Source organism: Mucilaginibacter sp. OAE612 (assembly GCF_041806395.1).
GTDB lineage: Bacteria > Bacteroidota > Bacteroidia > Sphingobacteriales > Sphingobacteriaceae > Mucilaginibacter > Mucilaginibacter rubeus.
The window spans coordinates 807400-922742 of the sequence record NZ_JBGMUW010000001.1 but is presented as its reverse complement, the minus strand read 5'-3'; the positions used below and the strand labels follow the sequence as shown (position 1 = coordinate 922742).

General features: G+C 43.4%; 87 protein-coding genes and 2 tRNA genes (1 of these 89 running past the window's edge). 48 read left to right on the top strand and 41 right to left on the bottom strand.

Features of this window, described 5'->3' with window-relative positions; genetic code table 11:
• On the bottom strand, window positions 1-1189 hold the 5' portion of the coding sequence (locus ABID99_RS03950) for a glycoside hydrolase family 28 protein (RefSeq protein WP_373612927.1). Its footprint begins 341 nt before the window's first position; 1189 of the gene's 1530 nt are visible here — the first part of the coding sequence; it begins with the start codon at window positions 1187-1189; its stop codon lies off the left edge, out of view.
• A gap of 265 nt (window positions 1190-1454) precedes the next feature.
• Here ABID99_RS03950 and ABID99_RS03945 point away from each other — a divergent pair.
• Window positions 1455-1526, top strand: a tRNA-Arg gene (locus ABID99_RS03945).
• A 36-nt stretch (window positions 1527-1562) separates the two neighbouring features.
• Here the strand turns inward: ABID99_RS03945 and ABID99_RS03940 are convergent.
• The gene (locus tag ABID99_RS03940; protein WP_090527982.1) at window positions 1563-2405 is read right to left on the bottom strand and encodes an AraC family transcriptional regulator; all 843 of its coding nucleotides are present in this window, start codon (window positions 2403-2405) and stop codon (window positions 1563-1565) included.
• An 87-nt stretch (window positions 2406-2492) separates the two neighbouring features.
• Between ABID99_RS03940 and ABID99_RS03935 the strand changes: the two genes are divergently transcribed.
• Window positions 2493-2888: a DoxX family protein gene (locus ABID99_RS03935; RefSeq protein WP_090527985.1), complete on the top strand. Its 396-nt coding sequence runs from the start codon at window positions 2493-2495 to the stop codon at window positions 2886-2888.
• A gap of 4 nt (window positions 2889-2892) precedes the next feature.
• Window positions 2893-3840 carry a polysaccharide deacetylase family protein gene (locus tag ABID99_RS03930; protein ID WP_373612926.1) on the top strand — a complete coding sequence of 316 codons (948 nt, stop codon included), beginning with the start codon at window positions 2893-2895 and terminating at the stop codon, window positions 3838-3840.
• Between the two features lie 151 nt (window positions 3841-3991).
• On the opposite strand, the gene ABID99_RS03925 is transcribed toward ABID99_RS03930, so the two are convergent.
• Window positions 3992-5380, bottom strand: coding sequence for a sulfatase (locus tag ABID99_RS03925; protein WP_373612924.1), 1389 nt, complete (start codon window positions 5378-5380; stop codon window positions 3992-3994).
• Window positions 5381-5453: 73 nt separating this feature from the next.
• Window positions 5454-5816, bottom strand: a complete 363-nt coding sequence (locus ABID99_RS03920) for a helix-turn-helix domain-containing protein (protein WP_090527994.1) — start codon at window positions 5814-5816, stop codon at window positions 5454-5456.
• Between the two features lie 75 nt (window positions 5817-5891).
• Here ABID99_RS03920 and ABID99_RS03915 point away from each other — a divergent pair, with 75 nt between their 5' ends.
• On the top strand, window positions 5892-6707 hold the full coding sequence (locus tag ABID99_RS03915; protein WP_090527996.1) for an SDR family oxidoreductase: 816 nt from the start codon (window positions 5892-5894) through the stop codon (window positions 6705-6707).
• 103 nt (window positions 6708-6810) lie between these two features.
• Here the strand turns inward: ABID99_RS03915 and ABID99_RS03910 are convergent, their stop codons facing one another.
• Window positions 6811-7098, bottom strand: a complete 288-nt coding sequence (locus ABID99_RS03910) for a hypothetical protein (RefSeq protein ID WP_090527999.1) — start codon at window positions 7096-7098, stop codon at window positions 6811-6813.
• Window positions 7099-7263: 165 nt separating this feature from the next.
• Between ABID99_RS03910 and ABID99_RS03905 the strand changes: the two genes are divergently transcribed.
• A complete protein-coding gene (locus ABID99_RS03905) occupies window positions 7264-8148 on the top strand; it encodes an oxidoreductase (protein WP_090528002.1) in 885 nt (294 codons plus the stop codon).
• A 98-nt stretch (window positions 8149-8246) separates the two neighbouring features.
• Window positions 8247-9053: an AraC family transcriptional regulator gene (locus ABID99_RS03900; RefSeq protein WP_090528005.1), complete on the top strand. Its 807-nt coding sequence runs from the start codon at window positions 8247-8249 to the stop codon at window positions 9051-9053.
• A 266-nt stretch (window positions 9054-9319) separates the two neighbouring features.
• Here ABID99_RS03900 and ychF read toward each other — a convergent pair whose 3' ends face one another.
• The gene (gene ychF, locus ABID99_RS03895; protein WP_373612923.1) at window positions 9320-10423 is read right to left on the bottom strand and encodes a redox-regulated ATPase YchF; all 1104 of its coding nucleotides are present in this window, start codon (window positions 10421-10423) and stop codon (window positions 9320-9322) included.
• 218 nt (window positions 10424-10641) lie between these two features.
• On the opposite strand from ychF, the gene mgtE reads away from it, so the two are divergent.
• Window positions 10642-12012, top strand: coding sequence for a magnesium transporter (gene mgtE / locus ABID99_RS03890; protein WP_176628513.1), 1371 nt, complete (start codon window positions 10642-10644; stop codon window positions 12010-12012).
• Window positions 12013-12105: 93 nt separating this feature from the next.
• Here the strand turns inward: mgtE and ABID99_RS03885 are convergent, their stop codons facing one another.
• Both ABID99_RS03885 and ABID99_RS03880 read right to left on the bottom strand, forming a co-directional pair.
• A complete protein-coding gene (locus ABID99_RS03885; RefSeq protein ID WP_090528014.1) occupies window positions 12106-12438 on the bottom strand; it encodes a DUF3276 family protein in 333 nt (110 codons plus the stop codon).
• A gap of 383 nt (window positions 12439-12821) precedes the next feature.
• Window positions 12822-14609, bottom strand: a complete 1788-nt coding sequence (locus tag ABID99_RS03880; protein WP_373612921.1) for an ABC transporter ATP-binding protein — start codon at window positions 14607-14609, stop codon at window positions 12822-12824.
• A 680-nt stretch (window positions 14610-15289) separates the two neighbouring features.
• Between ABID99_RS03880 and ABID99_RS03875 the strand changes: the two genes are divergently transcribed.
• The 6 genes from ABID99_RS03875 (at window position 15290) to ABID99_RS03850 (ending at window position 23241) form a co-directional block, all read left to right on the top strand.
• Window positions 15290-15892, top strand: coding sequence for an RNA polymerase sigma-70 factor (locus tag ABID99_RS03875; RefSeq protein WP_090528019.1), 603 nt, complete (start codon window positions 15290-15292; stop codon window positions 15890-15892).
• An 89-nt stretch (window positions 15893-15981) separates the two neighbouring features.
• On the top strand, window positions 15982-16734 hold the full coding sequence (locus ABID99_RS03870; protein ID WP_373612920.1) for a FecR family protein: 753 nt from the start codon (window positions 15982-15984) through the stop codon (window positions 16732-16734).
• Complete coding sequence (locus ABID99_RS03865) at window positions 16706-17167, top strand: FecR family protein (RefSeq protein ID WP_373612919.1); 462 nt, start codon at window positions 16706-16708, stop codon at window positions 17165-17167. The genes ABID99_RS03870 and ABID99_RS03865 overlap by 29 nt, the downstream gene beginning before the upstream one ends.
• Before the next feature lie 278 nt (window positions 17168-17445).
• Window positions 17446-20877 carry a SusC/RagA family TonB-linked outer membrane protein gene (locus ABID99_RS03860; RefSeq protein ID WP_373612918.1) on the top strand — a complete coding sequence of 1144 codons (3432 nt, stop codon included), beginning with the start codon at window positions 17446-17448 and terminating at the stop codon, window positions 20875-20877.
• Between the two features lie 21 nt (window positions 20878-20898).
• Window positions 20899-22371 (top strand): SusD/RagB family nutrient-binding outer membrane lipoprotein, encoded by a 1473-nt coding sequence (locus ABID99_RS03855; RefSeq protein ID WP_188833966.1) that lies wholly within the window; start codon window positions 20899-20901, stop codon window positions 22369-22371.
• Window positions 22372-22605: 234 nt separating this feature from the next.
• Window positions 22606-23241, top strand: a complete 636-nt coding sequence (locus ABID99_RS03850) for a hypothetical protein (protein WP_188833967.1) — start codon at window positions 22606-22608, stop codon at window positions 23239-23241.
• A 201-nt stretch (window positions 23242-23442) separates the two neighbouring features.
• On the opposite strand, the gene ABID99_RS03845 is transcribed toward ABID99_RS03850, so the two are convergent.
• Together ABID99_RS03845 and ABID99_RS03840 are read right to left on the bottom strand one after the other, a co-directional pair.
• The gene (locus ABID99_RS03845) at window positions 23443-23904 is read right to left on the bottom strand and encodes an RES family NAD+ phosphorylase (protein ID WP_373612917.1); all 462 of its coding nucleotides are present in this window, start codon (window positions 23902-23904) and stop codon (window positions 23443-23445) included.
• Window positions 23901-24398 (bottom strand): antitoxin Xre/MbcA/ParS toxin-binding domain-containing protein, encoded by a 498-nt coding sequence (locus ABID99_RS03840; protein WP_373612916.1) that lies wholly within the window; start codon window positions 24396-24398, stop codon window positions 23901-23903. The genes ABID99_RS03845 and ABID99_RS03840 overlap by 4 nt, the downstream gene beginning before the upstream one ends.
• A gap of 205 nt (window positions 24399-24603) precedes the next feature.
• Between ABID99_RS03840 and ABID99_RS03835 the strand changes: the two genes are divergently transcribed.
• The 9 genes from ABID99_RS03835 to ABID99_RS03795 all read left to right on the top strand — a co-directional run bounded on the left by ABID99_RS03835 (window position 24604) and on the right by ABID99_RS03795 (window position 30824).
• Entirely contained in the window at window positions 24604-25689 is a 1086-nt protein-coding gene (locus ABID99_RS03835; protein ID WP_373612915.1) for a Glu/Leu/Phe/Val dehydrogenase, read from the top strand.
• Window positions 25690-25746: 57 nt separating this feature from the next.
• Entirely contained in the window at window positions 25747-26694 is a 948-nt protein-coding gene (nusB, locus tag ABID99_RS03830; RefSeq protein WP_373612914.1) for a transcription antitermination factor NusB, read from the top strand.
• A 9-nt stretch (window positions 26695-26703) separates the two neighbouring features.
• Entirely contained in the window at window positions 26704-27144 is a 441-nt protein-coding gene (locus ABID99_RS03825; protein ID WP_090528047.1) for a DUF1573 domain-containing protein, read from the top strand.
• A gap of 16 nt (window positions 27145-27160) precedes the next feature.
• Window positions 27161-27490 (top strand): preprotein translocase subunit YajC, encoded by a 330-nt coding sequence (gene yajC / locus ABID99_RS03820; RefSeq protein ID WP_090528049.1) that lies wholly within the window; start codon window positions 27161-27163, stop codon window positions 27488-27490.
• Window positions 27491-27656: 166 nt separating this feature from the next.
• Complete coding sequence (locus ABID99_RS03815; protein ID WP_090528052.1) at window positions 27657-28607, top strand: YbbR-like domain-containing protein; 951 nt, start codon at window positions 27657-27659, stop codon at window positions 28605-28607.
• Window positions 28607-29203 (top strand): dephospho-CoA kinase, encoded by a 597-nt coding sequence (coaE, locus tag ABID99_RS03810; protein ID WP_373612913.1) that lies wholly within the window; start codon window positions 28607-28609, stop codon window positions 29201-29203. Before ABID99_RS03815 ends, coaE begins: the two co-directional genes overlap by 1 nt.
• Window positions 29203-30141 carry an MBL fold metallo-hydrolase gene (locus ABID99_RS03805; RefSeq protein WP_373612912.1) on the top strand — a complete coding sequence of 313 codons (939 nt, stop codon included), beginning with the start codon at window positions 29203-29205 and terminating at the stop codon, window positions 30139-30141. The genes coaE and ABID99_RS03805 overlap by 1 nt, the downstream gene beginning before the upstream one ends.
• Complete coding sequence (locus ABID99_RS03800; RefSeq protein WP_175489998.1) at window positions 30141-30317, top strand: DUF5522 domain-containing protein; 177 nt, start codon at window positions 30141-30143, stop codon at window positions 30315-30317. Before ABID99_RS03805 ends, ABID99_RS03800 begins: the two co-directional genes overlap by 1 nt.
• A 57-nt stretch (window positions 30318-30374) precedes the next feature.
• A complete protein-coding gene (locus tag ABID99_RS03795) occupies window positions 30375-30824 on the top strand; it encodes a MarR family winged helix-turn-helix transcriptional regulator (RefSeq protein ID WP_091175216.1) in 450 nt (149 codons plus the stop codon).
• 218 nt (window positions 30825-31042) lie between these two features.
• Here the strand turns inward: ABID99_RS03795 and ABID99_RS03790 are convergent, their stop codons facing one another.
• A complete protein-coding gene (locus ABID99_RS03790; protein WP_091176012.1) occupies window positions 31043-31279 on the bottom strand; it encodes a hypothetical protein in 237 nt (78 codons plus the stop codon).
• Between the two features lie 147 nt (window positions 31280-31426).
• Between ABID99_RS03790 and ABID99_RS03785 the strand changes: the two genes are divergently transcribed.
• Window positions 31427-33304: a M1 family metallopeptidase gene (locus ABID99_RS03785; RefSeq protein WP_373612911.1), complete on the top strand. Its 1878-nt coding sequence runs from the start codon at window positions 31427-31429 to the stop codon at window positions 33302-33304.
• Window positions 33305-33480: 176 nt separating this feature from the next.
• Here the strand turns inward: ABID99_RS03785 and ABID99_RS03780 are convergent, their stop codons facing one another.
• Window positions 33481-33909, bottom strand: a complete 429-nt coding sequence (locus tag ABID99_RS03780) for a pentapeptide repeat-containing protein (protein WP_373612910.1) — start codon at window positions 33907-33909, stop codon at window positions 33481-33483.
• Between the two features lie 212 nt (window positions 33910-34121).
• Here ABID99_RS03780 and ABID99_RS03775 point away from each other — a divergent pair, with 212 nt between their 5' ends.
• On the top strand, window positions 34122-34616 hold the full coding sequence (locus ABID99_RS03775) for a DUF6265 family protein (RefSeq protein ID WP_090533983.1): 495 nt from the start codon (window positions 34122-34124) through the stop codon (window positions 34614-34616).
• Between the two features lie 19 nt (window positions 34617-34635).
• On the opposite strand, the gene ABID99_RS03770 is transcribed toward ABID99_RS03775, so the two are convergent.
• Complete coding sequence (locus ABID99_RS03770; RefSeq protein ID WP_176622425.1) at window positions 34636-35424, bottom strand: helix-turn-helix domain-containing protein; 789 nt, start codon at window positions 35422-35424, stop codon at window positions 34636-34638.
• A 298-nt stretch (window positions 35425-35722) separates the two neighbouring features.
• Between ABID99_RS03770 and ABID99_RS03765 the strand changes: the two genes are divergently transcribed.
• Complete coding sequence (locus ABID99_RS03765; RefSeq protein ID WP_373612909.1) at window positions 35723-36721, top strand: hypothetical protein; 999 nt, start codon at window positions 35723-35725, stop codon at window positions 36719-36721.
• A 242-nt stretch (window positions 36722-36963) separates the two neighbouring features.
• Here ABID99_RS03765 and ABID99_RS03760 read toward each other — a convergent pair whose 3' ends face one another.
• The 4 genes from ABID99_RS03760 to ABID99_RS03745 form a co-directional block, all read right to left on the bottom strand.
• Window positions 36964-39177: an alpha-galactosidase gene (locus ABID99_RS03760; protein ID WP_373612908.1), complete on the bottom strand. Its 2214-nt coding sequence runs from the start codon at window positions 39175-39177 to the stop codon at window positions 36964-36966.
• Between the two features lie 15 nt (window positions 39178-39192).
• Window positions 39193-42531: a DUF5107 domain-containing protein gene (locus tag ABID99_RS03755; protein ID WP_373612907.1), complete on the bottom strand. Its 3339-nt coding sequence runs from the start codon at window positions 42529-42531 to the stop codon at window positions 39193-39195.
• Window positions 42532-42545: 14 nt separating this feature from the next.
• A complete protein-coding gene (locus tag ABID99_RS03750; RefSeq protein ID WP_373615892.1) occupies window positions 42546-43931 on the bottom strand; it encodes a sugar porter family MFS transporter in 1386 nt (461 codons plus the stop codon).
• Window positions 43932-44024: 93 nt separating this feature from the next.
• Window positions 44025-45059, bottom strand: coding sequence for an aldose epimerase family protein (locus ABID99_RS03745; protein ID WP_188833977.1), 1035 nt, complete (start codon window positions 45057-45059; stop codon window positions 44025-44027).
• A gap of 236 nt (window positions 45060-45295) precedes the next feature.
• Here ABID99_RS03745 and ABID99_RS03740 point away from each other — a divergent pair, with 236 nt between their 5' ends.
• Entirely contained in the window at window positions 45296-46192 is an 897-nt protein-coding gene (locus tag ABID99_RS03740) for an AraC family transcriptional regulator (protein ID WP_176622416.1), read from the top strand.
• A gap of 59 nt (window positions 46193-46251) precedes the next feature.
• Here the strand turns inward: ABID99_RS03740 and ABID99_RS03735 are convergent, their stop codons facing one another.
• Entirely contained in the window at window positions 46252-48717 is a 2466-nt protein-coding gene (locus ABID99_RS03735) for a TonB-dependent receptor domain-containing protein (protein WP_373612906.1), read from the bottom strand.
• Between the two features lie 705 nt (window positions 48718-49422).
• Between ABID99_RS03735 and ABID99_RS03730 the strand changes: the two genes are divergently transcribed.
• The 3 genes from ABID99_RS03730 to ABID99_RS03720 are packed head-to-tail and all read left to right on the top strand — an operon-like array spanning window position 49423 to window position 51757.
• Entirely contained in the window at window positions 49423-50556 is a 1134-nt protein-coding gene (locus ABID99_RS03730; protein ID WP_373612905.1) for a sensor histidine kinase, read from the top strand.
• On the top strand, window positions 50553-51293 hold the full coding sequence (locus tag ABID99_RS03725; RefSeq protein ID WP_373612904.1) for a LytR/AlgR family response regulator transcription factor: 741 nt from the start codon (window positions 50553-50555) through the stop codon (window positions 51291-51293). The genes ABID99_RS03730 and ABID99_RS03725 overlap by 4 nt, the downstream gene beginning before the upstream one ends.
• Window positions 51294-51334: 41 nt before the next feature.
• Window positions 51335-51757: a DUF1801 domain-containing protein gene (locus tag ABID99_RS03720; RefSeq protein WP_373612903.1), complete on the top strand. Its 423-nt coding sequence runs from the start codon at window positions 51335-51337 to the stop codon at window positions 51755-51757.
• A 30-nt stretch (window positions 51758-51787) separates the two neighbouring features.
• On the opposite strand, the gene ABID99_RS03715 is transcribed toward ABID99_RS03720, so the two are convergent.
• Window positions 51788-53488: an FISUMP domain-containing protein gene (locus tag ABID99_RS03715; RefSeq protein ID WP_373612902.1), complete on the bottom strand. Its 1701-nt coding sequence runs from the start codon at window positions 53486-53488 to the stop codon at window positions 51788-51790.
• Window positions 53489-53563: 75 nt separating this feature from the next.
• Window positions 53564-55009 (bottom strand): PLP-dependent aminotransferase family protein, encoded by a 1446-nt coding sequence (locus ABID99_RS03710; protein ID WP_373612901.1) that lies wholly within the window; start codon window positions 55007-55009, stop codon window positions 53564-53566.
• Window positions 55010-55100: 91 nt separating this feature from the next.
• Between ABID99_RS03710 and ABID99_RS03705 the strand changes: the two genes are divergently transcribed.
• From ABID99_RS03705 to ABID99_RS03675, 7 genes are all read left to right on the top strand, one after another.
• On the top strand, window positions 55101-55568 hold the full coding sequence (locus ABID99_RS03705) for a GNAT family N-acetyltransferase (protein WP_090534014.1): 468 nt from the start codon (window positions 55101-55103) through the stop codon (window positions 55566-55568).
• A 5-nt stretch (window positions 55569-55573) separates the two neighbouring features.
• Window positions 55574-56776: an aminotransferase class V-fold PLP-dependent enzyme gene (locus tag ABID99_RS03700; RefSeq protein ID WP_373612900.1), complete on the top strand. Its 1203-nt coding sequence runs from the start codon at window positions 55574-55576 to the stop codon at window positions 56774-56776.
• A 419-nt stretch (window positions 56777-57195) separates the two neighbouring features.
• Entirely contained in the window at window positions 57196-58053 is an 858-nt protein-coding gene (locus tag ABID99_RS03695) for an AraC family transcriptional regulator (protein WP_354486267.1), read from the top strand.
• Window positions 58054-58120: 67 nt separating this feature from the next.
• Complete coding sequence (locus ABID99_RS03690) at window positions 58121-58693, top strand: DUF417 family protein (RefSeq protein ID WP_188833983.1); 573 nt, start codon at window positions 58121-58123, stop codon at window positions 58691-58693.
• Between the two features lie 20 nt (window positions 58694-58713).
• Window positions 58714-59253, top strand: coding sequence for a carboxymuconolactone decarboxylase family protein (locus tag ABID99_RS03685; RefSeq protein WP_373612899.1), 540 nt, complete (start codon window positions 58714-58716; stop codon window positions 59251-59253).
• A gap of 17 nt (window positions 59254-59270) precedes the next feature.
• On the top strand, window positions 59271-59672 hold the full coding sequence (locus ABID99_RS03680; protein WP_217633221.1) for a nuclear transport factor 2 family protein: 402 nt from the start codon (window positions 59271-59273) through the stop codon (window positions 59670-59672).
• A gap of 535 nt (window positions 59673-60207) precedes the next feature.
• Window positions 60208-60810: a DUF1684 domain-containing protein gene (locus ABID99_RS03675; RefSeq protein ID WP_373612898.1), complete on the top strand. Its 603-nt coding sequence runs from the start codon at window positions 60208-60210 to the stop codon at window positions 60808-60810.
• 36 nt (window positions 60811-60846) lie between these two features.
• Here ABID99_RS03675 and ABID99_RS03670 read toward each other — a convergent pair whose 3' ends face one another.
• Both ABID99_RS03670 and ABID99_RS03665 read right to left on the bottom strand, forming a co-directional pair.
• Window positions 60847-61149: a hypothetical protein gene (locus ABID99_RS03670; protein ID WP_373612897.1), complete on the bottom strand. Its 303-nt coding sequence runs from the start codon at window positions 61147-61149 to the stop codon at window positions 60847-60849.
• Window positions 61150-61186: 37 nt separating this feature from the next.
• Entirely contained in the window at window positions 61187-61885 is a 699-nt protein-coding gene (locus ABID99_RS03665; protein WP_373612896.1) for a hypothetical protein, read from the bottom strand.
• Between the two features lie 332 nt (window positions 61886-62217).
• On the opposite strand from ABID99_RS03665, the gene ABID99_RS03660 reads away from it, so the two are divergent.
• Complete coding sequence (locus ABID99_RS03660; RefSeq protein ID WP_373612895.1) at window positions 62218-63105, top strand: dienelactone hydrolase family protein; 888 nt, start codon at window positions 62218-62220, stop codon at window positions 63103-63105.
• A gap of 52 nt (window positions 63106-63157) precedes the next feature.
• Here the strand turns inward: ABID99_RS03660 and ABID99_RS03655 are convergent, their stop codons facing one another.
• The 3 genes from ABID99_RS03655 to ABID99_RS03645 all read right to left on the bottom strand — a co-directional run bounded on the left by ABID99_RS03655 (window position 63158) and on the right by ABID99_RS03645 (window position 67563).
• Window positions 63158-63424, bottom strand: a complete 267-nt coding sequence (locus ABID99_RS03655; protein ID WP_090534028.1) for a DUF4342 domain-containing protein — start codon at window positions 63422-63424, stop codon at window positions 63158-63160.
• A 284-nt stretch (window positions 63425-63708) separates the two neighbouring features.
• Window positions 63709-64827, bottom strand: a complete 1119-nt coding sequence (locus ABID99_RS03650; RefSeq protein WP_090534030.1) for a Gfo/Idh/MocA family protein — start codon at window positions 64825-64827, stop codon at window positions 63709-63711.
• 444 nt (window positions 64828-65271) lie between these two features.
• Window positions 65272-67563, bottom strand: coding sequence for a GH92 family glycosyl hydrolase (locus ABID99_RS03645; protein WP_373612893.1), 2292 nt, complete (start codon window positions 67561-67563; stop codon window positions 65272-65274).
• A gap of 328 nt (window positions 67564-67891) precedes the next feature.
• Between ABID99_RS03645 and ABID99_RS03640 the strand changes: the two genes are divergently transcribed.
• Complete coding sequence (locus ABID99_RS03640; protein ID WP_373612892.1) at window positions 67892-68950, top strand: alpha/beta fold hydrolase; 1059 nt, start codon at window positions 67892-67894, stop codon at window positions 68948-68950.
• Window positions 68951-69517: 567 nt separating this feature from the next.
• On the opposite strand, the gene ABID99_RS03635 is transcribed toward ABID99_RS03640, so the two are convergent.
• A complete protein-coding gene (locus tag ABID99_RS03635) occupies window positions 69518-70309 on the bottom strand; it encodes an alpha/beta hydrolase (RefSeq protein WP_373612891.1) in 792 nt (263 codons plus the stop codon).
• 415 nt (window positions 70310-70724) lie between these two features.
• On the opposite strand from ABID99_RS03635, the gene ABID99_RS03630 reads away from it, so the two are divergent.
• Window positions 70725-71120 (top strand): DoxX family protein, encoded by a 396-nt coding sequence (locus ABID99_RS03630; RefSeq protein ID WP_176622381.1) that lies wholly within the window; start codon window positions 70725-70727, stop codon window positions 71118-71120.
• A gap of 151 nt (window positions 71121-71271) precedes the next feature.
• Here ABID99_RS03630 and ABID99_RS03625 read toward each other — a convergent pair whose 3' ends face one another.
• Window positions 71272-71688 carry a thioesterase family protein gene (locus ABID99_RS03625; RefSeq protein WP_112657540.1) on the bottom strand — a complete coding sequence of 139 codons (417 nt, stop codon included), beginning with the start codon at window positions 71686-71688 and terminating at the stop codon, window positions 71272-71274.
• Window positions 71689-72323: 635 nt separating this feature from the next.
• Between ABID99_RS03625 and ABID99_RS03620 the strand changes: the two genes are divergently transcribed.
• From ABID99_RS03620 to ABID99_RS03610, 3 genes are all read left to right on the top strand, one after another.
• The gene (locus tag ABID99_RS03620; protein WP_090534044.1) at window positions 72324-73307 is read left to right on the top strand and encodes an AraC family transcriptional regulator; all 984 of its coding nucleotides are present in this window, start codon (window positions 72324-72326) and stop codon (window positions 73305-73307) included.
• A 78-nt stretch (window positions 73308-73385) separates the two neighbouring features.
• Complete coding sequence (locus ABID99_RS03615) at window positions 73386-74456, top strand: alkene reductase (RefSeq protein ID WP_373612890.1); 1071 nt, start codon at window positions 73386-73388, stop codon at window positions 74454-74456.
• 18 nt (window positions 74457-74474) lie between these two features.
• Window positions 74475-75416 carry an NAD(P)-dependent alcohol dehydrogenase gene (locus ABID99_RS03610; RefSeq protein WP_373612889.1) on the top strand — a complete coding sequence of 314 codons (942 nt, stop codon included), beginning with the start codon at window positions 74475-74477 and terminating at the stop codon, window positions 75414-75416.
• 131 nt (window positions 75417-75547) lie between these two features.
• Here the strand turns inward: ABID99_RS03610 and ABID99_RS03605 are convergent, their stop codons facing one another.
• From ABID99_RS03605 to ABID99_RS03560, 10 genes are all read right to left on the bottom strand, one after another.
• Window positions 75548-75832, bottom strand: a complete 285-nt coding sequence (locus ABID99_RS03605; RefSeq protein ID WP_373612888.1) for a hypothetical protein — start codon at window positions 75830-75832, stop codon at window positions 75548-75550.
• 624 nt (window positions 75833-76456) lie between these two features.
• Window positions 76457-80986 (bottom strand): fibronectin type III domain-containing protein, encoded by a 4530-nt coding sequence (locus ABID99_RS03600; RefSeq protein ID WP_373612887.1) that lies wholly within the window; start codon window positions 80984-80986, stop codon window positions 76457-76459.
• 23 nt (window positions 80987-81009) lie between these two features.
• A complete protein-coding gene (locus ABID99_RS03595) occupies window positions 81010-86151 on the bottom strand; it encodes a hypothetical protein (protein WP_373612886.1) in 5142 nt (1713 codons plus the stop codon).
• A gap of 39 nt (window positions 86152-86190) precedes the next feature.
• Window positions 86191-92496, bottom strand: a complete 6306-nt coding sequence (locus ABID99_RS03590) for a hypothetical protein (RefSeq protein ID WP_373612885.1) — start codon at window positions 92494-92496, stop codon at window positions 86191-86193.
• A 121-nt stretch (window positions 92497-92617) separates the two neighbouring features.
• Window positions 92618-93001, bottom strand: coding sequence for a hypothetical protein (locus ABID99_RS03585; protein ID WP_373612884.1), 384 nt, complete (start codon window positions 92999-93001; stop codon window positions 92618-92620).
• Window positions 93002-93195: 194 nt separating this feature from the next.
• The gene (locus tag ABID99_RS03580; RefSeq protein ID WP_373612883.1) at window positions 93196-93825 is read right to left on the bottom strand and encodes a hypothetical protein; all 630 of its coding nucleotides are present in this window, start codon (window positions 93823-93825) and stop codon (window positions 93196-93198) included.
• A complete protein-coding gene (locus ABID99_RS03575; RefSeq protein WP_373612882.1) occupies window positions 93822-96794 on the bottom strand; it encodes a hypothetical protein in 2973 nt (990 codons plus the stop codon). Before ABID99_RS03575 ends, ABID99_RS03580 begins: the two co-directional genes overlap by 4 nt.
• A gap of 1 nt (window position 96795) precedes the next feature.
• Window positions 96796-98979 (bottom strand): hypothetical protein, encoded by a 2184-nt coding sequence (locus ABID99_RS03570; RefSeq protein WP_373612881.1) that lies wholly within the window; start codon window positions 98977-98979, stop codon window positions 96796-96798.
• Between the two features lie 23 nt (window positions 98980-99002).
• The gene (locus ABID99_RS03565; RefSeq protein ID WP_354486239.1) at window positions 99003-99230 is read right to left on the bottom strand and encodes a hypothetical protein; all 228 of its coding nucleotides are present in this window, start codon (window positions 99228-99230) and stop codon (window positions 99003-99005) included.
• Between the two features lies 1 nt (window position 99231).
• The gene (locus tag ABID99_RS03560; protein WP_373612880.1) at window positions 99232-101229 is read right to left on the bottom strand and encodes a YncE family protein; all 1998 of its coding nucleotides are present in this window, start codon (window positions 101227-101229) and stop codon (window positions 99232-99234) included.
• Between the two features lie 1195 nt (window positions 101230-102424).
• On the opposite strand from ABID99_RS03560, the gene ABID99_RS03555 reads away from it, so the two are divergent.
• From ABID99_RS03555 to ABID99_RS03530, 6 genes are all read left to right on the top strand, one after another.
• Window positions 102425-103576, top strand: a complete 1152-nt coding sequence (locus ABID99_RS03555) for a hypothetical protein (RefSeq protein WP_373612879.1) — start codon at window positions 102425-102427, stop codon at window positions 103574-103576.
• A gap of 156 nt (window positions 103577-103732) precedes the next feature.
• Window positions 103733-103990, top strand: a complete 258-nt coding sequence (locus ABID99_RS03550; protein ID WP_354486236.1) for a hypothetical protein — start codon at window positions 103733-103735, stop codon at window positions 103988-103990.
• Between the two features lie 125 nt (window positions 103991-104115).
• On the top strand, window positions 104116-104784 hold the full coding sequence (locus ABID99_RS03545) for a hypothetical protein (RefSeq protein ID WP_373612877.1): 669 nt from the start codon (window positions 104116-104118) through the stop codon (window positions 104782-104784).
• 62 nt (window positions 104785-104846) lie between these two features.
• On the top strand, window positions 104847-105746 hold the full coding sequence (locus ABID99_RS03540; RefSeq protein WP_373612876.1) for a HEPN domain-containing protein: 900 nt from the start codon (window positions 104847-104849) through the stop codon (window positions 105744-105746).
• 755 nt (window positions 105747-106501) lie between these two features.
• Entirely contained in the window at window positions 106502-106663 is a 162-nt protein-coding gene (locus ABID99_RS03535) for a hypothetical protein (protein ID WP_373612875.1), read from the top strand.
• Window positions 106660-108213: a recombinase family protein gene (locus ABID99_RS03530; protein ID WP_373612874.1), complete on the top strand. Its 1554-nt coding sequence runs from the start codon at window positions 106660-106662 to the stop codon at window positions 108211-108213. The genes ABID99_RS03535 and ABID99_RS03530 overlap by 4 nt, the downstream gene beginning before the upstream one ends.
• Here the strand turns inward: ABID99_RS03530 and ABID99_RS03525 are convergent.
• From ABID99_RS03525 to ABID99_RS03510, 4 genes are all read right to left on the bottom strand, one after another.
• Window positions 108176-108252 (bottom strand) — tRNA-Asn (locus ABID99_RS03525). The two genes, ABID99_RS03530 and ABID99_RS03525, sit on opposite strands and share 38 nt — an antisense overlap.
• 87 nt (window positions 108253-108339) lie before the next feature.
• Window positions 108340-112488, bottom strand: coding sequence for a hybrid sensor histidine kinase/response regulator (locus tag ABID99_RS03520; protein ID WP_188833996.1), 4149 nt, complete (start codon window positions 112486-112488; stop codon window positions 108340-108342).
• A gap of 345 nt (window positions 112489-112833) precedes the next feature.
• Entirely contained in the window at window positions 112834-113643 is an 810-nt protein-coding gene (locus ABID99_RS03515) for a DUF1080 domain-containing protein (RefSeq protein WP_090534052.1), read from the bottom strand.
• Window positions 113644-113871: 228 nt separating this feature from the next.
• Window positions 113872-114978, bottom strand: a complete 1107-nt coding sequence (locus ABID99_RS03510) for an acyltransferase (protein ID WP_129568599.1) — start codon at window positions 114976-114978, stop codon at window positions 113872-113874.
• Window positions 114979-115343 lie beyond the last annotated feature (365 nt).

Here is a 115343-nt window from a genome sequence, read left to right as displayed (position 1 = left end):
CATCTCCATGGTACACTATCTTAATATTTTCGAGGATTACATTTTTAACCGGGTGCCCCGGCAAGCCCGCAATTGACGAAGGAAAGATATTATGGTCCCCTTTAACTAAAGGCCCTTCCATCGGGTAACCTTTATCGGGTTTACCTTTAGGCACATCAACAGTTACATTACTGATACGGATGCCATTGATGCGGCTTACCACGGTATCTTTATTACGATGACCAAGGCGAATAAAGATGGCATTGCCTGTATTAGTGGCACGGATGTCGCTGATATCAATATCTTCCATCACGCCACCATCAACACACTCCAAAGCAATGGCCGACCGGTAGGTATCGTAAATTTTCACATTCTTTATCGTTATCTTTTTAAAACCGCCACGCGAAGCCGTGCCAAATTTGATGCCACTGGCACTTGACCTGGTGGTACAGTTTGCAACATAAATATTTTCACAGCTGCTGTTCCTGTCGCTTGATTTTAGGCAGATGCCATCATCATCGGCATTAAAAAAGCTATTGGTAAGCTTTACATTTTGGCAGTCGACCAAATCAATACCGTCGTTATTCCAATAAGTATTGCTTTCTACTTTTATACTGTCAATAACCAAATCGCGGCATTTGGTGTAATCCTGTACCCATACCAAACCGTTTTTCATGGTTACACCTTTTATCTGCACATCGGTGCAATTGGAAAAATGGATCAGCTTAGGCCGGTTAGGTTCCTCGGGCTGAGTTTGGCCCCATGGGTTTTGCTTTTGCCATAACGAATCTCTTAATTTCCCTGCCTTCAGCATCGCGAAAAGGTCTTTCAGTAATTCTTCACCGTTTCCGTCAATTATCCCTTTACCTGTTATGGCAATATGCTGCAAGCCATTGGCAGCTATCAATGGAGCTGCATGGCCTTCGCCGTAATCAATTCTTTTTGCGCTGCCCAGCAATACAGCATTTTTGGCAAGGTTAAGGGTGACATTTGATTTTAGGCTGATAGCAGCCGTTAGAAACTTTCCGGCAGGAACATATACCGTACCGCCTCCCTGCTCGCTTGCATTATCAATAGCTTTTTGAATGCTGACAGTGTTATTGGTAATACCATCGGCTTTAGCGCCATAATCGGTAATGTTAAATACTTTTTGCTGAGCATAACCCGCAAATGGCGCTATAAGCAACGTTAAAAAATGAAAGATTTTCATTATCAGTTATTATTAAAAGAAAAATTTAAGCAGGTTTATCGCTTATTGAGTTTACGAACAATGAAGCGTTTAATTGTACATTAAACACCTAAACTATTAAACTTTCAATTTAATTGGCGATGGCGGTGTACTTTTTATTTACGTAAACGTTTACGTAGCGCCGGTATCGATAACAATCGTTATTAAACCGGGGATTATTTCATACGCGTTAATATATCAAACAATGCTTTTGGTTTAAATCAATTTTATATCTTTGCCCCTGTCTGCTCCCGTAGTTCAATGGATAGAATTATGGTTTCCGGTACCATCGATATGAGTTCGAATCTCGTCGGGAGCACAAAAGAGACTTGCAAGTTTCAAGTCTCTTTTTGTTTCATCTATTCATTTCCGCATACCTTTTCCTAAACGCCGTAGGGTTCTCCCTTTTATACTTTTTAAAAATCCTATTCAGGTGGCTTTCATCGGTAAAACCAAACTCATAGGCTATTTCGCTCATGCGTTTATCGGTGTATTGCAGGCGGGTTTCTATCAATTTCAGCTTATAGCTGGTAATGTACTGCTGTAAGCTTTCGCCGGTGGTTTTCTTAAAATATTCGCTGATGTAGTTTGGCGAAAAGTTAAATGAGGAGGCTATACACTCGGCCTTGAGGCGGTCGGGCTGGTAAATATATTCGTGGATATAGTTAAGTAGCGGCAACGTAGTTGTTGAAGGCTGTTTTAAAATATTGGCATGCTGCTGTAGCGTGATATTGCGGGCGGCAATGGTTATAATGGTATTCATCAATTGCTCAACTACCTCATTATGCTGAGGAAACTCGTTTGATGTTTCTCGTTGTAAAGCCTCTATCAGCGCCCTTACCAGCGGCTTATCGGTAACAGTTTTCAAAATACAACCAGGCAAATGGTTATGGTTATGAAAAATGTATTCCATTTTTTTAACCCACTTTTCGCTTTGTGTTTTCAGGTAGCTATCAGTAAAGCGGATGAAGTAAAAGCGGGTTAGCTCGTGCACCTCAAAGCCGTGGTGATCTTCCGGAAAAATCAAAAAGAACTTATCCGAGGCATAAGGCAGTTCATGCCCGTTAATGATCTGGATCCCCTTACCTTCCAGCGTAAATACCATTTCAAAAAAAGTATTGCGGTGCGGTTTGGCTGTGTACTGGTTTGTTTCGAGCAACTCCAGTTCATAAGGCCTGTACAGGTTCTTGGTTTCCATACCCGTAAAGTTACAGATCATCCCCCTGAATGTACAAGGCGCAGGCACCGATTATACAGAACTTTGACTTATCAAAACAAACACATCATGAACGATTTAACATTTGTAATACTAAGACTGGCCGTCGGAGCCAGTATGTTTGGTCACGGCCTGGTCCGCTTACCTAAACTAAATGGTTTCAGCCAATGGATGGTTGGCACTTTTGAAAAGTCAATGCTGCCCAAAGCTATGGTAACACCCTTTAGTTACCTGTTACCAATTGCCGAATTTATTATAGGTATATTGCTTTTATCGGGCTTATTTACTAAACCTGCTTTAATTGGCGGCAGTCTGGTAATGATCCTGTTAATATTTGGCAGCTGTTTGATCGAGAACTGGGAGATCCTTCCTTCACAGCTGATCCATGCTGCTTTCTTCGCCGTACTGCTTCAGTTTTCGGCTAACAATACCTATTCATTAGATAACCTTTTCTTTAATAAATAAGATCATGAGCTCAAGAAGAGATTTTGTAAAACAAGGCGGACTTTTAGGGTTGGCCGGCCTTGTGGGCAGTAATTTGGCATCGGCTAAACAAAACACACCGGTAAATAACTTTAATACCTCAAAATGGGCCGATGGTTCAAGGCTGGTGGTTTCTATATCCATGCAGTTTGAGGCCGGTGGTCAGCCGGATAATGCCGAGAGCCCGTTTCCGCAGAATATGCAAAAAGGCTATATCGATCTGCCCGGTGCAACCTGGTTTCAATACGGTTATAAAGAAGGGATTCCCCGTATGCTGGATAACTGGGATAAACTGGGCATTAAAGTAACGTCGCACATGGTTGGTTCGGCTGTACTTAAAAACCCCTCCTTAGCTAAAGAAATTGTGGACCGTGGACACGAAGCTGCAGCACATGGCATGAATTGGGCCACGCAATACACCATGCCCTATGAACAGGAAAAGCAGTTTATAAAAGATAGCGCCGATGCCATTAAAAAAGTAACCGGTTTTACTCCGGTAGGCTACAACGCCAATTGGCTGCGCCGCGGCGAAAACACGCTGAAAATATTACAGGAACTTGGTTTTGTATACCATATTGACGATTTGAGCCGCGATGAGCCTTTTATCATCCCCATAAATCAAAAAGATTTTGTGGTGGTACCTTATACCATCCGCAACAACGATATTGTGCTGATTGAAGGCAAAAATTTCTCGACAGATCAATTCCTCACACAGGTAAAAATGGAGTTCGACCAGCTTTATGCCGAGGCTGAATTTAAACGCCGCCAAATGTCAATCAGTTTCCACGACCGTATTGGCGGTACCCCGCAAATGGTTAAGGCCTCCAATGAGTTGATCAAATACATACAACAGCACAAAGGCGTAAGCTTTAAACGAAAAGATGAAATCGCTAAAATGGCTTTGGAGGATAAGACGACGATAAGGGAGAGTTAAGGACAATATATAACCATGTCATTGCGAGCGCAGCATGGCTATCGCACGGAAGCATATCGGCCCTGTATAGCATGCGATTGCCACGTCGCACCCGAGCTCTTTCCCATTCCGCTCCTCAATGACATGGTTTTATTAAGCGTTTAATTATATTCTAATTCTCCTTCATACCCGGATATTGGTCAAAAAGAGCTTTTAGCTTTTGAGCCATTTCAGGGTATTCATTTATAACATTGGTACGTTCGCTGGGGTCATAAGCCAGGTTAAACAGTTCGGTTTTTGCAGGTAGCGGCGAACCTGCTACGCCACCAACATTGTTATTTGCCTTTACTTCACGATACTTCCAGTCGCCAAGGCGCACAGCCTCGCAAACGCTGTTGTTATAATAGTAAATAGGTCTGTGTTCGGGATGTTTAGGCACTTTGCCAGTTAATACATCAGCTATCGACTGCCCATCCAAGGTACGGCCTTTCGGCAGCGGGGCACCAGTCCAATTGGCAAGTGTAGGCAACACATCCAGGTTACTCATCATGCTGGTGATGCTTGCGCCAACCGGAGTATGATTTTTCCAGTAAACAATGAATGGCTCACGTACCCCGCCTTCATATGTTAATCCCTTGCTGCCGCGAAATACACCGGCGGTACCTGCATCCCAATGTTTAGTGGCACTATCGCCAAGCATCCGGTCAGGAAAATCTACCCATGGACCATTATCGCTCGAAAACATGAATATTGTATTATCAGCCAGTCCCTGCTTTTCAAGCTCTGCCCAAACCTGGCCAAGGCTTTCATCAAGCTGTTCAACTACATCACCTAAATGACCGCCATCGCTTCTGTTTTTATTTTTCGCCGATGATGCAAAGGCTACCGGTAAATGCGGCATATTATGAGCCAGGTACAAAAAGAAGGGTTTATCATTCTTTTTTTGTTCCTTAATAAAATGGATGGTTTCCCGTTGATACAACTCTATCAGCGATGAATCGGCAGGTTTTAAGATCTCGGGCTTATGGTTTCGGAATACTTTAATTGTGGTATCCGTTTTCACATAAGGCGACCGATAATCGTGACTATACAGCAAGCCATAATACGAATCAAAACCCTGCGCCATAGGGTGGTTATAAGCCGCATGATCGCCAAGGTGCCATTTACCAATCATGGCAGTTTTATAGCCAATTTGTTTCAGCATTTCGGCAATGGTAATTTCCTGATCGGGGATACCAAGCTTTGAACCGGGGCCTATCGGTGCCGGCAGGTTCATCCTTGAAGCATAACGCCCCGTAAGTAATGAAGCCCTTGATGGCGTACAGGTTGGGCTGCTCACTACATAATTGGTTGCCCTCACCCCTTTTTGCGCCATCTTATCTAAAAATGGCGTGCGGATCACCGGGTTACCATAACAACTCAAATCAGAGTACCCCATATCATCGGCCAGTACAAAAATAATATTGGGCAATTGCTTTTTCTGTGCCAAAGCCGGTGCAATTAAAAATATAAAAACCAAAAGGAAAAGGCCTTTGCAGGTTAATTGGGTATAATGTTTCATTACCGGGTGAAAATAGTTTTTTATAGCGGATGACCGTTAAAGATATCTTAACTTTTACAATGGGGATTAACAACTACTGCTTACCAGCCTTCCTCAACATTTCCCTATGCTCCTTGCCCCATTTTATCATCTCCAAAATGATGCCGCCAAAACTCCGGCAGTACTCTGTCGATTCGTACTCAATTAAAACCGGCGAAGTTGGGGTCACCGTACGTTTAACAAGTTTGTTCATCTCCATGGTTTTCAGCTCGCGCGATAACATGCGCGTGGTGATGCCGGGGATGCTCCGCTCAATTTCTCTGAAACGTTTGTTTCCGTTGCAAATAGAATTAATGATTGGCAGCGTCCATTTACCGCCAATAACATACATGGTGTCTTGTAAAGCCTGCCGCTCATCGGCATGATTACGTTGGTATGACGTTATTCCCTCTTCCATACTGGTATACTCTGTGTAACTGGTTACAAAATTATACCAATTATAACATACTTTTGCATCAAAAAATAAAATACCATGTCAAAAACAGTTTTTATAACCGGAACAAGCAGCGGACTGGGCAAATTAACCGCTAAACATTTTGCACAACAAGGCTGGAATGTAGCCGCCACCATGCGTACACCCGAAAAGGAAACCGAACTAACACAATATCCTAATATCAAAATATTTAAACTGGATGTAACCAACCTTGAACAGGTAAAAACAGCAACAGAACAAGCGATAGCCGCTTTCGGTAAAATTGATGTTGTGGTGAACAATGCAGGTATGGGTACTTACGGTGCACTGGAACTTGCCAAAGAAGAAGATATCGACTGGCAGTTTGCGGTAAATGCCCGCGGTCCTATTAATATCATCCGTGCCTTCCTGCCTCATTTCAGGGAAAACGAAGGAGGTATGTTCATCAACATCAGCTCTTTTATGGGTATCACTTCGGCCGTACCACTTGGCTCACTGTACAACATGTCGAAATTTGCATTAGAAGGCCTTACAGAAGGACTATATTACGAACTAAAACCGCTTAATATTCATTTAAGACTGATAGAGCAAGGCGGATCAAAAGGAAACAACTTTGTTGAAAGCGTAGTTTGGAACCAAAACCCGGATATAACTGCGTACGATGAACTTACCAACAAACTGCAAAACCTGATGGGCTCACGTGATGAATCGCAGCTGGATGATCCGATGTTGATTGTTAATGCTATTGATGATCTTGCCACCGGCAAAAACAACAAGTTCCGTACGGTGATAGGTGATATGGGCAACATGCTAATGAACATGCGCAGCTCGATGCCTATTGAGGAATATATGGATAAGATGAGCAGCTTCTTTTAACCGTGATTTGTAGGATTTTGGGATTGCCCTGATAAAACGAGCTAATGAACCCGCTCGCATATTGGGGCAATTATTATTATCAACATTAAGAGCTTATAGTTTACTAATCGGTTTCTTGTAACAGACTTATACAATCATCATATAATTCATAAGTCGCATCGGGTGCTCGATCTTTTATTACCTGGCGGGCTATAAATTCAATTACCTGATGCCGGTTATTAGTAGGTATCCCTGTTTTTTCAAACCAACTTTCCGTTGTCGGAATATATACTAATGCAACGTGCCTGCCGGCAGCTAACTCGTACAGAAACTGCAACTTAATATCTCCATCCCTATAAATAACGTACCCTTCACGACCGTTATCAATATATTCTAACTGTTTAGATACCATATCATTTATTATTCTTTCTCTATCTACTAATATAACTTCTTTATCCGATACCTGACGACCAAAACCTGTAGCTCGACCTTTTCAACAAAGCAACTTGAGCTTTTTAACAAAACGCCGCGCCGCCTTTCAACCTAACTTTGTGTTATCAAAAAGAAAGATAACACTATGAAAAAAGTATGGTTTATAACAGGCAGCGCCCGCGGATTAGGCCGCAGCCTTACAGAAGCAGTTTTAGCAGCAGGCGATAATGTTGCAGCAACAGCACGTAACCCCGAACAATTGAAAAATCTGGCTGATCAATATCCCGGTCAGGTATATCCGATAAAATTAGATGTTACCGATTACCCGGCAGTATATAAAGCCGTTGCCGACGCGGTAGCCCACTTTGGCAAAATTGATGTATTGGTAAACAATGCCGGTTTCGGGATCATTGGTGCAGCCGAAGCGTTTACTGATGAGCAGGTACGCAGTCAACTGGAAACGAATTTATATGCCCCCATCGAGATCACCCGTGCGGTTTTGCCCTATATGCGCAAGCAACGCTCGGGCCGTATTTTGCAGATTAGCTCGGTTGGTGGTCGCGTTGGCAATGCAGGTTTAAGCATGTACCAGGCAGCTAAGTTTGGTCTTAGCGGCTTCACTGAAGCTTTAGCTAAAGAAGTAAAGCCACTTGGCATACTGGTTACCAGCGTTGAGCCGGGAGGTTTCCGTACCGATTGGGCTGGTGATTCCATGAGCTATGCACCAAAGGTTGAAGGCTATGAACAAACGGTTGACGCGCGTGCCGATTATTTATCGAGCGGTAAATTTATTCCTGTGGGCGACCCCAAAAAAGCAGCGAAAGCAATGGTTGATATAGTTGAACATCCGGAGCCTCCTATACACCTTATATTAGGCAGTGAAGCCGCCGGCTTATTAAAAGCAGCCGACGAAGCACGCAAGGCCGAATTTGAAAAATGGCTCCCTGTTACAACTTCAACTGATCATGCCGAAGCGGAAGATTTTCTGAATACAGAATTTGGGAAATCAATAACCGCTCAAAAAGCATAATATAATTTCGGTTGTGGGGACATGTTCCCCGGGATATATCAGACTTACGAAGCTCTTGAAACTTCGTAAGTCTTTCTTTATTATTAAATTTGAACAACATGCCTGTGCCAAATACAAAAACGTCGCCGCGGATACTTTATTCCTGTTACTCGCAAGTAAGCCGAGCTGGCGAGCAATTTATTGCCGACCATGTATTCGGCTATATCCTCTCCGGCGATTCGGAGCTTTATGTCAACGGTAAAAACTATTACTTTAAACAAGGCGATTACCGTTTTCTGAAGCGGAACGAATTGGCTAAATTTGTAAAGCATCCACCCGCAGGCGGCGAATTTAAAACCATCACTATTGGTATGGATCAGACTACCCTGCAAAGTATGAGTGCCGAACTTGATTTGCATGCAGATGGCCAGTATTCAGGCGAAAGCGCTTTGTTTCTGAGACCAAACGAGCTTTTCAACAATTACATTACATCGTTAAGTCCTTATATGGATAAAACCGGCGACGAAATTAGCCCGGCACTTACCCTGCACAAGGTTAAGGAAGCTGTAATGATTTTGCTGGAAACAAACCCCGAACTCAAAAATATCCTCTTTGATTTCAGTGAACCCGGCAAAATAGACCTGGAGGCTTTCATGACTCAAAACTATCGTTTTAATGTAGACTTGAACCGCTTTGCTTACTTAACCGGCCGCAGCCTGGCTACTTTTAAGCGTGATTTTGAACGGATCTTTAATATATCACCCAACCGGTGGATCCAGCAGCAACGATTAAAGGATGCCTACTTCCTGATCAAAGAAAAGAAGCACAAAGTATCGGACGTGTACATGGATGTGGGCTTTAAAGATCTCTCCCACTTTTCCTTCGCCTTTAAAAAAGCTTATGGGGTAGCGCCGTCGGCGGTGTAGCCGCTGGGGGAGAGTCAAGAAATCAAGAAAATAGAGTCAAGACAGCAAGAGTCAAGAGACAAGAAAAAACAGAAGCGAGAAGTCAAGACTTAAGAATCAGGACGAGAAATAGAGTCAAGAAATCATGAGTCAAGAGTTAAGACATAAAAAGAGCCAGAAATGGATTAGATCTCATTCCTGGCTCTTGTATCTTATTGTCTTAACTCTAAATTTTGTCTTGACTCTAAATTCTTAATTCCTGACTCTTGCCGTCTTGGGTCTATTCCCTAAACGTTAAACCTGAAGTGCATAATGTCTCCGTCCTGCACAATATAGGTTTTACCTTCAACGCCCAGCTTGCCGTTCTCTTTGATGACAGCTTCAGAGCCGTTGAATTTCACAAAATCTTCGTATTTAATTACTTCGGCACGGATAAAGCCTTTTTCAAAATCGGTATGGATCACACCCGCCGCCTGTGGCGCGGTGAAACCCTGAGTAATAGTCCAGGCACGAACTTCCTGCACACCGGCAGTAAAGTAGGTAGCCAGGTTTAATAGCCTGTATGCCGCTTTAATCAGTTTGTTAACACCTGATTCGGCAAGACCCAGATCATCCAAAAACATCTGGCGCTCTTCATAGGTTTCCAGTTGTGAAATTTCAGATTCAATCTGAGCTGAAATGATCAGCACTTCGGCATTTTCATCTTTAACGGCTGCTTTTACTTTTTCAACATGAGCATTACCGGTACTTACCGAACCTTCATCAACATTACAAACATATAATACCGGTTTGGCGGTAAGCAGCCAAAGGTCGGCTACATATTCTTTATCTTCTTCCTCAACAGGTGCAGTACGGGCCGACTTACCTTCCAGCAGGTGATTTTTATAAACGGTTAAAACATCAAAGGTTTTTTTAGCCTCTTTGTCGCCGCCGGTTTTGGCCATCTTTTCAACTTTCTGGATCTTTTTCTCAATAGATTCAAGGTCCTTTAGCTGCAGTTCAGTATCAATGATTTCTTTGTCGCGGATTGGGTCAACCGAGCCATCAACATGGATCACATTATCGTTATCAAAGCAACGTAATACGTGGATGATAGCATTGGTAGCGCGAATATTGGCCAAAAACTGGTTACCTAAACCTTCGCCTTTGCTGGCCCCTTTAACCAGGCCGGCAATATCAACTATCTCTATAACGTTTGGTACAATTGATTTTGGCTGTACTATTTCGGTAAGCTTTGTTAAGCGCTCGTCCGGCACTGTAATTACACCCACGTTTGGCTCAATAGTACAAAACGGAAAGTTAGCCGCTTGTGCCTTAGCGTTTGATAAGCAATTAAAAAGTGTCGATTTGCCCACATTCGGCAAACCTACTATACCACATTGTAAACCCATTTTTGTGTTTTTAGTTGATTGGGTGAATGGTTGATTGGGTTGATTAAGTTTTGATTTCGGTAAACTACTCAACCATTTAACCTAATAAACCACTCACTTTAAAAAGCGCAAAGATAACAGAAAATTTTGCCTTATAATTTGAAAAAATAAACGACTTTTGCGCTCGGAAAAAAGAAGCTAAATATTAATACACCGATGTAAAAGAGGAGGGCCTATATATGGAAGAAATGGTTGAGCAAATAGAATTGTTGCTGGAAAAACAAGACGATACCCAATTACAGGAATATTTGAACAACCTTAACATATCGGATGTTGAAGAACTGATTGGTGAACTTCCTGAACATGGCCCAAAATTCATCGAAACCCTTTCGCTTAACCGCGCGGTTAACGTGTTCCGCATCCTTGAATTCCCTGTGCAAGAGCGGATCATCAAAAAACTTTCGGGTCAAAAGCTTGAAGATCTGATCAACGAACTCCCTCCTGACGACCGCACGTCACTTTTCAGCGAATTGCATGGTGACGCCGTTCAAAAACTTATCCAAAAACTTTCACGCGAAAACCGCGAGGAGGCTTTAAAACTTTTAGGTTACGAAGAAGAAAGCGTTGGCCGCTTAATGACACCCGACTATATTGCCGTTAAACGCACCTGGGACGTAAGCCGTGTGCTTTCGCACATTCGCCGGTATGGTAAAAACTCAGAGACCATCGATGTTATTTATGTAATTGATGAGCACGGTGTTTTACTTGATGACATCCGGATCCGCGAGATCTTATTGGTAAAGCCCGAAACCAAGGTGAGTGAGCTAATGGATGGTCGTTTGATTTCGCTTAGTGCCAGTGATCCGCAGGAAGAAGCAATCAACGTTTTCAGGATGAATAACCGCACCGCCCTACCTGTTGTTGATAATAATGACGTATTGCTTGGCATTGTAACAGTTGACGACATCCTTTGGATAGCTAACGAAGAATATACCGAAGATATCCAAAAAATAGGTGGTACGGAAGCGCTGGATGAACCATATCTTGATATCAACCTTTTTAAACTTGTAAAAAAACGCGTAGGCTGGCTCATCATTTTATTTTTAGGAGAGATGCTTACCGCTACCGCTATGGGTTATTTTGGCGATGAGATCTCCAAAGTAGTTGTACTGGCTTATTTTATTCCATTAATTATTTCGAGCGGTGGTAACAGTGGTTCGCAGGCTTCAACCCTCATTATCCAGGCCATGGCCCTTGGTGAAGTTACCGTTGCCGACTGGTGGCGGGTTATGCGCAGGGAAATTCTTTCGGGTTTAATGCTTGGTGTTTGTTTAGGTTTAATAGGCTTTTTACGCATAGCGGCCTGGAGCATGTTCAGCAATATTTACGGCCCGCACTGGATGCTGGTAGGCTTTACCGTAGGCGCGTCCCTTATCGGTATTGTTTTATGGGGATCATTATCAGGTTCGATGCTGCCACTTTTGCTTAAAAAACTTGGCGCCGACCCTGCTACCTCGTCAGCTCCGTTTGTAGCCACCCTGGTAGATGTTACCGGGTTGATCATTTACTTTACTATAGCCGTAATATTTATGCGGGGTATATTATTGTAATCCTCGTTTTCAAATATAACACACGAAAAAAGCCCTGTTTCTGAATAAGAAGCAGGGCTTTAATTATTTTAGTTTAGTATTGTTCTGTAATAATTAGATCTCAAACGAAAAATCTTCATCGGCAGATGCCCTGGCAATTTCAGGGTTTTCGCTGTACTCATAGCGTTTTTCAACTACCTCCTGGTTTGATTTGATGTAGTCGATGGTATCTTTCAAACCTTCGGCAAATTTTTCAAAGTCTTCTTTATATAAAAAGATCTTGTGTTTTACAAACACCCCATCTTCCAAACGCTTTTTGCTTTCAGTAATAGTAACATAATAATCGTTTGAACGGGTTGCTTTTACATCAAAAAAATAGGTCCGCTTCCCGGCTCTCACCTTCTTTGAATAAACCTCTTCACGCTCTCTATTGTCAAAATCTCCCATATATATTTACCTGTAATTAGTTTTGGTTGGCATAAATATAAATAAATTTTCAAAGTGCAAGTATTTTATTCGTTATTATTGAGTTTTTTGAAACAAAAGCGTCATTTTTTTGTGTGGATGACCGATTACAGGTGAGTTGTGAAAAGAGAACGCACATAAGTCTTCACTGGCGCAAGTTTTGCGGGTTTGGCTGTGCGGAGGCTAACTTGGGCCACCTGTTACAATGCGGGGTAAATGTATAACAAAAATTATTTTATAAACTGTAAACCTTTTTTGGGACGTGACAGGTAAACCTATTTCAGGACAAGACACACACAAATTCATCTCCCACCGGCGCAAGTGTTGTGCGGAGGTTGCGGGCATGCTCACTTGAGCCCCATTCGTTATGCGTTTTCCTCTTCTTCCAGTAATTGTTTTTCGTAAAGCTCAAAGTAGGTGCCTTTAAGCTGCATGAGGTACGCATGGTTACCCTGCTCAACAATTTGGCCGTTATCCATTACCAGGATCTTGTCCGCATTTTTTATGGTGGAAATGCGATGGGCTATAATGATGCTTGTTTTATCCTGCATTACCCGGCCAAGGTTATTCAGAATCTCCTCTTCCGTGCGGGTATCAACTGCCGAAAGACAATCGTCAAAGATCAAAACCTGCGGGCGCTTAAATATGGCCCGTGCAATGGATACACGCTGTTTTTGCCCGCCCGATAAGGTAACGCCGCGTTCGCCTATAAGGGTTGTAAAACCTTCTTCCAGTTCAATAATATTATTGTACACCGCGGCATCTTTGGCGGCCTGCTCAACAACCGGCATATCTAGTACATCGGCACTAAAAGCAATGTTATTGGCTATGGTATCCGAAAACAGGAAAACCTCCTGCGGTACAAAACCTATCTGCGAGCGATAGTTTTCAAGACTCAACGATTTTATCGGCCGACCGTCAATGGAGATCTCCCCACCCGTAGTATCGTACATACGCATCACCAGGTTGGCAATTGTTGATTTACCCGAACCTGTCCGACCTATAATTGCCAGCATCTGTCCCGGCTCTACGGTAAACGAAACATTCTTTAAAGCCTGGATGCCGGTATCGGGATAAATGAACGATACATCATCAAACTTAATCAATCCCTTAACATGATGCTTTTCCGCAATTGGCGAAATAATCTCTGGTTTTTGGTGTAAAAACTCGTTGATGCGTTTTTGGGAAGCCGCGGCACGCTGCACCAAAGAGGTTACCCAACCCAGCGAAATAACCGGGAACGACAGCATATTGAGGTACACAATAAACTCGGCGATATTACCGGGAGTAATGTTACCTTTTATTACTTCTACCCCGCCAACGTACATGGTTATTACGTTACTCAGGCCTACCAGTAATAACATAATGGGGAAAAACAGGGCCTGTACTTTAGCCAGTTCCATGGAGTGCACTTTATAGTCTTCGCTCTCCTTGGCAAAGTTTTCGCGCACAAAGCCTTCGCGCACGTACGATTTGATCACCCTGATGCCCGAAAAGTTTTCCTGCACAAAGCTGGATAAACCAGACAGGCGCTCCTGGATCATCTCGCTGCGGTGATTGATAATATTGTTTACATAGTAAATAACACCGGCCAAAATAGGCAATGGCAATACCGAAAAAATGGCCAGTTGTACGTTTACTGTTAGCATGGCATATATCACCATAACAAACAATACTACGGTATTGATGGAGTACATAATACCCGGCCCAAGGTACATGCGCACACGGCTAACATCCTCGGTTACCCGGTTCATTAAATCTCCGGTGTTGTGGCGGCGATAAAAGGCCAGTGAAAGTTCCTGGTAGTGGTTGTAGATCTCGTTTTTTAAATCGTACTCGATATGGCGCGACATGAGGATGATGGTTTGCCTCATAAAAAACAGGAACAGGCCCCGCAGCAAGGCTAGCACTAATACCAGTGTACCAAACAGGAATAAGCTGGTACCGAAAATATCATAAATAAAACTCTGCCTGTCGAAACCCGAAAAAAGCTGGTAGGCCCCTATGTTTTCGGTAACCAGGTCAAAAGCTACGCGGATAACCTGTGCCGGCAGCACACCAAAAACGTTGGATATGATTACAAACAACACGCCCGGGATAAGCCGCCAGCGGTATTTGTAAAAAAACTTATTAAGGTATGCGAGGTCTTTCATTTATTATTATAGTCCGGAAGTCGGGAATGTCCGAAAGTCGGAAAGCCCTGACATAATAATCAAAAGTATTAAAATTTGAGGAGAGTGATTGGATGGAAAAGTCGGGAGGATGTAAGAATGTTACATTGATACACTCGTAACAATCCTGGTAGTGTTCAATTTTTAAAAGTGTGAACACTTGCATATTTCTCTAAAATAAACCCCATTGATAATCAATACATTACAAATAAGCCAAAGTGCGTTAAAACTTAAAATGAACACACATGCACTAATAATCAGATAGTTATGAAATTACAAAATAAAACGTTGAACACCTGTTTTTTAAAAATTGAACACTGACAGGATCCTGTCAGTATTATCAATATTATGTATCCATATACAAAAGGCAATTTTCCTGCAACTATCAGCAGGGAAATCGCTTTTAACCACATGCACATCGAGAAATCATAAATGAAAAATTCTCACACTAATTTTCACTTATTAATCGAATTTCACGAATTTCCAATTGATTTAAGATTCGTGTAATTCGATTAATTGTGAATCGTTTGAAAAGCATTCGTGTAGAAATTTTTCAGATGAGATTTAGTAAAACAGGTCTCATCATTTTTACAGTGATTTTCCTGTAACTATGGGCAGCATGATGATGTTAATGTTAAATAATACTTATATTCGTTATTTATATGAACAACCGGGTCGATTTGACAGAACATGAGCTACTTACCTTACTTAAGGGCAAAGATATAGCCGCGTTCGATCAGATTTTTGAAAAATTTTACCGGCCATTGTGCTTTTTCGCCTCCCGCATTATTCATGACACCGTTGACGCGCAAGACCTGGTACAGGATGTTTTTGTTAAATTTTGGCAAAAAGAGAACATGCCCTGCACTGCGGATGCTATCAGATCTTACTTATATGTGAGCGTAAAGAACACCTGTTTCAATTATCTTGAAAAAAACAGCGTTAAAATAGCCCACCGGCAAACCCTTGTAAATACCGATATAGAGGAGGCCACCATTTTAAATAACATCATACACGCCGAGGTATTAAGGCAGGTTTTTGCAGCAGTGGATACTTTGCCCGAACAGTGCCGCAAAATTATCCGGATGACTTTTGAAGATGGTAAAAAAGCCAAAGAAATTGCCTGCGAACTCGGCATTACCATAAGTACGGTAAACAACCAAAAAATGCGTGGCCTCAGTTTGTTAAAAAACCGCCTGTCTGACGAAGGACTTGCACTCGGAATGCTCCTGATATTACCCGGTATTATGGGCCATGTAAAGTAGGCGTTAATAAAACATAAAATTTATTTCAATTTCCTTTAGATAAAACCCCACCCTTTCCTGTTCTATCATCAAATACCGGTTATAGACGCATGGATAATTCAAAAACAGACAGCCGATTAAGGATTTCTGATCTTATCAGTAAGTATTTAAATGGCAATTTAAGCGGGGCAGAACATGCCGAGTTATTTTCATGGGTTGAGGCCAGCGAAGAAAACAGCGCTTTATTTGATACCATCCTTAACGAAAACGAGCTCGAAAGCCGCTATGCCGAATACCGCTCATTTAATACCGAACATGCTTTGGCCCACGTTAAAGCCAGGCTGCAGCCAACTGTTGTTAAACACTTTAGACTCCCTAACTGGTTACTGGCAGCAGCGGCCGCCATTATTTTATGCATGGCCATCGGTATACCTGTTTATTTAAACCGTTTGCCGCAACAAACTGTGGCAATTATAAAAAAGAACCATGAAATTGCTCCGGGCGGCAACAAAGCCATCCTCACATTAGCCAATGGCAGCAAGGTTGTTTTAAACAGTGCCGGCAATGGCAATATAGCCAGCCAGGGCAACACCACAATTAAAAAACTAAGCAACGGAGTGGTTGCCTACAATAAAAATAATTCGATAGCTGCACAGCCTGCCGCTGTTGCTTATAATACAATGAGCACCCCGCGCGGCGGGCAATACCACCTGATACTGGCCGACGGCACTAATGTGTGGCTTAACGCCGCGTCATCCATCAAATTTCCTGTTGTATTTAACGGAAACGAGCGCAAAGTACAAATTACCGGCGAGGCATATTTTGAAGTAGCGCATGATAAAACCAAACCGTTCCCGGGTTGAGAGCGATGGGCAAACTGTTGAGGTATTAGGTACGCATTTTAACATTAATGCCTATGCCGACGAAAATGAAATTAAAACAACCCTGCTTCAAGGCAGCGTAAGGATAAAAGCGGGCAATAAAAACTACCTGCTTAAACCCGGCGAACAATCGCACTTAAAAAATGGAGATGTAAATATTACCCAGGCAGATATGGACGAGGCGTTAGCCTGGAAAAATGGCGTTTTCCATTTTAATGATGCCGGCATTGAATCAGTAATGAAACAAATTAGCCGCTGGTATGATGTGGACGTAAAATATGAAGGAAAAATAAAAGAACGCACGTTCTCCGGCGAAATATCGATGAACGTTAATGCTTCACAAATATTGGATGCTATGCGTTTCAAAAAGATCCATTACACAATTGAAGGAAAAACAATTACCGTAAGGCCTTAAACAAATATTAAACTACTAACTAAACCCAACCGGATGAAAAAAAACATACAAAAAACCCCTTAGGCGGTACTCCCCCAAAACCAAGGTTATTTTAAATAACCGCACCCCGACTGGCATCAGGGTACGGTAAATATTTGAGTTAACCCTTCCGGTAAACCGGAAAAACAAGCTTAGTGTCCCTAACCATGTATTAACCCAAACTTTCCAAAAGTATGAAATTAAATGCTTTTTCAACAGCCATTTATAAGCCGTGGCTGCCCAAAAAAATTCTATTGGTTATGAAATTGACTACCCTATTTATGGTCATAGCCTTTATGCAATGCAGCGCGAGCGCGTTTAGTCAAAAGATTAACCTCGATGCTACTAACGTACCTTTAAAACAGGTGCTAAAGGAAATCAATAAACAGAATGGGTACCTGTTTTTTTACGATACAAAAGATGTACGTAATAAAAACATTACCGTTAAAGTAAAAGATGCTTCGGTTGATGAAGCTTTAAACGCTTGCTTAAAAAACCTGCCCTTAACCTACAAAATTGTAAACAACACGGTTTTTTTGCAGGAAAAGGACAATACTATTACAAGCGCTGTACCGCTTAACATTAAAGGCAAGGTGGTTGATGAAAAAGGCCAGCCTTTACCCGGCGCGAGCATCCAACTCAAGGGCACTACACTGGGCGTAACTGCCGATGCAAATGGCGCTTTCAGCATTAACGTACCCGATGATAAAAGCATTTTGATTGTAAGCTTTGTTGGCTTCACACCTAAGGAAGTAGCGGTTGGCAATAGTACGTTTTTAACAGTTAGCCTTAGTGAAGCAGGCAAATTAAGTGAGGTTGTGGTAACCGCTTTAGGTATTAAAAAAGCCGAAAAACAATTAGGTTACTCCATAAGTCAGGTTGGCGGCGAAGAGGTATCGCTAACCCGCGAACCTACCTTTATAAACGCGTTGGAAGGTAAAGTGGCAGGTTTGGTAGTGCAAAGCCCGCCAAACGGCCCGGGTGGCTCATCAAGGGTTATACTGCGGGGAAACTCGTCATTTTCGGGATCAAACCAGCCATTATATGTTGTTGACGGCGTGCCTATCAACAGCAGCACCCGCGAAAACAGCGACGATGGCGGCAAAGTTTATGGCGGGTCTGACCCGGGTGATGGTTTATCGTCTATCAACCCCGATGATATTGAAAGTATCAGCGTTTTAAAAGGAGCGTCGGCTGCAGCTCTTTATGGAGGTGGCGCGCAAGCCGGCGTTATTTTAATCACCACCAAAAAAGGCAAAAAAGGCCAGGGCCTCGGTATCAGCTTTAACAGCAACACGGTGCTGGAAAAAATGGTGCCTTATGACGATTTGCAAACCGAGTATGGCCGTGGTTACCTTGGCCGCCCATACACCGCCGCCGATTATAGCGATCCGATATTTTACGGGCAGCTTGCGGATAACTCCGGCGATGCGCCGGGATGGTCATGGGGTGGTAAGCTGGATGGCAGGCCATTTATAGATATCGACGGAAAAACAAAACCCTATGTATCTCAATCGGCAGCAAAAAACTTCGATCGCTTTTTTAAAACCGGTGTAACTACTACCAACAGCCTGGCTTTTACAAAAGGCACCGAAAACGGCTCATACAGGGTTTCGCTATCGCAAACGCAAGATAACCTGCCTACCCCCGGCGAAAAATACGAGCGCTATAACGCCGTAATACGTGCCACCCAGGATTATGGCAGCAGGTTACATACCGATTTTAAGATAGACCTTTCAAGAACCCTACGCAAGAACGCGCCGCTTTTACGCGGGGATGGCCGCGGTTCATTTGGCCTTGCTTATCCGCGTATTGCAAGCTCGACAGATATCACTTTGCTGGATGATAAAACCCCTGACGGCAAATACCTGTCAACTTATAACGCCAACCCTTATGTGCAGATAGAACAGGTAACAAACAACCAAACGCAAAACCGCATCCTGTCATCGGGCAATATCACTTATGATATTACAAGCCACCTGCATGCCAATTTAGTTGCCGGTTACGACTATATAAACACACCCGCCTTATTTGTGGTACGCCCAAATAACGTAATTAATACCAACGGCGTTTACCGTACTACTACCATTGAGCAGCAAAAATCTGATGTTAGGGCGATGTTATCATACGATCATAAATTTTCAGATCTTACGGTGAATGCCTTTGCCGGTGCCGAACTACAAAATTCACAACAATATTCATTAGACCTGTATGCTGAAGGACTGGCCGACCCTAACCTGTTAAACTTTAGCAATGCAAGCAATGTGCACCCGCCTACAGAATCGCATACGCCGAGGTATAAAACCAATTCGGTTTTTGCCGATGTGCAATTTGGCTATAAAGAATACCTGTTTCTGGAACTAACCGGCCGTAATGACTGGTATTCGGCGCTTGCATCTACCCGCCCTAATTTTAAACCAAACTTATTTTACCCATCGGCTAATTTAAGCTTTGTATTTACCGATGCGTTGAAATTAGATCAGTCAGTGTTATCATTTGGTAAAATAAGGGCATCTATAGGGCAAACGGGCAGTAACCCCACCCCGCAGCTTACCGACCTCACCTTTACGCTTAAGCCGCCTGTAAATGGCATTACCAATGCTGAAATTACCGGCGCAACCGTACCGCCGCCAAGTTTAAAACCTGAAACTACAACAGAAACAGAACTCGGTACCGAACTTAAATTTTTCCAAAACAGGATATCGGTTGATTTTGCTTACTACTACAAAAAGTCTGATAACTTTTTACTGCAATCAACAATCAGCAATGCAACCACTTATAATTCATTATACTTTAACGCCGGTTCCATGTATAACCGCGGCGTGGAGTTAGCTATTACCGGCAGCCCCATTAAAACGCAAAGCTTCACCTGGAACGTTGGTTTTAATGCTGCCAGAAACAAAAACATGGTAACCGCGCTCGACCCTACAATCGGCGCTAACGGGATCTCGCATTATTACAACATAAAATCAAAGGTAGGTTATCCGCTGGGTTCTATTTTCGGTACCACATTTTTAAAGAATGCCCAGGGCCAGGATGTTTATGTACCCGTAAATTCGAGATATGGCACATCTGATGCCTCACAGCCAAATGACGCCGTTATCAAAGATGTTAACAATAATGAAAGTTATCTTGGCTCACCAAACCCAAATTGGGCTGGCGGTATCACCAACACCTTCAACTATAAAAACTTCTCGTTCAGCTTCCTTATCGACGGCCAGTTTGGCGGCCAGATTTATGAAGCAGGTGCCCGGTGGACCAACTATTTTGGTAATTCACAAGCCTCACTTGTTGGCCGCGACGGTAACTATATACCAAACGGCGTTATCAACACCGGTACTGCATCGGCACCTGTATACCAAAAAAACACCCTGCCGTTTAGTCCTTATATCCAATATAATGATGGCGGTAATGCCGATAAAAGCGCTGATGAAGCACATGTGTTTAGCCGCACTTTTGTCAAATTCAGGCAAATCTCCCTGGGCTATTCGCTGCCCCAAAGCCTGTTGAACGGCAGCCATATCCGCTCGGTTACCCTTTCACTTATTGCCCGTAACCTTTTCTATATTAAGAAAAACCTGCCAACTTTTGATCCTGAAGCATCAGACAGTATTGCCCAGGGATATGGTTATGACAGTGGCGCGCTGCCAACCAGCCGCACTTTTGGCTTTAATTTAAATGTTACCTTTTAATTATACAGAAAGGAGAAAATCATGAAAAACTCATTAAAAAGCATATTATTCTTTGTTGTAACAGCTGCGCTTTCAGGTTGTACAAAAAACTTTCCGAAATACAACTTAAACCCCGATGCCATAACTACTATTGATCCGGGAGCCTTGCTTTCTGACGCGATGGTTAATACATCAACTGTGGATATGTTTCCGCGTACGGCTTATTGCCACGCTTTTATGCAGTACGGTTATGCTAATGACTGGCCAGGCAACGCGTATGTTGCAACTGATGATGTATCGCAACGTTACTGGAACAACTTTTACCGGCCGGCGCTAAATGATCTTGAGTACGTAGTACCAGTATTAAAAGCCCGTACCGATTTGCAGTCAACTTATGCTGCCGCCAGGATATGGAGGGTATTTGTTTATCAAAAATTAACTGATTATTATGGCGACATCCCTTACAGCCAGGCTGGTAAAGCTTTAAGCGATAAAGTATTCACCCCTGCGTATGATCCTCAGCAACAGATCTATACCGATTTTGTGAAGGAGCTTAGGGAGTCTATTTCAATTTTGTCAAATAACGCAAATCAGAAAGTAAGCGGCGACCAGTTTTATGGCGGTAATGCAGCGCAGTGGAAAAAGCTGGCTTCATCCATGCTGCTAAGGATAGGCATGCGTTTAATTAAGGTTGATCCAACCCAGGCATCAACTTTAGCCAAAGAAGCTATTGCCGATGGTGTAATGAGCAGTAATGCTGATATGCCCGTTTTATTACACAATGCCGCCGCCCCCAATGGGTTTAACTTTACCCTTAACGACGGTCAGAATGATTTCTTCCTGCATAAAACCCTCGTAACCGAAATGAAGGTTGCAGGTGATCCGCGTTTATTTGTATATGGCGGTGTTTACAACACATTTATTGCTAATGGCGGCACAAAAGCCACCCCGGTTGATACTACTCAATTTAATGGCTACAGCGTTAAAGCCAGCGACCCGGCACCAAACACTCGGGTTAATTACGATGCATTTGGCCAAAAAGATACCCCATTTTTTGATTTTGCCTATGCGGAGGTTGAGTTTTTAACAGCAGAAGCTATTGTACGCGGCTATATTACCGGCAGCGCCAATGATCATTACCAGGCAGGTATCAGGGCGCACATGCAGTCGTTATCAAAATTATCGGGCAATCCGGTTATTACCGATGCCCAGATAAGCGCATACCTGGCAAAAAACCCGTTACCGGCAACTTCAGAAGCACAAATAGCCAAAATAAACACTGAGTTTTGGGTGGCTGGTTTTGTTTTTGATGCCGATGAGGTGTGGGCCAACTGGAGGCGCACCGGATACCCTGTGTTAACTCCAACCCCAGGTACAAGCGGTGTTATCCCGCGCAAAATACCTTATCCTCAATCAGAGTTTAATTTAAATAATGCCAACGTAACCGCGGCTTTAGCCAATTACGGCGGCACTAATAATTTTAATGCTAAAGCCCGCGTTTGGTGGGATAAATAATTCAGCATTAATTGGGTTAGCAGAGGCCGCCTCCGGTGTTTACCGGGGCGGCTTTTTTTGTTTTATTAGCTGAGGCTAATTGACTGGCTGGACAATGCAGCCAATGCAGCCAATGCAACTTACACATAACTTAATGTCTTCGACACTAAGATTAAGTATATGACGTTGAAACAAGCGGGGAAATTATTTCCATAAGTTATTTTTAATTTAGGTCCACAAATAATAATTATAAAATTGAAAAATTTCCCATTTGATACTACCGCACTTGATGCCGACGAGGTACAATCACTTGAAGATACTTACGAAGAGCTTAAAAGAAAATTTAGCATCGGCTTACCGAATGAATCTGAACAGCACATCAACAAGTTTGAAATATTTAATAACATTCCAGGCGCAAAATTAGGAGGTACTTTACTCATCAACCACCCTTCGGCAAATTGTTATCTGAACTTTGTTAAATTTAGCTATCAAAATAGCATGGGCGGTCGTGGTGGTAAAGGGGGGCAGGTTACCCGGTATGATAAATACCAGGTATGGGCATTTGCAGATTTAAAATCAGATTTTGGAAGGGTATTAATCAGAAGAGAAACATTTACAGATAGGGTATTAGAAATATTTCACCCTATTGAGCTTAAATTTAATGATGACAGAATCTTCAACGATCATTTTTATGTTGTTGCTAACGATAATGAAAAAGCGAAAGCGGCCATGACTTCAGCTTTCAGGAATATTCTTGTTGAAATGATGTACAACGATTTTGTAGCAGAGATCATCAACACAGCCATAGTTATACGCACAATCCAACCGGTCACTCCTGATCATACTGTTCATTTAGCTGAGTTTATAAATAAAATCTCACAGCTTACTTAGTTGAAATAAATTAAAATACAGTCTTGTGTAGGAGGCTTTTGAGCATGGAAGTTATTTTTTCTCCCTAATAGCACATGCATACGAGGCGAGCAAGTGGAAAAAAGCTACTTGCCCTTAGGGAAACAAAATGTAATTCCAAGTAAAAGCAGGGAACACATGTAGTCGCCTCCAACTTCATGTCAAAGCCAGGCAAAGGAATTATCAATCCTTTTTAATCAATCGTTTATCAAAAGTAAAAGGTTGTACATCACCAATTTTCAGCCGTGAGGCATCAGTGTGCATGGGGTTTATCAGCACATTTTTTGCAAGGGGATCTATCACACTTGGAATGTAAAGCAGCAGCGCGCTTTTTGATGTAAGCCAGGCATTACCAATCCTTTTTAATATTATCGGTGCCGGATAATTATTCCAGCCGGCAGGTAATTGATCTATATCTAATTCTTCGCTTACAGCTGTATCCGGCACAATAATACTCATAATCACAAGGTCATTATGAATTTCTTCGGGTTGCAGGTGCACCAATACTTCCAGGATAGCTGTTGATGAATTAACAGAGGCGTATATAACCGGGATATGATCATGCCATCGGGATGATGACAACAATCCTCCCCTGCCCGACAGATCGTGTGCATATTTTTCCCTCGTAATACGATAAAGGATCATGAGTAAAACCCGTATTCAATTTGCGAAAGCAGATCGTTTACCATCCTTAAACCTTCACTGGTATCAAGCAGTTCCAACGGTTGTTTATCTCCGAGGGCCATATTGGGCCGCATCAACCATTTATCTACTGTTGCCGCATCCCCTAAAATGTCTATCCCGCGGGTATAGATACGTGTAAACTCATAAAGAAAATTTGACTGTTCGGCCGATAAGCGATCATCCTGCCCATAGCGGTTAAGCTGCCTGGTACTGATATGAAGTATATTAGAAAGCTGTGCCCTGGAGACATTTGTTTTTTCTAAAATGCTATCAATAGCCAATCTCGGTATCCCACCCCTGATACAATCAATTATATTACTATCCATATCACACTTCAGGTGGACTTTAAGATACTCATGCGGGAAAAGAAAAGAAAAAACATACCATGCGTCCGGCGATCCAATCTCCAGATCGGCTATATTTATTTTCTTTGGGTGATTAGCTACCTCTGCCATGATGTCTACCAATATACAGACAAATGTCTCAAATTCAAAATTTGTTTTTATAATCTTACTGTAATCATAAAACTTAAATACCCTGCTAACAGCCGTTCATACTTATTTAATAATCATTTCATACCTGCTCCCCACTTAATATCTTTGCCAGTATTAAAAAAAACCTCTACTTTTGTGCGCTTAAAGACATTTACTTATAGTACTAATGCCTGAACAACATCCACCGGAATCCATATTTAACCAGCTTGACGCTTTCGGGCATAAGAAAGTTGTTTTTTGCACCGATCCTGATACCCATCTGAAAGCTATTATTGCAATCCATAATACAACGCTTGGCCCTGCTTTTGGCGGCGTACGTATGTGGGCCTATAAAACCGAAGGTGATGCCCTTAATGATGTATTGCGATTAGCAAAAAGCATGACCTACAAGGCAGCGATAGCCGGCCTTAACCTTGGCGGCGGCTATTCGGTGATCATCGGCGATTCGCGCCAGGACAAGAACGAAGCTTTACTGCGTAAATTTGGCCGGTTCATTAAAAACCTTAACGGCGAATTTATTGCTGCCGAAGATGTGGGTACCAACCCGCGCGATATGGAGTACATTAAAATGGAAACCAGCCATGTTACAGGTGCGCCTGAAAACATTGGCGGCAGCGGCGACCCATCGCCTATAACTGCCCTGGGTGTTTTGATGGGTATTAAGGCTTGTGTTAGGGAAATGTACGGCAGCGACAGCTTAACAGGCAAATCGGTTATTGTACAGGGCATTGGCCATGTGGGCGAAAACCTGGTGCGCCTGCTTAGGGACGAAAATGTAAAAGTTTACGCCAGCGATATTAATGAGGAACGCGTAAGTCAGATCTCTAAAAAATATGGCGCGCAGCCGGTATCAAACAATAATATTTTTGATATCGATGCGGATATTTACGCCCCCTGCGCTATGGGCGGTACCGTAAATGATCAAACCATTGCCAAATTAAAATGCGGCATTATTGCAGGTTCGGCCAATAACCAATTACTTGACGAGAGCGTACACGGGCAAATGCTGCTTGATAAAGGTGTGCTGTTTGCGCCCGATTATGTGATCAACGCGGGTGGTATTATTACCGGTTATTCGGAGTTGATGAATTTCAATAAAAAGCGTACCTTACAGCTTACAGAAAATATTTACGAAGCTACGCGCAATGTGTTAAAGCTGTCAAAGGCCGAAAACATTCCAACCATTAGCGCGGCCAATAAAATAGCCGAAAAACGCATTGAAGACATCAGAAAAGTAAAATCATCCTATTAAAACAATTAATTTTTATATAAACCGTTTGCATAAGCAAACCAAATCGTTCTTACAAAAATGTTAAACAGAAGGCACCTCCGGGTAAAGGTATTACAGGCACTGTACGCATATCATCAATCAGACACGAAAGATGTTAAGCTATTCGAGAAAAACATGCTAAGCAGCATTGACCAGGTTTACGAAATGTATATCTGGATGCTATCATTAATTAATGAAGTAGTAAGTTTTGCCGCGAATGACGCACAGGAACGCGCCAACAAGCACCTCCCTACCGCCGATGACTTAAATGCAAACCTAAAGATCCTCACCAACAGGTTTATCCTGAGCCTGAACGATAATAAGGAGTACATTACAGCCTGGAAAAAGTACAAAGTTGACTGGAGCTTTGAGCCCGAACTTGCAAAATCACTTTTCATTATCCTTAAAAACTCGCCCGAGTATGCCGAATATCTTGCCAAAACAGGCGATACACTGCAAACAGACAAGGATATCATCAAATTCATTTTCAAAAAGGTTATCCTTAAATCATCATTAGCCGAGCAGGTTTTTGAAGACAGGTTTATTTTTTGGCCTGTTGATAAAGACGTGCTCCAGGCGCTTATTGCCAAAACGTTCAAAAACTTTTCGCATGATGATTACAAGCTTAACCAGCTTGCCGAAATTACCGGCAACTGGGTTGAGGACCGTGAGTTTGTGGTAAACCTGTTTCAGCAAAGCATCAGGTACAATGAGGCCTACCATGAGCTGATAGCCGCCAAAACCCAAAACTGGGAGCCCGAGCGTATCGCCATGATGGATACCCTGTTAATGAAAATGGCTATAACCGAGTTTATTAACTTTAATTCTATCCCGGTTAAGGTTACTATAAACGAGTATCTTGAAATATCAAAAGAGTTTAGTACGCCTAAGAGTAATTCATTTATAAACGGTATCTTGGACAAGATTTTAATAGAGCTTAAAGCCGAAAACAAAATCAAAAAGATAGGCCGTGGCTTAATAGAATAATATTAAAAAATGAAAAAACTATTTTTAAGCTTAGTAGCAGCAGGCATGTTATTATCGGCCTGCAACAGCAGCAACGGCAACACAGCCGATAGCGCTTCAAAAGCTAATGCCGATAGCGCCGCAACCGCGGCTAACGCGCCGGTAGCTAAATTTGAAAAGGAAAGTCACGATTTCGGCAAGATCAAAGAAGGCGACAAGGTATCATACGATTTTAAGTTCACCAATACCGGTAAATCGCCATTAATTATTACCAACGCGCGTGCTACCTGTGGCTGTACTACCCCTACCTGGCCAAAAGCCCCGGTTAAACCCGGCGAAAGCGGCGTGATCAGCGTTACTTTTAACAGCGCCGGTAAAAGCGGTTTACAGGATAAACAAATAACCGTTACAGCAAACACCCAGCCCGCCGAAACCATGGTACATTTAATTGGCGAGGTTTTAAAAAAATAACAATTAATTTAAACAAATGATAGCTACTATTTTATTACAGGCTTCAAGCGGCGGCTTAGGCAGCTACGGTTCATTAGTACCAATGGTACTGATCATCGTGGTGTTTTACTTCTTTATGATCCGCCCGCAGGTTAAAAAGCAAAAAGACCAAAAAAAATACGTTGAAGAACTTAAAAAAGGCGACAGGGTTATAACTACAGCCGGTATCCACGGCCGTATCGTTGATTTAAACGAAACCACATTTTTGGTTGAGGTTGAAAACGGCAAGATCCGCTTTGATAAATCGGCCATATCGCTTGATGCATCAAAAGCATTGAACACACCGGTGGTTGAAAAGAAAGCTTAATTTTTTGAGGCGAAAGAAAAAGGTTAAAGGCGAAAGGCAGAAGCCAATCGCTTTAAAACCAGAAAACTTCACTCCAATAAAATAAACAAGATGAAAGGTTAAAGGAAAAGGAATGCATGAAAGTGCATGACCTTTCACCTTTAACCTTTCGCCTTTAACCTTAAAGATGGCAATAGTAAAATTATCGGCAACAGAACGCAGACGGCTCTCGGTATTTTTTACCTGTTTGTCGCTGGCTATCATTGCCTGGATTTTTACTGCCCTTTCTGATCCGCTTCCGTATAAGGTAAAAAAAGTCTTAACTTTTAAAAACGCGCCGCAAAGGCGGGCTTTTCATTCGCTGCAGCCCGATACTGTCGATGCTACCATACAGGGTACCGGCTGGCAAATGCTGTTCTCCAGGCTCAACAGTGATAATAAGCCACTAACTGTTGACCTCCGCTCGCTCGAGACCCGCAATTATGTGGTTATCGACAGCACGCAGCTTAAGCAGATGAATATGGGGAAAGATCCGGCCAACCGCGTTTCATCCATTGATCCGGATACGCTTTATTTTGATTTCAGTAACCGCCTTATCAAAAAGGTGCCTGTTCAGCTTACCATGGGCGTTAGCTATCAAAAGCAATTTGCCGTATCAGGTAACATAACGGTGAGGCCTGCTTATGTTACCGTGAGCGGCCCTATTGAACGCCTGAAGCAGATCACCTCGTGGAAAACAGACTCGCTTAAATTCAGTAATGTTAATGAAACCATTAATACCAGGGTTAACTTAAAGCCCAGCAATGAAGGCAACCTGAATGTTTATCCGCGCTCGGTACAGGCCATCATTCCTGTTGATGAATTTACTGAGAAAACGCTGGAGATCCCCGTGAAGTTGATCAATAACAACAACTATTACACCGTAAAAGTATTTCCGCAAAAAATTAAAGTAACTTTTACTACGTCGTTAAGCCGGTATGCTGATATTGATGAAGACCTGTTTGAGGCTGTTGCCGATCTTAATCTTTGGCGCGATAAGGGTTATACGGCCCTGCCGGTAAAACTTATCCATATGCCCCCCTTTTGTAAAATAGTAAAGATTGCCCCTGCCAATATTGACTTCTACATAAAAAAATAATGCTTAAAATAGGTTTAACCGGTAACATAGGCAGCGGCAAAACTACCGTAGCCCAGGTATTTGAATTGCTTGGCATCCCTGTTTTTTATGCCGATGACGAAGCCAAAAAAGTAATGGTTGCCGACGGGCTGCTTATTGAAGGTATTAAACAAACTTTTGGTCCGCAGGCTTATTTTGATGATGGCAGCCTGAACCGCAAATATATATCGGGGATAGTTTTTAACAATAAAGCCGAACTTGAAAAGCTTAACGCCCTGGTACATCCTGCCGTGTTCAGGGCTTTTGATAGTTTTGACCAACTGCACAAGGATGCTCCCTACGTAATTCGCGAAGCGGCCATTTTATTTGAAAGCGGCTCATACAAAATGTGCGACAGGGCCATCATGATCACCGCTCCGCTTGAAACCCGCATTGCCCGTGTTATGGAACGCGACGGCATTAGCCGGGCCGATGTTGAAAGTCGCGAGGCCCGCCAGCTATCGCAGGAGGAAAAACTGAAACTGGCCAATGATGTAATTATTAACGATGGTAAACAATTGGTTATACCGCAGGTAATAGCCCTGCATGAACTGTATTTATCGCTCGCTCAGCATTAATGATACTTGACGATTTTGTTTCTTTTGACGAAAAAGGGCTGTACTGCAAATACGGCGACTTTTATATAGACCCCCAACTGCCGGTAAAAACGGCTGTAATATCCCATGCCCATGCCGATCATGCCATAAGTGGTAACAACAACGTTTACTGCACCCGCGCCACAGCAAGCATTATGCAGCTGCGGTATGACCGTACCGCCGCCAAAGTTTTTAACATAGCTGCCTTTAACCAGCCATTTGAAGTAGGCAGGGTTACGGTAACACTGATTCCAGCAGGGCATATGCTTGGTTCGGCACAAATACTGATGGAGTATGAAGGCGCAAGGTATTTATACACTGGCGACTACAAGCTACAGCCCGATGCCACCTGCGAACCTATTGAATGGGTGACAACCGATGTGCTGATCACCGAAAGCACCTTCGCCAATCCGGCTGTTATTCACCCGGATCCGGTGAGCGAGATCCGGAAGATCAACGATATTAAAAGCAATATTTTACTTGGTGCATATGCGCTGGGTAAAAGTCAGCGGTTGATCAACCTCATTACCGAACATGCGCCGCAAAAAAAGATCCTGGTACATCATAAAATAATACCCATCAATGCCATTTATGAAAAGATGGGCTTCCATCCCGGTAAGTACCAGATTTACGGCCGCAAGCTAATGAAGGTGCAGGATGAGTTTGTTTACATTGTGCCCCCCTTTACTTTTGATAGTTACATCAGGGCCACAGGAGTGAAACGTCTTTTTGCATCGGGATGGAAAAACCTCCAGGTTAATAACCAGGATACCCTCTTTATATCCGACCATGTGGACTGGAACGATATCCTGCAAACCATCGCCAACACCAAACCCAAACAGGTGTGGACACTTCACGGTAAGGGCGAACATCTGAAAGCTTACTTTAAAGATGATATCTTTGTAAAAATTCTGAACTGATGTTGCAGGAAGGCATTGATTATTATATCAACGAAGACGGCAATTTTGTTTTTACCGAAGCCTATCATTTAAAGCGGGGCTATTGCTGTAAAAACAAGTGCCTGCACTGCCCCTGGGGTTATGGCAAGGTAAAATTATTTGGAAATGACACTGAATCAGACGGTAGCGATAAATAAATCAATGTTAAATTAAAAATAATTAAACATATTTGTATCCCATTCATTACTATTACTATGCGAATAGAAGACGAAATACAAAGTACCAATTTTGAAGACAACTACCACAAAGTGGCCATTAACGTGGCGTACACGCAAGGTTGGCTGGCTAACTATTTTCGTTGTCATTTTGAAAAACATAATATTACCCAGCAGCAATTCAATATACTGCGGATCCTGCGCGGTCAGTACCCCAAACCGGCTACCATAAATTTACTGAAGGAAAGGATGATCGACAAGATGTCGGATGCATCGCGCATTGTTGACCGCCTTGTTCAAAAAGGACTGGTATCACGCTGCACCAATAATAAAGACAGGCGCGCCGTAGATATCCGCATCAGCGAAGAAGGCCTTGCAACCCTTTCAAAAATGGACGCCGAGTTTAAAACAAAAGAGATCCTGAGCAACAACCTCACCGAAGATGAAGCCGCAACCCTAAGCGATCTATTGGACAAAATGCGGGGATGATTTTTTAGGTGAAAGGGAAAAGGCTAAAGGTTTATTGCGGTAATTGTAGTAATCAAAAAAATGTCATTTCGATAGAGCAGGGAAGGGAATGAACGCCGGGGCGAAAGAGAAATCTTGTACGCCCTGCCAGTGGCTATTCATGTTGGGAAGCATGGCGTAGAAGATTTCTCCTCACCTCCTGACACACAAAACCAATCCCTGGTTCGTTTGTTTTTTATCTACTCCGTTACATACTCCAGTTTCACTTGCACGTTCAGGTCTTCGTGCATCCGGGCAAACTGGCGCGGGTTGCGGGTAAAGTCGGGATCAGTGTCCATATAAATGTTGGTGATCTTAACCATTTCGGGATGCTTATCAGTACCTATATTATAGGTAAGCCCCTCGCCGCTTTCTAAACTTTGTTTTAGCTCAAGGTATTGCTTACCGGTTACAATGATCATTTTTTCGGCAGTCATGGATACTATTTATATAAATGGATAAACTACTCAAAACCGTGAGTTGATTTGCCCTGTAACATACCGGCGATACAAAATTATCGCTTACCGGGTTCTGTAACGGTTTATTATATTTACATCAAATATAACTTATATATATCCGCATAAATGATCAGTATTAAAAAATTATTGCCTTTTGCTTTATTATTGAGCGGTACTGCAGCATTGGCCCAGCAAAGCCTACCCATAGCTGTAAACCTGCAAAAAACCTATACCAAAGGCACACGTACCACAACCGGAGCACCCGGCAAAAATTACTGGCAAAACACGGCCGACTATAAGATCAAAGTAAATTTCGACCCTAAAACCCGCTTGTTAATCGGGACAGTTGGTATCGATTATGTTAACAACAGCCCCGATACGTTAAAGCGGGTACAATTTAAACTGTACCCCAACTTATATAAAAAGGGTTCGGCACGTCAAATGCAGGTTTCGGCAGGTGACTTGACCGATGGGGTACAGATCAAAAGCCTTAGCATAGATAATAAAACACCCGACAGCGCTAAAACCCGCCGTATCAACGGCACAAACATGACGCAGCGTGTTTCCCCTATCGCTCCAAAGCAAAAAGCACATTTTGATATCAGCTATGCTTATACATTAAACAAGGGCTCACATATCCGCACCGGTCAAGTTGATACCGGTGCATTCTTCATTGCCTATTTCTTCCCGCGTATAGCAGTTTATGACGATATTGATGGATGGAACGATTATCCATACGTTGGCTCACAGGAGTTTTATAACGATTTTTGCCATTTCAGCGCGGAGATCACCATACCCGGCGACTATAAAGTTTGGGCTACAGGCGATCTGAAAAACGCCGGCGACGTTTATGACAGCCGGATCGTTAAACGCATTGCTGATGCCGGCGTAAGTGATAAGATAACTGATATTATTACCGAAGATGATATTAAAGCGGGCAACATCACCAAAAACAATCCAACTAACACCTGGAAGTTTGAGGCTGATAGCGTTACCGATTTTGTTTTTGCTGCCAGCAACCATTATTTATGGAAAGCATCGAGCCTGGTGGTTGATCCGAAAACCGGCAGGCGTACCCGCGTTGATGCGGTGTTTAACGAAAAACATAAAGATTACTATGCAGTAGTTGATTACGCCCGTAAAACGGTGGAAGTGATGAGCTACAAATTTCCGAAATGGTCGTATCCATACCAGCATGAAACCGTTTTTGATGGTTTAGACCAAATGGAGTACCCGATGATGGTGAATGATAATCCGCTGGAAGATAAGGCCGATGCCATTGAGCTTACCGATCATGAAATCTTTCATACCATGTTTCCGTTTTACATGGGTATTAACGAAACCAAATACGGCTGGATGGATGAAGGCTGGGCTACCATAGGCGAATGGCTGGTAAGTCCGGAGATTGATCCGTCTATAGTTGACCCATATGGTGTTGCCGCAGTTGAACAAAGCGCCGGCCACGAGGTTGACGTGCCGGTAATGACACTTACACCTATGCTCACTGGCCCAGCCAGTTTTACCGACAGTTATCCCAAACCAGGCCTGGGCTATTTATATGTAAAAGACATGCTTGGCGACGAGCTGTTTACCAAGGCACTGCATTACTACATTGCACAATGGCACGGCAAACACCCTATGCCGTACGACTTTTTTAATTGTATGAACACCGGCTCGGGCATAAACCTTAACTGGTTTTGGAAAGCCTGGTTTTTTGATAATGGGATAACCGATCTCGCGATAAGCAAAGTAACTAATGCCGGGCAAAATTACAGTGCCACGATCACCAGGGTTGGCAGCAAACCCATTCCCGTAAATTTAACCGTTTATTATACCAATGGCACTACCCAGCTGGTACATAAAAGTATTGCTGTTTGGGCGGCCGGCAATAAAACAACTACAGTTAATTTCGCCGCCAAAAAAGCAGTAAAAAAATTAGTATTGGGCACCACTTATGATCCCGATAGCAATAAAAAGGACAATGTGTGGGTGAGTGCAAATTAAACTTGCCTTCCGAGACTTACGAAGTTTTAAAAACTTCGTAAGTCTCTTTTCTTAACCTCCCATCTCTGCAAAAGGCCCTAACGGAACATAAAATGGGTGTCATGCTGAGGTCCTCGAAGCATGGTGCGTAGGGCCTCTGCGCACGAGTCTTCGACAGGCTCAGACTGACGGCCCCCTTATCTCTGCTGATATGCCCTCATCAGTTCATCCACATCAATCCCATTAATTTTCATACCGTTCAAATCGCAATCGGTAATATCAACACCACTTAAGTTGCAATCAGTTATTGAGCTGCCCTGCAGGTCACAGTTCTCAAATTTAAGGGGGCGTTGTTTTGCAGCAGGATCATAAGCCGGATGACCTTCGGGTGGCATACCTATATCATGGATATAAGCACCGCCAAGCTGGGCGTATTTTATTTCCAGGTCACTCAAATTGGCATCTTCAATTTTAAGCCCCGTTATACATACATCCTTAAAGCTTGCATTGTTCATCATCATTTGCTCAAAGGCTGAACCGTTAAGCAGAGCGCATTTAACATCAAGTACCTTTTGAGTTTCTTTTATAACAATGACTTCGGGGTTGTTATTTGCTGAGTTTTCCATGATTCATTATTGATTTATTCAAAGATGCTGAAAATGAACGCCAAAGCAAGGTCATACACGCGACAAATAACGGGTGTATTTGCGACAAGGTTGTGCTGTCGCTAAGTCGCAAATGCGCTAAGTTAAAATCTTTGCGGCTTAGTGCCTTTGCCTGAAATTTGAATACATACTGATATATAATTTCGTAAATTCAAATACTTTATCAAAATACCATGATCCTGCTTCGTTATATCCAATCACTACTGCTTGTTGTGGCCTTTATTACACTTGCTCATACCTCATCTTATGCGCAACAAAAATACAATCCTATTTCACACGCTAAATGGTTGATCGGCAGCTGGAAAAATCAATCGGCAAAAACAGTGGATATTGAAACATGGAAAAAGCTTAACGACAGCACCTTTATCGGCAGAAGCTATTCGTTGACTGGTGCAGATACGGTATCATCCGAACATATCCGACTGGAGCAACATAAAGGCAAGCTTTACTATATCCCAACGGTAAAAAATCAAAATGGCGGCAAAGCGGTAACTTTTACGCTTACCTCATCTAACAACAAACACCTCGTTTTTGAAAATCCGGAACATGATTTTCCGCAAAAAATAACCTATACCCAAATCACTAACGACTCGTTGGTGGCCGAAATATCGGAGACAAGGAAAGGCAGGCAAAAGGCAATACAATTCCCAATGAAAAGGGTCAAATAAGAGAGGAGTGGCTTTATATCTATTGCAAAAATTCGGCTATATCACGACCATAAAATTCTTTAAACAGTTTCCGGAAATAAGCCGGGGTTTCAAACCCTGCTATATAAGATATTTCGGCCACGGTACGGTATTTACCACTATTGATTGCCTCCATCGACATCAGTAAACGGATTCGCCGGATATAATTATTTGGCGTAATACCCGTGGTGTTTTTTATGCGCCGGTGCAGTTGTCTTTCACTTAAACCCATTTCATTACTTAACAATACAATGATCAAATCAACTTTTCCAATATATTTTCTTACCAGCGTTTCAAGCTCATAAAGCCAAAGCTGATCGGCAATAGAAAGTTCACTGATTGGCTTTAGATTATGTGTATTTAACTCCGCCCCTCTTTCAATTTCGTTATTTTTTACCGATACGAGTGATACTTTGCTAAATTCTTCCAGTTTCTTTTTGTCGGTAATATTCCTGGCAATAGCAAAAACCAGCTGCTGTTTTTGTACTGGCATCGAGATCCATGAAAGCCATACTATTTCTCCGCTTTTGGTTACATACCTGTTTTCAAAATTATACAACGGATTGTTTTTCTTTATACTCTCACGTTTACTTGCGGTGATGCTTCTGTCTTCGGGATAAACAAATGAATCGATAGGCCTTGCAAACAGTTCGCTTTCGGTATAACCTAAAGTTTTGGAAACAGCCGGGTTAATTTTTTTAAAGTAACCATCAAACCCGGCAACACATAACCAATCGGGCGACAAGCGAAAGAAGTATTCCAAATCAAAAATCTCATTGAAGTTTTCCATATAAATTTCAGTTCCTCTTGTAAGGGAACGCAACACATTTGGTAATTAAAAGCAATATAGCCACAGGTTGTGAAAAGGCAAATTCAAAAGAAACCATTTTTTATGATACCCATAAATATTTAACATAAACTGGCAGGATTCTTTAGTAAAATGTCAGTAATGTTAACTTTTCCAAACCGGATTTTATCTGCTTAAACTGAAACAGCCAACCGCTATATCCCGTTATGCAAAAGCTTGATTATTCATAAACCAGTGGCGATAGTACAATTGAGTGTTTTTTCATATTATTACGGATAATATGAAAACCCTATACCAAAACACAATTAAACTCATTCCCTTCGCTTTACTGGCTATATCATTACAAAGCTGTATTAAACAGCCGGGAGCATGGCGAAACGACCAGATTCCCGGCGGTAAACGCGACGATTTCCACAAACTTAACGAACAACTGCTCCATGACCTCCGTACCAGCAACAGTGATGATATCAGCAATATGGAATCGCGGGAGATGCTGGACGACAAGTCAAATCTAAGGCAAATAGACTTGGTAGGCAACGCTGTTAAAACTGCCGACTATGATATTTACGATGAATATTACATTGTAAATAAACATCGCAGTACAGATACCATAGGCAATCCGTCGGCAGGCATTAACAGTTATAGAATGATCTATAATGGTATTACCCATGAAATGTACATGGCGCTTTTTTTGCCAAAGGATAAAAACCTGCCTAACCAGGAAATGATTACCGCCCTGTATGCCAAATACGATTATGGCTGGAAACTAACCTCGGTAAATGTAAATACTTATAAAATTAATGGCAAAACAGCCCCGGAGCTTTATGAGCTGGGAAAAAAGAAATACAATAAACAGCATTTTGCCGATGCCCGTTTAACCCTTGAGCTTGCTTTACAATGTACCGCCCCTAACGACTACTGGCAATACGAACACGATACCGATGCAGGCAAATTATTCCAGGATGCTGCCGAGGCAACAGTAAAACAATACCGTTTCCCGGTAGTAATTGATGGTGTTGCAGGCGAACCGCGGGTATTCCGGATTGGCAATCAGAAAAACAGCCACGGCTGGTTCCCGGTAATTTTTTATACAACCAAAGTAAACATTGCCGATACCAACGCGGTAAAAAGCGAGAACACGCAGATCGGGAAGGTTATTAACAAACTACTACCGGGTATTACTGAGGATAAGGATTATATTTTCTACTCTGCCTGCAGCAAACTGCCGCTGGGCGCCGCAAGGGTTGAGCATTTTGATATTACAGATAAGTTGAGATAACAGGCTATAAATCCCCGTCGTGATGCCGACCTTGTTTCGGCCCCCCACAGGACAAGTAGCCGATTTGCTCAGCGCGATTGCTTAGCGAGTGGGGTGTTGAAACAACATGACAAACAAAAAAGGGGGCACCGGGCAAAGCCTTGCTGCAGCGATGGATGACATATCTTTGAGCCCCCCTAAATAAAAGAAGCCCCGGAACAATTAATGCTCCGGGGCTTCTTTATAATATCAAATCGATTTTATCAAATCGCCTCCAACTGCAGCACCACACTGGTGTGATAAGCACTGTTACCGGGATTAATACCCACATTCATCAGGAAATCGCCGGTAAAAGTTAAATCCTCTTTGCCTAAAACCGAACCCGCGCCCGGATAAAGGTTAATCTCTTTTACACGGTATTTTTTATTAGGGTCGAGGCCTTTCAGGCGTACAGGTACTTTGCTGCCTGATCCGTAACGGTTATTCACCAGGTAGTTGAACATTACCGCCTTTGATTTATCGTCGCTTACATACATGATAGATGCCGCGTCATTATCCCATGGCGAAGCTAAGCGGTACTGGTCGCCATGCCAGATCACATCTTTTAAAGCATCATAATTTTTCAACGCCGACTGACAGAAACTCAGTTCGCTCTCACTTAATTTGCCTATCACAATATCAAAACCCATTTTACCCATCATGGCCACATCCACACGGAATTTGATGGGTTGTTTGCCCCAATCGGTAACGTGGTTTGAGCTGGTGATAGCCGGGTAGAAGAATGAATACTCCCACTGGATAAATACACGCTCCAGCGGATCAGTGTTATCGCTTGGCCAAAACTCTGTAAAGTATTGCAGTGCACCATAGTCAACCCTGCCGCCGCCGCCCGAGCAAAGCATCAAAGGCACTTTAGGATATTTGGCACGAACGCGTTTCAATACATTGTATAAACCATTCACATAATCAACGTAAATGTGCGACTGGTCTTTTTTCAGATAAGCTGAATAAGCATTGTAAATAACCGCGTTACAGTCCCATTTGATATAAGCCAGATCAGGATTTTTGGTGAACAAGCCGTCAACCACGCCAAATACAAAATCCTGTACTTTAGGGTTGGCCAGATCAAGCACCAACTGATTCCTGAAGTATTTCTCTGGGCGGTTTGGTTGCTTGATCACCCAATCAGGATGGGCTTTATACAGGTCGCTGGCAGGGTTAACCATTTCCGGCTCAATCCAGATGCCGAATTTTACGCCATTGGCCTGCGCTTCTTTCACGAGCGAGCTGATGCCATTTGGAAGCTTTTGCTTGTTTTCCTGCCAATCGCCCAAACCAGCGTTATCGCCGTTACGCGGATGGCTGTTACCAAACCAGCCGTCATCCAATAAAAACAGGTCGACACCCAGCTTTTTGGTATCTTTTAGCAGGCCGGCCAGCTTGCTTTCATTAAAATCGAAATAGGTTGATTCCCAGTTATTGAGCAACGTAAGCCTTGAACCCTCGCCATCAACAATTTTATATTTGCGGGCCCAGCTTTGCAGCTTGCGGCTGGCGTCGCCCTTACCATGATCAGAGTAAGTATACAGGAACGCTGGCGTAGTAAATTCAACACCTGGTTTTAAATGATATTCGGAAGCGGCATTGTTGATCCCTGCAATAATTTTCAGGTTATTGGCCACATCCAGCTCAAAATCAATCCTGAAATTGCCCGACCATTCCATAGCCCCGTAAAGCACTTTGCCTTCATCTTCGGTAGCAGGTTTATCCATTGATATGGCGAACATCGAATGCTCATACAGGTTGGCACGGGTACCCAGTTTGCTGTCGATTGTTTTAATACCGTGGGTTAAACGGGCTTCTTCGGGCTGCATTTCCATAGCCCAGTTGCCGTGGTATTGCTTCAGCCAGAAACCGCCGGTAGTATTACCCTTCAGGTTTAAATTGGCTGAAGCATATTTATTAAGCGTAACAATACCTTTTTCGTTATGCTTTATTACCGACCATTGTTCGGTAACATCCTCTTTAAAATAGGTTTTGTAGTATAGCTTTACTTCAAAATCATAAGCAGGATCTTTCATGGTAACTACCAGTAATGAAATATCATCGTCAACCTTGCTAACCGTATGGCTTACGTAGGTTAGGTTTAATGATTTATTACCATCGGCATGGGTAACTGTAATAGCCGGCTCACCAAGACTGGCAGATCCGGATGGTGTATAAGCATCATTTTGTACACCAGAGTCATCGGCTTGTTTGTACATTTTTTGGATGCGGGCATACTCGGCCTTGTTGGCAAGCTTTACACCCAGGTACACCATGTTCAGGTGTTTTTCGGCATCGGTTTGCAGTACAATAGCGTTGTGTTGCGTTTCAACAGGGATGGTTAGATCCTGTGCTGCCGCCCTGCCGGCCAACAGCATTGAGCCTGCGAAAAGCAGGCCCAGTGGTAAAGTTTTTCTTTGAGTAGTTCTCACGTGTGATTTTTTGGTTTAACCGGCTGCTTCGGTAATTTGGTTTATCATGTTTTGATGTATCCTCGCCCCAAAGTGCCCGGCATCAAGTTTCAGAACCTCGGTAAAGGCCTTTTGTGCCTGCTCGAAATCACGTAAACCGAGGTATCCCAGTCCCCGTAAAAAGTAGCAATGCACGCGGTTCCTTACCTGCAGATCATCTTCAAAAATGAGCAAATTTGGCAGCGAGACGGCAAAGTAATCAATTTTTACGTTATCATCCATGTGCCCGATACCATAATTAAGCAGTTTTTTGAAGATTCGTTCGGCCGATGTACTGTCACCCAGACATTTTTTAGCTAAACCCTGATAAAAGATCTTATCAGGCTGCTGATCGTTATAAAAAACAGCCGCTGTCGGGTCTTCCAAACCTATGGCTGCCTGCTCAAAATAAGCCTTTGCCTGTTCCGTTTGCTGCAGGCCTTCATGGGCCTGGCCCAGCCAATAAAAGATGTCATTTTCCTGTGTGCCGAATAGTTTACCCTCGCCTAAATTATGTGGGTAGGTTTGTGCCTGTGTTAACTGTTCAATGGCTTCATTGTATTTGCCATCGCGGATGTTTTGCTTGGCCAATTCAACCAAAGCTGCAACATATTGCCCCGAAGCTTTGCCTTCGCCGCCCTCCCATGGGTGGAATGTTCTTTGCATCACCTGTTCAAACGCGGTTTGGTACTCGCCTAAAAAGTTATACAGCGTTGCACGCTCTAAATAAACATCATCACGAAGTTTGGCAGTCTCCAGATTAGCTTCAACAAAATTCAGTCGTGCTTCTGCAGAATAGTTCAGCTTTTTGTAAAGCTGGTCAAGTTCCATCAGTACACGGGCATCGGCGGGATCCAACGCAAAGGCTTTTTCAAAGCATGTTAAAGCTTTTGTCGGATCGTTGCGCTTGTTATAATAAGCAATACCCAAATTCCTGAACACGGTTGGGAAAGTATCATCCAGTTGTGCCGATGTTTCCCAGGTCGCGATGGCATCATCATACTGCAGTTTGTCATAAAACAGGTTGCCTAAATAATAAGGTGCTTTGGCATCGTTGGGCACGAGCTCAGCGGCCAGTTTCAGTACGCTGATCTCTTCCAGCCTATCGGGGAAGCACAGGTACGAATCGGCAGCTGAGGCCTGTTTAAAATATGCAGAAGCCTGTTCATTATTGCCTAACCTGTACGCAAAGTAGCCCAGGTAATAATACACCATCGGACTGGTAGCATCACCGTTCACCGCATAATTCAACAAATCTGCAGCTTCCTGGTACAGGCCGGCATTGGCGTAATCAAGTGCGTATTCAATGTAATTTTGGTAATAACCGCGCGACAGTTTAATGAGTTCATTAAGGGTGACAGTGCCTTTTTCTTCATCACCCAAAGCTTTGTAAGCATAAACCAGCTCAAACAGAGCGCCCAGGTTAAACGCATCCCTTTTTATTGCCGCTGTAACTACCTCGACAGCATCTTCAAAACGCCCGAGCTTACGGAAAGCCGCCGAGCGCAAAACATAGGCTTTACTGTTATTGGCATTTCTATCTAATGACGACAGCGAGTGATCAAGCGCCAGTTCGTAATCGCCGTTTTCCAGGTCGATCTGTGCTACCGAAAAATAGCCGCTATCTTTCCAGGCATTGCCCCAGGTAGCTTTATAAAACGCTTTGTACGCATCCTCTTTTTTGCCGAGGAATTTTAACGCCAAACCTAAATTGTAATAACACTCGCTATCATAAGGATTAGGGTTACGCTGGGTGATGGTTTCAACCGCCTTGCGGAAATAAGGCTCGCTTTTAGCAAACTGTCCGCGGCGCAAATACCATAAACCTAAAGCATTATTATTGCGGATATCTTTTGGATCACGGCGTAAAGCTTCCTCATAATAAGGCACCGGGCTATAAGTAGCATGGCGGTACTGCTCCAGGTGCTGGCCCGTTAAAAACAACTGCTCGTTATTTTCTACATCGGCAGGCAGCAGGGCCGGACTGGCAGCTTCAGGGATATTATTAAGCTTATTGCTTGCCGCATCATATTTAATGAGTTCTTTGCCCGCTGCCGAATGTACGGTAAGCAGCAAAAGGTTCTCGTTAATATCCTTAACGGCTATCTCGCGGGTATAAACTTGTTCTGGTACAATGCAAACTTTTTCGCTCAATAATACTTTGCCATCATGCTGCAATTTGATGTTCAGGTTGTTTTGCTCGCCGGTTACGTAAACTTTCAATAGTAGTTTGCCCTCTTTAGAATCAAGTGCCAGCAGGATATCTTTGGTAGCATTTTTTACTACGCCAAGCTCGCGGTATGGCATAAAGTATTGGGTAAAATGTTTTTCCTCGTGCGGCATCAACCAGGTAAAATCGGGTTGGTTATCGGTAAACATACCTGTCATGAGCTCAATGTAAGGGCCATCCTCGTCGGTTAGGTTCCTGTCCCAAGCCAGGCCGAAATCGCTGTGGCCCCAGGTCCACTGTTTTTTGCCGGGCGATACATGATGATTGGCTACGTGCAGCAAACCAGCCTGACTGTCATGTTCATATCCGCCTACAAAATCGTAATTGGAGTTGATAGCCATGTACGACGTTGGCACCGGGATATTTTTATACCTTGAGATATCTGTACCCGGCGAATAATCAACTTTATAGTAAGTACCCGTAGCTATCGGGAATGTTGATACGTCACGCTTACCATGGTCAAACACCGCATTCACATCAGGCGGAAAAACCGACTGGTAATCGTCATTAACTTTCACCGCCGGGTTAGCCCACCATAAAAAGGTTTGCGGCAGGGCCGAGCGGTTATAGAGCTTCGCTTTTATTTCGATGTAAGCCTTATCCGGGTGCAGCGTAAAACCGGCCATACCTTTGGTATGGAACATGCGCTCAACCTCGTTAACCCAAACAGTTTTGCTGCCATCGGCATTTTCTTCAATCTTATAGTCAACCGGCTCAAAAGTACTTGGGCGATGGTGCTGTGGCCAGTTAAATTCAATACCGCCCGAAATCCAGGGGCCGGTTAACCCTACCAATGCCGGTTTAATTACCTGGTTATAATAAATGAAATGGCGGTCCCTGATTTTGTCATAAGCCATCTGGATACGGCCGCCAAGCTCGGGCAGGATGAGTACTTTGAGGTATTTATTCTCGAGGTAAAGGCCTGCGTATTCTTTATCTTCTTTTTCGTCGTAAATTTTTTCGATAATCGGGTTAGGGTACACCTTGCCGCTGCTGCCCTGGTAAACGCGCTTTTCAAAAAACATGGGGTTTTTATCGGGCTTCCCTATACCGTAGGTTGGGATAACTACCTTCTCTTCCCAAACATTTACATACAAATTATTCATGTGGCTTATGATTATTAATGTCTTATTAAATTTTCTTCTAACTCTTCAAGGGTTTGGCCTTTGGTTTCTCTCACTTTTTTAAGCACAAACAAAAAGCCTAAAAAGCAGATCACCGCGTACATATAAAATGGACCGTAAGTGCCCAGCACCTTAGCCAGTATAGGGAAGGTGAACACCAATATAAAATAGGAAGCCCATAACGATACAATGGCCACTGTTGATGCAGCACCACGGATCTTATTGGGGAAGATCTCTGAAATAAGCACCCAGGTTATAGGCGCAAGTGAAAGCGCGTAAGTGCTGATGGCCAGCAATACAAATATGGATACCAGCCCGGCCGCCAGGTGATTTTGCAGCAGGTAAGCCAATACAATATAAAATATGGATAAGCCCAATGAACCAATGAGCATTAATGGCTTACGGCCGAGCTTATCAACCTGCCACATAGCCAGCAGGGTAAAAACCAGGTTAACAATACCAATAGAAACAGTTTCAAACAGCTGCTGGTTTAAGCTTGAACCCACCGAGGCAAAAATGGTTGAAGTATAGTTAAACACCACATTGATGCCACAAAACTGTTGAAACACAGCCAGCGTAATACCTATCAATACGGCGGGGCGTACGCTTTTTTCAAATATGGCGCGGTACGATTGCTTTTTTGCGCCAGTAAGCGATTTTTCAATAGCCTGCTGTGTTGAAGTCACAAACTCTTCGGAGCCTATTTTGTAAAGTACCTTTTCGGCATCAGCGTGGCGGCCGGCCTTGATCAGCCACCTGGGGCTTTCGGGCAGGGCTATAACCCCTAATAAAAATACCGCGGCAGGTACCGTGCCCAAACCAAACATCCAGCGCCAGGCATTATCGCCGCTGTCGGCCAAAAAATAGTTGCACAGGTTGGTGATCAGGATGCCCAATACCACGGTAAGCTGGTTGATAGCTACATTACGCCCCCGAACCTGTGCCGGGGAAATTTCGGCAATGTACATGGGGCAAAGCATTGATGCCATCCCTACCCCTATGCCCGCTGCAAAACGCAGAATGATAAAATAAGTGAGCCCGGTTGAAAAGGCAATACCCAGTGACGATACCGCGAAAATAAACGCCGCAACCATGAGACCGGGTTTACGGCCGTATTTTTCGGCAATGCGGCCGGCTATGATACAGCCCACGATACAGCCCAGCGCCAGGGAACCGGTAAGGAAGCCCTCCCAAACAGGGTCAAGCGCAAACTCCTTGCGGAGGAACGGCAGCGCACCCGATATTACGGCAAAATCAAAGCCGAACAGGTAACCGCCCAGTGCCGATATAAAGGAGATCCCTATAATATAGCCGCTGTTAAATTTTACTTCTTTTTTAAAATCGATGGTCATTTGATACTGGTTAGTTTCTTCTCTCTGTATAAATTTACTTTAATTAACTTCTGTTATTAATTTCACAGGTGTATTACTCACCTTAAAATCTCCGCTTCAGCTTGCAGCCTTTTGCTGTTAGCTTTATATGGTGCCAAACTTGTATAAAATGCTTTGGTTATATACATCGCCTGCCCGCAATATAGCCTGCGGAAAATCAGGATGATTGATGCTATCCGGATAATGCTGACACTCCAGGCACAACGCATCAAAAGGTTTCGCCCCCTGGCCAGTATGTATAGGCGTAGTGCTGCTCAAATAATCACCGGTGTACAGGAACACGCCGGGATAATCCGTATAAACTTTAAGGGCACGGCCCGATGCTTCGTCGGTTAAAAGAGCGGCATAAGTTAAGCCGTTCTCCCTGGCTCCAGTGTTGATAATGTAAAACAGGTTAAGGCCCTCAACACGGTTTTCATCTATATTAAATTTATCGCCCAGCTTGTTATTATTGAAAGCCTTTTGCCCGGCTGGTATAATTGCCCCGCTCGGCGTATAATCTTCGTGCAAATCCACAATACTATCCGATAGCAGGGTAAGCTTGTGGTTATAGATCTTACTTTTAAATGCCGATAAATTAAAGTAAGCGTGATTGGTAAAATTTGCTATCGTAGCTTTGTCGGTAGTAGCTTTATAATTGATCAGCAACTCATTATCATTGCTCCAGGTATAGATAACCATAAGCTCCAACTTACCGGGATAACCCCCATCGCCATCAGGGCTGGTCAGGGTCATCATTACGCCATTATCAAAAGCTTCGGCAGTAAACACCCTATAGTTAAAACCGCTTTTACCGGCATGGTTGGAATTTTTACCTTCATTGGCATCCAGGTGAAAAGTTTCGCCTTCGAGCTGAAATTTTACCCTGCTGATACGGTTGGCGTACCGGCCTATGGTTGAGCCGATGTAGCAGCTATCGGTTAAATACCCGTTCAGGTCAGGAAAACCAACCACCACGTTTTCAAAGTGCTGCAGCCTGTCGGGCACCACAACTGATACAATGGCCGCGCCGTAATTGGTAAGTTCAACATAGGCCCCCTTCTGGTTTTCAATTTTGAAAAGATAAACGTTATGACCGTTATGCTGCCCCCATAAACGGGTTGTGGTGTTAACAGCCATCGTTCAGATATTTAAATTGTTTGTTCATAAGTTATCAGCTTCATTAAACAGCCAGATAATTTGCCTGACTTGTTTTAGCCCTAATTGGTTTTGGTAAACCTACTATGAAACAGGTGTTAAAAAAATGGATATTCTTTAAAAAGTGATGGATAATACTATCATTTGCCGGCAGGTATTAAAATCTTGCCGGGATAAAAAAAATAAATACCTTTAATCGCCAGTTATACAGCAACGTTATGAATGTGATAGCCGAACCTAAAAAACGGATCAAAGAAGGCTTTATCGGTCAAAAAATGATCGTATTGCCACCAAACATAAAAAAAGCCATCACCAGCAATGCTTTGATCAAAGGCTTTTACCTTACCGCTATCGGCTATTATCCCAAGGCGGCCTTTCATGACCGTGAACGCCGTACAGGCAGCAACGAATATATTTTTCTTTATTGCGTTGATGGAGAAGGCTATGTTTATTTAGGGGGCCAGGACCACACCCTTAAACCCAATACTTTTTTCATTATCCCCCGTAACGTGGCACATCGTTATAAAAGCTCGGAAACCAATCCCTGGAGCATTTACTGGGTACACTTCAGCGGGCTAAATTCGCACCTGATCTATGAGCGCTCGCTCGAAAACGGGCAGCCTGCGGTACAATCCGTTCCGTACGACAGCAGCCGGATCAAGCTGTACGAGCAGATCTATGCCGTGCTTGAACACAGCTATCATGAAAAAGAAATGGAGATCGTTAACATCAACCTGCTCAATTTTATCTCCTCGCTGGTGTATTATAAGCAAACCAACCCGGTTGATTATGATAACGATTTTGTGAGCAACTCCATCGCTTATATGAAAAAACACATTAGTCAAAAGTTTGAAGTGATGCATTTGGCGAAACAGCAGGGAATTTCGTCATCACATTATTTGCGGCTGTTTAAACAAAAAACAGGCTCATCACCTATTAACTATTTTAACCTGCTCAAGATTCAAACCTCCTGCCAGTACCTGTACTTTACCGACAGGAGCATTAAGGAAATTTGCTCAGAACTGGGCTTTGACGACCCTTATTATTTTTCAAGGCTGTTTACCAAACTGATTGGCATGTCGCCGTCAAAGTACAGGAAAACACATAAGCGATAGGCCGACGCAGGTTCGGGTTAAAGCCGTCGGCGAGGAATGCAGCGAATAAAACAGATGACTTAGTTACTCCTCATCCTTTCACTCTCTTCTTTTGAACCGCTTTCCGGTTTCCCCCGGTTTGCCGGTCTTGTACCACCAAACGACTTTGAATAAGTAAGCTTAATTACCGGGAAACGTCTTGTTTCGGTATTGACAAGCACGTTGCTCTTTATGTCAAAAGCCTCACGTGTAAGTGTGCCGTACCGCACATGGATCTGAGCAGCACTAAACACATCGGCCACTGATAACTGCAGGCTGCCCCCGTTATTTTTCAGCTCTTTTTTGATCCCTGCATTGATCACCCCAAAACCATCAACCCTCGTTGTGCCATTGTACGCCAGGGAATTGTACTGGCCCGATGCCTCTGCCGAAAAGCTGCCGGACAACTTAAACAACTGGTTAAAATTAAAGGAATATCCGAAGTATGATTTGGTTAATGGATGTAAAGTATAATCCTCCTTAAACTGCCTTAGGCCGCCAACCAGGCTATAGGTCATTTCCCACCAGTTGCTCACTTTAACCGGCACATTGGCCTGCAAAGTAAGGTAATTTTGATACGGCAGGTTTTGCGGTGAGATGAACAAAATATCGTGCGCGGGGCTTTCGCTGAGCTGATAGCGGGCTATGGCATTAGCATCCCGGCTGTAAAGCAGTGAAAAACTATAGTCGCCATAGTTATAGCCCAGTTTTATATTATTGGTGATGGTTGGTTTAAGAAAAGGATTGCCGGTGTAAACCGCCGTAGGGTCGCTGTATGCAAAGTATGAGGCCAGGTCGTCATATGATGGACGACTGATCCTTTTGGTGTAAGACAGCTGCAATTCGGACCGGTCGCCCAGCTTTTTGGTAAACAGCACTGTCGGAAACAGCTTTCCCAGTTTACGGTCTACAATATTGCCGCCGGTTTGCGGGTTATCCATATTGGTATAGGGATATTCATAACGCGCGCCGGTATTAAGGCTTATGCTTTTGCCCAGTTGCCAGGTAAGGGACAGATAAACCGCGCCAATATCTTCCTTCATGTATATGTTCGCGGCGGTCTGCATATTGCGTTCCCAAACCCCATTGTTAAAACTTTCGATACCTGATGAGCTTGAACTGCCGGTATGCGTGCCTTTAATGCCTGTTTCCAGTTTTAGCAAGGGTGATAGCTGGTTGGTATAATCGGCTTTAAACACGCCTACGTTGATGGCCGTATTGGCAAATCCGCGTTGCCTTTGCGCGCTTACGCTGTTATTGGCGTACACCTGCTCACCGTATTTGTTTACAAAGGAAGTATTAACTTCGCTTGGACTGTTATTTCCATAATGGATGTAATCAGCTTCCATGCTTATCTTCTCCCCTTCCTTCAACACGCGTTCAATATTGAGCGAGCTGGTGAGGTTATCCCAGCGCCCGTTCCCGTTAATATGCCCAATGTACCTGAGCAATGAATCGGGCAGGATCTTATAGCCCGCATTACTGTAGGTATAAGTAGGCGAATGGCTATTGTTGTAGCTCAGTGTACCGCTAAGGGTAGTTTTATGATCCAGCTTAATATCAGTCCCCAGGGTGGCATTGTGGTTATTGCTGATCCTTTTAGTTTTTGTGTAAAACTCTACCTCGGCATTGCCGCCGATAAAAGGCATGTATTGGCTTCCGGTGATAAAAAGATCGGTATAGGTCCTGTCGTGCTGGAAAGTATAGGAGCCGTACAGGTTAACATTTTTGGTGTTATGATTGAGGTTGATGCCGGCAGTACCTTTCTCGCCCATGCCGTAACCGCCGGTTAAGGAATAGGAGCCGTTTGTTCCCTGCTTTTTGCTTTTCTTCATTACAATATTGATGATGCCGGCACTGCCTTCGGCATCGTATCCGGCGGGCGGGGTGCTCAGCAGTTCTATTTTTTCAATATTATCGGCACTGGTACCGTTAAGCAAATTCGTGACCTGGGCAAGCGGCATACGCACCAGTTTGCCGTTGATCATTACTGTAGCCCCGCTTTTACCGTTCAGGGCAATACCATTATCCCGATGATCGATAGTTACACCCGGCAATCGTTCCAACACCTGCAGGGCCGTACTGCCTTTGGTAAGCACGCTGCTTTCAACATTTACCACTAAGCCATCGCTGCGCTGCTGGTACAATGGCTTATTTGCCCGCACTACCACCTCGCCCAATTGCCGGGTGTCCTCCTTCATTACAATAACAGCAAGATATTTTGCATCACTGCTCCCGCTGATTTTAAAAGGGGATGAAACCCAGGTTTGATAACCGATACTGCTTAACCGCAACCGATAATTTCCGGAAGGGGCATCCGCAATACTATAGCCTCCCTGCTCATTGGTAAGCATACTTTTAACTGAAGATGAATCTGCAGTTCTGACAAGCGATACAGTGACATATGGCAAGGGCTGGCTGCCGGCTGTGGTAACCCTGCCCGACACCTGGGCATTTACTATTTGTGCCAGGCAAATAAGTAACAGACTGATGCATAAAGTTTTCATATGGCGTGTGTAACCTTTTTGGAGGTTATGCCGGCAAATAAAAACAGTGCTTTAAACTTTAAAAAACATGAATGATGAGTGACATGAGATAATTGATGAGATACGCAGAAGCGGGTTAATCGGTTTAAAACCAAAACTATACTGCCTTTTTTACGGCTTATAAGTTAAAGCCTGCATTTGGTCAATTATTTGTGCAGGTTGATACAATAACGAAATATAAATCAGTGCAATTGCTGTATCTTTAGGTAGGATATTGGAACGCGCTGGGCCTCAGGGTCCTCTGCGAGAGACCCTGAGGGGACGGGAACCTGCTCTCCCTCTGGGGGATTTTAGAATTTAATAAACATGTATTAATTGAAGGACAGATGCACCAGAGGTGCAAAAGGTTTGTAGCTCGTAAAGTTATAGAATACCCTTTGCCCCAGAGGGGCAAAACACGACGATTTGCTGGTTAAACGACAAGCAATTTGTGGGTAAACTTAAACTCGTAAAGGACCCTGAGGCCTACGCCACTCAGATTCGCTTTTCCAATTCGGGTAGAGCGGCGCCCCTCAGAGTCCTCTGCGAGAGACCCTGAGGGGACAGGGAAAATATATTTGGTGTTGGGGTGTCGTCCTGAACCTGTCGATGGACGCGCGCAGAGGCTTGCCCACCATGCTTCGAGAGCCTCAGCATGACACTTGTTTTTTATTATTATGATTTAATATGAACAGTTTATCCGTTGATACATTAAACCAAAACTGGCTGTTTAAATACAAGCTGTACCATATCCCGTTTTGGTGTGTGTACCATTATTTTTGGTTTACCATAGCGGTGGCTAACCCTGTGGCAGCGGCCAAATCCATGTTTTTTTCGGCTTATAGTGTCAAGATCCTGGCTTATGTAGTTTTCCAGGCGCTGGCAGTATATTTTAACCTTTACTTCTTAATGCCGCGGTTTATGAAAAAAGAGCGGCTTACCCAATATGTAATTTATCTTTCGCTAACCATCATCGGCACATCATCGCTTATTAACGGCGGCTATTATTTAAGCGCTTTTTTTGCAGGCTGCTCAGTAAAAAAAATGTTTGGCGTTGATCCGGGCAATTTCATGAGTTTCTATAATACCTCCTTCCCCTCTACCGTAGCCAGTATGACCTTGGGTATGAGCATCAAGCTTACCAAAAACTGGCTGCAAACCCAGCACCGCCAGCAGTTGCTCGAAAAAGAGAAACTGGAAACCGAACTTAAATTCCTGAAATACCAGTTTAACCCGCATTTTTTGTTCAATAGCATCAACTCCATATTTTTCCTGATCCATAAAAACCCCGGTATGGCATCGGCATCACTGGCCAAATTTTCCGAATTGCTGCGGTACCAGTTGTACGAGTGCAACGACCAGCAAATCTCTTTAGGAAAAGAGCTTAGTTATCTCGAAAACTTTATCGAGCTGGAAAAGCTTCGGCAAAACAATAATGTGCATGTTACCTTTGAAGCAGATGATCCGCTGCCCGGTCATTTAGGCATAGCCCCCTTTATATTGATGACCTTTGTAGAAAACGCGTTTAAGCATGTATCCAAAGAGGCAGAACACCCTAACTGGATTGCGATTAGATTGGGATTGAAAAACGATCAGCTCGCTTTTTACATTGCCAACAGCGCATCAAACGACCCGGGAACCGGGCTTGTGAACTATGGGGGTATCGGCCTGAAAAATGTAAAGCGCCGGCTTGACCTGATTTACCCCGATCTTCATAAGCTGGAGATCCAAAATACCGGAGACCGCTTTGAGGTACACCTGCAATTAACTTTAACCGAACTGGAACAACCATCCGCAACCTTTCAAATGGCCTCACTATGATGAACTGTGTAATAATAGATGATGAGCCCTTAGCCCGCGAAGGATTAGCCAGCTATGTACGCGAGGTTGATTTTTTGAATTTAACCGGCACCTGCGAAAACCCGCTCGAACTGATCAAGCTACTTGACCACCAGGCTATCGACCTGATATTTTTGGATATCCAGATGCCGAAAATGAACGGTATTGATTTTTTAAAGATCATGCAGAAACCACCGATGGTAATTATCACCACAGCCTACCCCAGCTATGCGCTTGAAGGCTTCCAGCTCAATGTGCTCGATTACCTGCTGAAGCCTATCACGTTCGACCGCTTTTTTAAATCGGCCAATAAGGCTAAAGATTATCACCGCCTGCTTAACAATTGGGCCCAGCCCGGCGCACCAAAAACGGAAACGGATGAAGGCTACTTCTTTATCAAATGCGGTAATAAATACGAAAAGATTTACTTTGATGAGATCCTGTACGTGGAGGGGATGCAAAATTACGTTACCATATTTACTGCCAAAGGCAAATATATCACGCTGCTTAACCTCAAAAGCCTTGAACAGAATTTAGATAGCAAGCTCTTTATCCGCGTACACAAATCATACATCGTATCAACCGGTAAAATTGATGGTATTGAGGGGAATGATATTTTTATCGGTCAGCACCGCATCCCTATAAGCCGCAATTACCGCGAACAGGTGATCCGGCAGGTTGTCTCCAATAAACTGTGGGATAAAATAAAATTTTCGTGATATATTTATATATCGTTTTTAACCTTTATCCTGCTTAAGCCATGGCCAAAAACACCAATAAAACCACGGAAACCGTAGCAAGCGTAAGCGATTTCATCAACACCATTGCCGATGAAGCCAAACGGGCCGACAGCTTTAAGCTGACCGCGCTAATGGAAGAAGCCAGCGGCCACAAAGCAAAAATGTGGGGCCCGGCCATTGTGGGCTTTGGCAGTTATCATTACAAATATGAAAGCGGCCGTGAAGGTGACGCGCCGCTTATAGCCTTTTCGCCGCGTAAAAGTTCTTTAACGCTCTATCTTCCAGGCTTTGAGAGCAAGGAACAGTTGCTGCAGAAATTAGGTAAGCACAAGCAAAGCGGCGGCTGTACGCATATTGTTAAACTGACCAACGTAGATAATACTGTGCTCAAGCAATTGCTCGACGAATCATTTAAAAACGCTGAAACAACGCACTGCAAATAATGGCAGCATTAGCTTACCATTACTATACTTTTAATCCTTAATACATCTTACCGAATAACCGTAGTATTTAGGATCCTTTCGCAGTTCAATATGTGCGCTTGAATAAAGCTCAACAAACCATGCTGTAGTAGCGTCATTGGGTGTTACGCTCCACCAATAAGCCCCTTGGAGTAAACTGGTAAAAGATTGATTAGTATAAATAAAATCGCGCCCACCGGCCGCTAAGGCTGTAAATAAGGTGCTGTTTGTAGCAGCTTTAGCGTTTGTCCAGTGTTGCCCCCCGGTTTCCTGTAATGCCCCACCGTCAGTTTCAGTGCCGCCGATATAGTCGTATAGTGTTTGCCATTCAGCTTGCGTTGGTATATGGTAGCCTTTAGGTGCAAGTTTTCTCGGATCTGTTATCGCATACCAATTATATAATTTACCGTATACCCTGCCCAAGCCCGGATCATTATTATAATCACATACAGCGCCTACGGTGGCCGATTTCCAGGCATTATCAGTTTCGATGCCGCGTATCGGCGTACCATCATTATAACTCTTTACCTTCAGGTTTTCTGCCATCCAAACCTGCGTACCAATCCTTACAGTTCTGTACATATTTCCCTCAACATCGGTAACATACCCCGGATCGGGATTTTCTGTTACAAACAAAGTATCCTGTACAGAGGCCGAAGAATAATTACCCGATGCCTGCTGCGTTGCTGTTATAAGTGTTTTTCCTTTTCCTTTTATAGTAACAATATTACCCTGAATTGTAGCTATGGCCGTGTTTCCGCTCGTGTAAATAAAGCTGCCGTTACTGTTACTTGTTGGCGGGGTAAGAGAAAAGGGTGCGTCTGTAGTTTTCTTTGCCGGTATTTTAAAGTTAACTAATGATGGTCTGATTAAGCCGGCTACCGTAAGTGTCGCCTTTATCGAATCTGTGCGATAGGTACTTGTTGCCGTCTGTATGGCAGTTATAACGCTGGTACCAGCGGCTTTGATAGTAACCGTGCTACCGTTAACAGTGGCAACCGATGTATTACTGCTTTTATAAGTAAACGCCCCGTTACTATTACTTGTTGGGTGCGATAAGCTAAATGGCGCATCTCCTACCTTTTTTGCAGGAACTGTAAAACCAGATATAGTTGGCGCGGGCAAACCTGTTACTCTAAATGTTGCTGTTGTGGAGCCTCCTATATACCCCGGGCTGTCACTTTGAGTTGCAACAATAGTACATACGCCGGCGCCTTTGATAACTATCATATCATACCTTTCAATATCTGCTACAGTCGGGTTAAGACTTTTATAAACAATCTGCGTACCGGCCTTTGAGTTGGGTGGAGTTATTTTGAACGGGGGATCACCTAATTGATGGTCAGCGATCTTAAAATCAGTTAAATGATTTTCGCCCAGCCATACAGTAAACTTAGCTTTAACGGAATCGGCTTTAAACTTGCTGGTCGCCGCCTGATACGCCGTAATTGTACATGATCCGGGTTCAACCACCGTAAGTATATCACCACTTATATCAGCTACCTTTAAATTGCTACTAACGTAGGTTATCGCACCATCGCTGTTACTTTTTGGTGGAGTTATTTTAAATGGAACATCACCATATCCTTTTGACGGAATATCGAAATCGCTAAGTGTTGGCGCAACAGCATCAGGCGGAGTAACTTTATCATTTTTACTGCAACCAATAGCAAATGCAATTAATATGACAAGGCAGGTTTTTAAGGTTTTCATTAACAATATTTTGCGGCGAAGATAAATATTACCAACGGGTTATTTTTATTAATTTAATATTAAATAACTATCCCACTACTGTGCCAAATTTCTCACTAATCTCCCCAGCACCTTAAAACTCTCTTCAACCACCCCGTCAAAAGCTAAACCAAAACTAATGCGGATAAAATTGGTAAACCGCCCGTCAACACTAAAGATCTGGCCGGGAGCTATGCTGATGTTTTGCTCTATTGCTAATTGGTACAGTTCAAAGGCATTTACCTTTTTATCCAGTTCGACCCAAAGCGCATAGCCGCCCTGTGGCCTGCTGATCTTTGTACCTGCCGGGAAGTATGTTGCGATAGCCTGCGTATACCGCAGGCATTGGGTATATAATGCCTTCCGCAAATGCCTCATGTGCAGGTCATATCGCCCGGTTTCAAAAAAATGACCAATGGCTGCCTGTGTAGGTGTGGCCGAGGCTATGGAATGCATCATTTTAATATTCAGCACCTGTTCTTTAAACCTGCCCGGGATACACCAGCCCACCCGGTAACCGGGCGCTATAGATTTGGATACCGATGAACAAAGGATTACCCAGCCATCCTTATCATAACTTTTGCAGGTGCGCGGACGGCTTTTTCCAAAATAGATCTCACCATAAATATCATCCTCAATTAAGGGAACTTGCTTTTCAGCAAGCAGGCGCACCAGTTGCTGCTTACGCTCATCGGGCATGCAAACCCCTATTGGGTTACTAAAGTTGGTAACAAACAGGCATACTTTTACTGGCACTTCATTCATAGCCCGTTCCAGGTATTCCAGGTCGAGGCCCGTATCGGGATTAACCGGAATTTCCAATACTTTCAGGTCCAGGCTAAGCATCACATTGAAAATCCCGAAATAAGTAGGGCTTTCAATGGCAATGGTATCGCCGGGCTTGGTGAGCGCCCTTAAGCAAAATATTAAAGCTTCCAGGCAGCCCTGCGTGGTTATCACATGATCTTCGGTAATATTACCACTCCAGTTAAAGGCGTTTTTAGCCACCTGTTTGCGCAAAGCGATATTACCCTGCGGGTTTTCATAAGTGATATTACCCGATGGACTATTACGGATAGATTCCATCATGGATTTACTGAGCTTTGCCAGCGGAATCAGGCTGAGCGGCGGCGATGAGCGCGAGAGCTGCAAAACGCTGTCTTCCGACATGTTGCGGTAAACCATCGCAATCATTTCGGCAACGCTGGCCTGTTTAACCTTTTTAAGCGGTGGTTTGGTTTCGGGCACGCTGGTAAAACGGGCGGGCAGGTATTTTACATAGTAGCCCGATTTGGTACGTGCCTCTATCAAGCCCAGGTTCTCTAACTCAACATAAGCTTTATAAGCCGTACTCATGCTGATGCCCTGTTCCTGGCTCAGCGCCCTTACCGACGGCAGCTTGTCGCCGGGTTTCAGCAGGTTCTGTTTAATCTGCTTTTCGATCCGGGCGGCTATCTGCGAGTATAAAAAATCGTTGTCTGTATTGAGTACCGGACTTTCCATGCAAAATCTGTTATGCTCAAAATTAATAAAACTACATCTGTTTTTCTATTGCCGGATGTTTTTATTTTGTAATGATCAAATAATTAAGCACATGGAACTACACGTTATCGATTATCAGCCACAACATGCCCCCTATTTTGAAAAGTTTAACAAAGCATGGCTTGAAGAGTATTTTACCGTTGAGCCTTTTGACAAATGGGTACTGGAAAACCCCGACGAGGCCATCATTAAAACAGGCGGCAGCATTTACTTTGTCACTTCGAACCAAAAAATTATTGGCACCGTAGCACTGCGATATATAGAAGACGGTGTTTACGAGCTTACCAAAATGGCGGTGGATAAAGACAGTCGCGGAGCTGGCGCCGGTCAGTTCCTATGTCAAACCGGTATTGATAAAGCGCGTGAACTGGGTGTAAAAAAGCTGGTACTGTTTTCAAACAGAGTGCTTGAAAATGCCATTCACATATATCGCAAACTGGGTTTTACCGAAATACCAGTTGAGCCCGGCACCTACAAACGGGCGGATATCATGATGGAAATAAACTTTACAAATAACTAAACCTGATGGAAAATATACTAAGCGAACAGGAAGTACAGCAACTAAGGGCCGAAACCCGGGGCACAACAAAAACCATCCACTTCAATAATGCAGGCTCGTCCCTGCACCCCGATGTGGTGGTTGATACCGTGATAGATTACCTGTACGAAGAAGCGCAAAACGGCGGCTACGAAACCGAGTACACATACCGCGAAGAGCTTGAAAACACCTACAACCTCATAGCCCGGCTCATCAACGCCCGCAAAGATGAAATTGCAGTAGTGGAAAACGCCAGCATCGGCTGGTGGCTTGCCTTTAACGGCATTGATTTTAAACCCGGCGATGAGATCATTACCTGCGAAATGGAATATGTAACCAACCTGATAGGTTTGCTGCACGCTAAAAAAAACCTGGGTGTTGAGTTTAAAGTGATCCCCAATGATGAGCGAGGTAATTTCCGGCTGCAGGCTTTGGAAGATGCTATTTCTGACCGGACAAAGCTGATAGCCGTAACCCATATCCCCTCAACCGCAGGGGGCATGATCCCGGTAGCAGAGATAGGCAGGATAGCGCGCAAACACAATATTTTGTACCTGCTTGATGCCTGCCAAAGCGTAGGCCATGTGCCGCTGGATGTACAGGCCATTGGCTGCGATATGCTGGCCGTAACCGGCAGGAAGTATTTGCGGGCGCCGAGGGGTACCGGCTTTCTGTATGTCCGCAAAGAAATTCAGGATAAGCTGAAGCTGTTTTTCCTGGATGGCTTCACTACCCAATGGGTAACCGAAACTGATTTTAAACCGCGCAATGATGCCCGCCGTTTTGAAGTGTATGAGAAAAGTAGAGCCTTAACGCTTGGCCTTGGCAAGGCGGTTGAATATGCACTCAACATAGGCATTGAGCGTACCTGGCAGCGGGTGCAATATTTAGCCGGCTTACTACGCGAAAAGCTAAAAAATATTAACGGCGTAACCGTTCATGATTTTGGCGATGAGTTATGCGGCATCGTAACTTTTTCGGTAGATGGCATGGAGACCGCAACGGTAAAAAACAAGCTGGCCGAAAAGCACATCAACGTATCAGTTGGCAAGGCGGTTTCAACCCTCATTTACATGAATAAAAACCACTTAAATAATATTGTAAGGGCTTCCGTGCATTATTATAATACTGAGGAGGAGATTGATACCTTATGCGGAGTTTTAGAAGAGTTGGTTAGAGTGAGTGTTTAACATTCGCACGATTAAGCGCCCCGGCTATTGTTGGTGTTGTCACCAGAAGTGTTCGGAAGATTTTTAATTCCCTCCCTTGGGAGGGGTGCGGTTGGATTTCGTGGTGGCAGGGAGGGGTTTATACGTCGTTTCAGGCGAATAAGTCTGTGAATGCCTCCCTCCCTACACCCGCCCCAGGGGAGGGAATCGCACAATCCCTCGCTTTTTTTATTTCTTCCGAACACCTATGGTGTTGTCACCAACAACAGCGGGTTATAGTTCAAGCGAAAAACGCTTAAACTTGCTTGATAAAAGTTGCCAACAAAACAGCTGCATCTATTGATGTTTTGTAATTTTTGCGCGCAAACTCGGCCTCATAAAAGTCTTTGTCGCTATAAAAAGCAGAGTATATTTATATTAGTGCCATAAATCATTGGCCATTGAAAGCAATCCGCGATAAAGCAGGTGAATTTTTACTTGGGTTACAGGATGTACGGGAAGATATTTTATGTACGCCTGCCCAGTTTTCTGAATATACCGTTTACCTCGTTCCTGAAGGGTCGGGTATCTTTCATGCAGATTTTGGGGCATTCCCTTTTACAGGCCCGGTGTTGTTGTTTTCAACCCCGCTGCAGATTATTTATGTAGATGAGTGCCGCGCCATAAAAAGCAATATCTTACAATTTCACAGTGATTTTTATTGTATCGAGTACCACCGTGAAGAAGTAGCCTGCAATGGGTTATTATTTAACAACATCTATATTGATCCAATAGTTGCGCTTACCCCACCGGATGTAAAAGTGTTTGAGCTGTTACTGATGCAGATGGACGACGAATTTATGCAGCCGCAACCATCCGAAATTGTATTGCGGGCCTACCTGCAGCTTTTTTTGGCCAAGGCCAGCAGCATAAAAATAAATAGCATCAGTACCGGTGAGGATAAACCCCAAAAAGATGAACTGATGGAAAAGTTCCGGACGTTGCTTAACCAGCATTATCTTGATCTGCATAAACCATCAGATTATGCCTCGTTACTCGCCATATCTTCTGATAATTTAACCCGGCGTTGTACCAAATACTTCCGTAAATCGCCATCACAACTTATCCAGGAACGGCTTATCCTCGAAGCAAAGAAACAGCTCCATTTAACCCGGCAAAGCATCAAAGAAATTGCCTACAACCTGAAGTTTCAGGATGAGTTTTATTTTAGCCGGGTATTTAAAAAGTTCACCAAAGTATCGCCCCAAACTTTTCGTGATAAAACAGGCATCTCCATCGTCGCGGATTTGTACAAATAAAACCCCGTTTCGTCCATGTTTGCGGGGCTCATGGCGTTGTAGTTTTGCTTTATCAAACAACAACAACATGAAAACTTCAATCATAAACACCATAGCAGGCCTTGATCAGCTTGGTAAAAAAGCAGTCCGTTTCGGCATCGTAGTCGTATTCCTTTGGATAGGCGGCCTTAAATTTTTCACTTACGAAGCCGATGGCGTTGTGCCCTTTGTGGCCAACAGTCCGGTGATGTCATTCTTTTACAACCATCCAACAGAATACAAAAAACACATCAATAAAGAAGGCGAACTGATTGCTTCCAACCACCAATGGCATATCGAAAATAATACTTATGGCTTTTCCGTTGGCCTGGGTATTTTCCTGGTAACACTGGGCATACTGGTTGCACTTTATAAAGTTGTACCAATGCCAAGTATGATTGCCAGTATCCTGGTATTTATCATGACTTTGGGCACGCTTTCCTTCCTGGTCACTACGCCCGAAAGCTGGGTACCACATTTAACCGACAACCAATGGGGCTTCCCATACCTGTCAGGCCGCGGTCGTTTGGTTATTAAAGATGTCGTGATCCTTGGCGGTGCCATCATCACTATGAGCGAAACCGCGCAACTTTATCTAAAACGTAAAACAGCAAGTAAATAATCTTAAACCATAATATAATCATGAAAACTATAAATGTTCCCACCCGCGAACAGGTAAGTGCCGAAGCGCAGGTAATGTTTGATATCTTCACAAAACGCGTTGGTAAGGTACCTAACCTTTATGCTACTATGGGTTATTCGGCACCTGCACTTAAAATGTTTATGGATATGGAGGATGACATGAGCAAAAGCGTGTTTACCCCCAAAGAAAGGGAAGCCATTGCCCTAATTGTTTCTGAGCTAAACGGTTGTGCCTATTGCTTAGCCGGTCATAGTATGCTGGCCATGAAACGCGGTTTTACTAAAGAACAAACCCTGGATATCAGGAGAGGCCATACAGCTGATGATAAACTGAACGCCATTATTGGTTTAGCCAAATCAATTGTTGAAAATAAAGGTAAAGGCGATGAAACCTTACTAAATAACTTTTTCGAAGCCGGTTTTGATGAAGTCGCTTTGATGGACCTTATTGCCTTTATTACCATACGTGTGTACACTAACTACGTATTTGCCAACACCGAAGTACCAATAGATTTTCCTGCCGCTGAGCCTCTTAACTAATAGCTAAACATATCATCATGAAAACCACCGAAGAAGTAAAAGGCCAGTTAGCCAATAAGTTTTTAACAGGACTAAAAAATCGTGATTGGGAGCTCATGCGCCCGGCCCTTGCCAATGATGTTACCTGGACCCTGCCGGGAACAAGTTTGCTTTCGGGTCCTGCTGTTGGTGCCGATGCCGTGATTAAACGTGCCGGTCAGCTGCGTGATTTTGGGGTAATGGTTCAATTAAACCACATTCTATACGGATTGGATAGTGTAGCCCTGTCGCTTCACAATACTGCCAGCCGTGGCGATTTGATACTGGATGAGCAGGTAGCCATAGTTTGCGATATTACTGATAATAAGATTAGCCGGATAACTACCCATTTGAGTGATATTGAAGGGATCAATAAGTTTTTTATTGAAGGGGTGATTTAACGTCATACAGCATATCATAAACTCATTTTACGTTCCATCAGGGTCTCTCGTAGATTTAAGTTTACCCATAAAATCATTAGTCAAATTGGGTATTCCTGATAAGTTGAACCCCTCTGGGGTTCGGGTAAGGGGTGTGACGTTGTTTCTACAAACCTGTTCCCCCTCTGGGGGATTTTACAATTTAATAAACATGTATTAATTGCCCAAGGACAGATGCACCAGAGGTGCAAAAGGTTTGTAGCTCGTAAAGTTATAGAATACCCTTTGCCCAGAGGGGCAAAACACAACGACTTGCTGTTTAAACGACAAGCAATTTTGTGGGTAAACTTAAACTCGCAGAGGACCCTGATGGCTTCCCCAAGCAGGTACGCCTGCTTTTCGTGCGTTATATACAGTCTCCTGTCAGTTAGGAACATCCGGGTCCTCTACGAGAGACCCTGATGAGACAGAAGCCTGGAATTGCTTCGGCCTCGCAAATGACGCTTTTTTTTGAGTTGCATCTAAGTTATCTTTGAGCCTAATCCCTGCACCACACATGAAATATTTCATTGTCCTTTTATTTATCTTTTTCATTGGCCAACACAGCTTTGCACAAACTCACAAAGAGCAAATTGCGGCCTTCAGGCAAAATTATAAGGATGATTTTTTAAAAGATCCGCGATCGCCGCTTAAACAGGATGACCTGCAATTTCTAAGGTTTTATGATGCCGACAGTACCTACCGCGTAACTGCTAAAGCTGAATTATTGACTAATCAACCAACTTTTATTATACCTACCTTCAGCGGTGCAGGTAGCCAATATACACGTTATGCCCAACTTTCGTTTACGCTAAAGGGTAAACCAATGCAGTTAACCATTTACAAAAGCATAGCCCTGTCACAAAACCCTGCTTTCAGCAATTATCTGTTCCTGCCTTTTACCGATGCTACAAACGGCTCTGAAACCTATGGCGGAGGCCGCTATATCGACCTTACCACCAAAGACATTAAAAACGGCTCGATTGTTATAGATTTCAATAAAGCCTATAACCCATACTGCGCTTTCAGCAGCGGCTATTCATGCCCTAAACCTCCCGACGAAAACCGGGTTGATATGGCAGTTGAAGCTGGCGAAAAAAACTTTGGGAAAGGGCATTGATCTAAATCTGCATTAAACAAGCACATTAAATATTTTTTACCTTACAAAAATACCGGCATCGATGTGCGCCCCCGGTGATGAAGATGAAAGGTTCAGGTAATCTTTTGGTATGCCTTTGGTTTGCACTTCGCTCAGGGTTACTTTTCCAACTTTTTGGATATCTTGTTCTATAGGTTTATTTAGGCGGTCCGGTTGTACTTCTTCTTCGTTAAAGCCCAAATAAAAAGCGTTTTGGGAAATAAGTGAGTTGACAAACTTATAGTTAGCATGTGCACCACGGTAACCTATCCAAAAATAATTGCAATTGGTAACGATATTATCACTGAACGTAAACGGCATATTGGAACTCGGGCCGTAGCCGTACCAAACAGCACCTTCATAAGCCCCGTAAATAATAGAATGAGTGAGTGAAAAAATCCCTGATCCCCAGGAATACCATAACGGCGTTTTTTACCCCATAAAATATACAGTGATCTACGCGGATACCGGCACCCTGGGCAAAAACCCCTCCTTGTATAGGTGCAGAATTCTTTTCCCCGATAAAATAACACTGGGAAATTTCCAGCCCGGTCAATGTGCTGTCCCTCCTTTCTATAACGTAATAATACTCTGATGCGGGGTTTGGGTTACCGGTGAACTTCAGTCCTTTAATTACCACATGACTCCGGGCGACCTGGAAAGCGGAACCAGCATGCTTTAATTTACCAGCCCTGTTGGAATCGGCCACGCATTGGATAACCGGCATTTTGGCCGGTGCCCAGTCGGGATCACCGGGCATGACCATCGCTTCGAAAGTGTATTTTTCAGCAACCTGCCGGTTACTTTCATCACGAATTGCCAATGCACTTTTAATGATATAAAGGCCGGGCGCAATCTTAATGGTAATGGGCTCTTCACCGCTAAACGTATTTGCCTTGATAACCGCTTTTTCCAGGCTTGCCAGCGGTTCACTTTGCGTACCCGGGGCATCATCCCTGCCCTGGATTCCATCTACATATAGTGTTTGTGCGCTCAGCGGAATGCTCCAAATCAATAATATTATAAAGCTTAAGAATTTTAATGCAGTGGGTTTCATGAGTTAAACTACAAGGCATGCTGCCTGGTAAACAAATGTAAAAGAGCGGAAGGTGTCCGCATATTCATAACAGGTTCAAGTTTGTTCAAGTTTCATCACGCCGGAATCAAAAATATAATCAAACATTACCTCTGAAAACAAAAAGCAGCCCGGCAGTTAAAATAAGCTTTCAAAGTTTGTGGTTACCGGTCTGACAGTTTCCAGGTTGTAAGGAAATAAAAATATACCAGGTAGAAATTCTTGCAATCCAACATGCAAAACATTACCGGTAACGAGACTGTTACACCCCAAACAAAACCTAACCGGTAAATTTGAACAAAGCCTCCGGAAATATGAACCAAATCAGCAAAGAAGATATCAAACAGGAAGTGTTTGACCTGTATGATGATTACGCACATAACCGCCTCGACAGGCGCTCATTTGTGCAAAAGCTCTCCATGTATGCAGTGGGCGGCCTTACCGTAACCGCACTAATGAGTTTCCTGATGCCCGATTACCAGGGTGCCATACAGGTAAAATCCGACGATCCGCGTTTAAAATCGGGCTATATTAATTACCCTTCGCCCAAAGGCGGCGGTACAATTAAAGGATTATTATCGAAGCCTGCAGATGCAAAGAAGAAACTGGGCGGCATTGTGGTAGTTCACGAAAACCGGGGCTTAAACCCTTATATTGAAGATGTGGCAAGAAGAGCTGCCCTTGCAGGATTTATTACCCTTGCACCCGACGCGCTAACACCGCTTGGCGGCTATCCCGGCAATGATGACGAAGGGCGTACCATGCAGGCCAAACGAAATAAAGGCGAAATGGAGGAAGATTTTATAGCTGCCTATGAATACCTTAAAAACCATAAGGATTGCAATGGTAAGGTAGGTGTTGTAGGCTTTTGTTTTGGCGGAGGAATTGCCAATATGATGGCTGTGCGTGTTCCCGATCTGGCTGCCGCTGTTCCATTTTATGGAAGTCAACCCGCTGTTGAGGATGTCCCTAAAATTAAAGCGCCGCTGTTGCTGCATTACGCGGCCCTGGATACCCGGATTACGGAGGGCTGGCCGGCATACGAAAAAGCGCTTAAAGAAAATGGCAAAAAATACCAGGCTTATATCTATGAAAACGCGAACCACGGCTTTCATAATAATACAACTCCACGTTATGACAAAGCCGCGGCAGAACTGGCCTGGAAAAGGACTATAGATTTTTTTAATGAGAATTTAAACTAAAGACCTGAAATTTCAGGTCTTTAGTTTCGCAGGATCATATTGTGAAGATACCTTATTCTTTGGGGGTATCTTCTTTGTCTTCCTCTTCCCGTTCTACCGTTATGGTACATTCCGTAACCAACGCGGCCAGGGTACCTACGGCAGCAAAAACCGGTGCCAGGATCATCCCGAAAAGGCCAACACTTAACGGAAAGGTCATTAACTCTTTGCCATGCTTGTCCGAAATGGTGATCCTGCTGGCTTTACCTTCGTTAATTATCTCTTTTATCTTTCCCAATAACGCTTCACCGTTAATTGAAAATGTTTCTTTGGTGCTCATGTTTTTTCTAAGTTTTTATATTTAGATGAGCATACCAGCGGCTTGTTACAGGTTTGGCTAAATATGCCAATAGCAGGTGGAATATTAATTTCCTTACTGCGAAAGCTTCTCAATTGGTTTACAAAAAAGCAAACCCGTCATGCCGAATTATTTCGGCACCCCACTTTCAAAGTAAGCAGTGGACAAGTAAGCAAGAATTAATCGTGAAACCAGGTAAGCGTGAATATCCAGTTAAGTACCGACATAAATCCGGCACATACGTATGTTTTTACCTTTGAACAATATTAAACACTTATCTCCACCTTCTTCCCGGTTTTAACAGCAAGGTAAATGGCATCAATAATTTTAAGGTCTTTCACTCCTTCTTCACCGTTTACCGGTACTACCGGCTTTTTATTATTAAATATAATCTCGCACATTTCATCCATCTGCACGGTTTGGTGTGTGGTAATGGGCTGGTTAAGCTCGCCCAAATGGGTGCGGCCTTTAATTGGCCCGTAGCCGGTAGAAGGCTGCATTTCGGCAAAGCCTTTTTCTCCATCAAGAAAAAATCGGTCGAGATTGTTCATATTGTAGGTTGACAGGCAAGACGCAACGGCGCCGCTTGGGAAGCCGAACTGGAACTGGATGGTTTCATCAACCCCTTCTTTAAATTTCACCGTATCGGTTTTAGTTTCCTGGGCGGTAACCCATATCGGTTCTTCACCGGTCATATAGCGTGATCCGTTGATGGCATAGATCCCAATATCCATCATAGAGCCGCCACCGGCAAGCTTTTTATTCAACCGCCATTGTGTGGGATCGCCGATGGTAAACCCGCATTGCCCCTGAAAAAACCTGATCTTCCCAAACTCGCCGTTTTGCCTCATCCTGATCACTTCAAGCGTTTTGGGTTCAAAATGCATTCGGTAGCCAACCAACAATTTTACATTGGCCTTTTTACAGGCATCAACCATCTCCTGCCCCTCTTTGGCATTCACGGCCATTGGCTTTTCGCATATAGCGTGTTTACCGGCTGCAGCTACCCTGATCACAAAATCGCGGTGCAAACCGTTGGGTGTAATAACGTATACCGCGTCGATATCGGGGTTATTTTTGATGTTGTCGAAATTCTCATAGTTGTAGCAATTTTTTTCGGGGATGCCATATTTGCTTTGCCATGCTTTAACTTTTGATGGGGTTCCGCTAATTACCCCAACCAGTTTAGCTTTGGTACATTTCCGCATAGCTTCTGCTACTATGGTTCCATAGCCTCCAAGTCCCATAATGGCCACACGTAATACCGGACCGTCATAAACCTGTTCAGTTTTATCTGTTTCTGCTGCCCATCCTGAGTGTGGTACAAGTTGCAGGGCCAGGGCCGATAAGCCCAACTTTTGTAAAAAATCACGACGAGAATTCATAGGTATGTTTTTTGGTTTATGACAATTTACATATTTCCGGGTAAAATACACTTAAGTCATCTGATTTTTACAGGGAATGAGGGGCCTCCTTCTAAAAGAAGTTAAAAACAAATAAGAAAATCGTAATTGCGAGGAATGAAGCCCAGCCCGACCTATAGAGTAGCTCTTCATTGTTTGGGATTGCTTTGCCCACCACAATGAAACTATCATAAGTTATTGATTATCAGGTATTTTTTTAATCTATTTTATAACATGGGCGTTGCCTGCGGCCCGGGCTATCCGCTACAAGTCCTCGCCTTGCCTGCGCACAAACCTAACCCGCGCTGTGGGCTTTACGCTTCTATCCCTAACGCAGCCCCTGCGCCCCCCCTAAAATATGGTTTATACATCATTACATTTGTTCGATCTGTTTTTAAATACCTTCCGATGCTAAGCTCCATTATATCACATACCCTTAGGTTGATTTAATGGTTTAACTGCCCAGTTATTTCCCGGTTGATCGTTCAGATATATATCGAGTTTGCCGCCGTTGCTGATATCGTTGTAACGGATAAAATTATTGGGCATTATTTTGCCATTCAATTTCACCGAGCGGATATACATTGATCTGGGGCCCGGTTTATGACAGATGATCTCGAACTTTTTGCCATTTTGAAGCGTGATAGCAATTCTATCAAACAAAGGTGAACACAAAAGGTACTCGCCCGAAACCGGGTTTACCGGGTAAAAACCCATAGCAGCGAACAGATACCAGGCCGACATTTGGCCGGCATCATCATTTCCTCCCAAACCACCTGGACCATCACTGTATTCCGCAGCCAGGATCTTGCGTACAGCGGCTTGCGTTTTCCATGGCGATGGTGTGTAATTATACATAAAAGGGATCTGGTGCCCCGGCTCATTGCCATGCCAGTATTCACCTTTTTCAAACAGGCTGTCTAACGACTGTTCCAGTTTCTTCGTTCCACCCATCAACTTTGCCAAACCGGGTACATCCTGCGGTACATAAAAGGTGTATTGACGTGCGGTACCTTCTGTAATATATGTTGCCTTTTTATCAGGATCAAAGGGAGATACCCACGTGCCATCAGCATGTTTACCGCGAACAAAGCCACTTGCAGCATCAAATACATGGGCATAATATTTTGCCCGTTCGGTGAGCGTGGTATAATCGGCAGATTTTTTTTGAGCTTTTGCAAATTGCGCCAGCGCGTAATCGTCATAAGCATACTCCATTGTACGGCTCACCTGTTCCATTTTATGAAAGGCATCGCGTACGCTATCTTCTAACGGGATGTATTGATATTTCAAATAACTATCCAACGCCCTGCGGCCTTTGCCTTCTACATAATCGGCGCGATTGCCGGGTAGTTCAAAAGCGTTATGCCTTAAAATTTGGTAAGCTTCTTCAGCGTCAAAATCAGTGATCCCCTTTAAATATGCCGAACTGATTACAGAAGCCGTATGATCGCCGATCATTTCGGATGTATAGCTGTTCCAGCAGGGGAACACTGGCATCCAGCCACCCTGTTTACCTTTCAGGATCAGTGATTTTGCCAGGTTATTGATCAAAGACGGGTTCAGGATCTCAAACAGCGGCAACTGTGCCCGGTAAATATCCCACATCGAAAAATCATCATAATAATTGCCGCCTGATAATTGTTCCATTTGATAATCGCCGGCAAAACGCGGGTATCTGCCGTCAACATCATTAAAAAGACGCGGATGCTGCATGGCATGGTAAAACGAGGTATAAAAGATCCGTTTAGCCTGCTCATCGTTAGTTGAGATGTTGATTTGCCCTAAGGCCTTTTCCCATTTTACCCTGCTGCTTTCTACAACCCTGTCAAAATCAAATCCCGGCATTTCGGCCTCCAGGTTTTTGCGGGCACCTTCCAAACTGGTAAACGAAGTGCCTATCCTGATGGTTAGCTTTTCGTCTTTATTGAGCTTAAATCCGGCATAAATCCCTGTACCTGCATCGTTTTTGATACTATCTGCAATAAATATTTTATTGCCTGCAAAAGTGCCCGTTTTTCCTAAACTCCGTTCAAACCTGATCACAAAGAAACCGCTGAAACCTGCGCTTTTCCCCCATCCCTGGTAAATACGGTGAGCAGGATTATAGCCTGAGATTTCGCCCTTTCGTTTATCCACTTTTACAAAACCTTCATGATAATCGCTATTGGCTTTGATCAATAAATAAAGGCTGTCAGCCTGCTGCATGGTAAACTGCATCATGCCGCAACGCTCCGTAGAGGTTACCGCGGCACTCACTTTATATTGGTTAAGATTGACGCTATAAACGTGAGGAGACGACAGTTCATCAACATGTTTAAATGCTGCACTATAATGAGCTGTTTTTAGCTTGCCTGTGATGGGCATGATGGTAAAGCTGCCATAGTCCTGTGTGCATGACCCGCTTAGCCAGTGCGAACCACGGAGGCCGTTGAACAGGCTGTCTTTATAATAGTATGGAGGTACGCACTTGGTTTCGCCGCTCTCGGTTTCGGGTGTCCATTGTGTCATGGCAAAGGGGGCAGTAACCGCGGGAATGGTATTGGCAAACCGTGTATCAGCCGCCTGTCCATGTTTTAGTGCCGAAGCTGTAGTGGCAATAGCTGTACCGGCCATGGGCTGTACATATTTAACCAGGTTTTGGGCAAAAACCGGCCACGGAAATAACAAGAAAATGATATAAATAAACCGGTTTGCAATTTTGGAGATGAACTTCATTTTCGGACAGCGTATTAACAAAAAAATTTCAGCAAAATACAGCAATCATTGCTAATTGTTACATGCACGAGTAAAATAATGATGTATAAACACCTGGCTATACTGATAACCGTAAGGATTAGTTGTTACTCCCTTCCAACCAGCACTGACACTTCCGACTATTTCAGATAATGGCAAATCTGGCGGGGAATATGTCTAACTGAAGTCACCATTTGTCCGGTTCATGCATCAACCACTTCCATAATCCTGGTGCCGGTGTACTTTTGTTATGCCCGATGATGAGGAAAGCATCTGAAAGCGAATTATTAACCAAACTAATCCGAAAAAAATGAACAACGAAACAACATTCAGCCGTCGCCGCTTTCTGGGTATCTCCGCATTAACAGTTGCAGCAGCAGAGTTAGGCGGTCTCGGTTTACTTAAAGCCGAAACCAAACACGCAGATTCACCGGCGCGACAAAACAATACTCTTTTTTCTACCGCCTCTTTCGACTCGATCAAACAGGTAAATGCAGGCCTGCTTAATATTGGATACGCGGAAAGCGGCCCGGCAAACGGACAGCCTGTTATCCTGCTTCATGGATGGCCATATGATATACATAGCTATACTGAGGTATCAGCCATACTTGCCAAAGCCGGTTACAGGGTTATTGTGCCTCATTTGCGCGGCCACGGCACAACACAATTTCTTTCGGCACAAACTTTCAGGAACGGGCAGCAGGCAGCAATAGCTACCGATGTTATCGCACTGATGGACGCCCTGAAAATAGACCGTGCAATTATTGGCGGGTTTGACTGGGGCGCGCGTACAGCAAATATCGTGGCGGCATTATGGCCCGAGCGCTGCAAAGCAATGGTTTCGGTAAGCGGGTACCTGATAGGCAGCCAGGAAGCAAATAAAAAACCATTGCCGCCCAAAGCAGAACTATCATGGTGGTACCAGTTTTATTTTAGTACCGAGCGCGGCCAATTGGGCTACGAGGCAAACAGGCGTGACTTTAACCGGCTCATTTGGGAAACAGCATCACCTAAGTGGAAATTTGACGACGCTACTTTCGCGCAAACCGCCCCGTCTTTTGACAACCCCGACCATGTTGCTATCGTGATCCATAATTATCGCTGGCGCCTGGGCCTTGCCCAAGGTGAGGCAAAATATGATGACATGGAAAGAAAATTAGCAACCGCGCCTCCTATAACTGTACCTTCCGTAACCCTTGAAGGCGATTCCAACGGTGCTCCTCACCCTAAGCCTGCTGATTATGCCGCGCGCTTTAAAGGTAAATATGCACATCATACTATTAACGGAGGCATAGGCCATAATTTGCCCCAGGAAGCCCCTAAAGCTTTTGCTGACGCCATTATAGAGGCCGAAAGCTTTGCCAGATAAATAACCCCTCTTTTTAAATAACACGGTAACCAGGAAAGGAAATGTTAAAATGCATTTCCTTTCCTGGTTTTTTGTTTACTTAAAAGCAGGTGCTCACACCTGTCTGTCTTTCTAAAACCCTTTTGCACCTCTGGTGCAATCATCGTTGAGCTCTATTCATTAAAATCTGTTACCGGCAATCAAATCCTACAAAGGGTCAAGTTTACAGAAATAGCCCCCTTCAATGCCCGAATTCCGCCGGGCGGCAACTCAAATTGATCGCTTGAAACTGATCGTTTTATTTATAAGCTAATTAAATCTTCGAGAGTCTATGATAGGACATCAGGCTATATAAACGAATTTTCGTCATGTAAACCTCTATGGGTTTGACCTAATGCTTGGCATGTTATGTATTTTACCAGACTGGCTTTATGGGTTACCTTAAATCTGCAGAAGAACCTGGTGGAACTCGTAGCGGCATTCAACAGCATTATGTCAAAGGCTACCGCTCTTCAACAGGAAAAGGGGCAACCGTTAAAACGTTCGCCCCTTTGCATCTTTTTAATAAATGAATTAAAATAAGATCACTTATTTCTTTTCAGAACCATTTTTTGCAGCAGCTTCAATTACACGTGCCACAGCGGCGGCCTGCGATATAAATATAACGTGACTGCCTTTAACCTCTGTAACTACAGCACCGGCACGTTTATACATTGCACGTTCCAGTTCGGGGTTGATCGCTTTGTCCATGGTGGCTACAATACCATAAGTTGGTTTAGCTTTCCAGGCCGCCTGTGTTAATGGGGCTACAAAGCTTGAGCCAACAATCGGCTGTTGTGAATCAAACATAAAATCTGCTTTCGCTTCAGTCAAATCAGCTGCAAAACATTCGTGAAAGAGCGCTTTATCAAAATATACCAGGCCATTTTTATCGGCAGGCAGGATACCATTTTTAGCAAGTGCCGGGCCCGACTGATAAACATCCAGGGTCGACTGGCCGACTTCCGGTGCAAAAGCCGCAACATATACCAAACTTGTTACTTTGGGCGATACGCCGGCTTCGGTAATTACCGAACCGCCCCATGAATGCCCTACCAGCACCGCGGGGCCATCCTGTTTTTCCAGGGCGCGATTGGTTGCGGCAACGTCATCATTGAGCGAAGTAAGCGGGTTTTGCACAAGAGTTACGTTGTATCCATCCTTTTTTAATATTTTATATACGCCTTCCCATCCCGATGCATCGGCAAAAGCGCCGTGTACTATCACAATGTTCTTTACAGCAGGTGTAGTTTGAGCCAAGCTGTTTTTTGGGCTGAAAGTAGACAAAAAGACTGCGGCAGCAGCTATTGTTAGTTTGGTAATGTTGATTTGAGTTTTCATTTTGTTAAGTATTTATTTACCCCCAAAAGTATCTTTCAACTTGCCGCATACCGATCTAAAGTGCCTTAACCCGACAAAGAAGTCTCCGAACCGGACATTTCAAACATTAAAAAAATTGGGACCAGCCATTGCATGTTAATATTTAACAGCATAATAAAAATCCGTCTTTCCGACCCCGTCGCGTTTAGTTTATACGCCCGTCACCGGGATCGCTGCAATCATTATCTGAGGGATAGAAAACTTTAAGGCAGGCTTTAATTAACGTATTGAAGCAGTTTACATCAATGACATATGGAAGTCGGGGCCTGGATTGTCCGACCGGCAGCTCGGTTTGTCTGCTTCATCCCGAAAGTGGTTAGATATCCGTTGATTTTGCTACAATTTTGAGCCATCAAACAACTCAAAACTACATATCATGACAACAAAAACAGTAAAAACAATCTATTGGATAGGAACAGCATTGACTTCATTATGGTTTGCAGCAAGCGGATTTGGCGAGCTGACCAAAAACCAGTTTGTGTGGGATATCACCTTAAAACTGGGCTATCCTCCGCATTTTATTTATATCCTTGGTGTCGCTAAACTTTCGGGAGTAGCTGTTCTTTTAACACCTAACAGATTGCTTAGATTAAAAGAATGGGTATTTGCAGGTATTTTCTTCGATATTATATTTGCTTTTTTGTCTAAAATCGCTGTACTCGGTTTTCCTGCCACTATAGATGCCATTGTCGCATTTATCATGGTAACAGTAACCTACCTGATGTTCCGTAAACTTTATCCAGCCACATACACAGCTCCTGCCGCTGCATAAAATACTAAGTTGCAGCAGGCCGGTTCATAATACATCGGTTTATTTCAGGCTTTAAGCAATCCCAAAAGAGGCTATCCCACAGGTAGCCTCTTTTGTATAATATTACCCTGCCGCATAATTATCCGGCAGGGACAGGTGCTCTGCCGGTCGCTTAATCTTCAAGAACAGGGGCATCCTTTATTTTTTCCAATACCGAGGCCGGTAAATACGGTCTGCCGCCTGTTGCCGGCACACAGGTGCCCGTAAATACAGCTTTGGTCATTACCTTATTGTTGCATATAATAGATTGTTTAAAGTGCAGCTTTGGCAAGCCCCCTTTATCAGTATACAAGGTGCAGGTAACTTTAAATTCATCGCCCTTTTTTAGTGATCTGAGAAAGCTGATGCTATAGTTTGACAGTACCATGTAAATGCCGTTTTTAGCTTCAGTTTCAAAATCAAACCCCAATATTTCCCTGATATAATCATGCCTGCAATATTCCATATAAAACGGATAATATAAACCATCCATGATCTCCTGTACATCTATATGCTCATCTTTTGCAATATAGGTTTTTGAGTATTCCATAATAATTAACCTTTTTGTTGGATTGCAAAGCTATTGAACCTTTTGGTTTCAGGAAACGGGAGATCTGAATTTTAATGGATCAGTCCGGGCTGTATCAAATAAAAAAGCCCCACATGTTTGTGAGGCTTTGCTCCTGAGGCTGGGCTCGAACCAGCGACCCTCTGACTGTTAGACTTAATTTCATTGAAAACAGGTAATTCAATTCCGCGCTCTTATCGGAGATCAATGATTCCAATCCCATAACCGCATTAGCGATGCGTTGCACTATTGATATAATAGCTAACGAGGCACTGATACAAAACATCAATTACAAAAAGTTAATATTTCCATAACAGCTTTTTTGGGTGGTTATAGATGTAAATTAATTATGACGATCCGGACATCACTCCGGGAATGTCCGAGTCGGACACAAAAAAATAAAAGAAATAATTAGATTTTGATAGTTGAGAACTAAATAAAATCTGAGTGTAACAAAATATGATGGGTAAAATAATAGAATACCTAAGCCTTAATTTAAATATACAATGCCCGACTAATTCAATTAATTAATAATGTTGAGGATTTAGGCTTTAAAAAAAACGTGTCGCTATCTACCTTGTTAAAAACATTAAGATATAAAATCCATATTTTTAAACATGACTTTTGAATTTACGGTGCAGGCAGGTTTTAATTTTGTCAAAAGCTTTGGCAACCATTTTAATATTCCCGTTTTCAAGAATGAACTGAAAATTCCGCCGCATATGGGCGAAGGTCACATTAAGGCGATTGATGTAGCACCCGGCTTTAAGTTCGTATTGCATCATTATACTTTGAAAGAGGAATTTCATTTAAAGCGTAAGTCCCCCGCTGAAGTCAGTGATTTGATCTCCATTGTATTCAACAGTAATGAGCTACCTGCAGGATCTGCTATTGACCGGGAAACGGCGGTAGAATTTTTAAAGAAGAATGGGTCGTCAATCCAAATCGCCTCCACCGCTATATCCACCGAAACTATTTTTCCCGCCAATGTCGAGGTCTATTTTGGTGTCATCGGCATCAAGAGGCAATTGCTTTCCGACATCCTGCGGGTAGACCAGGTTAATGGTCCTTTGGAAACTATTTTAAATAGCGATAATCTATTCTTCTATCATGAAAAGATGTACCCGGATGTGGCGAGGGTTTTGAAGCTTGTTTCGGAGATCAACGAACAAAATAAATTGAGCGAGCTGTTTTATAGTAACAAGGCGCATGAGATGATCTACCTGTTGTTTGATAAACTGCTGGAAAGGGACAGCGACAAACAAAGTCCTGTTAACAAAGCTGATATAGATAAATTATACCTGATCAGGACTGCTGTACTGGCTGACTTGGGTCAGCCACCTCATTTAAGCGAACTTGCAGCCAATGCCGGCCTGAGCGAAACAAAAATGAAGCATTTGTTTAAGCAGACCTTTGGCGATACTATTTATAACTTTTACCAGAATGAAAGGATGCAGGAAGCCGGCTTTTTATTAAAACATGCGGGTTACTCCGTTTCTGAGGCTGGTTACCGGCTTGGGTTTTCGAACCTCAGCCACTTCTCACGGCTTTTCGAAAAACACTTTGGAACCACCCCCAAAAAATACACGCTTGTCGGATAGGACTATTTTTCGGGCTTGAGGCGCTATTTTAACCGTCATATCCTGCGGACATTTGACCTATCAAATAAAACAAACGATATGAAAAAGTTACTGATGCCCTATACCAGCCAGGCACTGAAATTAAAGAATCATTTAGTGATGGCACCCATGACCCGCAGCCGTGCTATTGACAACCTGCCTAACGCGCTTATGGCCGAATATTACAGCCAGCGCCGCGGGGCCGGACTGATCATTACCGAAGGGACTGCTCCGGCACCGGAAGGACTTGGTTATGCCCGTATCCCCGGCATATTCTCCAATGAACAAATTGAAGGCTGGAAATTAACCACCGGTGCCGTACACCAAAACGATACAAAAATATTTGTGCAGCTGATGCATACAGGTCGTATCGGCCACCAGGCTAATCTGCCGGAAGGTGCGCATGGGATTGGTGTGTCTGCTATTCCGGCAGCGGGGCAAATGTATACCGATAACGCAGGTATGCAGGATTATCCTGTGCCTGTAGTATTATCAACACAAGGGGTAAAAGAGGTGATTGGCCAGTATGTCACCGCCGCAAAAAATGCAATAACTGCGGGTTTTGACGGCGTGGAACTGCATGCTGCAAATGGCTACCTGATCGAACAATTCCTTAACCCTAACGTTAATGACCGTACCGATGTTTATGGCGGAAGTATTGAAAACAGGTCCAGATTTGCTATTGAAGTTGCAGAACAAGTAGCAGAAGCGATAGGTAAAGAAAAAACAGGTGTAAGAATTTCGCCTAACTCTACCCTTGGCGACCTGCAGGCTTATGAGGCAGACACAACCGAGGAAACATACATTTATTTAAGCCGGGAGTTTAACCGGATCGGCCTGGCCTATATCCACATCAGTCTCAGCCCGCAGGTTCCAGCACAAACCTTAAACGCCATCCGTACCGAATTCGAAGGAACGCTCATTTACTGCAATACCTTTACTGCCGAAGGGGCTGAAGCCGAACTGGATAAAGGAGATGCAGACCTGATCGCATTTGGTAGGGGATTCCTGGCCAATCCCGATCTGGAACAGCGAATCATCCATGGCTCAGAACTGAATGCCCCTGACTTTACCACCCTTTACACACCGGGCGCTAAAGGCTATACAGATTATCCGGTATTATTTAATTAATTCAATAAGAGATCAAAAATGAAAAAGATAGTTTATCATAAATTCGGCAACGCCGATGTGTTGGAAATGACCGATACAGTTATTCCAGAGGTCAGTGAAACAACAATCCTGATCAAGGTCAAAGCAGTCTCCATCAATCCCCTGGACTGGAAGATAAGAAACGGCGAAATGAAATTAATGTCAGGCAGCAAATTTCCAAGAGGCACCGGTATCGATTTTTCAGGTATAGTTGAGGCAACCGGTAGTTCCATTAAAAACTATAAAGAAGGAGACGAAGTATACGGCCTGCTTGATGTTTTTAAAGGGGCGGCTTTAGCTGAATATATTATTGCAGAGGAAAAAGATATTGCAACTAAACCCATGGGAATTTCTTTTGAGCAGGCGGCCGCCGCGCCGGTGGTAGGCTCTGCGGCGATCCAGCTGTTCGATACCTTAGTCAATATTCAAACCGGCTCGGAGGTGCTGATCAATGGTGCTTCCGGAGGAATAGGCATGTTCGCCATACAGATTGCCAAAACGAAAGGAGCCACCATTACAGCCGTTGTAAGTGATGGTGGCTTAAAGGCAGCAAAAGATTGGGGCAGTGATTTTGTAATTAACTACCGCAAGGAAGATGTTCTTAAAGCCGGAAAGCTTTACGATGTGGTGATCGATCTGTCTAATCAAATGTCTTATAGTGTTGCAAAAAAGATTATGAAGACTTCTTCTGTCTATGTGCATACTGCTCCGGGGCCAAAAGAAATCGTCTCCGCTTTTTTCATCAGTCTTTTTTCACCCCAAAAATATAAGGTCCTCATGCTTAAACCTTCGCAGCTATATTTAAAAGAACTTAAAAGATATATAGAAGTGGGACTTTCTGTCTTAGTCAGCAAGGCTTATTCCTTTGATTCATTTAAAACTGCTTACGCTGAGGCTCCTAAAGCGCACATCGTCGGAAAATCAGTAATCAGGGTTAATTGAAAAAAGTCAAACCGATAGGGGATGATGACTGTTCGCAGGCCACCGATTATGTTATTTTGCGCCTGATCATCCAGTGCAATAACATTTGAATTCAATAATTCGTTTAGGTTTGTTGTTTTCATATATATTTATTATTTAAATTGTTTGCTTATCTCAGCGACCGTCATTCCTGTTTTTACTTTTATAACAGAATCTGCAAAAGCATTATAGAATGAGTCATTTTTATTTGCCACATCACCGGCACTAATAACAGTCACCGAACATTTCTCTTTAAGGAAATTTGTTAATTCCGCCGTTGGTGCCGCTATGCTGTGGTAAAAATATTTAAGTTGATTGTTTGCGAGATCCGCCTGAGCGATCTTACTTATTGAGTCACGTGAATCAACTGTAACAACCTTTTTTTGGTTCCTTTGCAAGAGGTTGAACAAATTGTTAAACAAATGAGGGCTAAACTGAAATATTTTTGCATAGAATTTACACAGATCATATCTTCACAAGTATAATAATATATAATTGATATTTGCTAAAAAACTTGAAAATATATCTTTTAGTATTGGCAAATACATATTTCCACCATTTAAAACGCCAAACCATTGACTATAAGAACAATAGTCAACGGCAAATAAGTTTAGGATAAAATAATAAGTAAGCCTGATTTACAAATCTCATTTATTTTTGCCGCCTCATCAATTTCCGACTGAAAGAATAGGCCGCATAAAGCTATTTTTTAAAAGCCTATGTAAACCCAATATTTATTTATTCGGGGTTAAAAATTGATGCTTTAGAGGATATTACGACATAAAACATATATTGTTAATTGTGTGGATAAACCAATTGCACTGCCCCCTCTTCGCCAATTTGCTTTCTTTTCCTAAAATATTGAACTTAAGCACTAAATGTGGTCATTTTGAAATTGGCCAATTGGGGTCAATCAGGTGTGGTTTATCCAATGGGGTTGAATACCCCCGTTTTAAATCGTAAAGCCGCCTTGAATGTTATTACGAGGCGGCTTTTTTACTTTGAAAAATTCAGAAAGAAAATTAATTATCAATACATTCTTCAATAATGAAGCCACATACCGCGGTTTTGGTATCCCCAATCAGGTAGCATGTGAACACGATTTTGTCCGTATCGTAGCCATCTGCAATGGTTCCGGAAGTTGCGGGCAACGTTTGTAGCGTCGGTTTCAAGTTATTTATTCTTGCAAATTGATTGATGTTTACTGATGATTTAAATGATGCCGCCACGGTACCGTTGTTACCTGTGATTTTTAAAAGGTCCTCTCCTCCGCTGGCATAATCCCAGCCGGTTGTCGTTACATTATATATTTTCGATGGATCGACCTTAAGTAGCGTAAAAATCAACGGTTTTGAGCCTAGTTCAGCATTTGTTGCCCTCACACTGACAGGGAATAGCGCGTTTAACGGATCGCTTTCCCTGATATTTCCAGTAGTGCCTGTTATATCGACAATGTTTTGCAGGTGGCTGGCCGGATAAGATTCGATGAACGTAAAATTATAACCGGTATTAACATTGTTGATGTCGCGCACAGGTGTTACCGAATTACTGGTGTTGCCGTATCTTACAGATAAATTGACATCTGTCCAGGAGCTTAATCCACTTGGATGATTAGTTGTACTAAGATTGATCTGCATTTTCCTAACCAGGAGCGAAGGGTCAAGATAACGGTTCACAATAACTTTTTCGCTGAAAGTAGACACCTTAATGTCGTAAACAGAACGAATGGTACCGTTTACCCCGTCATAACTGATTTTAAGGACATCGGTTTTGTCCCGGATTACTGAAGCTAACAGGATTCGGATAATTTTGTTATCTACGGCGTCAAGCGCCATAGAAACACCATTGATGAAATTGTTTACACCGTTATTGATATCGATGACCGTGAAATTATTCTGCTGACCAGCCGGATCAGCCATCGGGATATTAAATTTCAGGGTTAACCGGTCGCCGGCATAATTACTCTCGATGCTAAGCAATTCAGGTGGCGTTTGCGTAATTGGATCGGTGGTGTCACTTGTGGCCAATGTAAAGCCCCCTTCGTCCAAACCCTTGTATGCCCTTAATTTATAGTAATAGGTAGTGTTCGGCGACAGACCGATATCTGTGTAAGTATAATTTGTAGCATTTTTAGGCAGCGTGGCGATTTTGGTGTAAATACCGGCGGCAGACAAACTACGGTGGATCTCAAAGCCGTCAATATAAGCCGTGTCATTGACACTGTATGACCATCCCAGTGATATCGTCGTTGGTGTTTTGTTATTGATGGCAAAACCAGCAGGAATGGTAATCACTTTTGAGGTTTGACCGCTATAAGCCGCCGAAAGGCTGGAGGTTATATTATCCCGTCCGAATTGAATTTTATAAAAATAGGTCGTGTATTCAGCAAGACCGGAATCTACAAATTTTCCATTATCAATATAGTCATCGAATATAAGTGTGAAATTGGCATCCTGCTGGAGGCTCCTGAATATCCTGGTATGATTTTGACCTATATTGGCATCTTTCCAGGATAATGTCAATTGCGAACTGGACGCAGCGCGGATCACGATATTCGCAGGATCAATCAATAAAGGTGTTCCAATGCCGTTGGTATAAACAAATGTAGGTGTGGTAGAGATCTGCAGGCTGATTTTTCGTGCGTTTCCAGTTAGGTCGCTATTGACAGAGCTTGTGATGCCGTTTTCGGAGTGTGATAAATGGATATCTTTAAATCCCAGAACGTTCACCTTGACATCCCCAATTTCTACCATGACATCCGCATACAGCGAACGTTCATGCTGACTGCCAAGCCACATGACCAGCAGGGATTTTTTACTGGTATCCAAAGGCCGGTAAGCAAAACAGTATAAATCCGGATCGGCGTTGTTGATGACCGTATCCATGGTCTGAGTTACCCCGTTCAGTATGCAGGCATGAGAGAAACGATAGCCGTCAATAGCATTTCTGAAAGCTACTGCATACCAGTAAGCTGTTAATGGGGGATCGTTATAGGTGGCGCCGTTACCGTCAACATAACCTGAGGTTGCAAAGTTGCTGTATATTTCCTGAGTGGTTAAAGGGAACTCGCTAAGCTTGGCATAACCAAAATAAGCATATTGGATAAAGCGGTCTATCTGAAGCAGGTCTGCCATAAGGAAAGCACGTATAATATACAGGCCTTTCAGCAGCCCGCGGGTAGCAAGGTCGGGATCCTGCGGAGAGAAGGCACTGCCGTAATGCTCATCGTACCCATATTCACCAATCCAAAACTCAATACTGTTCATATTGGGTGTGCTGTTTCGCCATTGGATGTAATCCCTGACGTAGTTTCGGAAATAACCCATTTCCGGAGGATAGGAAAATAAGTTATATAAGCCGTAAACACCCTGTCCGCCCTTGGAAGTGTTATAAAAATGCTGCTGTATGGCCTTGATCGGATAGTCCCCCGGCCCCCTGTTGACGTCCCACCAGCGGAACATCGCCTGAATATATCCGATCTGATTTCCCGTTAGACCGGCCATGGAGATTTGAGCGGACGGATCCACTTCTTTAATTCCGAAGCCCGGTCCCAGCAGTCCTTTATGCCCATCCCAGCAGGCGGAGATCAAACAGGCCAGTTCCTCAGGATTCGTATATCTACTGCCGCCAGCGCTTGCGGCGTCACATTCATTCAAGCCGATTTCATAATAACGGACCAGTCCCTGAGATTTTTTAATCGTTTGATCACTGCCCAGCCTGAAATAACTGTCGGGCATTGGCATGCCGTATCCCCATCTTGCGGCGATCTGACCGTAAAACTGGGCGATAAACTTATAATTTAATGGATTTAATGTATCGGTAAGGTTAACGTCGCTCTTATTGGGATCCAGAGGCTTTCTTACTTTTGCGGCATCAAAAGAAGTGCCGGCGGGAGCTAAAAATACAGGCCCGCTTACCAATGCCACCAGCGGTTCAACGCCTGCATTTTTAAAGTTCTGAAGCAGTAAGTCAAAGTCTGCTGCCGAGCCATCCGGCATGATATGAACGTTGCCGGCAAACCGGTAGTCAATATTGTTGGTTGTAAGTGATGTTATGCCGGTCGCCGGTACACCATGGGCTGTGTCGTTTGGTAAGAAGAACACATGGTTCAGGTAGATCCTGGTTAAGGTAGATAATTTGCCTGTTCTGACAGGATCTTGTATACTCAATACATTCGTGCCTATCCTTTCTTTCAATGTCAGATCCAGCGTGGCTCTTTTATATTTTGCGCCGGAGGGTTCCGTTACGGTCTCTGAACGTCCCGCTGCCAGTACAACAGATGCGCCGAAGTTGGCACTTGAACCGCCAGATTCCATATAGAGTCTGAAGAACCTGACGTGTTCCGGATGCGCAATAGTAAAGCTTACAAATTTATTTTTCGGTGGTAAGGTCAATCTGCCCCCGCTCAGCCAATTGGTTCCATCCTGGCTGACTTCGACAATCATGTCATTGCCGCCTTCTGTAAAGGTAACCCATACTTTATTCAACGTAAAAGTTCCTTTAAGGTCAAAATACACAGCCTGTAACTGATTATAATAACCCTTAAAAGCATCTGTATGAATCATGCTCATCCTGAATTCAGGGGTTCCGGTCGGCACACCTCCCGTGAATGTAATATTACGATAGTCCACAAGTTGCTTATGATCCAGCAAGATACCCGTCTGCTCGTCTACCGCATAAGCAGTTGTATAGGCTGTAACCTGTTCGGGGGCTATCGGAATAAGTATGTCGGAATCCTGATTACCGATGAGGGGCAACGTAGTAAATGTAACAATGCCGGAAGCCGGGCCCGTATTCGTTTTTCCATAGCTGGTTTTATTCGCGACAACCACCACATAGTACTTCGAGTTTGGAGCGAGATTGACGAGGTTCAGCGTTTCGATACTTCCGGGCCGTTTGGGTGCGAGGGTATTTTGATATACCGGCAAGTATTGCAAATGAACGAGGTCGTTTATCGGTGCGTTGCTGATATAGACGGAGTAGTTGTCCGCAACACTGTTTTTACCACTGTCGCCACTCGGCGCCGTCCATTGGAGCTGGACAATCGCACTGTCAACAAAATTAACCTGCAGATCGGTGATCGGCGCCGGGGCCTGTACCTCATCCCTTGCAACTACAACTTCGGCCGTCCAGGAAGTGAAATCTGCCAGATTTTCCCATACCACTTTGGTAATTGTGCCTTTGAATATAGAAACTGGTGTAGCCAGGCCTTTATTGTTAGGTGCCAATGTTACGTTATGCTGCCCTGCGTTATCCTGTATAATAAAAAGGGTACCTGATTTTCCGGGAGCCCGGTCAATAACATCAAGCAGGAGATCCCTTGTAGCTGTAACCTGCTCGATGCCTCCGGTAACCCGTAAGAATCCGTTTGCATCCGGTTGTATGGTATTAAAAGTTTCCTGTCCGGAGGCCTGTTCGAAATGGTCACGCATTAATTTAACCAATTCACGTAAGCTTTTTCCCTGGGTCTTGTCCGGGTTGTTATTGCCGGTTTCGTTAGCCTTGATGATGCTGTCGATATAAGCATCTGTTATTGGTGTTGTATTTGGCATAATTTTCAGTTTGATAGATGTTATTAATTGTTATTGACGGGTTTAATGGTTAACTCTTTATCGGTTAGGTTGAGCAGGCCGGAGGCGTTTTCCACCCTGACTTTGAAACGGGGATAGATCGGGTTGCCATCTGTATCAATAAAGGATAGCGGAGCGCTGAATGGATAAGTAATATCCGTTGTCTGTGGAGCTGGCTGAATGGTAGTGATCTTTTCCCAATTCCCACTTTTGTTCTGTTTGTATAGATAATATATTCCGTTGTTGGTGGTCGCTGTCCATGACAGGCTATTGGAATCGGCGTGATATTTAATATCCGGGGCAGGCGGGTTCACCGTGTCAATTATTTTTATCGCTGTTATAGCGGAGCCTGACGATATGACCTCTTCCGGCAATTCAAACTCGTTGTTAATGATCCGCACTGCGGCCAATCTGTAATAAAGTGTTTTCCCCGCCGGAAAAGGTACGATATCGGATAAAGTATCTCTTATTTCATATCCGGTTGCTGAAGTACCGCTAACCGGGATATCAACATGTGAGTCCATAGTTTGTAATGATCCGGTCCTGGTGATATCATTCGAGCGGTAAATCCGGATCAGCGAAATCTGATCTTCCGGAGAAAAAGGAGATAGCTGGAAATCTATGAATAACGGCGGTGTTCCGGACGATATAGTTGTCCCCACCGTAAATGTCCTGACCAATGGCGTCTCGGGCGGTAAGGTTTGCAGGGTGTAAACCGGCTCGGTAAACGGGCTCAGTGTGCCACGTACTAGCTGACTGGTTACTTCTGCGCCGGCGTAAAAATATAATTTATCCGATGATGCCCTGAGGCTGTAGTCTGTAAACCGTATAAACGTCGTACCCGGCTCTGCATCGGTAGTGTATCTCCTGATCATAGGGAACGGATCAAAATCGGGATTGGAACGATCAAGCATATTACCGTTGATATCTCTTATTCTTGGCTCCTTGTTCTCGGTTTGTAAGCCCTCTTTTATGAAGGCATTGATTGGGGTTTGCTGCGTAAGCGGTAAAAATGTGCTTTCTATGGCTGTTTGGTATTTTGCTGCTTTTACAGAAATGCTGTCCCCTTCAGCAACCAACCCGGTTTTATCCGGAACAGGAAAACCGTAAACATGCGGTTCGATACCCAAAACATTGAATTGCCCGGGATTTGCGGGATCAAATACAAGGCTTGCCAACTCCCAGAAGCGTTGATCGTAGTATGCATCGGTGCCAGGCCCTGTTAATGCCGCTTTGATTTGGCTGACCGTCGTGCTGCTGTACAATGCATTTAGAATATCGTCCTGGCTGGTTCTGAAAAACACGAAACCAAAAGGAGATCTTGGCAATCCATCCGTTCCGGCAGAAATTCTGATGTCAAAGGTAAAAGCTGCTTTGGCCGTAGCATCTGGTCTTACCTTAAAACCCAGAATGGCTGGCGCTGCGGTCTCTGTCGCGAATGATCTGATAGCGGAGCTGGCCTTTAATTTTGAGGTAGCTGAAGTCTTTGCAAAGTTGAACAGGCGGGCCGAACCACCCGATCCGGCGGTGATCGGAGCATCGATCTGCATAGGCGTCTCTATCTTTCTGGCCAGCATTACTGCCGGTATCGAAACACCGGAGCGAAATCCACTTCCGTCAACTTTGGTATCTGCAGCCTGTAGTCCGATCAATGTTTTTCTGCTGTTTTCCGCACCGGCCGGTAAAATGTTAGATTGGTTAAACGCCGAGGCAGATTCCGGTTCGGCGAACAAATACGCCCTGTAGCCCGGGTGGAAGTTCACCGTTACCGTTGGTGTTGACCAGGAAGAAACAATTATAGGGGTATCCAAATACTCGGGATCATAAACATACAGAAGCAGCGGGTCGCTTTGTTCGATACGCATAACCTCAAGCGTCTTTCTAGAAGCGCCGTCAGTACCATAAGGAACTCGTATGTTTCCTTTGTACCATTCCACATGGGCTTTGTTGAACTGTCCGGGTGGATTCAGCAATGGTTGTTCCGGGTCAAAAGGAAGGTTAAACTGGGGATTTGCCGGTAATGATATTCCGGCTCCGAATTGGACAGTATAATATCCCGGCATATCTGAAGGCGTATTGGCCGGGGAAAACAATGGCGTTATGACGGCATTACCATTAATACCTCCAATCCAGTATTTGCTGATATTCCCCTCGGTATCGGCGGAGGTTTCGATAACAGGATTATTGAGGTCCGCGAGACTGGTCAGGGCAATATCCGCGTTAACAGGTTTCCAGTTTGCGGTATTGTTTAAGTTCTCAACCATAGAAAATCTGCTGTTGATCTCCGGTCTGCTATAAGAAGTCTGTAGCCCGTAGTAGTTGGAAACGTCTTCACTTTCGATGTTCTGGTGAACCGCTGCCATTTCAATGGTAATAATCGGTCCGTCGGTACCTGGATCAACTCTGATGACCCTGAACCGGCACTCTGGTGTAGTCAGCAGGCTGTCCGTAAACCTTGACAAATCATCATGGCCTATTACCGGCGTTATTGTAGAGCCATCAATTTGCTGATACCAGGCGGTGAAAAGGCTCAATTGTGTCGCAGAGCCGCTTACCGGTTGAATATGCCGGATGAGCCCGGTGATTTCCAACGGCATTTGCAGGCCAAAGAATACGTCAATTTTATCCGGTCTCACAACGGTAGCGAGTTCCTGCGGCGAATTGCCCTGCAGTTGTGTTATATCTATAATATCCACCCAATAGAATGTAACCCTGGTCAGTCCGGTATCCTGTCCTGGAAAGGCTCCTGAACGCCCCCGATACCATGCTTGTTCCGTAGCTGTAGTAAATAATAAGATATCTTCTTTTTGGATATACTGAACAGCAACATCTGACGGTGGCAGCAAACGGTTTTTAGGTGTGAAGTGCGTAGCATCCGTTGCAGCCTCATTGCTTAACGCTGATGCACGCGCAAACCAGCTGATTCCGTAGATCGCATAATAATGCATCCCTTCCTGGCGCTCGAGGTGATGGTATAAACTGGCTACATTGTCAGGCACCGGTACTGTTTCCGGTACGCCGGTTTGCGGGTAGTCAGTATCATAGGCATTATAGACCGTGCCCATTGTTACTGGTCCTGCCGTAATTTCCGGCTTGGTATATTTATTCTGATTTGCGGGACGGTATTCGATGCCATAAAGCACAGGTTTGGGTGTTTCGAATACGTTGTGGCTGTCAATAGAGTTGATATCGGCAAAGAAATCATATCCCGCTATCTCATCGGGGAATGGTGCCCTGCTGATATTGATGAAACGAACGTTATCGGTCTTAGCATACCCATCGCCGTCAAAAGTATTATTGCTGATCTCGTCATCCGCAGGCGCCGTATATGTTATGGGGTTTATTGCAGGTTTCTCAGGTATTAATTTATCCAGCCTGGAAGTAGGTAAGCTTACATAGCTGTAACTAACCCGCTGGTCAGTGTCTATACTCTTCCTGTTGCTGTAATTGACCCGGTAAACAAATTTGTCTGTTACTGATCCTCCGCTCAATACGTCAATATGGCCCAGACCCAGCATCCTGGCGATATGAAAGTCAATGGCCAGCATATGGAGTACATCCAGATAGCTCACAATAAAGCCCGGATCACCAGGACCGGCGTCATCCTGCTGCAGTATATCCTCGGCTCTCGGGTCTGTATCGCTTAACGAAAGGTACCTTGTTACAATTTCCTTTATAGAAGGTTCGTCAGGGCGGGAAGTGAGCCATTTATCCTTGTAGTTAGCTACCCTTACGGTTGTTCCTTCATTAAATTGCGGCCATATATGATCCACCGGGTATGCTGCGTTTTCTAGCCGGTCAAATACTTCTGAATCTGTTAATGACAGGCTGAATCCCCGGCCGCCCACAGGCGACCAGTCATTTTCCTGGCGTGTAACTGAAAAATCATGGTAAGTCTCAAAATAAAAACGTTGTAGATATCCGTTCGCTGATTTCTTCCATCGTATTTTCCAGATGTTTTCGGCGTATATAGATTCTTCAGCTCCTGACCCGGAATCCAGCAGGATTGTTTTCCTGCTGTAAATAGTACCTCCGGCAGCATCATTTGTGTTTTCAATGGTGCTTTCGGTCTCAATTTTCAGTACCGCAGTGTCGGAGTTTGCATCTTTCTGAAAATCAAAACCCGCCATATACAGGGATTTGTTTTTCACTTCCAATGAGATAACGCCTGTATATTGGGATAAGAAGCTATGGGAATCCATTTGAGGGTCAGTCGCAGCCGCCAGGCGGTTATAGAGATCCTTATCAGTAAAATTCAGCCTTACCCGGTTATAGATCGTTTGGCTATTAATGTTTTGGGTAATAATATAACTCCAGCTTTTATCTGTGACATCAATTACCGGGATATCACTTCCAAAATCAATAACCACACGTACGGCATTAATATAGGGTGTTCTGAAAACCTGGAGGTAATCATCAGGCTGGTTATAGCCGGAGTTGGCTGCGCTATTATACGCTCCTTTCAATAAATGGTTAGAACCAAGGTCGCCGGCCAGGCTCCAGCGTAAATGTATACCGGCCGGAATCCCCCCGGCCCCGTCTGAGCCGGCGGCCTGCAAATACAGGGAAGGAGAGTTATTGAGGTAGATATCGATGGTATCGCATGGGTTGAGACCAACAGAAATCAAGTATTGCTGTAAATTGTCAAAACCGTCCAATACGGGTACCAAAGCGTTATATAATGCAGCGTTATCAGTGTTGCTGATCTCCGGGGAACGTCTGCAGAATTCAGCAAATATGTTCAGGATGGTTTGGAAGCGCGAACTGTATCCCGAATTTCTCGTATCCATGAAAGTTTTGAAATATGCCTGGTCAAAGAAGGGGGCTTCTTCAAGAACATTCTGAAAAATTGATGACTGGCCGCCCGCGGTGTCATCGGCGTTGAAATCTTTTGCGGAAAAATCAACCGGGTCAAATTCACCGGGCAAAATGGCAGCACCTGTTATAGTTCGCAGCACAAGCAACGTACGCAGGTATAACTTCCGTAAAGTATCCTGGTCAAAAACACGAAGCATTTCCAGGGCAGTCGGTTCGTTGTTCAATGTGCCTGCGGTTTCTGCATCTTGTATAGCAAACAGGCAGGTTGCGATCGTGCTGTAATCAGCACAAAATGGATATAATGGTGTTTCTGACGAAATCTGGGTCATGATCTTTAAGTTATATGATAACAGTAAACAGGTTGTCCGTTATAAATAGGGGGTAATGGCTATTTCCGGGCTATTGTAATCTTCGTGATCGGTTTGGTAATCTCCGCCGTTGAATATCTTATACCGGAAGCTTAGCTGAATACTTCCGGGAGACAGATCCATCGCGGCATTCGTAACGAAGACTGACGACGTATCGCGGGAATGGATATAGATGAAATGATCGGGGCCGATGCTTGTATTGTCCGTTCGTTTCATCGTCAGCTTAACCGTATCTGCCAGCAAACCGGCCGGCAGCTTGGGATCATTAAATGGTTCCGGATTTGTGATTAAAATACCGAGCAATTTACGCTCATTAGTGGCAGGATTGATATTCCTGATCAGGGTGATCGTACTGTTTTCCGCCGCGCCGAGATTTTTGAGCTGTAAACCACCAAACACCATCCGGTCGAATTTTACAGCATAGCTCATCACTACAGCCGGATCATTTGACGTGTTATCATCAAGCAGTGGCAGCATGACATTGGTTATTGTGTCCGAATTGAAAGAGACATCCTGCGTATATAAGGCAAATTGGCCCGGTCCGGCTACGGGTGATAGTATAAAACTGGATGCCTGCGCCTGGAAGCTTGCAAACCGCGATGATTTCAGGCTGAAGCGATGCACCTCGTTTTTTGTCTTTTCCTGGCCCGAAGGCTGGTAAATTGCATTAAAGACGGCGGTATATAATTTATTCGGCTGAAGGTCAGGAAACTGGTATGAGCCCTGTTTGGTCCTTCTTTTAAGATCTAAGGGGCGCGGGTTGCATTGATCCTCCGACGCAGCTTCGCCCATCAGGAAAAGTATTTGCTGGTCAAGCGGCAGGACTTTGTAGTTGTTTTTGTCAATGGGCACATCGGGTAATTGTGTCCAGACCAGTTGCGGACTTAGCACATTGCCTGAAAGATCAAGCAACTGCACCTCAAGACTGCTTTGAACTGCGGGCAAGCCGTTGTAAGCCTTCCAATTAGCATACATGGCATTGATGTATGGTTTAAGGAAGAACAGGCTGATTTCGGGATCATGATAAAATACCGGTTTGCTCAGTTCGTATCTTCCCAGCGCGTCGGGGAAGGAGCGTTCATAATCAACATAGTTTTTCAGATCAGCCAGTTTGAACTCCGCGGTACGGTCCTGTTTTTCCAGGGCTTCATATACCGCACTTTGCTTCTGAAAATGCCCGACCGGGCCGGCCGTCCTGAATCCGAATACCTGGGTCTGCGTTACCGCACCGGACGAATTCTGATCAACCACGTCTTTAGATTTAACAACCACGGCGAAAATGGTATTCGGACGCCATACAGGCTGGATCGTTTTGTTCAGGTTGTTGTTGAGTACGACAAGGTCGCTGATCAGTTGGTCTTGTTTGACAGGATTTTCTATCTGTCTTTTTTGAAGGGCCTCTGTCAGGTAACTTAACTGGTTCAGGTAGGTCATTTTAGGCAGGGTGTCGATAAGGGCTAACTCTTGCGGAATAGCCGCGCTCGCCATGTTGACTTTATCGATGAAAATATCAACGGTAGCGGTGCTGCGGTTGACAGATACCAAGATCTGTTTATACTGCATCTCTGCTAATGCAGAAGTTGAGGCGTCTACCGTGTATTTCCCGGTTGCTTTAATACCGGAGTGTCTGTTTCCCTCATAGCAGGTAAACCAGATATTGAAACCGGGAACGGCTGCCTGATCTGTATATGTAACTCCCTGAGGGGCTGCTTCACGGTATAAATGAACGGCAAAGCCTTTCTTATAACCCGTAAGGGGATCCGTGTTCACTTTGCTTAACAACGTACTCACGCCTGCGGAGAACGGGTCAAACACAGCAGTGAATTCCATGGCGAAATTTTCATCTTCTATCTTTAGCGACGGGCTGAAAGGAATAACAAGTGCATCATTATTGGCAGTGTAAGCCAGTATTTTATGCAATTGTAATGCTTTGGTTCCGCTGTAATAGCCCGGGATCAAATCGGGACTGCCGCTTATTAAACCTTTGTTAAAGCCAAGTGTATCGGCATCAGAGTCCATAGGCCAGTGGCCGGCCGCGTCCTGCAGATCACCGTATTGCCTGTTTTGTACGGCCTGCTGATCAAATGCTCTCCGGAACAGGGAGACAGCAAGCATGGCTTTATTGGCCTCAATTTCATGATAAACCTGCGGGGTACCCGAAGGCAGATAATCGTCCGGCAGCCGGAAATGCCCGCCAATAACCAGGTCTCCGTTAAAATCGGGTAAAATGGTGGTTGTGACATGAAGCAGGATGCCGATTACCGGTTGATTGACGTCGTTATAGATAACGCTTGTATTTTGCTGATCCCGGGTAAGATACAGGGGCGGCAAATGTTTTTCCTGTGCGATGGCCTGGCCGTAATCTCCGGGTGTGTAGACTGTAGTTAACGGGGTAATACTGATGTCATGCTGATTAGGGCCAAAGTCCAGTGTAAACGTAGTCACCGGTGTAGGCAGGCCGATCAGGATACTTCCGCCGGTACTTTCGATAAACAGGCTTTTATCACCGTTAACAGTATTGGTTTTAACCGCGCCCTGAATATCGACAAAATTGAAGGTGACGCCATTCAGCGTTAAGCTGCTGCCTTTCGGATATATCATATCCAACGCTTCTGATCTCCAGTTGGTATCTATTTCTTTCAAAATAGATTCATAGCAAAAGATATCTTTCCTGACAAAGTTTTTGGCGTCGAGCCCGGCAAGTACAGTCTCCGAACTCTGCGCATAGCTGAACATGTGTTGGGACAATAAACGGATCTTGTTAAATTTGTCCGGCTCTGTAAATTGCCAATATCCCTGCACCAGGGTGCTTAAGTCAATCGTGCCATCACCCGTGTTTTCCTGCACGATCGCTGTCACGGCTTCATAAATATGGTAAGGAACCCAGGATCCGTTTCCATTTCCGGTGTCATTCCACGCGTAAATGTCGAGGCCGGTCAATGAGTATTCATGTTTTACCTGGTTACTAAGGCCTTTGACGGGAGGGACCAGTTCGCTGTAGCCCGCCGGAAGCTGATTGTTCCCTCCGCCCAGTAATACCGCGCCCGGTTTCACTGGTTTTAATAATTCGATATCAATAAAACTGTCCATCGGTATGGTTACCTGTTTGGCATCATTCACGTCATTGAAGTTGTGCGCCCATTGACCGGAGCCTGGAGCAGGTATGGATTCCCCGTTACTGAGATTATGCGTAACATAATTGATCGGGAACGTTTCGTTGGACAGGATATTCACTGCTACGGCGGGTGAATATTGCTTTGTGGGATCCGGCAATTCCAGTATCGGCTGGGGCTGCAGCAGCGGGCCGCGATCATCGTTAAAGTGCCAGCTAAATGGCAGGGAAAGTTTAAAGGTATGGAAGATTACATGCAGCCTTATTTCCAGTTTTCCGCTGATGTTGAACGGATGCGGCGCTTCTACTGCCAGGGTAATCCCGATGCCGACCCCAAGTTTTAACCAGAAGAACTTAAGATATGCTTCCCCGGTTGCACGGATGAATCCACCGGTCTGGATGGGCTTAAAGGAGACAAATGTGCCCATTTCCAGCGATGTGTTCAGGTTGACGCTTACCGGGCCGATGTGCTTATTGAAACTATAACTTACACCGGCACCTGCCTTAAAGCCCTGAGACGAGATCATCAGGTATGCATAACCTTCAAATAAGTTTAGTACGCTTGCCCTTACTCTTGCACTTTCGGGCTGGTCTTTGCCGATATTGAGGTACCAGCCTGAGGCGTTGTTAAAGAAGAACGCCATGTCCAGGGTTCCCTGTAACTTAAATATCGCTCCTGCTAAAGAACCGCCTGATGGTAATTTGTAGTTGACCGAGAGATTCCCCCGGAAAGAACTCTTATCAATAGCAATAAAGGCGCTGAAGGGCGGGTCGACGTGGTCATTTAAACCTATGCGGGATGCTAAAATGGCTGCCTGTCCCTGAAGCAGGAATACATCGGGTAAACCAAGCAGAACGAACAGTTTGCTGGAGAATACGGTCCCTGAATCAAACTCTGTAGCGATGGATATACCGGCTCCGAGTGCAACGCCTGGCTTATTGCCAAATTTATCGATCTCAATACCTTCCTGTTGGGTAATTTTGCTTTTTACTTTGTAATAATCCCACCAACTGGCAGATTCCGGAAGGTTGACAGCTTGTTTGTCAGGGAGATAATGTTCAGCGATCAATCCCCTGAAACCATAAATCCCCAGTCCGGTAGCTCCTAAAGGCAACGGTGTGCCAAGCTCCAGGCCGATGTCTACCACGAACGATGGGACGCTTGGGGTTAAGCGCATACCTGCGCTGCCGTTAAGGTTAAGTTTGGGAATACTCACTGATACAGTACCTGTGTATTCTGTATTCGCACTGGAGGTCGTTGCGCCGGTATTAGGATTGTGCGCACGCAGGTACCCTTTGATGATGATGGACGGGTCATTGGACGGGATACTCAGATCGATGCCAATGCCATCGATACTTATAAATGAGTCAAACCGCCGGTCAATGCCATCGTCATCAATTGTAAAATAATATTTGATACCGTCTCCGCTTAGTCCGACACCGCCAATGCCCAGGTTGGTCATACCGTCGAATCCGAAAAACAGGTACCGGCGGTTGAAGTTATTGACAGGCCTGGTGTATGGGCCGATAGTGATACTGCTGACCTCCATATTCAATGGCCCGGCTTTTAGAATAAAAGCTATAGGTAGCGTTATCGCGCCGCTGTCAAATTCAATATCACCGTTATCCCAGATCACCAGTTTCCTGATCTCGATGTTTTTTGGCAGTACCCGTCCGAGTCCCGGTATGTCGGCGATAAAGTCGAGCTTGCCGGCAACAGCCATGAAAAAACGGCCGTCTTTTTCGCCGACACTCAGGCTGCGCACATTGAAGTCGAATACGCCTGGAAATTGAATTGCCGGAAAGTTTGCGCTGGGCAGGGCGGTAATCACAAAGTCCCCGCCATCACCGATATGGGCCTGGATAGCTATTACCGATGGTTGCCCGTTCGTTGTAAAACGGGGTAAGGTAAGTTTACCGCTGATATCGCAGTTGGTGATGTTATTGTGTTTGAAGGTAAGCGAAAATTTGTCCAGCTCTGCTTCAAATAAACCGAAATCCCGGTTGATTTGTCCACCGCTCTGTAATGATATTGTGCCGTTAATACCTCCCGTTCCGATCAGCAAATTATCTGCAACAATGGCCGTACTTGGCTTGCCCGTGCTCTCCGTGCCGAACTTGTTAAAACCTATGGTGGCATGCTGCACGTAAAGGCCCATAAAATCAACCGGGAAACCGGCTGCATCTGCTTCTGGTATATTGGAAGTCCGGCTTAGGTCAAGTTTGGCATTGGTAAAACCGATGAGTAAGGGAGTTTTACCAATGCGTGACAGCTGCGGGAAAAGTGAGCCGGAAAGTTCCAGCTCCGAGCCAAGGCCGGTTTCAGAATCGGCAAAAAAAGTCGCCTCTGCAAAACGGAAAATCGTCCTGGTGTTATCGATAACGGAACCATCCGGATTGATCGGTTGTAAAACCTCAGAAGGGAACTCCAGCCCGGCAGAAAGCGTCAGTGTTGCTTTTACCCTTGGCTTAATTAAGCTGGTTATATAATCTTCAATGCCGCCCGGGACAATGAGGTTATAAAATTGCTGCAGGCGGCTCTGGCTTACTGCCGGATCTGTATTGAATATATAGAGGTTGAAAATTACACCGGGGATACTTTCTGTAATATTGGGATTTGTATAGATCAGCGTGGCGATCAGTTCAACTGATGGTACCTGGTTAGCGGGTAAAATTAAACCTGCTGTTGGATGGGTCGCGTTGATGTCATCGATCAATTGCTGGTATACCGAAATATTTGTATTTGCGGGATTAACAAAATGGTTTAAAGCATGGGCTATTACCTGCGCGTCGGATACTTTAAAAATTTGCAGCCCGAGATTGAAAAAGCCCTCCGGATCAAATGAAAAACTTTGGGGATTAAACGATCTTAAAGAGGCAAGCACTCCCCATTGATATTGCAATGATATCGGGAAAGATGAAATCGTGCTATCGCCTTCGAAGTCCGGGTTAAGTAAGAAACGGAGCCCCAACGGGAGATCGATCCCAATATTATTGGTAACAATATCCAGGCTATAAAATGCGCCGTCGCCCCGGTGGCTTTTGGAATATTGCAGGTTTTTGTAATGAATCTTATTTAATAAATCATCCAACCCTGTTTCCGCGAAATGCAAGAATTCCGGCAGGTCATCCACGGTTATCAATTCGGACAATTGGGGATAGTATCTTTGTGTTATAGATGTTGATGTCGACATGATTGAATTTGTGTGGTAGGTTTTATTGTGTTAAAAATTAGCAACGGTATACCCCTCTTATCACAGTGATGTATAGATTCCGTTTATTATAAATAAAAGTTTCCAGCTAGTTACTTGCTATCTATGTATATTGAATAAAAAGTCTGTTCCCGTTTTGTAATGCTGAATCGCATATCTGGAGCAATGCATTTCGAACATTATCGAGACCCGCTGCGGAAGGCATATCAACAATTGCCAATAATTGGTCATGAAATTCCTGGACCCGCTTGTATTCCCATTCTTCAACATCATAAAAACCTACCACTTTTTGCCAATTGTAGGTTAAACTATCTTGAGGCATGTTAGGTTGAATCGGGATGTAACCCATTAAAGACGCAAAGTCAGCATACCATAAGTCGACTTTAAAAACAATTTCATTCTCGGTGCTTTTCTCAAGAAAAATTATTTCCAGTTCTCCAACATAATCTGAATATAAATCGATGTTAATCATGGGTTTTATTTTCATTTTAAAATGATTGTTTCACGAACGTGGACTTTTATTTTCTCGCGACCATCTGTGATTTCTGTTATGATTAAATCTGTAGTTCGAGTAATAATTTAGCTAAGGACATTTATTAAACTTTTTGCGCTTTATTAGAAGCCTTCTGAGTCAGATATCAGCACGGATAAAGTCGCGTATATGTTTGTAACTAGAAGTATCTAGTTATTTTTTAGTTTATTGCTTTGCAGTGTTTGATATTCACTCCAAAGATCGTTTACTGCGTCTTGATTTGGAAAGTCCGTTGCTTTTGTATCGACAAAATCCAAAAAGTCATCGTCAGTTGATGGTAATTTAAAATTGTTATCGTACTTTAAGTAAGTTTGTCCATTAATTACGAACTTATTGTCGGAAAAGTCTATCAAGCCGCGTCTTCTCAAAATCATAAAAAGAGGTTCATATGGATGAGACAGATTAACAAATCGTTTGATTTCTTCTTTTTCTTCAAAGAGTCCCCAATTCACAAATAAGAACATAAAATATCCCATATACTCCCTAAAGCCAGAGCGTATATTATCCCAGCCGGCGGAATTTAAATCTGTTACTATTTTGTCCTCCGGTATCAATTCTTCAATCCAAACAGGATTCAGGTCAAGAAAAAGATTATGGTAGGATTTTCGCTTATTGAAAAAATCGTTTCCGTCAAAATTCAGTGCCACCTTCCATGCGAAAAGTCTTGATTGATATTCTCGAAAAAGCAGGATGTTAGAAAAAATAAATGTGGTTTCGGTTGTAATCCTTGACTTAGAAATAATTGATATTTCCTGATCGTATTTTTCGTTTATTCTCATATGTTATAAAAATTTACAAAGAAGTTTACTATTTGGTCTAAATTAGAAAACGTGTCTAAATCTGGTGTCGGAGGTTGTGGTAGATCGAGTCTTCTGTTTAATTGAAGGTAATATTGATCGCCTATTTTGTCGATTGGAGCCATTTCGTGAGCCCCTAAGTCACTTGGAGCAGCACTTAAATACTTATTTAACGCCCTATAGCTTAAGCCCCGTTCCATTAATTGGGATTCAACATATTCGTGAGCCATCAATCTTTTAAATGTTTCTAAATCGTTTCCTGACAGTGTATTATTTATCGCAGCTTTCCACTCTAAAACATCCGATTCTAAGCGCTCAAACCTTCCAATTTGGTAAGTGCCGTTTTCGACCAGTATGAAATGCTCTTTTATCCAAAAGTGTTCCTTTACCCTTGTCATTACATTTACTGGAATGCCATAATTTGATGAAATTTTTGCGATATCACTGCTATTGTTAGCAATTTTATTAGCGTCAATTAATGCGTCAATATCAGGTGTTCCATCAACGATCCATTTTACACCAGGAATAGAGGCAGTTTCGTATGCAGGCGAAATTGTTTTATTGAAAAGCTGTGAAACTTCAGCATACTGTTCCGTTTTTAGCAAGGGGCGCGCTTTAAATCCTTTAATCCACGATTCGAAATCCGATTTGATTATCAATTTTCCAGCGTCATCTAATTTACCCCATACCTCAACAGATTGCGGCGCATCCTTTAAAAAAACGGTGAGTTCATCGGAAAGTTCATAGAAGTAATCTAAAAACTTTAACTTACTTGTTTCATCAAGGGCAAATATTCCAGATCTTAAAGCCGTACTGTCATAAAATTTTATTATCGTTTTTGCCCGATTTACCTCTTGCGAAATTTCAACGCTATATTTTATGCGATATAGTCCATTTTCAAAAATCTTGATACCGTTTTCAAGTATTAACCGTTCATTCGCAGTCAGTTTTGCTAGTGCATCTGCATCAGCGAGGACCTGCCTTCCAATGCCTAAGAACTCGCTCGCCTGTGATACTGAATAAGTTTTAAATATGCCTGAACCTATGGCTGACACTCCTCCGATAGTTAAAACAGCTCCACCAAGTTGCATGATGGTTAGAATTTTATCATGGTCCTCGGGGTATTTTTCAATGATATAGTTACGAAAATCGCTATCTTGAGCTAAATACTGTGTTACATCACCAATTGTCGTCCCAATGCCGGCCAATAAACGTACATAGTTAACTCCACGAATAGCTCCAACGATTTCACCTAAGCCTACCGTCATAATCAGTGCAGTTAATCCCGCATTAATTATTTTCTCGACAAGTTTGGTGTCTTCCTTCGCTAATAGATAATCCACAAATCCCCCGAAAGTCAAAAAAGCCTGTTCTTTATGAGAGGTATCTTCTCCTAAATCTATGAATGAAGGGTTATCATAAAAGTAGATGCCCACCAAATCAAAATGACCAACTTCAATCTTGTTTTGCTGATACGAAGCGCATCTTGAGATAGTATAGCTACTGTTTGTAGGGATACCTAAACTGTTTGAGTTTTGGACTTCTACTTTACTGATCCTTGTACAAAAAGCTTCTGAAAAAGTAATTTTTTGATCGGTTTGAGATGAAACTGAATATTTTAGCTTATTTGCGTTTCTGATATTCCCCCATAAAAAAAGTTTATCGGTTTTTGCCTTTAATTGATCTATGGTATAATCAATTTTATTAACCTCAGCGGGCAATAAAATTCCATTTTTGGCTAAAACCAATCTTTGCAGAGCTTTAATAAATGCAGTGAAATTGTCAGGCTCAAAATAGTCGTCAATCTTTAAGAAAAGGTTTTTATACAAGGTTGATGTTACATCTCTCGATGTCCCCGGAACACCAGAAACTCCCGGAGTATAAGAAGTTGACGTTATTTGTGTGGATAGCAATGCCTTTAGAAAGTCGTCCGCCTGTGTTGAAGTTACTGATTCGATTATTTTTACGGTGAGTGTTTCTCTTTGCTGGAACCCGTTTTTAAATGATGCAAAGTACCAATTCATTAATGCATCCTGTGATAACACTTTGAGCATACCTATCTTTTGTGGTACTGTCAAGTTTGCCAACATATTATATCGGTACAGCGTATCACAGATAATATACAGTTTTTCAGCATTTGCTGTTTCCGGATCCCTGTTTGTCGAATTTACAATGGCGTTTAATTTTTCTTGATTTGCATTGTAAATTTCCAGCCATCTTTCCAGGCCTTTTTTATAATCTAAAATTTCTTGCCGGGAATAATAGCCGTCGTTATTTTGACTAAAAATAAATTCGCCAGTATTAACACCTGCGGCGGTAAAACCTTGAAAAGCTTTTAAAATATTTTGATCGACACTATTCATAAGCGACGCGACCTCACCAACCAGTCTCTGATCTGCAGAAGATAAGCCTGAGTTCAAATCATAAAAACTTTTGCCATTGAATGCGTCATAGAAGTTCTTGGGAAGTGATCCGGTTTTAAATGTTTCGCAATTCAAACCAGTTTGTGATGCATTGGGCGCTTTTGTGAACTTCGATGGCCCATTATAAGGTGAAGTGTAATTCCATATATAATAATTAAAGCACAAGCCTGTTTCATCCCTTAAGTATCCATATATAGTATCACCGTCAACCGCCTTAGTTAGATTAGCGTATTTATTAAATGTAATATCAAAGCCGGCTTTCGGGTTTTTCCATAGGTTTGTACTCACACCATCATAGCTAGCTCCAACCCTTTTCTTCTCATTTGCTAGCAAGGCATCAAACTTTAATGCATCAACATAATCGATAAAAAGCCTGGTCGAGTAGCTAAAAACTGCATAGTATTTAACGTTTTGGTATGTAAACTCTTTAACCTTGCCATCTTTGGTAAATGAGAAGGTTTCCAGGTTGCCGAAATCGGGAGATTTGACAACCATATTATTCTGTAAAACAACTGCGTATTCAGTCATATTAAGCAAGGTTTAGTTCTTCGTTATAAATGTCTCCTTTGATCTCATCCGAATCTTGGGAGATATATTTGCTGTAGTTTACAGAAAAGTAATACTTTATGTCCAGGGAGTATACAAGTATATCGGAAGCGGGTAAATTGAGGACTAAGTCGCCAGCAGAGTTTTCATATAATAATGCTATTTTAAATTTATAATAGTCAATACTTTCAGCTGATTTTAGTGGGATGTCATCGGGACTCAGCTTAAGTAGAGCTATTCTTACGTTAGTATATAAAATTGCAAATGCCTTTAGCAATTCATTTTCCTCCTGCGTAAGCCCGATTATAAATTTATTAGGGACCGAACCGTCTGTCGTAAGAAGCTTGACGCCATTTATTAGTTGATTGTTCTCCGTAAATAATTGAATGCCCAGATAAAAAGGGGCGGGCAAAGTATAGGTTTTGGAAGCACCGACCGTTGTCGACAAAGACGGAGTTGACTTTGTATCATGAGTTATAACTTTGGGGCCATCGAACACATTGGTTAAAACATCAATAGTTTCTGTAATGTAAGCCACTCGATTTAGCATTGGTGTTCCTTCAATACCTGTTTCAATTATATCATTTACAATATTGGATTGGATCGCGGAAATCCCATTTTGCTTACCATCGAAATAATGATTGATCAATTTAATTTTTTGCGACGTAGATATCGTGTAACCGGTGGAAGTAGTTGTTTTTAAGACTGGTATCGCTAATAAAGAGCCAAATATATCATCAAGTAAACTCGGCTGGGTTATAATATCACTTAGCTCAACTCCTGTAGGAGTTTGTCCGGCTACATAATCGTACACCACGCCTTGATAAAGCAATATATAGAAGGTAGCAATATTTTGTTTCGCATTGTTGGGCCCTATATTGGGATTATTTAGTATTATGGCCTTAGTTAGGTTTGTGGGGGTACCTTCATTGTTTATTGGAAGGATTAAATAATCTGCATTGGAAAAATTGTTGCTTTGGGCATTCTCTATTCGGCCAATCTGCCCGTAAAGCATCGTATTAACATTGTTGTCGGTAACCAGCTGGAGATAAACGCGGTTGCTCGTGTCGTTGTGGGACTGAGCAGCATTGTCTATTATTAGAGGCCAGCCGTTGTTGCTATAGACAGCAGGGGTAAGTGTGCTCTCTGTATAACCAGATAATAAAGAATGATCGTCAGTATCACTTATGCCATAATTTTCATAAAAATTATAGGAGCGGGTGCGGTCGCTTTGAATGTACAGGTACAGATTATTTTTGGTCTGGAAATTTTGAATAACATCTGTATAAATGGTTTGTCCGGTTTTCTTTATTTTGGTGCCGTTATTGTTGACGGTCACGGCTCCCTGGTCGGTGCTGTGAAACCCGAAATAGGCGGCGGCATCCAGGAACTGAAAGATCTGTTCCCGGATCAGTTTTTTCTGGAAAGCATCAGTTACCTGGGTTAAATCGATTGAATAGTCATTATCACGCGCATATGCCAGGTCAAAAACAAACTGGTCATTTGATGCGGGCAGTTGATAATCGCCGTAGTTTAAGACTATATCTATCCCGCACTCCCCGTTGGCAAAGCGCCCTAATGATGCGCCCATAGGCATCATCGGCAGTTCAAACGAGGTTTGTGCTGTTTCGTTTGACTGACCGTTATTGCTCACATATTCCGATTGTTTAAAAAATAAACCGGATATCGGCATGCTGTCTGGTTGGTTGGCCGGATCAAAACCGATAAATTTTGCTAAAAAGTCAGGTTTGACGATTGCTGGGTTCGCCGCATAGTAGGAATTGAACGCGGTATTGATGCGGTTGGCAAAATCGGATGTGCCAGTTGTCTGCTGTATGACTTTATCGCCATTGAAAAAATCTGCCTTCTTTAATCCCCGGTAAACAAAATATTTGATATTGATCCCTGTGATGGGCTGTTTAAAAGGGCGCAATATTAAATTGACGAGGTTGTTGCTCCCGGTTTGCGGTTGTACTAATGCCACGCCCGGACAAATGGCGAAAGCGGGGGCATCGGTAGTCACATTAAAACTGGTGGTTACGTGGAAAACGTCAGGGGATGCCGGGCCGAAGGCCTGCGCTTCGGACTGCGTTATGAGCGCCGGATCGGTAAAAAAATGCGATTGCGGCGCAAATGGTGAAACGAAGTTGGATGGATTAGCAGCCATTGTGTATTTGTGATTTATGAGGTTTATCCCTGTGGTACAATGGGGCACATTGTTAAATTCTGGTAGGGCGTGATGTAGTCCGGGTCTCCCTGGGTGTTAGGTTTGGTAGCCTGTGGCAGGCCGGAAATTCTGCATGGAACATTATTAACATCAACGGGTTCCCGGTAATGGGGGTCGGCCGTATCGGTGATGTCGGCCCGCACGCGTTTAAGCCGTACTACGATTACATTTCCTGTATTTACTGTAGCCATATTAATTGAATTTAAAAATGATACCGTCTGTAAATTGATTGTTGTTTGGTACGCTTTCCGGCACCCTTCCTGAGCTGGATGCATATACGCTGTTATTGGGCGGATAATAAATCAGCCCGTCTATACTGCTGTTAATGGATGGGCTGGTGGTTTGGGTAATCGTTTCCGATGCAGCGTCAAAAGCCCAAAGCCTGGCAAGCGGAGCATCTGCGGTATCTTGTATCGCGCCACCTATGTAAATGCTGTTGCGCAACGGGTGAAAACCGATAACTGTAGGGCTTGCATAGTTTTTGCCTTCTTTGTCGAGTCCAACCCGTTTGGACAGGATATCTGAAACGGCATCGACCACGATAATCCCTCCCGCTTTTGAACTTTCTCCGACATAGATCTTTTTGTTGGGTAGGTCGCTATAATAGGCCCTTGATACATAATCTCCGCCGATGAAAACATCAGAAAGCAAACCGCTAATGGTTTTTAACAAGTTCAGGCTGGTATCATAAACTTTGACCATGTTGCCGTTCTTATCAAAAAATACATAGATCTTGTTGTTGACTTCGGTTACATATACGCTACCCTGGGCGGTAAAACCGGTATTAATAATAGTTTCATCCGTATGGGCATTGATCCTTAAAAAACCGGTATTGCCTACGGCCCATATTTCATTTAATGAAGCGATGTAATAGACATTTCCCCTGGAATAAGCTTTATTTTCACCGTAATTAATAGTTGTCACATTGGTTTTCGCGATGCAATCAATCACAGTTAAGCCGCCGTTGAAGAACCCGTTTACATACAACCTGTTAGATGGTGGATGATAATATGAGCCCGTCGGCCTGGAACCTTTACCCATACTGATAATATTAGCCAGGCTTCCATCAGTGAGGGACCTTGGATCAAAATAGATGACACCGTCAAGCGTCGGATCTACATAAAAGAGTTCATTGTTCGCTGATACTATAGGAGAGGTTGGGGAAGCGAATTTTCTGATGACCGTTTGTTCAACAATTTTGGTTTCACAATAACTCTGACTCGGATCTTCAACCCACATGGCAGGAACGACAACCGAGGTCCTGTCCTTGATAATAATTGACTTGGTCAGCGGTGTGCTGCCGGCTTTGGTTGCCGTAATTACCGCATTCCCGGAGTCATTCGGGATGTTATTTTCTGGTATAGTTAATGTTGAACCTGTAAAGGTTCCCATGGTACAATTAAATGTGTACTGTTCGGTAATATCGTCGCTGCTTCCGTCGCCGAGTTTCCCGATCACGTAATAATCGTTGCTGCTACCTTCATCAACGTTATCAGGCCCGGTAATAGCGATAGAAGTATATACAGTTTTATCCTTTATCGTGATCTGCTTGCTGAGCTGCTGAATCCCTCCCCGCAGGGCCACAATTGTACTCTGATGGGAGTCATTTACAACGTTGTTTTTGAATGCCAGGAAGCTGCCATTCAAAAAGGTGCCGTCAGGACAAGTGAAAACGTAATCACTGGTAAAATCAGTTGTGGTGCCGTTTGAGTAAGTCCCGATAATCGTATAATCTGCGGTTTGACCTTCGCTGACTTCGTCCGGGCCTTCAATGGCGAGTGAAACCAGGCTGACACTGGTATTATCAAGAATGCTTACCGCCTTGGTAGCAGGTGGCTCTCCGTTCTTTGTCGCCGTAATGGTGGCTTGGCGGTTATCATTGAGGATATTGTTTTGTGGCGCGGTGTAGTTGTTGCCTGTAAATTCCCCGTAATCAGCAGAGAAGGAATAATCCGCGGTTAATTCCTCCATGCCTCCGTCAGTAAAAGTGGCAAATACCCGGTAAACCCTGGTTTCTCCCTCTTTCACGGAATCCGGGCCGACGATAATGGTGGCAAGTGTTACTTTACAGGTGGAAAAGGTCATGCTCCTTATCGCCGACCATTCGTCGTTACTCAAAACCCTTGCCCCGATGGTATAACCGCCGCAGTCGAGTGATGCGGTGAATGAAGATAAATTACTCCCCAGCACCGGTAGGTTATTTAAATACCACTCAAACGCCTTTATGCTATTTAAGTCATTGACGTCCTCAAATAAAAGATTAAAATTTACTTGTTGATTCGGGAAATATTTACTTCCGTTGACCGAAAATACTGGCCCTGAAGAATAGGTATTATTTGGCATGTCTTGACTGTGCTTGGTTTGGTAGATGTTGTTGTAGATGCAGTTATAATAACTGTTATGATGTTATAAATAATAAACGGCGGTTACGGTTTTCTTATTGTTTCGGCTGAATTATATTTATAATATATCTTTAAATTATTGATTATTAATTTATTATAATTTTTATTGAAGTTTACTTATAAATTAAACCTAAATTATTGTTAATAGAGTTTTGAAATGTTAATTTTAAATTAATATACAGTAATAAATATGGCTTCCTTCTAGCCCCCGACCCGATTGTCTATTTATAAATAAATCATATTATTTCGGATTTAAATAACTACTGGAGTGTTCTTTGTGCTTCATAGGTTAGGTGCGCCGTATTTGCTAATAATATTAGCAAATGAGGGTTAAAAATTTGAGATTAACAAGAGCAAACAGAAAAATCATCTTCTTATTTATTCAATGTGCTGTTGTTCAGTCAAATGTTTTTCGAAAATGTTTTGTTGGCGTTTACTTCAGTTTTGATCCCGGTAATCAGTGCACGTCAGATCTACGAACTGAAAAAAAATGATGGCCTGTTTCTTCTGATGATATGAAGAAGGTATAAAGGAACCCCGAGTCCGGTTTTCTCGTCATGCTGAATATATGCCATCCTTTATTAGCGTCGGTTCGGAGTTTCCACCCAAGACAAATGGCTGCGCTCAGGTATCATTGAATTTGGAAAGTAAGTTAGTAAATCAAAAAGAATAAAGGTTATGATGTTGTTCAGGATAGGCTTTTTTACAAGTTTTTATTTACTTCGTGCGCGTCGAGCTCATGCCATTCGTTAACGTTTAAAGTGGGCAAAAAGAAATGGTTCAAAATATTTTGAACGAACAGGGATAGGTTTGACATACTAATCAATCCCGGGCGTCATTCTGCATTTCTTCTTGTTTACTAGTCAAGCCATAATCAAGGACATAACATTTGTGTTCGGCCAGCATTTTTTGATACATTACTGGAAATCTGGAGAACTTCTGCTTCGGATAGGTTGCATAATATGATTGAATTATCAAAGATTATGGTAAACTCATTCCCTGCTCTTGCAACTAACTTTTTCAATTACCTTATTGTCAATAACCTGACTGAGGCCGCAAATTTTGCACACTTGGTGAAAGCCAATAGTAAAGACGGTGACGACTTTTATAAAAAAGTAAACTACTTCTGGACTAAGGGAGATCCGGCATCAAAGTCAACAGCGATATGGATGCTGGTACACGGACGGCATGGCGACACCTCTTTGTATAAAGAGCCGGATTTTGATTATTTTGAAGAGGTGCTGGCGGAGCAAAACCAATCTGCTATCGGCACACTCAAATATGGAATAGAGGACTATTTGGTCGTCGCACCTAAACGTACGCTCGAATTGATAGCCAGCCTTTTTAAATTAAAGGATAGCGAACCACTTTATGATTCGATTTTCTACTCGATGTTTGAAAACGTTGAAGTTGTAGAAAAAAACGCCGAAGCAATCAAGGAGTTTATTTTTAAGCAAACGGTTGAAATCCCGCTAGACCATTATATGCAGGATTTATTAAAGTTTCTTGAAAATCATTTTGGTTTTGATACGGTAGTGGATTACCTGTTGAAAAAAGCAAATTATTTCGAGGCACATCCTGACCGGCCAAGATCATATTATGATTTTGTATTTAGCAATCCGAAGCTTGACCAGGAAACAAGAGAGTACAACTTCATTCAATTGTTAGATCGCTTTATTAAAGAGAAAAAGATAAATAACGACGGCGTAATTGATGCATTGAAACCCGCAACGGGGGTAAGTGCATTTATTTATGAAGTTTTGTCAGAAAAAATAGAGCAAAACCGTAAAGATAAAGACTACCTGATTGACTTGGCTCAATTACTCCATATTTTCAAAGAACCGACAGAAAGCCATGTGAAGTTGCTTATCAATATCGGTAATCAGCTTGCTGCTAACCATACCATAACAGATGACGAACTAAGGTCAATATTTCCTGATGGATATTATTATAATATGGGATCGCGTTCAAAAAGTGGACAAGGGCCGTTTCCTCAAGATGTAGAAAAAAAAAGCATGATTGAAAAGCTGCTGGCAGAGAATCAACTTCATGAAAGATTGGGAAACATTTTTAAAAACATCTTAATAGCGGTAGAAAGGGACATAAAAGAAGAAAGCAAAAGTGACGATTGGTAACAACAGGAACGCGAGAAGTCAAGCTGGAAAAAGCGTGCCTTTTTCAATTATCCATAGGTTCGATGTGTGATTGTGTCTGAAAGCGTGACTATTTAGATAAAATAAAATCGCGATAACCGCAAAATAAATAAATTTGTACAACGCTTAGCCCTTATAATGGAACTTTTAGATAAAATCAACTGGTCGCAAGTAATCCCCGGATTTTTAAGTGGCGGTGCTCTCGGTGCACTAATCAAACAATTTTTCGATAATCGTAGAAACAGGATTCAACCGATAGGCAAATCTGTCGAAATAAAATCTGTATATGATTCGTCTGAAAATAAGTTATTGAATTCTGAAATTTCCTTGACTGGCACAACTCAAACCGGGAACGCGAAGAAGCCGGGTTGCCGCTTCTCGTCAGGCGGGGTGTAAATGTTCCTACCGCAGCTGAGACACTTGGCCTGAACGAGGTAACGAAATTCATATCCGAAAAAAATCCGAATGTCCGGCTGACCATTCATATACAAACTTTTGATCATCCTTTCGTATATTACCTCTTGATCATCGTGGACGACGGGACACAGCTTTCAAACGAAGATGCGGCTGTCCGGATTGAGCAGGAATGCGCACACTTGGTATCCGTCGTCGCCTTTGTAAAAAAGACCAAATGGCTTGATGCCGTCCTGCAAGGTAAATTAAAAGATTTCTGTTATGCGGTCCTGCCTGGAAACGTCAGGTATCGTTCCCCGCTGTTCGAAAAATCAAATGAGATACGTTCGCCTTTAAGGATCAGCGCTGCGGATATTAAAGCAAGCTGGGATAAATGGGGAGATGAAGGGCATGGTTTATTTTTCGAAGCGCTAAACCTGCAAGATCAAGGTAGGTATCCTGAATGTCTTTTACGTGTAAATAAGTCGATAGCCTATTCTTTGAAAGCGCTGATCGGGATGTACACCGGCCATATTCCGAAAACCATTGACATCACACGCCTGCTCAAAATGTCATTGTTGTGCACTGCGGGTATTTGGCGCATTTTCTATAAAAACTCGGATTCGAGCAGGCAGGCATTGAAAGTCCTTTTTTCAATCAACGACGACAATGATCAATCAACGGATATAGAGCTGAACGAACCCGCGCTAAACGTGCTGATGTTGAATGCGCATCTGCTGACGGTTTGCGTAGAGCACGAATACCTTGGGTTGTTGGAAAACGAGAAAATACGGTAGCATTCTGGTGTACACGATGTCCTGCACCGAACCACTATTTATTCACTTTAAAATGCTTAGTTATGCAAAACACCCCTATCAAGATCACCGCCCGGCAACATAAAGAATTACTGGAAATAGCGAAAGCACTTACCGGGCATTACCGAATTGAAAAGATCATTTGTTTTGCCGCCCTCCATTGCTTTCATAGCAGCGATACTTGTTTCACAGAACCCGATTGCGATTCTTCCGATCAATATTACCTGCTGGTAATGACCAAAGAGAATACAAGGATCGAACACCAGATGCAGGATTTTATCGGCAAGCTTTTTCCGGGTACGACAGTTCTTGCACACGGCCTTGAAACGATCATGAGCCTTGTATACCAATACGACCGTTTCTTCTTAAATGTTTGCCTTAATGGCGAATTGGTATTTACATCGGACGGCTTTACGATGGTCCCGGAATTTGAAAATGAGAAGACTGAGCAAACTATTGTAAAAGACATCGACGCCTACCATCAGATCTTTGGTTTAGCCTGCGGTTTCGTGGAGTGTGCTTTTGATTGCCACAGTAAAGGATTCTATAACAATGTCACCTTTATCCTTCACCAGGCGGTTGAGCATGGTTGCAGGGCATTGATCAGGCTCTTTACCGGATATAAGTCGGATATCCATAACCTTGACCGCCTGATCACATTTTGCAGCCTTTTTCCAAATGAGCCTGTTGCTTTATTCAGGCGGCATTTTGATAAGGAAAAACAATTATTCAGGCTGCTTTCAGCAAGCTATACAGAAGCGCGGTACCGCGATCATTACAAAGTGAACGAATTAGAGGCCGGTGAGCTTTGCGTACTCGTTAAGAGTTTCCTTGAACTTGTGAAAAGCCTGGCTGAAGTTCAGATTAGGAAATTGACTCAGATAAATAACTATCAAAATGGTTTGGCTTTTAAAAATGACAATCCGGCTTTGCCCGTCGCTTGATAAGCATTGTGTCTTTTTAATTAAACAGAGTTTAATCAATGATTAAATGTCGATATTTGAAACGTGGGACCTCCTAAGTTCCACATGTGATAAGGTTTAGGAAAAGTCCCGGCGGCGAGCGTTTAGGGGCTTTTGTTTTTTTTTTTGCGAGGGTAATTTTAGTTTGTTGTTAGGCTGTGACTGCGGCAAACGGCTCATTACATTACGCGCTATCACGCTATATTTCATTCCCCGTCAGCCTCATCACGATGGCAGGAGTGAAATTCGTTCCTCATAACACACCTGCTTCCGGAAGGAGCTGCCATGCCTAACAACATATGATAGCATTTTGCATAGTACCGCAGCCACTAAGTTAGCGCCGCCTTTGAGCAGTCAAGGGTACATGAACAGCGCTTTTTTTGCTTTTTTATTGGCTGCGCTGCCCTTGACAACTCAAAGACTCGCTGCTTTCCGGTGTTTAAGCGATCCAATGCAGGGTTGTGTATTAATTTTTTGATGATCCCCCTGTAATAAATGAAAATAATATGCGTCTGAAATATAACACCGCCGACAGTGCCGCCTGTCGCTATGCCTCGCAAACCCGGCAGATACCCCGCCTGGCCAGGTATAGATTAATCAATTGGTTCATTGCCTGTTCCTGCTGCCGGCAACAGCTTAGGGCAACCGGATCATCTGACCCGCCGGAGCAAAACACCTGGAGTTGTACAGGTGTTCCCTGAACCTCCGGCGATAATTCAACGTCTTATCAAGCCCGAATGAAGGCAAGGACACCGGACAACAGGAATATCACACCTGAAAAAGCTCAAAAAATACTTCTTGAAAACGGCATCGATGTAACTGAAAAAGAAGCAGCAAAAATCTTGGATTTCTTGTATTTTTTAGCTAAATTAACTGTAAATCAAAATCTTAAGAAATGAAAATAGCAGATCTATACATACGTGTCAGCACCGATGAACAGGCCGATAAGGGGTATTCCCAACGAAGCCAGGAGGAAGTTTTAAAGCGGTATTGTGAACTTCATCACATTACTATCCGGAAAGTTATCTTTGAAGATCATTCCGCCAAAACTTTTATACGCCCCCAATGGCAAAGCATGTTGCTCAACCTTAAAAAGCGCAGGGGGCAAATTGACCTGATCCTTTTTACCAAATGGGACAGGTTCAGCCGTAATGCACCTGATGCCTACCAAATGATCAATACGCTCAAACTGCTTGGTGTCGAGCCGCAGGCTATCGAACAGCCGCTTGATATGGAAGTGCCGGAAAATAAAATGATGCTGGCCATTTACCTCACTGCCCCGGAGATCGAAAATGATCGCAGGGCTTTGAATACGTTCTATGGGCTTCGCCGGGCTAAAAAGGAAGGCAGGTGGGTTTCGCAGGCTCCGGTTGGTTATTGCAACAGGCATGACGAAAGAGGGAAAAAGTACATCGCCATCAATCCCCCGCAGGCGAAGATCGTAAAATGGGCTTTTGAAGAACTGGCGAAAGGACTTTACCCGGCGGAACAGGTTTTTAAGGAGGCCGCGGCGATGGGGCTTGAATGCAAGAAAAACAATTTTCTGAACATTATCCGCAACCCGGTCTATTGCGGAAGAATATTAATTACGAAGTACAAGGACGAAGAAGCATATACCGTCAAGGGCATGCATGAATCCATTATTTCTGAAAGCTTATTTAACGATGTGCAAGACGCAATTAACGGCAGGAAAAGGATGGCCAAGGCAAAGGTTCATTCACCGGATTTCCTTCCATTAAGGGGCTTTATTCGCTGTTCTAAGTGCGACAGGATGCTTTGTGGAAGCGCCTCAAAAGGCCGAAATGGTTATTATCATTATTACCATTGTTCATCGGCTTGCGGCTGCCGCTATAAGGCTGAACTGGCGAATGAATTATTTATCGAAGGTCTGCAAGAATTTGTCGTTACAGCAGAGTTAGCCCCTCTGTATTCAGAAGTGATTATCGACACCTATAAAAGCCAACATAATGCCAGGGAAAACCATTCAGGTTTGTTGAAAGAGATAGACGAATTTAATGGCAGGATTAGGAAAGCAAGAGAGTTATTGTTAAGTGGTGATATTGATGGAGCAGATTTTAAGATTGTTAAATCAGAAAGCGAAGCGGCTATCGAAAAACTGGAAGTAAGGTTGTCTGAGGCTTTAGTTGCCAAACGGGCGTATGTCAACGTTGAACCTATTGTAAAGACAGCAATTGAGCGCCTGACCAGAATAGATGACATATACTGTAAATCAAACACTTGCGATAAACGCACATTAATTGGTTCGATGTACCCCGAAAAATTCACTTTTGAAGAACTGCAACATCGAACCGCTAAAACAAGTGAATTATTCAGCCATATATACTTGATTAACAATTGGTTGCAAGATAAAAAAGAAGGGCAAGCGACCGATTTTTCGTGCTTGCCCACTATGGCTCCTGAGGCTGGGCTCGAACCAGCGACCCTCTGATTAACAGTCAGATGCTCTAACCGGCTGAGCTACTCAGGAGTGTTGTCCGGTTGGGGATTGCAAAAGTATAATTTTCATTGATATTTTGCAATTTTATTCAACTTGTTATATCCTGCTGTTTCAGGGCTACGTGGTACTTGTATTCTTCCCTGCCCATTTTACAAGTTTTTTAACCAGGTCATCTAATTTAAATGGTTTGCTTATATAATCGTCCATACCTGCATCTATACAAATTTGCAGATCGGATTGGAGGGCATTGGCCGTCATCGCTATAATAAAAGGCCGTTCCGGGAAACGCTTCTTTATTATTCGCGTAGCTTCCAGGCCATCCATTTTGGGCATTTGTACATCCATTAAAATAACATCGAATGTTTTTTTATTAACCAAATCCAGTACCTCCAGGCCGTCTGCTGCCAAAGCGGCTTCATATCCTAACTTACTCAATATCTTCATGATCAGTTTTTGGTTCATCTGGTTATCTTCGGCAACCAAAATCCTCAATGGGTAACTTTCTGAAAAATTATCAGGCAGTTTATGATTTGCAGTATCGCTGTGCAGCGACTCATGAGTGGCAGAACTTACATGCTTGCCAAGTTCCTTTATAATGTGCTTGTATAAGTTATGCTGTTTTGCAGGTTTGGTTAGTATAGAACAAAACAAACCGGGGTTATCTTTATGGAAAACATAGCTGATGGAGCTCAACAGCATTATAGGTAATTCGGGGTATTTGGCCCGTATTAAGGTTGCCAGTTCAATCCCATCCATAAAGGGCATTTGCATATCGGTAATAACAAGCTTAAAATCATGCTGCTGCTGCGCCAGGATCTCAAGAGCCTGTTCGCCTGATTTGGCTACTACCGGGCTTAGTTGCCACTGCTCCAGTTGAGCCTTTAAAATTCTGCAATTGGTATCATTATCATCAACAACCAAAATTTCGCTCTTTTCAAAACCCTGCATGGTATGGTTTATTTGTACAGGGTCCTGTAGTAAACTTTTTTGCGAGTGAATAGAAAACCTGAACGTACTTCCTTTGTCAACTTCACTTTCTACACTGATTTTGCCGCCCATTAATTTTACAAGTTGTTCACTTATAACCAGGCCAAGGCCGGTACCTCCGTATTGCCGGGTGGTTGATGAGTCAACCTGCGAAAATGCTTTAAATAGCCGGTGCAGCTTATCGGCAGAAATACCAATGCCGGTATCTTTTATCTCAAAGCCTAATTCGATTTGGTTATCATCTGATATGCTGAGCAAATGCACGGCTACATAAATTTCACCCTTTTTGGTAAACTTGATAGCGTTACTGATTAAATTGATCAGGATCTGGCGAAGCCTTAAACTATCGCCAATAATTTGCGCCGGTACATCATAGTCAATCTGGTAAACCAGGTCCAGCTTCAGGTGGGCGGCTTTTAGGGCAAAAACATCAAAAACCTCTTCAATACAGGTACGCAGGCTAAAATCCTTTTCCTCCAGCTCCATATTGCCCGATTCTATTTTCGAAAAATCTAAAATATCGTTAATCACCGCCAGCAGGTCTTCGCCGCAGGTTTGTATGGATTCGGCAAAAGTTCGCTGCTCTTCATCCAAAGGAGTTTCGGCCAGTAACGACGCCATCCCGATCACCCCATTCATAGGTGTGCGGATCTCATGGCTCATGGTAGCCAAAAATATGCTTTTAGCCTTGTTAGCCTCCTCGGCCTCGAGGGCTAATTTTTTTTCAACTTCTATGGCACGGGCCAGCTGCCCGGTACGTTCTTTCACCTGGCGCTCAAGCTCGGCCTTTTGCTTTAATATAGAACGTGTACGGATAAGATAAAATGCCGGGCCGCTGATTATAAAAATTAACGCTACAATTAATTTAAACCACCAGGTAAGCCAAAAAGGAGGCTTAATGTTGATGATGATAAATGTGCCTTTGTTATTCCATTTGCAATCATTATTTGATGCCTTAACCCTGAATGTATAACTACCCGGATCAAGGTTGGTATAAGTGGCCGTTCTTTTATTGCCAACATAATTCCAATCTTTATCAAACCCTTCCAGCTTGTAGGCATATTGGTTTTTTTCGGGAATGGTATAATTCAGGGCCGCAAACTCAAATGTAAGTACCGACTGTTTGTAAGATAGGTTTATGGAGTCTGTTTCGCTGATATCTTTTTGAAGCGGGGAGTTTTTAGCCCCGGCGTTTACCTCCTTATTGAAAATCTGCAGCCCGGTAATATAAACAGGAGGGACAAAGTCATTATCTTTTAAACTATCGGGATAAAAAGTACTGAATCCGTTTACGCCGCCAAAAAACATTTCCCCGTCGGCAGTTTGAAAACACGAATGGCCTTTAAATTCATCTCCCTGCAATCCGTCAGAAATGTCATAGTTTCTGATGGCTTTTGTTTTGGGATTAAACCGCGAGATCCCCTTGTTGGTGCTTAACCAGAGGTTACCTTTGCGGTCTTTCAAAATCGCATAGATCACATTATTAGGCAAACCCTCTCTTTCGGTGTATATAGTAAATGTTTGGTTATGCTTGTTAAACAGGTTAAGGCCGCCGCCGTTGGTACCTATCCATATATCACCGTTATCGGTTTCGATAATCGACTCGACAGTGTTGTTTGATAAGCTGCGTTTATCCCTCTCATCGTGCGTGTAGTGCGTAAAGCGGCCTGTTTTAGGGTTAAATACATTCAACCCGTTATCATCAGTGCCTATCCACATATTGCCCTGTTTATCCTGAAACACTGCTGTAACAATATCACTGCTTATGCTGTTGTTATCTTCCGGGTTGTTCCTGTACCGTGTAAAGAGACCGGTTTTTACGTTATAATGATTAAGGCCCCCTTTCCAGGTCCCTAACCATATATTGCCGTCACGGTCTTTATACATATTGTTGATATCTGAAAGGGAGAGGCTACGCGGATTATTTGCCTGGGGCATGTGATGTGTAAAGGCTCCCTTTTTTTTATCAAACAGGTCAAACCCGCCAATATGATAACCAATACCAATAACATCTTTATTTATTGGCACTATGGCCATTACATAATTATTACTTATGGTGTTGCTGTTATTATCACTATGCAGGTAATGAACAAAGGTCTTTTTCTTGCGATTAAATAAATTAAGGCCGCCCCCGTCGGTGCCTATCCAAATATTTTCGTCACTATCATCACCGGAGATGGCCAGCACGTTGTTGTTGCTCAAACTATTCGGGTTGTTGGGGTTTTGACTGTAGGAACTGAATTTATCGCCAAAGCCAGGCAAAAAATCAACACCGCCCGAATAAGTGCCTATCCAGGTATTCCCCGTATCATCTTTATATAAACAATAAACCGAGTTACTGCTCAGGCTGTGATGGTCGTTTGCATCAAATTTGTAGCAAGTAAATTTATTGGCCGGATAATCGAGCACACTTATGCCGCCATTTTCGGTCCCTATCCAGAGTTTCCCGTCGCCGTTTTCGAGTATCGAAAGAATATCGTTATGGCAAATACTGTTGCTGTTATCAGGGTCGTGTTTGAAATTTATAAACGAATTATTTTTATTGTTATATAATGCCAGGCCTCCTCCATGTGTACCTGCCCAAATATTGCCTTTGCTATCTTTGTATACCGCCTTTACCCAGCTGGCGCCGATGCTGTTTTGGTTTGCAGGATCATGAACATAACCAATAAACTTACCGTTTTGTGGATTAAAATGGTAAAGCCCGTCATCGGTACCTATCCATAACCAGCCATTATTATCCTCGGTAACCTGGTAAATGAAATCGTTAGCTATACTGTTTGTGCCATTCGCGGCATGTGTGAATCTTTTAAATGAACCATTTGCAGCATTAAACAGATATAAACCCTTGCTGGTGCCCAACCACATCCTTTTTTTACTATCCAAAAAAACAGACTGTACAGCAAAAGTTAAATGATTGGAATAGTGGATAAATGTATTTGAGGCCCGGTCAAATCTGTCAAGCCCGCTTTCGGTTCCAATCCATAAATTATGATAACTGTCTTCCGTTATAGCTAATACATAGTTATCGATGATGGTTGTTTTATTATTCTGGTCGTGCTTATAATGCGTAAACTTATAACCGTCGTACTTATTAAGGCCATCTTCGGTGCCAAACCACATAAAACCACGGCTATCTTTAATAATGGTTATTACATGGCTCTGTGACAGGCCTTCATTTGTACTAAGCTGTTTAAATTTAAGGGCGGGTGTTTGCGAATAGGATAATCCGGGAAAAAGCAGGTATAAACAGCAGATAAAAAGCAATATTGGCCTCATTATTATTTTGCTGGTTAGTTTTATCGTATTTCTAATCGGTTGATGTTATAAGCCAAAACAAGCATTGCAGCGGCTAAATAAATGCTCTTATCTTGCGGAACTTATTAATTTGGTTTCAGGAATTTAGTCTTAATAAGTTCTATCGGGCAAGAATTTATATTGACCAAACCGCCTTTAACGTTCATGATAATTCCGGGTTACCGGGAGCTTATTTTAAGTTAGTACTGCTTGCCTGTGATACGGGTATTTACGGGAAATAGTTTCGTATAACGTGTTGTTTTTGCCCATTTAACAGCTATTGTTAACTCAGGAGAAATATTAACAAACCCGGCTTCTGTTTACAACCTACCGGTCTGTATCCGGCAACTGTTTAATCTCTATATTCCTGAAATCGACGGGCTGCCCTTCACTTTGCAGAGCGATAAAGCCGCTGCTTAGTAATTTGCCATCCTGCTTGTATTTAGGATCATAGCCATGTGCCACGCCGCCGCCAATGGTAGGCCTTGAATATTGAAGTACGGTATCGCCGTTGATAATATGGGTAATTAATTTGTTGCCCTGAACAATCAGTTCGCCTTTTACCCACTGGTCACCGTCATAGGTTTTTGAAGTAGAGTTGATACAATGGTCGGGCGAAACCTTTCCTTTATAAACAACATCGGTGCCGGGCGAGCACATATTTCCTGTTGGCCTTGGTTTCCCGTCGCCCAGGCCGCCTAATAACTGCATTTCTATCGATATCGGCCAATCCTGGTCCTTTAGCATAGTTCGGGGATCCTGTGAATGAAACATGACGCCGCTGTTAAGAAGCGTGTAGTCTGGCGCGCCTTTTTGCTGTTTACCAACAAAGCGGTATTCAAACCGCAGGTGATAGTAAGAGAACGGGGTTTTGTAATACAAATGACCAAACTGATCGTTGAAATCGCTGTACTGATCATAGCTAACCCTGATCATGCCATCTTCTACCCGGAAGGTATTGCCATAATTTTCGCCAACCAGGTGATGATTGATCTTTACAAACCAATCGTTAATGTCGGTCCCGTTAAACAGCTTCGTCCAGCCTTTATCGGCATTGCCGGCGTCAGCCAGTTTTTTCGGCCCGGCGCAGCCTAATATGAGGAGGCAGGAAAACATAAAAACGCGTGTTATTTTCATAGGTGGTAAGGTATTATGCTTTTTATAGATAAATTGAATGCTTTTGTTCACTTAACGCTTTGCTAACCGGTATTTCGAAAGTTTGCTCAATAGTAATTTTGCTGACCCTCCTTTACCGTAAGTTTTATCTCTTATGCTACGAATTTAAGAAATTCAGGCCATGTTTTATTGCTTTTAATGCTTTGCCTGTTAAGGTACGCTGAGGCCGCTTTTGTTCAAGATCTCTTTTTAGCCAAGTTTTTTTTGCAGCCAGTTACGAACCGGCTCATCATACCATTTCAAAGTAATATACGCCAGGAAAATTGCACCAATCAAAATAGCTAAAGCATAAGGCCAGGCCTGCACTATGGTTACGCCTTTATGATTGCTGATCCATGCTACGTAAAAATAAACCAGCGGATAATGCACCATGTAAAGAGGGTAGGATATATCGCCGAGAAACCTGCATACCCTGCTCTCCGTTTGGGTATGGACCTTACCGCCGGCACCAAGATAAACGATAAGCGGAAAAATGATAATAATGCAAACGGACTCGTAGATCCCGTTCATCCAAAGATGGGCAGCACCGCCGATGCGCGGCATATACATTACTATCGATATTAAAACACTGCACCATAAAAATGCGTGCCTGATGCGGGCTGGTTTAGCAATACGTGAAAGCAACAGGCCGGCAAAGAATGGGTATATGGTGCGGGTAATGCCAACGCGCACCTGTTCCACGTTAAGTGTCCAGCCGCCGCTGACATCTCCATTGGTGATAGCCAGGTGCGCAAGTGCTACAGCTGCAACGCATACTAAAACCGACAATGTAGTTTTTGAAAATTTTCTTATCCAAACCGCATAAAGAATGTTGGCGATGTATTCAAAGAACAATGACCATCCTACGCTGTTAAGAGGATGCATTTCCTGCCAGCCGCGAATATCCAAAGACAGCGGTACTGGTAGGATGGTATAACCGATCAGCATTACCAGTAGCATCTTCCAAATTGGTACGGTATGAATGAGCGGCCACAGCGTAGAATCTGTAAAATAAAAACCTATGGCACCCAATGTCATCCCGAGAATTACCATAGGCTGAAGTCGCTCGATACGGCGTTTAAAAAAACTGCCGATTGTCATTTTATGCCAGCGGTCGTCATAAGCATAGCCCATAACGAAACCCGATAGCAGGAAAAAGAAATCGACAGCCAGGTACCCGTGGTTAACTATGATATCCAGATGACCGCTTCCCAATGGTTCGGTTAGGTGAAAGGTAACTACGATAATGGCTGCAACACCGCGTAAGCCATCCAGTATCGGATAATGCGGCTTGGTGATCAGTTTATTATTGTCCATGTATAAGATTAGAGTTGGTCGATATTGGGCCGGATGCTAAAACAGGTGTTGCCGGTGTTCAGCGGGCGTTTTTCTTTCCTGTGCATGTATATGCCGGCAAGACCAATGACTTAAATCGGTTAGATTGGTTCATGAACAGTATATAATTGAAGTCTTATTCAGATCGTAAAAATAAGTGAAAGTGATGCCGGGATATCTTCATATCGTGTCAAAATACACGCATATCGTCTCATTTTCGCATGTTTTGTATCTAAATTCGAGGAATCCCCAATTAAATTGTCACTAAGTTGGATCAGAAAAGCGCGGCAGTTATTGTTAAATGGTGACATTGACCATTACCTGCAAAGTAATCTACAGAATATAGA

Coding starts and splice junctions, on each gene's coding strand:
- ABID99_RS03880 (WP_373612921.1), bottom strand. CDS start 14,609: ATGAAAGACCTCGCATACCTTAATAAGTTTTTTTACAAATACCGCTGG.
- ABID99_RS03710 (WP_373612901.1), bottom strand. CDS start 55,009: ATGGAAAGTCCGGTACTCAATACAGACAACGATTTTTTATACTCGCAG.
- ABID99_RS03865 (WP_373612919.1), top strand. CDS start 16,706: ATGATAAAACCAAACCGTTCCCGGGTTGAGAGCGATGGGCAAACTGTT.
- ABID99_RS03900 (WP_090528005.1), top strand. CDS start 8,247: ATGCCTGTGCCAAATACAAAAACGTCGCCGCGGATACTTTATTCCTGT.
- ABID99_RS03610 (WP_373612889.1), top strand. CDS start 74,475: ATGAAAAAGATAGTTTATCATAAATTCGGCAACGCCGATGTGTTGGAA.
- ABID99_RS03795 (WP_091175216.1), top strand. CDS start 30,375: ATGCGAATAGAAGACGAAATACAAAGTACCAATTTTGAAGACAACTAC.
- ABID99_RS03940 (WP_090527982.1), bottom strand. CDS start 2,405: ATGGAAACCAAGAACCTGTACAGGCCTTATGAACTGGAGTTGCTCGAA.
- ABID99_RS03510 (WP_129568599.1), bottom strand. CDS start 114,978: ATGGACAATAATAAACTGATCACCAAGCCGCATTATCCGATACTGGAT.
- ABID99_RS03780 (WP_373612910.1), bottom strand. CDS start 33,909: ATGGAAAACTCAGCAAATAACAACCCCGAAGTCATTGTTATAAAAGAA.
- ABID99_RS03585 (WP_373612884.1), bottom strand. CDS start 93,001: ATGAAAATAAAACCCATGATTAACATCGATTTATATTCAGATTATGTT.
- ABID99_RS03655 (WP_090534028.1), bottom strand. CDS start 63,424: ATGAGCACCAAAGAAACATTTTCAATTAACGGTGAAGCGTTATTGGGA.
- coaE (WP_373612913.1), top strand. CDS start 28,607: ATGCTTAAAATAGGTTTAACCGGTAACATAGGCAGCGGCAAAACTACC.
- ABID99_RS03740 (WP_176622416.1), top strand. CDS start 45,296: ATGAATGTGATAGCCGAACCTAAAAAACGGATCAAAGAAGGCTTTATC.
- ABID99_RS03875 (WP_090528019.1), top strand. CDS start 15,290: ATGAACAACCGGGTCGATTTGACAGAACATGAGCTACTTACCTTACTT.
- ABID99_RS03925 (WP_373612924.1), bottom strand. CDS start 5,380: ATGAAACATTATACCCAATTAACCTGCAAAGGCCTTTTCCTTTTGGTT.
- ABID99_RS03860 (WP_373612918.1), top strand. CDS start 17,446: ATGAAATTGACTACCCTATTTATGGTCATAGCCTTTATGCAATGCAGC.
- ABID99_RS03885 (WP_090528014.1), bottom strand. CDS start 12,438: ATGGGAGATTTTGACAATAGAGAGCGTGAAGAGGTTTATTCAAAGAAG.
- ABID99_RS03835 (WP_373612915.1), top strand. CDS start 24,604: ATGCCTGAACAACATCCACCGGAATCCATATTTAACCAGCTTGACGCT.
- ABID99_RS03905 (WP_090528002.1), top strand. CDS start 7,264: ATGAAAAAAGTATGGTTTATAACAGGCAGCGCCCGCGGATTAGGCCGC.
- ABID99_RS03660 (WP_373612895.1), top strand. CDS start 62,218: ATGAACCAAATCAGCAAAGAAGATATCAAACAGGAAGTGTTTGACCTG.
- ABID99_RS03705 (WP_090534014.1), top strand. CDS start 55,101: ATGGAACTACACGTTATCGATTATCAGCCACAACATGCCCCCTATTTT.
- ABID99_RS03855 (WP_188833966.1), top strand. CDS start 20,899: ATGAAAAACTCATTAAAAAGCATATTATTCTTTGTTGTAACAGCTGCG.
- ABID99_RS03565 (WP_354486239.1), bottom strand. CDS start 99,230: ATGGCTACAGTAAATACAGGAAATGTAATCGTAGTACGGCTTAAACGC.
- ABID99_RS03600 (WP_373612887.1), bottom strand. CDS start 80,986: ATGCCAAATACAACACCAATAACAGATGCTTATATCGACAGCATCATC.
- ABID99_RS03580 (WP_373612883.1), bottom strand. CDS start 93,825: ATGAGAATAAACGAAAAATACGATCAGGAAATATCAATTATTTCTAAG.
- ABID99_RS03570 (WP_373612881.1), bottom strand. CDS start 98,979: ATGGCTGCTAATCCATCCAACTTCGTTTCACCATTTGCGCCGCAATCG.
- ABID99_RS03770 (WP_176622425.1), bottom strand. CDS start 35,424: ATGGAAAACTTCAATGAGATTTTTGATTTGGAATACTTCTTTCGCTTG.
- ABID99_RS03515 (WP_090534052.1), bottom strand. CDS start 113,643: ATGAAAATAACACGCGTTTTTATGTTTTCCTGCCTCCTCATATTAGGC.
- ABID99_RS03910 (WP_090527999.1), bottom strand. CDS start 7,098: ATGGTATCTAAACAGTTAGAATATATTGATAACGGTCGTGAAGGGTAC.
- ABID99_RS03630 (WP_176622381.1), top strand. CDS start 70,725: ATGACAACAAAAACAGTAAAAACAATCTATTGGATAGGAACAGCATTG.
- ABID99_RS03755 (WP_373612907.1), bottom strand. CDS start 42,531: ATGAATAATTTGTATGTAAATGTTTGGGAAGAGAAGGTAGTTATCCCA.
- ABID99_RS03915 (WP_090527996.1), top strand. CDS start 5,892: ATGTCAAAAACAGTTTTTATAACCGGAACAAGCAGCGGACTGGGCAAA.
- ABID99_RS03700 (WP_373612900.1), top strand. CDS start 55,574: ATGGAAAATATACTAAGCGAACAGGAAGTACAGCAACTAAGGGCCGAA.
- ABID99_RS03730 (WP_373612905.1), top strand. CDS start 49,423: ATGAACAGTTTATCCGTTGATACATTAAACCAAAACTGGCTGTTTAAA.
- ABID99_RS03555 (WP_373612879.1), top strand. CDS start 102,425: ATGGTAAACTCATTCCCTGCTCTTGCAACTAACTTTTTCAATTACCTT.
- ABID99_RS03640 (WP_373612892.1), top strand. CDS start 67,892: ATGAACAACGAAACAACATTCAGCCGTCGCCGCTTTCTGGGTATCTCC.
- ABID99_RS03550 (WP_354486236.1), top strand. CDS start 103,733: ATGGAACTTTTAGATAAAATCAACTGGTCGCAAGTAATCCCCGGATTT.
- ABID99_RS03935 (WP_090527985.1), top strand. CDS start 2,493: ATGAACGATTTAACATTTGTAATACTAAGACTGGCCGTCGGAGCCAGT.
- ABID99_RS03685 (WP_373612899.1), top strand. CDS start 58,714: ATGAAAACTATAAATGTTCCCACCCGCGAACAGGTAAGTGCCGAAGCG.
- ABID99_RS03790 (WP_091176012.1), bottom strand. CDS start 31,279: ATGACTGCCGAAAAAATGATCATTGTAACCGGTAAGCAATACCTTGAG.
- ABID99_RS03745 (WP_188833977.1), bottom strand. CDS start 45,059: ATGGCTGTTAACACCACAACCCGTTTATGGGGGCAGCATAACGGTCAT.
- ABID99_RS03535 (WP_373612875.1), top strand. CDS start 106,502: ATGAAGGCAAGGACACCGGACAACAGGAATATCACACCTGAAAAAGCT.
- ABID99_RS03805 (WP_373612912.1), top strand. CDS start 29,203: ATGATACTTGACGATTTTGTTTCTTTTGACGAAAAAGGGCTGTACTGC.
- ABID99_RS03625 (WP_112657540.1), bottom strand. CDS start 71,688: ATGGAATACTCAAAAACCTATATTGCAAAAGATGAGCATATAGATGTA.
- ABID99_RS03520 (WP_188833996.1), bottom strand. CDS start 112,488: ATGAGGCCAATATTGCTTTTTATCTGCTGTTTATACCTGCTTTTTCCC.
- ABID99_RS03715 (WP_373612902.1), bottom strand. CDS start 53,488: ATGAAAACCTTAAAAACCTGCCTTGTCATATTAATTGCATTTGCTATT.
- ychF (WP_373612923.1), bottom strand. CDS start 10,423: ATGGGTTTACAATGTGGTATAGTAGGTTTGCCGAATGTGGGCAAATCG.
- ABID99_RS03675 (WP_373612898.1), top strand. CDS start 60,208: ATGAAATATTTCATTGTCCTTTTATTTATCTTTTTCATTGGCCAACAC.
- ABID99_RS03920 (WP_090527994.1), bottom strand. CDS start 5,816: ATGGAAGAGGGAATAACGTCATACCAACGTAATCATGCCGATGAGCGG.
- ABID99_RS03690 (WP_188833983.1), top strand. CDS start 58,121: ATGAAAACTTCAATCATAAACACCATAGCAGGCCTTGATCAGCTTGGT.
- ABID99_RS03725 (WP_373612904.1), top strand. CDS start 50,553: ATGATGAACTGTGTAATAATAGATGATGAGCCCTTAGCCCGCGAAGGA.
- ABID99_RS03590 (WP_373612885.1), bottom strand. CDS start 92,496: ATGTCGACATCAACATCTATAACACAAAGATACTATCCCCAATTGTCC.
- ABID99_RS03800 (WP_175489998.1), top strand. CDS start 30,141: ATGTTGCAGGAAGGCATTGATTATTATATCAACGAAGACGGCAATTTT.
- ABID99_RS03825 (WP_090528047.1), top strand. CDS start 26,704: ATGAAAAAACTATTTTTAAGCTTAGTAGCAGCAGGCATGTTATTATCG.
- ABID99_RS03775 (WP_090533983.1), top strand. CDS start 34,122: ATGATCCTGCTTCGTTATATCCAATCACTACTGCTTGTTGTGGCCTTT.
- ABID99_RS03840 (WP_373612916.1), bottom strand. CDS start 24,398: ATGGCAGAGGTAGCTAATCACCCAAAGAAAATAAATATAGCCGATCTG.
- yajC (WP_090528049.1), top strand. CDS start 27,161: ATGATAGCTACTATTTTATTACAGGCTTCAAGCGGCGGCTTAGGCAGC.
- ABID99_RS03645 (WP_373612893.1), bottom strand. CDS start 67,563: ATGAAGTTCATCTCCAAAATTGCAAACCGGTTTATTTATATCATTTTC.
- ABID99_RS03670 (WP_373612897.1), bottom strand. CDS start 61,149: ATGCCGTTTACGTTCAGTGATAATATCGTTACCAATTGCAATTATTTT.
- mgtE (WP_176628513.1), top strand. CDS start 10,642: ATGGAAGAAATGGTTGAGCAAATAGAATTGTTGCTGGAAAAACAAGAC.
- nusB (WP_373612914.1), top strand. CDS start 25,747: ATGTTAAACAGAAGGCACCTCCGGGTAAAGGTATTACAGGCACTGTAC.
- ABID99_RS03575 (WP_373612882.1), bottom strand. CDS start 96,794: ATGACTGAATACGCAGTTGTTTTACAGAATAATATGGTTGTCAAATCT.
- ABID99_RS03870 (WP_373612920.1), top strand. CDS start 15,982: ATGGATAATTCAAAAACAGACAGCCGATTAAGGATTTCTGATCTTATC.
- ABID99_RS03665 (WP_373612896.1), bottom strand. CDS start 61,885: ATGAAACCCACTGCATTAAAATTCTTAAGCTTTATAATATTATTGATT.
- ABID99_RS03765 (WP_373612909.1), top strand. CDS start 35,723: ATGAAAACCCTATACCAAAACACAATTAAACTCATTCCCTTCGCTTTA.
- ABID99_RS03930 (WP_373612926.1), top strand. CDS start 2,893: ATGAGCTCAAGAAGAGATTTTGTAAAACAAGGCGGACTTTTAGGGTTG.
- ABID99_RS03530 (WP_373612874.1), top strand. CDS start 106,660: ATGAAAATAGCAGATCTATACATACGTGTCAGCACCGATGAACAGGCC.
- ABID99_RS03735 (WP_373612906.1), bottom strand. CDS start 48,717: ATGAAAACTTTATGCATCAGTCTGTTACTTATTTGCCTGGCACAAATA.
- ABID99_RS03635 (WP_373612891.1), bottom strand. CDS start 70,309: ATGAAAACTCAAATCAACATTACCAAACTAACAATAGCTGCTGCCGCA.
- ABID99_RS03595 (WP_373612886.1), bottom strand. CDS start 86,151: ATGACCCAGATTTCGTCAGAAACACCATTATATCCATTTTGTGCTGAT.
- ABID99_RS03680 (WP_217633221.1), top strand. CDS start 59,271: ATGAAAACCACCGAAGAAGTAAAAGGCCAGTTAGCCAATAAGTTTTTA.
- ABID99_RS03540 (WP_373612876.1), top strand. CDS start 104,847: ATGCAAAACACCCCTATCAAGATCACCGCCCGGCAACATAAAGAATTA.
- ABID99_RS03785 (WP_373612911.1), top strand. CDS start 31,427: ATGATCAGTATTAAAAAATTATTGCCTTTTGCTTTATTATTGAGCGGT.
- ABID99_RS03845 (WP_373612917.1), bottom strand. CDS start 23,904: ATGATCCTTTATCGTATTACGAGGGAAAAATATGCACACGATCTGTCG.
- ABID99_RS03620 (WP_090534044.1), top strand. CDS start 72,324: ATGACTTTTGAATTTACGGTGCAGGCAGGTTTTAATTTTGTCAAAAGC.
- ABID99_RS03650 (WP_090534030.1), bottom strand. CDS start 64,827: ATGAATTCTCGTCGTGATTTTTTACAAAAGTTGGGCTTATCGGCCCTG.
- ABID99_RS03815 (WP_090528052.1), top strand. CDS start 27,657: ATGGCAATAGTAAAATTATCGGCAACAGAACGCAGACGGCTCTCGGTA.
- ABID99_RS03615 (WP_373612890.1), top strand. CDS start 73,386: ATGAAAAAGTTACTGATGCCCTATACCAGCCAGGCACTGAAATTAAAG.
- ABID99_RS03720 (WP_373612903.1), top strand. CDS start 51,335: ATGGCCAAAAACACCAATAAAACCACGGAAACCGTAGCAAGCGTAAGC.